This window comes from Pseudomonas sp. S150 (assembly GCF_004526365.1).
Taxonomy (GTDB): domain Bacteria; phylum Pseudomonadota; class Gammaproteobacteria; order Pseudomonadales; family Pseudomonadaceae; genus Aquipseudomonas; species Aquipseudomonas putida_A.
The window spans coordinates 4,693,967-4,806,506 of sequence record NZ_CP038207.1 but is presented as its reverse complement, the minus strand read 5'-3'; the positions used below and the strand labels follow the sequence as shown (position 1 = coordinate 4,806,506).

General features: G+C 59.3%; 104 protein-coding genes and 1 pseudogene (2 of these 105 cut by a window edge). 50 read left to right on the top strand and 55 right to left on the bottom strand.

Translation table 11 applies throughout. From position 1 onward, the window contains the following. Positions 1–1,321, top strand: partial view of a penicillin-binding protein 2 gene (gene mrdA / locus E3Z29_RS22200; protein ID WP_027611428.1) — the 3' portion only. The gene continues 572 nt to the left of window position 1, outside the view; 1,321 of the gene's 1,893 nt are visible here — the last part of the coding sequence; the start codon falls outside the window, past its left edge; its stop codon occupies positions 1,319–1,321. 68 nt (positions 1,322–1,389) lie between these two features. Here mrdA and E3Z29_RS22195 read toward each other — a convergent pair whose 3' ends face one another. From E3Z29_RS22195 to E3Z29_RS22175, 5 genes are all read right to left on the bottom strand, one after another. Beyond that, the gene (locus tag E3Z29_RS22195; RefSeq protein WP_134786967.1) at positions 1,390–2,061 is read right to left on the bottom strand and encodes a hypothetical protein; all 672 of its coding nucleotides are present in this window, start codon (positions 2,059–2,061) and stop codon (positions 1,390–1,392) included. 79 nt (positions 2,062–2,140) lie between these two features. Further along, positions 2,141–2,347, bottom strand: coding sequence for a helix-turn-helix transcriptional regulator (locus E3Z29_RS22190; RefSeq protein ID WP_003226632.1), 207 nt, complete (start codon positions 2,345–2,347; stop codon positions 2,141–2,143). A 9-nt stretch (positions 2,348–2,356) separates the two neighbouring features. Then, a complete protein-coding gene (locus E3Z29_RS22185) occupies positions 2,357–2,962 on the bottom strand; it encodes a DUF2975 domain-containing protein (protein WP_095140016.1) in 606 nt (201 codons plus the stop codon). 220 nt (positions 2,963–3,182) lie between these two features. Then, entirely contained in the window at positions 3,183–3,587 is a 405-nt protein-coding gene (locus tag E3Z29_RS22180; RefSeq protein ID WP_134786966.1) for a lysozyme inhibitor LprI family protein, read from the bottom strand. A gap of 56 nt (positions 3,588–3,643) precedes the next feature. Beyond that, on the bottom strand, positions 3,644–4,564 hold the full coding sequence (locus tag E3Z29_RS22175; RefSeq protein WP_134786965.1) for an ADP-ribosylglycohydrolase family protein: 921 nt from the start codon (positions 4,562–4,564) through the stop codon (positions 3,644–3,646). A 197-nt stretch (positions 4,565–4,761) separates the two neighbouring features. Between E3Z29_RS22175 and E3Z29_RS22170 the strand changes: the two genes are divergently transcribed. Both E3Z29_RS22170 and E3Z29_RS22165 read left to right on the top strand, forming a co-directional pair. Continuing rightward, on the top strand, positions 4,762–5,253 hold the full coding sequence (locus tag E3Z29_RS22170; protein ID WP_134786964.1) for an SRPBCC family protein: 492 nt from the start codon (positions 4,762–4,764) through the stop codon (positions 5,251–5,253). Beyond that, positions 5,243–6,061, top strand: coding sequence for an aminoglycoside phosphotransferase family protein (locus E3Z29_RS22165; protein ID WP_372241227.1), 819 nt, complete (start codon positions 5,243–5,245; stop codon positions 6,059–6,061). The genes E3Z29_RS22170 and E3Z29_RS22165 overlap by 11 nt, the downstream gene beginning before the upstream one ends. A gap of 361 nt (positions 6,062–6,422) precedes the next feature. Here the strand turns inward: E3Z29_RS22165 and acnA are convergent, their stop codons facing one another. Beyond that, complete coding sequence (gene acnA / locus E3Z29_RS22160) at positions 6,423–9,164, bottom strand: aconitate hydratase AcnA (RefSeq protein ID WP_134786962.1); 2,742 nt, start codon at positions 9,162–9,164, stop codon at positions 6,423–6,425. A 222-nt stretch (positions 9,165–9,386) separates the two neighbouring features. Here acnA and rlmM point away from each other — a divergent pair, with 222 nt between their 5' ends. Together rlmM and tusA are read left to right on the top strand one after the other, a co-directional pair. Then, a complete protein-coding gene (rlmM, locus tag E3Z29_RS22155; protein ID WP_134786961.1) occupies positions 9,387–10,460 on the top strand; it encodes a 23S rRNA (cytidine(2498)-2'-O)-methyltransferase RlmM in 1,074 nt (357 codons plus the stop codon). Between the two features lie 178 nt (positions 10,461–10,638). Next, entirely contained in the window at positions 10,639–10,890 is a 252-nt protein-coding gene (tusA, locus tag E3Z29_RS22150; RefSeq protein ID WP_003226616.1) for a sulfurtransferase TusA, read from the top strand. Between the two features lie 136 nt (positions 10,891–11,026). Here the strand turns inward: tusA and E3Z29_RS22145 are convergent, their stop codons facing one another. Then, positions 11,027–12,436 (bottom strand): MATE family efflux transporter, encoded by a 1,410-nt coding sequence (locus E3Z29_RS22145; protein WP_027611437.1) that lies wholly within the window; start codon positions 12,434–12,436, stop codon positions 11,027–11,029. 171 nt (positions 12,437–12,607) lie between these two features. On the opposite strand from E3Z29_RS22145, the gene pdxB reads away from it, so the two are divergent. Next, the gene (gene pdxB, locus E3Z29_RS22140) at positions 12,608–13,750 is read left to right on the top strand and encodes a 4-phosphoerythronate dehydrogenase PdxB (RefSeq protein ID WP_134786960.1); all 1,143 of its coding nucleotides are present in this window, start codon (positions 12,608–12,610) and stop codon (positions 13,748–13,750) included. Between the two features lie 78 nt (positions 13,751–13,828). On the opposite strand, the gene E3Z29_RS22135 is transcribed toward pdxB, so the two are convergent. Next, positions 13,829–14,008: a PA1571 family protein gene (locus E3Z29_RS22135; RefSeq protein ID WP_027611439.1), complete on the bottom strand. Its 180-nt coding sequence runs from the start codon at positions 14,006–14,008 to the stop codon at positions 13,829–13,831. Between the two features lie 256 nt (positions 14,009–14,264). On the opposite strand from E3Z29_RS22135, the gene E3Z29_RS22130 reads away from it, so the two are divergent. Then, positions 14,265–16,043 (top strand): ABC transporter transmembrane domain-containing protein, encoded by a 1,779-nt coding sequence (locus E3Z29_RS22130; RefSeq protein ID WP_098964819.1) that lies wholly within the window; start codon positions 14,265–14,267, stop codon positions 16,041–16,043. Between the two features lie 85 nt (positions 16,044–16,128). Here the strand turns inward: E3Z29_RS22130 and E3Z29_RS22125 are convergent, their stop codons facing one another. Next, positions 16,129–18,057 (bottom strand): transglycosylase SLT domain-containing protein, encoded by a 1,929-nt coding sequence (locus E3Z29_RS22125; RefSeq protein WP_134786959.1) that lies wholly within the window; start codon positions 18,055–18,057, stop codon positions 16,129–16,131. A gap of 214 nt (positions 18,058–18,271) precedes the next feature. On the opposite strand from E3Z29_RS22125, the gene E3Z29_RS22120 reads away from it, so the two are divergent. Next, positions 18,272–20,194, top strand: a complete 1,923-nt coding sequence (locus E3Z29_RS22120; protein WP_098964816.1) for an ATP-binding cassette domain-containing protein — start codon at positions 18,272–18,274, stop codon at positions 20,192–20,194. Between the two features lie 181 nt (positions 20,195–20,375). Here the strand turns inward: E3Z29_RS22120 and E3Z29_RS22115 are convergent, their stop codons facing one another. Next, positions 20,376–20,813 carry a universal stress protein gene (locus E3Z29_RS22115; RefSeq protein ID WP_108590729.1) on the bottom strand — a complete coding sequence of 146 codons (438 nt, stop codon included), beginning with the start codon at positions 20,811–20,813 and terminating at the stop codon, positions 20,376–20,378. Between the two features lie 103 nt (positions 20,814–20,916). Between E3Z29_RS22115 and E3Z29_RS22110 the strand changes: the two genes are divergently transcribed. The 7 genes from E3Z29_RS22110 to E3Z29_RS22075 all read left to right on the top strand — a co-directional run bounded on the left by E3Z29_RS22110 (position 20,917) and on the right by E3Z29_RS22075 (position 29,325). Next, positions 20,917–21,354, top strand: a complete 438-nt coding sequence (locus E3Z29_RS22110; RefSeq protein WP_134786958.1) for a hypothetical protein — start codon at positions 20,917–20,919, stop codon at positions 21,352–21,354. A gap of 527 nt (positions 21,355–21,881) precedes the next feature. After that, complete coding sequence (fadB, locus tag E3Z29_RS22100) at positions 21,882–24,029, top strand: fatty acid oxidation complex subunit alpha FadB (protein WP_024013640.1); 2,148 nt, start codon at positions 21,882–21,884, stop codon at positions 24,027–24,029. A gap of 29 nt (positions 24,030–24,058) precedes the next feature. Continuing rightward, the gene (gene fadA / locus E3Z29_RS22095) at positions 24,059–25,234 is read left to right on the top strand and encodes an acetyl-CoA C-acyltransferase FadA (protein ID WP_047600135.1); all 1,176 of its coding nucleotides are present in this window, start codon (positions 24,059–24,061) and stop codon (positions 25,232–25,234) included. Positions 25,235–25,334: 100 nt separating this feature from the next. After that, positions 25,335–25,571, top strand: a complete 237-nt coding sequence (locus E3Z29_RS22090) for a DUF1653 domain-containing protein (RefSeq protein WP_134786957.1) — start codon at positions 25,335–25,337, stop codon at positions 25,569–25,571. Between the two features lie 114 nt (positions 25,572–25,685). Next, positions 25,686–28,316, top strand: a complete 2,631-nt coding sequence (topA, locus tag E3Z29_RS22085) for a type I DNA topoisomerase (RefSeq protein WP_134786956.1) — start codon at positions 25,686–25,688, stop codon at positions 28,314–28,316. Positions 28,317–28,460: 144 nt separating this feature from the next. Next, complete coding sequence (locus E3Z29_RS22080) at positions 28,461–28,985, top strand: DUF6586 family protein (RefSeq protein WP_097088548.1); 525 nt, start codon at positions 28,461–28,463, stop codon at positions 28,983–28,985. Between the two features lie 106 nt (positions 28,986–29,091). Next, positions 29,092–29,325 (top strand): hypothetical protein, encoded by a 234-nt coding sequence (locus E3Z29_RS22075; protein WP_003226592.1) that lies wholly within the window; start codon positions 29,092–29,094, stop codon positions 29,323–29,325. Positions 29,326–29,419: 94 nt separating this feature from the next. Here E3Z29_RS22075 and sulA read toward each other — a convergent pair whose 3' ends face one another. Both sulA and lexA read right to left on the bottom strand, forming a co-directional pair. Further along, positions 29,420–29,893: an SOS-induced cell division inhibitor SulA gene (sulA, locus tag E3Z29_RS22070; RefSeq protein ID WP_003226591.1), complete on the bottom strand. Its 474-nt coding sequence runs from the start codon at positions 29,891–29,893 to the stop codon at positions 29,420–29,422. A 10-nt stretch (positions 29,894–29,903) separates the two neighbouring features. Next, on the bottom strand, positions 29,904–30,512 hold the full coding sequence (gene lexA / locus E3Z29_RS22065; protein WP_003226590.1) for a transcriptional repressor LexA: 609 nt from the start codon (positions 30,510–30,512) through the stop codon (positions 29,904–29,906). Positions 30,513–30,741: 229 nt separating this feature from the next. Between lexA and E3Z29_RS22060 the strand changes: the two genes are divergently transcribed. From E3Z29_RS22060 to E3Z29_RS22045, 4 genes are all read left to right on the top strand, one after another. Then, complete coding sequence (locus E3Z29_RS22060; RefSeq protein ID WP_007961819.1) at positions 30,742–31,449, top strand: TetR/AcrR family transcriptional regulator; 708 nt, start codon at positions 30,742–30,744, stop codon at positions 31,447–31,449. Positions 31,450–31,607: 158 nt separating this feature from the next. Beyond that, positions 31,608–32,618 carry a beta-N-acetylhexosaminidase gene (gene nagZ, locus E3Z29_RS22055; protein WP_041068989.1) on the top strand — a complete coding sequence of 337 codons (1,011 nt, stop codon included), beginning with the start codon at positions 31,608–31,610 and terminating at the stop codon, positions 32,616–32,618. A gap of 11 nt (positions 32,619–32,629) precedes the next feature. Then, the gene (locus tag E3Z29_RS22050; protein WP_123588508.1) at positions 32,630–33,367 is read left to right on the top strand and encodes an S-methyl-5'-thioinosine phosphorylase; all 738 of its coding nucleotides are present in this window, start codon (positions 32,630–32,632) and stop codon (positions 33,365–33,367) included. A gap of 9 nt (positions 33,368–33,376) precedes the next feature. Further along, on the top strand, positions 33,377–36,670 hold the full coding sequence (locus E3Z29_RS22045; protein WP_134786955.1) for a DEAD/DEAH box helicase: 3,294 nt from the start codon (positions 33,377–33,379) through the stop codon (positions 36,668–36,670). A gap of 125 nt (positions 36,671–36,795) precedes the next feature. On the opposite strand, the gene E3Z29_RS22040 is transcribed toward E3Z29_RS22045, so the two are convergent. The 3 genes and pseudogenes from E3Z29_RS22040 to mfd form a co-directional block, all read right to left on the bottom strand. Next, a complete protein-coding gene (locus E3Z29_RS22040; protein WP_098964805.1) occupies positions 36,796–39,486 on the bottom strand; it encodes a DEAD/DEAH box helicase in 2,691 nt (896 codons plus the stop codon). 11 nt (positions 39,487–39,497) lie between these two features. After that, on the bottom strand, positions 39,498–40,064 hold the full coding sequence (locus E3Z29_RS22035) for a CsiV family protein (protein ID WP_134786954.1): 567 nt from the start codon (positions 40,062–40,064) through the stop codon (positions 39,498–39,500). A gap of 10 nt (positions 40,065–40,074) precedes the next feature. After that, positions 40,075–43,526 (bottom strand): annotated as a pseudogene (mfd, locus tag E3Z29_RS22030) (transcription-repair coupling factor). Positions 43,527–43,880: 354 nt separating this feature from the next. Here mfd and E3Z29_RS22025 point away from each other — a divergent pair. Further along, the gene (locus tag E3Z29_RS22025) at positions 43,881–45,344 is read left to right on the top strand and encodes a glyceraldehyde-3-phosphate dehydrogenase (protein ID WP_003226583.1); all 1,464 of its coding nucleotides are present in this window, start codon (positions 43,881–43,883) and stop codon (positions 45,342–45,344) included. A gap of 181 nt (positions 45,345–45,525) precedes the next feature. Here the strand turns inward: E3Z29_RS22025 and E3Z29_RS22020 are convergent, their stop codons facing one another. Beyond that, entirely contained in the window at positions 45,526–46,827 is a 1,302-nt protein-coding gene (locus E3Z29_RS22020) for an MFS transporter (RefSeq protein WP_134786953.1), read from the bottom strand. A 415-nt stretch (positions 46,828–47,242) separates the two neighbouring features. Here E3Z29_RS22020 and E3Z29_RS22015 point away from each other — a divergent pair, with 415 nt between their 5' ends. Then, positions 47,243–48,187: an FAD:protein FMN transferase gene (locus tag E3Z29_RS22015; protein WP_305955840.1), complete on the top strand. Its 945-nt coding sequence runs from the start codon at positions 47,243–47,245 to the stop codon at positions 48,185–48,187. Positions 48,188–48,384: 197 nt separating this feature from the next. Next, complete coding sequence (sthA, locus tag E3Z29_RS22010; RefSeq protein ID WP_003226580.1) at positions 48,385–49,779, top strand: Si-specific NAD(P)(+) transhydrogenase; 1,395 nt, start codon at positions 48,385–48,387, stop codon at positions 49,777–49,779. Positions 49,780–49,821: 42 nt separating this feature from the next. Here sthA and E3Z29_RS22005 read toward each other — a convergent pair whose 3' ends face one another. Continuing rightward, positions 49,822–50,547 (bottom strand): glycerophosphodiester phosphodiesterase family protein, encoded by a 726-nt coding sequence (locus E3Z29_RS22005; RefSeq protein ID WP_134786951.1) that lies wholly within the window; start codon positions 50,545–50,547, stop codon positions 49,822–49,824. A gap of 14 nt (positions 50,548–50,561) precedes the next feature. Then, a complete protein-coding gene (locus E3Z29_RS22000) occupies positions 50,562–51,143 on the bottom strand; it encodes a PilZ domain-containing protein (RefSeq protein ID WP_007968195.1) in 582 nt (193 codons plus the stop codon). A gap of 94 nt (positions 51,144–51,237) precedes the next feature. Here E3Z29_RS22000 and E3Z29_RS21995 point away from each other — a divergent pair, with 94 nt between their 5' ends. The 3 genes from E3Z29_RS21995 (at position 51,238) to E3Z29_RS21985 (ending at position 54,596) form a co-directional block, all read left to right on the top strand. Continuing rightward, on the top strand, positions 51,238–52,488 hold the full coding sequence (locus E3Z29_RS21995; protein ID WP_095668723.1) for a lipoprotein-releasing ABC transporter permease subunit: 1,251 nt from the start codon (positions 51,238–51,240) through the stop codon (positions 52,486–52,488). Between the two features lie 7 nt (positions 52,489–52,495). Next, positions 52,496–53,182, top strand: coding sequence for a lipoprotein-releasing ABC transporter ATP-binding protein LolD (gene lolD / locus E3Z29_RS21990; protein ID WP_167734160.1), 687 nt, complete (start codon positions 52,496–52,498; stop codon positions 53,180–53,182). Positions 53,183–53,351: 169 nt separating this feature from the next. After that, positions 53,352–54,596: a lipoprotein-releasing ABC transporter permease subunit gene (locus tag E3Z29_RS21985; RefSeq protein ID WP_134786950.1), complete on the top strand. Its 1,245-nt coding sequence runs from the start codon at positions 53,352–53,354 to the stop codon at positions 54,594–54,596. Positions 54,597–54,694: 98 nt separating this feature from the next. On the opposite strand, the gene E3Z29_RS21980 is transcribed toward E3Z29_RS21985, so the two are convergent. Together E3Z29_RS21980 and E3Z29_RS21975 are read right to left on the bottom strand one after the other, a co-directional pair. Further along, positions 54,695–56,044 (bottom strand): heavy metal sensor histidine kinase, encoded by a 1,350-nt coding sequence (locus E3Z29_RS21980; RefSeq protein ID WP_134786949.1) that lies wholly within the window; start codon positions 56,042–56,044, stop codon positions 54,695–54,697. Then, positions 56,044–56,724 carry a heavy metal response regulator transcription factor gene (locus E3Z29_RS21975; protein WP_134786948.1) on the bottom strand — a complete coding sequence of 227 codons (681 nt, stop codon included), beginning with the start codon at positions 56,722–56,724 and terminating at the stop codon, positions 56,044–56,046. The genes E3Z29_RS21980 and E3Z29_RS21975 overlap by 1 nt, the downstream gene beginning before the upstream one ends. 154 nt (positions 56,725–56,878) lie before the next feature. Between E3Z29_RS21975 and E3Z29_RS21970 the strand changes: the two genes are divergently transcribed. Continuing rightward, positions 56,879–57,412 (top strand): plastocyanin/azurin family copper-binding protein, encoded by a 534-nt coding sequence (locus E3Z29_RS21970; protein ID WP_134786947.1) that lies wholly within the window; start codon positions 56,879–56,881, stop codon positions 57,410–57,412. 61 nt (positions 57,413–57,473) lie between these two features. Further along, positions 57,474–58,304: an NADPH-dependent 7-cyano-7-deazaguanine reductase QueF gene (gene queF / locus E3Z29_RS21965; protein WP_098964791.1), complete on the top strand. Its 831-nt coding sequence runs from the start codon at positions 57,474–57,476 to the stop codon at positions 58,302–58,304. A 178-nt stretch (positions 58,305–58,482) separates the two neighbouring features. On the opposite strand, the gene E3Z29_RS21960 is transcribed toward queF, so the two are convergent. Both E3Z29_RS21960 and E3Z29_RS21955 read right to left on the bottom strand, forming a co-directional pair. Further along, positions 58,483–58,746: a DUF4404 family protein gene (locus E3Z29_RS21960; protein WP_041074003.1), complete on the bottom strand. Its 264-nt coding sequence runs from the start codon at positions 58,744–58,746 to the stop codon at positions 58,483–58,485. A gap of 109 nt (positions 58,747–58,855) precedes the next feature. Then, the gene (locus E3Z29_RS21955; RefSeq protein ID WP_134786946.1) at positions 58,856–59,476 is read right to left on the bottom strand and encodes an HAD family phosphatase; all 621 of its coding nucleotides are present in this window, start codon (positions 59,474–59,476) and stop codon (positions 58,856–58,858) included. A gap of 197 nt (positions 59,477–59,673) precedes the next feature. Here E3Z29_RS21955 and E3Z29_RS21950 point away from each other — a divergent pair, with 197 nt between their 5' ends. Further along, a complete protein-coding gene (locus E3Z29_RS21950) occupies positions 59,674–60,363 on the top strand; it encodes a VacJ family lipoprotein (RefSeq protein ID WP_115989289.1) in 690 nt (229 codons plus the stop codon). A gap of 52 nt (positions 60,364–60,415) precedes the next feature. Here E3Z29_RS21950 and E3Z29_RS21945 read toward each other — a convergent pair whose 3' ends face one another. Beyond that, positions 60,416–60,715 carry a PilZ domain-containing protein gene (locus E3Z29_RS21945; protein ID WP_134786945.1) on the bottom strand — a complete coding sequence of 100 codons (300 nt, stop codon included), beginning with the start codon at positions 60,713–60,715 and terminating at the stop codon, positions 60,416–60,418. 274 nt (positions 60,716–60,989) lie between these two features. Here E3Z29_RS21945 and rssB point away from each other — a divergent pair, with 274 nt between their 5' ends. Further along, positions 60,990–62,174: a two-component system response regulator RssB gene (rssB, locus tag E3Z29_RS21940; RefSeq protein ID WP_134786944.1), complete on the top strand. Its 1,185-nt coding sequence runs from the start codon at positions 60,990–60,992 to the stop codon at positions 62,172–62,174. Further along, positions 62,171–62,653, top strand: coding sequence for an anti-sigma factor antagonist RssC (gene rssC / locus E3Z29_RS21935; protein ID WP_003226553.1), 483 nt, complete (start codon positions 62,171–62,173; stop codon positions 62,651–62,653). The genes rssB and rssC overlap by 4 nt, the downstream gene beginning before the upstream one ends. 215 nt (positions 62,654–62,868) lie before the next feature. Here the strand turns inward: rssC and tal are convergent, their stop codons facing one another. Together tal and E3Z29_RS21925 are read right to left on the bottom strand one after the other, a co-directional pair. Beyond that, positions 62,869–63,795, bottom strand: a complete 927-nt coding sequence (tal, locus tag E3Z29_RS21930; RefSeq protein WP_027611470.1) for a transaldolase — start codon at positions 63,793–63,795, stop codon at positions 62,869–62,871. 207 nt (positions 63,796–64,002) lie between these two features. Further along, positions 64,003–64,953, bottom strand: a complete 951-nt coding sequence (locus E3Z29_RS21925; protein ID WP_134786943.1) for a glycosyl hydrolase family 5 — start codon at positions 64,951–64,953, stop codon at positions 64,003–64,005. Positions 64,954–65,244: 291 nt separating this feature from the next. Between E3Z29_RS21925 and E3Z29_RS21920 the strand changes: the two genes are divergently transcribed. The 8 genes from E3Z29_RS21920 (at position 65,245) to E3Z29_RS21885 (ending at position 74,815) form a co-directional block, all read left to right on the top strand. Continuing rightward, complete coding sequence (locus E3Z29_RS21920) at positions 65,245–65,685, top strand: low molecular weight protein-tyrosine-phosphatase (RefSeq protein WP_007968224.1); 441 nt, start codon at positions 65,245–65,247, stop codon at positions 65,683–65,685. Between the two features lie 38 nt (positions 65,686–65,723). After that, positions 65,724–67,952: a polysaccharide biosynthesis tyrosine autokinase gene (locus tag E3Z29_RS21915; protein ID WP_134786942.1), complete on the top strand. Its 2,229-nt coding sequence runs from the start codon at positions 65,724–65,726 to the stop codon at positions 67,950–67,952. A gap of 39 nt (positions 67,953–67,991) precedes the next feature. Further along, entirely contained in the window at positions 67,992–69,074 is a 1,083-nt protein-coding gene (locus tag E3Z29_RS21910; protein ID WP_134786941.1) for a glycosyltransferase, read from the top strand. 15 nt (positions 69,075–69,089) lie between these two features. Beyond that, a complete protein-coding gene (locus E3Z29_RS21905) occupies positions 69,090–70,202 on the top strand; it encodes a polysaccharide pyruvyl transferase family protein (protein ID WP_134786940.1) in 1,113 nt (370 codons plus the stop codon). After that, complete coding sequence (locus tag E3Z29_RS21900; RefSeq protein ID WP_134786939.1) at positions 70,199–71,428, top strand: polysaccharide biosynthesis C-terminal domain-containing protein; 1,230 nt, start codon at positions 70,199–70,201, stop codon at positions 71,426–71,428. The genes E3Z29_RS21905 and E3Z29_RS21900 overlap by 4 nt, the downstream gene beginning before the upstream one ends. Further along, entirely contained in the window at positions 71,419–72,522 is a 1,104-nt protein-coding gene (locus E3Z29_RS21895) for a hypothetical protein (RefSeq protein WP_134786938.1), read from the top strand. The genes E3Z29_RS21900 and E3Z29_RS21895 overlap by 10 nt, the downstream gene beginning before the upstream one ends. Before the next feature lie 11 nt (positions 72,523–72,533). Continuing rightward, on the top strand, positions 72,534–73,577 hold the full coding sequence (locus E3Z29_RS21890; RefSeq protein WP_134786937.1) for an acyltransferase family protein: 1,044 nt from the start codon (positions 72,534–72,536) through the stop codon (positions 73,575–73,577). A 110-nt stretch (positions 73,578–73,687) separates the two neighbouring features. Continuing rightward, positions 73,688–74,815 (top strand): GDSL-type esterase/lipase family protein, encoded by a 1,128-nt coding sequence (locus E3Z29_RS21885; protein WP_134786936.1) that lies wholly within the window; start codon positions 73,688–73,690, stop codon positions 74,813–74,815. Between the two features lie 90 nt (positions 74,816–74,905). Here the strand turns inward: E3Z29_RS21885 and E3Z29_RS21880 are convergent, their stop codons facing one another. Both E3Z29_RS21880 and galU read right to left on the bottom strand, forming a co-directional pair. Continuing rightward, entirely contained in the window at positions 74,906–75,310 is a 405-nt protein-coding gene (locus tag E3Z29_RS21880; RefSeq protein WP_134786935.1) for a mannose-1-phosphate guanylyltransferase, read from the bottom strand. A gap of 38 nt (positions 75,311–75,348) precedes the next feature. Continuing rightward, positions 75,349–76,182 carry a UTP--glucose-1-phosphate uridylyltransferase GalU gene (gene galU, locus E3Z29_RS21875; RefSeq protein ID WP_090284675.1) on the bottom strand — a complete coding sequence of 278 codons (834 nt, stop codon included), beginning with the start codon at positions 76,180–76,182 and terminating at the stop codon, positions 75,349–75,351. A 389-nt stretch (positions 76,183–76,571) separates the two neighbouring features. On the opposite strand from galU, the gene galE reads away from it, so the two are divergent. The 6 genes from galE to E3Z29_RS21845 all read left to right on the top strand — a co-directional run bounded on the left by galE (position 76,572) and on the right by E3Z29_RS21845 (position 82,769). Next, positions 76,572–77,588, top strand: a complete 1,017-nt coding sequence (galE, locus tag E3Z29_RS21870) for a UDP-glucose 4-epimerase GalE (RefSeq protein WP_134786934.1) — start codon at positions 76,572–76,574, stop codon at positions 77,586–77,588. Positions 77,589–77,819: 231 nt separating this feature from the next. Beyond that, a complete protein-coding gene (locus E3Z29_RS21865) occupies positions 77,820–78,056 on the top strand; it encodes a hypothetical protein (RefSeq protein ID WP_064588395.1) in 237 nt (78 codons plus the stop codon). A gap of 144 nt (positions 78,057–78,200) precedes the next feature. Continuing rightward, positions 78,201–79,262, top strand: a complete 1,062-nt coding sequence (locus E3Z29_RS21860; RefSeq protein ID WP_096797780.1) for a polysaccharide biosynthesis/export family protein — start codon at positions 78,201–78,203, stop codon at positions 79,260–79,262. Between the two features lie 8 nt (positions 79,263–79,270). Then, on the top strand, positions 79,271–79,936 hold the full coding sequence (locus tag E3Z29_RS21855) for a YjbF family lipoprotein (protein WP_041074034.1): 666 nt from the start codon (positions 79,271–79,273) through the stop codon (positions 79,934–79,936). Further along, on the top strand, positions 79,933–80,694 hold the full coding sequence (locus E3Z29_RS21850; protein WP_098964766.1) for a capsule biosynthesis GfcC family protein: 762 nt from the start codon (positions 79,933–79,935) through the stop codon (positions 80,692–80,694). Before E3Z29_RS21855 ends, E3Z29_RS21850 begins: the two co-directional genes overlap by 4 nt. Beyond that, positions 80,691–82,769: a YjbH domain-containing protein gene (locus E3Z29_RS21845; RefSeq protein WP_134786933.1), complete on the top strand. Its 2,079-nt coding sequence runs from the start codon at positions 80,691–80,693 to the stop codon at positions 82,767–82,769. The genes E3Z29_RS21850 and E3Z29_RS21845 overlap by 4 nt, the downstream gene beginning before the upstream one ends. 424 nt (positions 82,770–83,193) lie before the next feature. On the opposite strand, the gene E3Z29_RS21835 is transcribed toward E3Z29_RS21845, so the two are convergent. From E3Z29_RS21835 to E3Z29_RS21825, 3 genes are all read right to left on the bottom strand, one after another. Continuing rightward, positions 83,194–84,588, bottom strand: coding sequence for an undecaprenyl-phosphate glucose phosphotransferase (locus tag E3Z29_RS21835; protein WP_134786932.1), 1,395 nt, complete (start codon positions 84,586–84,588; stop codon positions 83,194–83,196). A 390-nt stretch (positions 84,589–84,978) separates the two neighbouring features. Then, positions 84,979–85,623 (bottom strand): helix-turn-helix domain-containing protein, encoded by a 645-nt coding sequence (locus E3Z29_RS21830; RefSeq protein WP_096796999.1) that lies wholly within the window; start codon positions 85,621–85,623, stop codon positions 84,979–84,981. A 278-nt stretch (positions 85,624–85,901) separates the two neighbouring features. Then, entirely contained in the window at positions 85,902–86,642 is a 741-nt protein-coding gene (locus E3Z29_RS21825) for a winged helix-turn-helix domain-containing protein (RefSeq protein WP_134786931.1), read from the bottom strand. Between the two features lie 507 nt (positions 86,643–87,149). Between E3Z29_RS21825 and E3Z29_RS21820 the strand changes: the two genes are divergently transcribed. Next, a complete protein-coding gene (locus E3Z29_RS21820; RefSeq protein WP_027611490.1) occupies positions 87,150–87,983 on the top strand; it encodes an undecaprenyl-diphosphate phosphatase in 834 nt (277 codons plus the stop codon). Between the two features lie 52 nt (positions 87,984–88,035). Here the strand turns inward: E3Z29_RS21820 and dusA are convergent, their stop codons facing one another. Continuing rightward, the gene (dusA, locus tag E3Z29_RS21815) at positions 88,036–89,010 is read right to left on the bottom strand and encodes a tRNA dihydrouridine(20/20a) synthase DusA (protein ID WP_167734158.1); all 975 of its coding nucleotides are present in this window, start codon (positions 89,008–89,010) and stop codon (positions 88,036–88,038) included. A gap of 139 nt (positions 89,011–89,149) precedes the next feature. Here dusA and E3Z29_RS21810 point away from each other — a divergent pair, with 139 nt between their 5' ends. After that, positions 89,150–90,301 carry a site-specific integrase gene (locus E3Z29_RS21810; RefSeq protein WP_134786929.1) on the top strand — a complete coding sequence of 384 codons (1,152 nt, stop codon included), beginning with the start codon at positions 89,150–89,152 and terminating at the stop codon, positions 90,299–90,301. On the opposite strand, the gene E3Z29_RS21805 is transcribed toward E3Z29_RS21810, so the two are convergent. The 11 genes from E3Z29_RS21805 to E3Z29_RS21750 all read right to left on the bottom strand — a co-directional run bounded on the left by E3Z29_RS21805 (position 90,276) and on the right by E3Z29_RS21750 (position 97,870). After that, a complete protein-coding gene (locus E3Z29_RS21805; protein ID WP_134786928.1) occupies positions 90,276–90,551 on the bottom strand; it encodes a pyocin activator PrtN family protein in 276 nt (91 codons plus the stop codon). The genes E3Z29_RS21810 and E3Z29_RS21805 overlap by 26 nt on opposite strands. A 10-nt stretch (positions 90,552–90,561) precedes the next feature. Further along, positions 90,562–90,813 (bottom strand): hypothetical protein, encoded by a 252-nt coding sequence (locus tag E3Z29_RS21800; RefSeq protein ID WP_134786927.1) that lies wholly within the window; start codon positions 90,811–90,813, stop codon positions 90,562–90,564. Next, a complete protein-coding gene (locus tag E3Z29_RS21795; RefSeq protein WP_134786926.1) occupies positions 90,810–92,486 on the bottom strand; it encodes a DNA cytosine methyltransferase in 1,677 nt (558 codons plus the stop codon). Before E3Z29_RS21795 ends, E3Z29_RS21800 begins: the two co-directional genes overlap by 4 nt. A gap of 286 nt (positions 92,487–92,772) precedes the next feature. Then, complete coding sequence (locus E3Z29_RS21785) at positions 92,773–93,036, bottom strand: hypothetical protein (RefSeq protein ID WP_134786924.1); 264 nt, start codon at positions 93,034–93,036, stop codon at positions 92,773–92,775. An 80-nt stretch (positions 93,037–93,116) separates the two neighbouring features. Beyond that, positions 93,117–93,413, bottom strand: a complete 297-nt coding sequence (locus tag E3Z29_RS21780; RefSeq protein WP_134786923.1) for a hypothetical protein — start codon at positions 93,411–93,413, stop codon at positions 93,117–93,119. Positions 93,414–93,460: 47 nt separating this feature from the next. After that, the gene (locus tag E3Z29_RS21775) at positions 93,461–96,184 is read right to left on the bottom strand and encodes a toprim domain-containing protein (RefSeq protein WP_177416200.1); all 2,724 of its coding nucleotides are present in this window, start codon (positions 96,182–96,184) and stop codon (positions 93,461–93,463) included. A gap of 6 nt (positions 96,185–96,190) precedes the next feature. Continuing rightward, a complete protein-coding gene (locus tag E3Z29_RS21770) occupies positions 96,191–96,424 on the bottom strand; it encodes a hypothetical protein (RefSeq protein WP_134786922.1) in 234 nt (77 codons plus the stop codon). Positions 96,425–96,499: 75 nt separating this feature from the next. Then, positions 96,500–96,871, bottom strand: coding sequence for a hypothetical protein (locus tag E3Z29_RS21765; RefSeq protein ID WP_134786921.1), 372 nt, complete (start codon positions 96,869–96,871; stop codon positions 96,500–96,502). Next, complete coding sequence (locus tag E3Z29_RS21760) at positions 96,868–97,158, bottom strand: ogr/Delta-like zinc finger family protein (protein ID WP_134786920.1); 291 nt, start codon at positions 97,156–97,158, stop codon at positions 96,868–96,870. The genes E3Z29_RS21765 and E3Z29_RS21760 overlap by 4 nt, the downstream gene beginning before the upstream one ends. After that, positions 97,155–97,628, bottom strand: a complete 474-nt coding sequence (locus E3Z29_RS21755; protein ID WP_134786919.1) for a YmfL family putative regulatory protein — start codon at positions 97,626–97,628, stop codon at positions 97,155–97,157. Before E3Z29_RS21755 ends, E3Z29_RS21760 begins: the two co-directional genes overlap by 4 nt. A gap of 29 nt (positions 97,629–97,657) precedes the next feature. Continuing rightward, a complete protein-coding gene (locus tag E3Z29_RS21750) occupies positions 97,658–97,870 on the bottom strand; it encodes a DNA-binding protein (protein ID WP_015634841.1) in 213 nt (70 codons plus the stop codon). 84 nt (positions 97,871–97,954) lie between these two features. Between E3Z29_RS21750 and E3Z29_RS21745 the strand changes: the two genes are divergently transcribed. The 4 genes from E3Z29_RS21745 to E3Z29_RS21730 all read left to right on the top strand — a co-directional run bounded on the left by E3Z29_RS21745 (position 97,955) and on the right by E3Z29_RS21730 (position 101,477). After that, a complete protein-coding gene (locus E3Z29_RS21745) occupies positions 97,955–98,302 on the top strand; it encodes a helix-turn-helix domain-containing protein (RefSeq protein WP_134786918.1) in 348 nt (115 codons plus the stop codon). Between the two features lie 87 nt (positions 98,303–98,389). After that, entirely contained in the window at positions 98,390–99,160 is a 771-nt protein-coding gene (locus tag E3Z29_RS21740; RefSeq protein ID WP_134786917.1) for a zinc ribbon domain-containing protein, read from the top strand. 446 nt (positions 99,161–99,606) lie between these two features. Continuing rightward, a complete protein-coding gene (locus E3Z29_RS21735; RefSeq protein WP_134786916.1) occupies positions 99,607–100,566 on the top strand; it encodes a P-loop NTPase fold protein in 960 nt (319 codons plus the stop codon). 221 nt (positions 100,567–100,787) lie between these two features. Then, complete coding sequence (locus E3Z29_RS21730; protein WP_134786915.1) at positions 100,788–101,477, top strand: hypothetical protein; 690 nt, start codon at positions 100,788–100,790, stop codon at positions 101,475–101,477. A 39-nt stretch (positions 101,478–101,516) separates the two neighbouring features. Here E3Z29_RS21730 and E3Z29_RS21725 read toward each other — a convergent pair whose 3' ends face one another. The 13 genes from E3Z29_RS21725 to E3Z29_RS21665 all read right to left on the bottom strand — a co-directional run. Beyond that, entirely contained in the window at positions 101,517–102,776 is a 1,260-nt protein-coding gene (locus E3Z29_RS21725) for a phage late control D family protein (protein WP_134786914.1), read from the bottom strand. Continuing rightward, a complete protein-coding gene (locus E3Z29_RS21720; protein ID WP_134786913.1) occupies positions 102,773–103,213 on the bottom strand; it encodes a phage tail protein in 441 nt (146 codons plus the stop codon). Before E3Z29_RS21720 ends, E3Z29_RS21725 begins: the two co-directional genes overlap by 4 nt. Before the next feature lie 6 nt (positions 103,214–103,219). Continuing rightward, positions 103,220–105,943 (bottom strand): phage tail tape measure protein, encoded by a 2,724-nt coding sequence (locus E3Z29_RS21715; protein ID WP_134786912.1) that lies wholly within the window; start codon positions 105,941–105,943, stop codon positions 103,220–103,222. Beyond that, positions 105,933–106,052 carry a GpE family phage tail protein gene (locus E3Z29_RS21710; RefSeq protein ID WP_041752072.1) on the bottom strand — a complete coding sequence of 40 codons (120 nt, stop codon included), beginning with the start codon at positions 106,050–106,052 and terminating at the stop codon, positions 105,933–105,935. Before E3Z29_RS21710 ends, E3Z29_RS21715 begins: the two co-directional genes overlap by 11 nt. Before the next feature lie 8 nt (positions 106,053–106,060). Next, positions 106,061–106,390 carry a phage tail assembly protein gene (locus E3Z29_RS21705; RefSeq protein WP_134786911.1) on the bottom strand — a complete coding sequence of 110 codons (330 nt, stop codon included), beginning with the start codon at positions 106,388–106,390 and terminating at the stop codon, positions 106,061–106,063. 32 nt (positions 106,391–106,422) lie between these two features. Further along, entirely contained in the window at positions 106,423–106,938 is a 516-nt protein-coding gene (locus E3Z29_RS21700) for a phage major tail tube protein (RefSeq protein ID WP_134786910.1), read from the bottom strand. Between the two features lie 46 nt (positions 106,939–106,984). Continuing rightward, positions 106,985–108,154: a phage tail sheath protein gene (locus tag E3Z29_RS21695; RefSeq protein ID WP_134786909.1), complete on the bottom strand. Its 1,170-nt coding sequence runs from the start codon at positions 108,152–108,154 to the stop codon at positions 106,985–106,987. 117 nt (positions 108,155–108,271) lie between these two features. Then, the gene (locus E3Z29_RS21690; RefSeq protein WP_134786908.1) at positions 108,272–108,700 is read right to left on the bottom strand and encodes a phage tail assembly chaperone; all 429 of its coding nucleotides are present in this window, start codon (positions 108,698–108,700) and stop codon (positions 108,272–108,274) included. A gap of 1 nt (position 108,701) precedes the next feature. After that, positions 108,702–110,243, bottom strand: a complete 1,542-nt coding sequence (locus E3Z29_RS21685; protein WP_134786907.1) for a phage tail protein — start codon at positions 110,241–110,243, stop codon at positions 108,702–108,704. Then, positions 110,236–110,859, bottom strand: a complete 624-nt coding sequence (locus tag E3Z29_RS21680) for a phage tail protein I (protein ID WP_134787610.1) — start codon at positions 110,857–110,859, stop codon at positions 110,236–110,238. Before E3Z29_RS21680 ends, E3Z29_RS21685 begins: the two co-directional genes overlap by 8 nt. After that, the gene (locus E3Z29_RS21675; protein ID WP_134786906.1) at positions 110,859–111,770 is read right to left on the bottom strand and encodes a baseplate J/gp47 family protein; all 912 of its coding nucleotides are present in this window, start codon (positions 111,768–111,770) and stop codon (positions 110,859–110,861) included. Before E3Z29_RS21675 ends, E3Z29_RS21680 begins: the two co-directional genes overlap by 1 nt. Beyond that, entirely contained in the window at positions 111,767–112,111 is a 345-nt protein-coding gene (locus E3Z29_RS21670) for a GPW/gp25 family protein (RefSeq protein WP_134786905.1), read from the bottom strand. The genes E3Z29_RS21675 and E3Z29_RS21670 overlap by 4 nt, the downstream gene beginning before the upstream one ends. Beyond that, positions 112,108–112,540, bottom strand: partial view of a phage baseplate assembly protein V gene (locus E3Z29_RS21665; RefSeq protein ID WP_134786904.1) — the 3' portion only. Its footprint extends 140 nt past the window's final position; 433 of the gene's 573 nt are visible here — the last part of the coding sequence; the start codon falls outside the window, past its right edge — the gene reads right to left on this strand; it ends in the stop codon at positions 112,108–112,110. Before E3Z29_RS21665 ends, E3Z29_RS21670 begins: the two co-directional genes overlap by 4 nt.

Below are 112,540 nucleotides of genomic sequence, written 5' to 3'. Positions count from 1 at the left end.
CGATTCGGTAGAGTACCGCGGCACACAATCCATCGGTAAAACCGGCATTGAACGTTTCTATGAAGCGCAGCTGCATGGCCACGTCGGATATGAAGAGGTTGAGACCAACGCCCAAGGCCGGGTGCTACGGGTGCTCAAGCACACCGATCCGGTCCCTGGCAAAAACATCGTTCTAAGTCTCGACGTCAAACTGCAGGAGGCTGCGGAAGCCGCACTGGGCGACCGTCGTGGCTCGGTGGTGGCTCTCGACCCGTCCACCGGTGAAGTGCTGGCCATGGTCAGCAATCCGAGTTTCGACCCGAACCTGTTCGTCACTGGCATCAGCTCCAAGGAATACTCGGCGCTACGCGATTCCATCGACCGCCCGCTGTTCAACCGTGTGTTGCGCGGCCTCTATGCGCCGGGCTCGACCATCAAGCCGGAAGTGGCAATCGCCGGCCTCGATGCCGGTGTCGTGACGCCGCAGACCCGCGTCTTTGACCCAGGCTACTACCAACTCCCGGATTTCGATCACAAGTACCGCAACTGGAACCACAGTGGCGATGGCTGGGTGGACATGGACGCGGCAATCATGCGCTCCAACGACACCTACTTCTACGATCTGGCACACAAGCTCGGCATCGATCGCCTGCACGACTACATGGCGATGTTCGGCCTTGGCGAAAAGGTCTCGCTGGACATGTTCGAAGAGTCACCCGGTTTGATGCCGTCTCAGGCCTGGAAGCGTGCCACGCGCCGTCAGGCCTGGTTCCCGGGGGAAACGGTGATCCTGGGTATCGGCCAGGGTTACATGCAGGTTACGCCGCTACAACTGGCTCAGGCTACCGCACTGATTGCCAACAAGGGCGTATGGAATCGTCCGCACTTGGCGAAGACGGTCGATGGTGTGGCGCCGGTCGACGAGCATCCGATGCCGAATATCCTGCTTAAAAACCCGCGTGACTGGGATCAGGTCAACCACGGGATGCAGATGGTGATGCACGATGCCCGGGGTATCGCGCGCGCCGCAGCGGCAGGTGCGCAGTATCGCATTGCCGGTAAGAGTGGTACCGCACAAGTGGTAGCGATCAAGCAAGGCGAGCGCTACAACCGGGAGAAAACCCTCGAACGTCATCGCGACAACGCCTTGTTCGTTGGTTTCGCTCCGGCGGAGCACCCGAAGATCGCCATCTCGGTGATGATCGAAAACGGTGAGGCCGGTGGTCGAGTGGCCGGCCCTGTGGTGCGGCAGATCATGGACGCCTGGTTGCTGGACCAGGACGGCCACCTCAAGCCGCAATACGCGGCGCCGGCCAAGCCGCCGGGTGATCCCCACGTCTAACCCGAGTCAGCTTCACAGCACCGCCTCACGCTGGCTGAGCTGTGAAGCTCTCACGTTTGGGCAACTGACTACTTGCAGCTGTAACCCTCGGGCATCGTGACGCTGTAGTTGCGTTGCATGCGATCCTGGAAGTTCAAATTCTGCAGGCCCTGCTCGACCAGAAACGCTTCGACCTTGGCGGCCTGACAGTCCTCGTTATAAGACGACGCCCGCAGCAGATACACCGTGCGCTTACTCCCCTCATCCCGGGCGGTGACAGTGAAGGTACTGAGGGTGGTGTAGCCGATACGCTCTGACGTTCCCACCGGGCCATAGGTCGTATTGGGCTTACTGGTACAGGTCAGTCGGTCATCTTTCTTCTTGGCGTTCTTGCACACGGTCGTAGTGCTGGTTGGAACTTGCCCATAGTCGGTGGCGGTATAGCGATAAGACACTTGCCGGCTGCCGATATCGAGAGTGACGGTCATTTTGATCGGCGCGTGATTCCTGGGCAGGCTGGCGTCGGTATAAACCTCCTGAAAGCCTCTGTCTTTCAGTGCGTTGACCATGTCGCGAAGATAGTAGCGGGCATTCAGTGCGTTCTCATCGGCGCTGTTGGTCGAGGTCACCAGCACGGTTGCCTTTCGATCGAACGGATAGTCCGGATCAGGTATTGCGTTGAGTGCTACGTCTATTTGCGTGGCGCAGCCGCCAAGCAACGCGGTCAGCATTAATAGGACGCAGAACAAATAACGGGACATGACAAAGACGCCTTGCAACTAAGGATTGAATAAAAGTTAAACGGATGAGGGGGCGATAAATAAACCGCCGCCAGCGGGCTTAGTCTTTCTGGTATTCCAGCAGATCGCCAGGCTGGCAATCGAGCGCAGCGCAGAGCTTGTCCAGAGTTGCCATCTTCACGCCTTTGACTTTGCCGTTTTTGAGCAATGACAGATTCGCCTCGGTGATCCCGAGCAGGGCGGCTAACTCTTTTGAACGAATTTTTTGCGTGGCCATGACTACGTCAAGGCGGACAATAATGGTCATTATATTGTTCTATATGTATTGGCTTTGCTCATCGCTGAGTACTTTTGCATCACGCATGATAATTGAAAAAATACAGAGTAATACGCCTTTGATTATCTCGTAGGCAGAAGCGGAAGACATGCCGATCGAGAACTGGAAAATCCGATCCCCCGGCGGCAGATCTATCGACAACGCCAGACCTTGCAAGGTCTCTATTAGCGGGTAGGTTGCCGGAGAAACGATGCAGAGCACGCCTACTCGCCAGAGGACCCTGATGTTGCGGTCGGTCCAGGTTTCGCCGCGCGACAAGCGCAAAAAGAACAAACCGGTCAGCCATAACGCGTAAGCCGACAGGACCACGGGCAGGAAATCCAGAAAGACGATCAGCGCCGTGACCGTTGATGACAGCCAGGTGTCGGGATCAAGCAAGGCACCTTCGACAAACGGGTCAAGCAATTGCGGCGAGCCCTCAGCAAAGGCATAGAGCAGGCCCGCCAGCATTTCATCCTTTTTGAAGAACCAGATCGTTGCGTTGCCGCCGACCTCCGTTACCCCCAGAACCCAGACGAGAATTGCTGCCAGCAGCCCGATCCAATGCATGCGCTGCAGCGCCAATCCGTTGATATGAGTACTCATGAAAATTCCTGGTTGCTACAATTTGGTAGCGAATTCTCGATGATAAATTATCTAATTACAATAATTAATTTTTGATTTTGATGCTTGAGCATCCTCTTCTAATCCGGCGCCGCATGGTCGCTCGCAGGGTGCGGGGAGTCGGTAGGCTGGCCAGCGTGCGACAGGTGCTCCAAGTGTGGAATCAACAAACCTGTTGGCAAGACTGAAACCCTCTGCAACATCAGGCCCCTGGCACCGGGCAACTCATGTCACCTTCCTGACACTTCAAATACTGCTTCAGCGCCCCGACCCTCACCTTTGTCACCTCGGTCAGGCAATTGCTGTAAATCAATGGATAAACACTCCCGCCGTCCACACCGGACGCGGAAAACTTGCATTCGGCATCACGAAAGCCGATCCACGCTCGCTGCGCGCTCACCAGCAGCTTTTTGCTGTCGGCGTTGTCCTTCAAACGATTAGTGATCTGCTGATACACCGCGTTCAGCTCCTTGTCCGCTGCCTTGAATTCCTGCCCGGCGCACTGGTTCATGGTGGCCTGATTGCTGGCGTTGGCGCAGTCGACGGCGGCGTGGGCGAGAGGCGTGAACAGGACGGGTGTCAGGGCCAGGAGCAGGCGTGGGAGCATGGTTAATCTCACGGTGTCGGATGAAAGTGCAGAGCAGTTTAGCGGCTATGGTGCTTCTATTCAGGAACGCGCAGTCGGGAGGCTTCGAGCAGGCGATCCGCTGTGGCTGCAATCTCCTCGCCGTCATGAAGTATTTCCAGCCAGTGAGCAGGAATCGCCCGAACGCCATAATAGGCCCCGGCCAATTGACCGACGATCGCGGCAGTGGTGTCAGCATCATCGCCGAGGTTGGCGGCTTGCAGAATCGCCGCTGTAAAACTGTCGGTGTGATGAAAACACCACAGCGCGGCTTCCAACGACTCAACGCTGTAGCCGCTGCCACGGATATCATTGACTGATTTGGCCAGATAATCTCCTCGAGCAATCGCGGCAACTTTAGGCTCAGTGAAAGCTGAGCGCGGCAGCCTGCACAGTTCGCTTTTGCAGATACCGAACAGCGCGTTGGCGATCAGTTCGGCAAACAATTGACAGCATTCGATGGCTTCAGGGGCCGCGTGGGTTGTCCGCGAACTGTCGCTGGCGAAGTTGCGGATCTGCTGGACGTCAGGGAAGAAAAACAGCACCACCGGCGCCAAACGCATGAGCGAGCCGTTGCCGGCGGTAAACGGGTCGGTTGACCCGGCAAAGGCCTGACCGGTTTGCTGATACTGCGACAGTGCCTGACTGACGGTCATGCCAATATCGAAACAATCCCCCGTCGAGCTCAGATATCCCCACCGCCACCAGTTCAGATAGCGTCCCATCTGGTCCGCCGCATCGAATGTGTTTTTGCTCAGAAGACTCTCCGCCAGGCAAAGCGCCATCGAGGTGTCATCCGTCCATTGCCCGGGCTTCAAGTGAAAGGGTCCACCGCCGACCATGTCCGTCAGCGGCTGGAATGAGCCTCGTGGCTTGAACTCCACCGTGGTGCCGACGGCGTCGCCGCAAGCGAGACCGAGCAGAGCGCCGCGATAACGTTCGGATAGAGATGGCTGCATGCTTCGTCCTTGTTTGTTTCCATTTCGCTGGAAAAGGTAACAGGTTCAGCGAGAGGGTTGCGTCAGTCATTCACTCATTCAACGATCGGAAATGCCGCCGAATGTTTCCTTTGGACTGAACAGGTGCAGCCCTTTGATACAACTTCAGGTTGGACATGTGGTCATACAAGCCTACTGTTCAAAACAGGAGGTGACTTATGAAACCGGTACCCAATAGTTTCGAACGCAAAATCACGCTGAAGGCGCCGCGTTCTTATGTCTGGCGCGCATTGGTCGATGCCGAGGCTTTTGGCCAGTGGTTTGGTGTGGCGCTGGAGGGCAGGCGGTTCATTGCCGGGGAATGGACGCAAGGGCAGGTCACGTATCCTGGTTATGAACACGTGTTGTTGTGGAACGTGCTCGTCGAGCGGGTCGAGCCACAGCAGTTGTTTTCGTTTCGCTGGCACCCGTACGCGGTCAATCCAAAGATCGACTATTCACAGGAGCCGACGACGCTGGTCAAGTTCGAGCTGCAGGATTACGAGGGCGGCACTTTGCTCAAAGTGTCCGAGTCCGGCTTCGCGCACATTCCCGACGTGCGGCAGAAGGAGGCGTATTACATGGACAGCCGTGGCTGGGAAGAACAGCTGAGTCGACTTGAACAGTTTCTCGCCGAAAGCGCCAAGACCCGCGAGCGTGATGGTGACTGACTGCGCAATCTTCGAACCCTGGTTGCAACGCTGGGCGCTGGTACCGGACGGTGAGCCGGTCATCACCCCCGGCAGCCGTCTGTTGCCGGTGCGTTTTGGCGACACGCCGGCCATGCTCAAGGTTGCGCTGGATGTCGACGAGCAATTCGGCAATCGACTGATGACTTGGTGGGACGGTGAGGGCGCAGCGCGGGTGCTGGCCCATCACGAGGAAGGTTTGTTGCTGGAACGGGCTATGGGCCGGCGTTCGTTGATGCACATGGCGCTCAACGGTGAAGACGACGAAGCCACGCAGATCATGTGCACGACACTATCGCGCTTGCATGCGCCGCGCCCGACGCCGCCACCGCCGCTGGTGGAGCTGGCACCGTGGTTCGCCTCGCTGCGCGTGGCCGCGGCCGAACATGGCGGGACCTATGCCCTGAGCCTGCAAACGGCTGAAGCCTTGCTCGCAGATCCGCAGGACGTGGTGGTGCTGCACGGTGACATGCACCACGACAATGTTCTCGATTTCGCTGCACACGGCTGGCTCGCTATTGATCCCAAACGAGTACGCGGCGAGCGCGGTTATGACTACGCCAACCTGATCTGCAACCCGGACTTGCCGACGGCTGGCGATTCACAGCGATTGCGCCGGCAGGTCGAGGTGATCGTCGAGGCGTCCGGGCTTGATCGCCGACGCTTGCTGCAATGGGTGCTGGCATTTGCCGGGTTGTCGGCCGCCTGGTTCCTGGAGGACGATGCGCAGCAACAGGCTGCCGAACAGCTGCAGGTCGCGCAAATCGCCGCTTGCCTGCTGGATGACTGAGAGGGCTAAGGGTTTTCGGAAGGGCTTCTATAGCGAATGTCTTACACGCGGTGGTAGCTTTTGCGACTATTGCCGATTGGATCCACGGCGTAATCTACACCCATCAACTGAGACACAGGGAGTGTTTCAGGATCACGGATGATCGACCATAGCAAGGATCGCTGCCGACAGGGAGTCGATAATGGTCTTGGGAAAAACCCGCTTCGGCGGGTTTTTTTTCGCCTGTACAAAAGCGCTGAAGGCTTGTGTCGAGCACCTGTAGCGAGAGGATTTATCCCCGATGGGTAGCGAAGCGACCCCAAAAAAGGGCCTGCTGCGCAGTCCATCGGGGATGAATCCCCTCACCACAGGAATCAAGCAATCAAGAGGCGATCAGCTGCCGCAACACGTAGTGCAGAATCCCGCCGGACTTGAAGTACTCCACCTCATTCAACGTATCAATGCGGCACAGCACCTCGATTTTCTCCTGGCGCCCGTCTTCACGGGTGATCACCAGCGTCAGGTTCATGCGCGGGGTCAGCTCGACACCGGTCAGGCCCTGAATATCCAGGGTTTCCTTGCCGGTGAGGTTCAGGCTCTTGCGGTTCTGATCGAGCTTGAACTGCAGCGGCAACACGCCCATGCCCACCAGGTTGGAACGGTGGATACGCTCGAAGCTTTCAGCGATCACCGCTTTGACGCCCAGCAGGTTGGTGCCTTTGGCCGCCCAGTCACGGCTGGAGCCGGTACCGTATTCCTGACCGGCGATCACCACCAGCGGCGTGCCCGAGGCCTGATACAGCATGGCGGCATCATAAATCGGCATTTTCTCGCCGCTCGGGATGTAGATTGTGTTGCCACCTTCTTCGCCGCCGAGCATCTCGTTACGAATGCGGATGTTGGCGAATGTGCCGCGCATCATCACTTCGTGGTTGCCACGCCGTGAGCCATAAGAGTTGAAGTCCCGCGGCTCCACGCCTTTTTCGCGCAGATAGCGCCCGGCCGGACTGTCAGCTTTGATGTTACCGGCAGGGGAGATGTGGTCAGTGGTTACCGAATCGCCCAACAGCGCCAGAACCCGCGCGCCCTTGACGTCGGTGATCACCGGCAACGGTCCGGAAATGTCGTCGAAGAACGGTGGATGCTGGATGTAGGTCGAATCGTCCTGCCACACATAGGTGGCGGCCTGCGGCACCTGGATCGCTTGCCAATGCTCGTCGCCGGCAAACACTTCGGCGTATTCCTTGTGGAACATCGCGGTGTTCACCTGATTCACCGCCTCGGCGATTTCCTTGCTGCTCGGCCAGATGTCGCGCAGGTACACCGGATTGCCCTGCTGGTCGTTACCCAGCGGTTCAGTGCTGATGTCGGTGCGCACGCTGCCGGCCAAGGCGTAGGCGACCACCAGCGGTGGCGAGGCCAGCCAGTTGGTTTTCACCAGCGGATGCACCCGGCCTTCGAAGTTGCGGTTGCCGGAGAGCACCGACGCCACGGTGAGGTCGGCTTTCTGAATGGCTTTCTCGATCGGTTCCGGCAGTGGCCCGGAGTTGCCGATGCACGTGGTGCAGCCATAACCGACCAGCGAAAAGCCCAGTTGATCGAGGTATTGCGTCAGCCCCGCCGCCTTGTAGTAGTCGGTGACCACTTTCGAGCCGGGTGCCAGCGAACTCTTCACCCACGGCTTGCGGGTCAGGCCTTTCTCCACGGCTTTTTTCGCCAGCAGACCGGCCGCCATCATCACGCTCGGGTTTGAGGTGTTGGTGCAGGAGGTGATCGCGGCAATCACCACCGCGCCGTTTTTCAGGCGATAGGTGTGGCCTTCGTATTCGTACTCGGTTTCGCCGACCAGATCGGCGTTACCCACGGCCACGCCACCGCCGCCCTCGCTTTCCAGGCGGCCTTCTTCTTTGCTGGTGGGCTTGAATTGCAGGTCCATGAAGTCACTGAAGGCCTGCGCGACGTTCGGCAGCGAGACCCGATCCTGCGGACGCTTTGGCCCGGCCAGGCTGGCTTCGACGCTGCCCATGTCCAGCGCCAGGCTGTCGGTAAACACCGGTTCCTGACCGGGCAGGCGCCACAGGCCCTGAGCCTTGGTGTAGGCCTCGACCAGTTTCACCACTTCGGTCGGGCGACCGGACAGGCGCAGGTATTCGAGGGTAACTTCATCGACCGGGAAGAAGCCGCAGGTCGCGCCGTATTCCGGGGCCATGTTGGCGATGGTCGCGCGGTCGGCCAGTGGCAGGTCGGCGAGACCGTCACCGTAGAATTCGACGAATTTGCCAACCACACCTTTCTTGCGCAGCATCTGCGTGACGGTCAGCACCAGGTCGGTGGCGGTGATGCCTTCCTTGAGTTTGCCGGTGAGTTTGAAACCGATCACTTCCGGAATCAGCATCGACACCGGTTGGCCGAGCATCGCCGCTTCTGCCTCGATCCCGCCAACGCCCCAGCCGAGTACGCCAAGGCCGTTGATCATGGTGGTATGGGAGTCGGTGCCGACCAGGGTGTCGGGGAAGGCGTAGGTGCGGCCGTCCTCATCCTTGGTCCACACCGTGCGCCCGAGGTATTCGAGGTTGACCTGGTGGCAGATCCCGGTGCCTGGTGGCACCACGCTGAAGTTATCGAAGGCGCTCTGGCCCCAGCGCAGGAACGCATAACGCTCGCCGTTGCGCTGCATTTCTATGTCGACGTTCTGTTCGAAGGCGCTCGGGGTGGCGAATTTGTCGACCATCACCGAGTGGTCGATCACCAGATCCACTGGCGACAGCGGGTTGATTCGCTGCGGATCACCGCCGGCCTTGGCCATGGCGGCGCGCATCGCGGCGAGATCCACCACCGCAGGTACACCGGTAAAGTCTTGCATCAATACCCGGGCCGGGCGGTACTGGATTTCCCGGTCGGAGCGGCGCTCCTTGAGCCAGGCAGCGATGGCCTTGAGGTCGGCGCCGGTGACAGTTTTTTCATCTTCCCAGCGCAGCAGGTTTTCCAGCAGGACTTTCAGCGACATCGGTAGCTGGTCGATATTGCCAAGGCTCTTGGCGGCATCGGGCAGGCTGAAATAGTGGTAGGTCTTATCGTCGATTTGTAGAGTTTTAAGGGTCTTCAGACTATCGAGGGACGGCATTACGATCACTCCTTTGAGTCCGCACGGCTACGGACGGAGGGGACGGGCAGAGCTATCAACGTAGCCCTGTTTTCAGTAGCTGGCTAATAACTGGACTCTATGGGCAAGTCCAAGGTTCCGACATCGGCTATCATGCGCCGGTTTTCGTGACAGGCTTTGCTTCACCGCAAGGCTTGAGCAGCGTGCAGGGGCCGAATGTCCGCCCTCTGCCCAGGAGTAAGAATGAACACCCTATTCATGCATTGCCGGCCAGGCTTCGAAGGCGAAGTCTGTTCGGAGATTTCCGACCTCGCCGCCAAACTCGACGTAGCTGGCTACGCCAAGGCCAAACCGGCCACCGCGTACGCCGAGTTTGTCTGCACCGAAGCAGACGGCGCCGAGCGCCTGATGCGCGGCCAACGCTTTGCCGAGCTGATTTTCCCGCGGCAATGGGCGCGTGGCGTTTTCATCAATCTGCCGGAAACCGACCGTATCAGCGTGATCCTTGAGCATATGGCGGACTTCCCGGTCTGCGGCAGCCTGTGGCTGGAAGTGGTCGACACCAACGACGGTAAAGAGCTGTCGAACTTCTGCAAGAAATTCGAAGGCCCGCTGCGCAAGGCACTGACCGGCGCCGGCAAACTGGTGGACGACGCGAACAAACCGCGCCTGCTGCTGACCTTCAAGAGTGGTCGCGAAGTGTTTCTCGGCATGGCCGACGCCGGCAACTCGGCGATGTGGCCGATGGGCATTCCGCGCCTGAAGTTTCCGCGCGAGGCGCCAAGCCGTTCGACCTTGAAGTTGGAGGAGGCCTGGCACCACTTCATCCCGCGTGATCAGTGGGACGAGCGCCTGCACAGCGACATGACCGGCGTCGATCTCGGCGCAGCACCGGGCGGCTGGACCTGGCAATTGGTTAACCGCGGCATGCTGGTGACCGCCATCGACAACGGCCCGATGGCTGAAAGTCTGATGGACACCGGGCTGGTGCAGCACTTGATGGCCGACGGCTTCACCTTCAAGCCCAAGCAGCCGGTGGACTGGATGGTCTGCGACATCGTCGAGAAGCCGGCGCGTAACGCGGCGATGCTTGAAGAGTGGATCGGCGAGGGCCATTGCCGCGAAGCGGTAGTCAATCTCAAGTTGCCGATGAAGCAGCGTTATGCCGAAGTGAAGCGCTTGCTCGAACGCATCGCCGATGGCTTCAAGGCGCGCGGGATCAAGGTCGATATTGGTTGCAAGCAGCTGTATCACGACCGCGAGGAAGTGACCTGCCATTTGCGTCGGCATGACATCAAGAAAGCCAAATCCCGCTAAGTCACCACTAAACCCTGTGGGAATGATCTCTGTGGTGAGGGGATTTATCCCCGATGGGATGTAGCGCATCCCCAGTCTTTGCGGCCGCCCCTCAAGCCATCGGGGATAAATCCCCTCGCTACAGATGACTGAGCACCCGGCAATGCGCGACAATGCCGGCCAGTTTCAGGAGTGAATCATGAGTGAAATGATCGATACCCCGGTCGACGGCACCCTCGACGCCACCGGTCTCAATTGCCCGGAGCCGGTGATGATGCTGCATCAGCACATCCGCGACCTGGTGCCTGGCGGTCTACTGAAGGTGATCGCCACCGATCCCTCGACCCGTCGCGACATTCCCAAGTTCTGCGTGTTTCTCGACCACGAACTGGTGGGGCAACACGAAGAGGCCGGTACTTATCTGTACTGGATCCGCAAGAAACAAGCCTGACCCTCAGGCAAACGCAAAACCCAATGTGGGAGCGGGCTTGTTCGCGAAAACGGTGTGTCAGTCACTGTAAATGTCGACTGAAACACCGTTTTCGCGAGCAAGCCCGCTCCCACATTTTTTATCCTGCGTAAGGGCTTCAGCCGGCGCTGCGACTGATCCGAATACGCTTGCGCGCACTGCGGGTCAGGCGGATCGACAGCATGAGTGCCGCGCAGCTCAAACCGACGATCAAACCCTGCCACAAGCCGCTCGGGCCACGCGGTTCGCCGAGCCAGTCGGTCAGGCCAAGGGCGTAACCTACCGGCAGGCCGATGCCCCAGTAGGCGAACAGGGTCAGGATCATCGTCACCCGGGTGTCCTGATAACCGCGCAGAGCGCCAGCGGCGGTGACCTGGATTGCGTCGGAAAACTGGAACAGCGCCGAGTACACAATCAGCATCGCCGCGATGTGGATCACCGTCGGATCAGCCGTATAGATCGACGCAATCGGCTCGCGCAGCAACAGCATCATGCTCGCCGAAATACAGGCGTAGGCCAGCGCAGTCCCCATGCCGACACCGGCGGCAAAGCGTGCTTCACGCGGCTCTTCACGGCCCAAGGCCTGGCCGACGCGTACGGTCACCGCCATACCTAGCGAATACGGAATCATGAACACCAGTGAGCTGACGTTCAGCGCGATCTGGTGCCCGGCCACCACGGTGGCGCCAAGGCTGCCGATCAGCAGGGCGATCACCGCAAAGATGCTCGACTCGGCAAACACCGCGATGCCAATCGGCAGACCGATCGCCAGCAGACGCTTGATCACCGCCCATTGTGGCCAGTCGAAGCGGCTGAAGATCTCGCTCGAACGATAGGCCGGCGCCCAGCGCTCGTAACCGGCCAGCCCCAGCGCCATGACCCACATCACGATGGCCGTGGCCCAGCCGCAACCCACGCCGCCCATGGCCGGCACGCCGAAGTGACCATAGATGAAGATGTAGTTCAGCGGAATGTTCAGCGCCAGACCGCACAGCCCCAGCACCATCGCCGGGCGGGTACGGCCGATGCCGTCACTGGTGCAGCGCAGCACATGATAGAACGCCACCGCTGGCAGGCCGCTGGCAATGCCGTGCAGGTATTGCATGCACGGGCCGATCAGCTCGGGATCGACCTTCATCAGGTGCAGCACCGGTTCGGCGGCGACCAGCATCGCTGTCGCGATCAGGCCCACCACCAGCGCCAGCCACAGCGCCTGACGCACGATCGGGCCGATTTCACTGTGGGTGCCAGCGCCAAAACGCTGGGCGACTTTCGGCGTGGTGGCCAGCAGGGTGCCGGTCATCAGCAGAAACACCGGGACCCAGATCGAGTTGCCCAGCGCTACCGCCGCCAGATCTTTCGGCCCGACGCGACCGGCCATCACCGCATCGACGAAGCCCATCGCGGTAGTCGCCAGTTGCGCGATGATGATCGGCAAGGCCAGGGCGAGCAGGTTCCTGAACTCCAGGCGAATTCGCGCGGGGCGGGTGAGTGAGGCAGCGAGAGGTTGATCAGTAACAGAATTCACAGGCAAAGCGTCCACAGGTGTTGATGCGCAAGGCGCCGCATTCTACGCCGCTGACGTGACAGTCAGGAAAAATCCTCTGTTGCGGATTTGTAATCATCGATGCCATCCACTGTGGCGCTGGCCCAACGGTGGATCTGCACCTAAACTGCCGATCCCCTTAAGGAGCCCGCCATGCTGATTGTTGCCGACGAAAATATTCCGCTGCTCGATGCCTTTTTTGCCGGTTTCGGCGAGATCCGCCGGGTGCCGGGCCGTTCCATCGATCGTGCAACGGTCGAGCAGGCCGATGTGTTGCTGGTGCGCTCGGTGACCAACGTCAACCGCGCGTTGCTCGAAGGCAGCAAAGTGCGTTTCGTCGGCACATGCACCATCGGTACCGATCATCTGGATCTCGATTATTTCAACGAGGCCGGCATCAGCTGGTCCAGCGCGCCTGGTTGCAATGCGCGGGGCGTGGTCGATTACGTGCTGGGCAGCCTGATGACTTTGGCGGAAATTGAAGGCGTAGGTCTGCCACAACGTACTTACGGCGTCATCGGTGCCGGTGAAGTCGGCGGCCGGTTGATCAAGGTCCTCAAGGGCCTGGGCTGGAATGTCAAAGTTTGCGATCCGCCGCGTCAGGCAGCCGAGGGCGGCGATTACGTCAGCCTTGAGCAGATCATCGAGCAGTGCGACGTGATCAGCCTGCACACGCCGCTGACGCGCACCGGCGAAGGCGCGACCTGGCATCTGTTTGACGAACAGCGTTTGCAACAGCTCAAACCCGGCACCTGGCTGATCAACGCCGCCCGTGGGCCGGTGGTGGATAACGCTGCGTTGCGTAACGTGCTGCTGGAGCGCGAGGACCTGCAAGCGGTGCTCGACGTCTGGGAAGCCGAGCCTGAGGTCGATGTCGCCCTTGCCGAACTCTGCGTGTTGGCCACGCCGCACATTGCCGGCTACAGCCTCGATGGCAAGCAGCGCGGGACGGCGCAGATCTATCAGGCTTATTGCGAGTTTATCGTTCAGCCGCCGAGCATCCAGCTCAGTGACCTGTTGCCGGCACCGTGGCTGTCAGAAGTGACCCTGCACGCCGACAGCGATCCGGCCTGGGCGCTGGCGATGTTGTGCCGCGGGGTGTACGACCCGCGCCGCGATGACGCGGATTTTCGTCGCAGTCTTGTAGGCAATGTCACTGAACAGCGTGCGGCCTTCGATGTGTTGCGCAAGCAGTATCCGGTGCGGCGCGAGATCGAGGGGCTGAAGGTGCGGATCGACGGTGATTCGCCGCAGTTGCAACAGATTGTGGCGGCGCTGGGGGCGGTGGCTGTCTGAAAATCCCTGCGCAGAACAAAACGGCAGGCAGAAAAAACCCGGCCAAACAGGGGCCGGGTCAGGAAGACGGTGGCTATATCACTTTTGTTCGGCAGGCTTGACCAATCGCTTCTCCAGTTCGCGGCACGCGTCCTGGATCATGTCTTCAGTGATCGGTACTTCACGCCCATCCTTGTCGATAATCGAGCAACCCAGAGGTTGGCCGGGCTTGGTGCGGATCACTTGAATCTTGTCATCGCTGCTGTGTTGCAAGGACATGGCCTGTCTCCTCATCAGGTTGTGCACGTAGATTAAAACCGCCACGTGACCAGGCTGTGACAACACCCTTGGGTCTGTCAAAAGCGGCACCTCCAGTCCAACAGAAATGACCGCTCGTCTCAACCGGGACATTAGACCAATAGCAACTATGGCCTAGTCTTTGGGGGCATATTTAACCTGACTCATTGTGATTTACAGAGTTCCGCCCCATAGAAGGTTTAGGCTAGCCCTTTCACCAACACGGATGTGTACCTGAATGATCTCGAAGCTTTCTTCCCGGCACCGTCGAGCGCTGAGTCTGACCAGCCGGTTTCTGGCGCCTTATCGTTGGCAAGTCGGCGCTGCACTGCTGGCGCTGATCGTCACCGCGGCGGTCACTTTGTCGATGGGGCAGGGGATCAAATTGCTGGTCGATCGGGGCTTCATGACGCAGTCGCCGCACCAACTGAACCAGAGCATCGGTATCTTCATGCTGATGGTGCTGGGCCTGGCAGTCGGCACGTTCGCGCGTTTTTACTGGGTATCGTGGATCGGTGAGCGCTGTGTGGCGGACATCCGGCGCGAGGTGTTCAACCATCTGGTGTACCTGCATCCCGGGTTTTATGAAAACAACCGCAGTTCGGAGATCCAGTCCCGACTGACTGCCGACACCACGTTGCTGCAATCGGTGATCGGCTCGTCACTGTCGATGTTTCTGCGCAACCTGTTGATGGTGATCGGCGGGGTGGTCCTGCTGTTTATCACCAACCCGAAACTCACCAGCATCGTGGTGATTGCCTTGCCGTTCGTGGTCGCGCCGATTCTGATTTTCGGTCGGCGCGTGCGTAATCTGTCGCGGCTGAGTCAGGACCGGGTCGCCGACATTGGCAGCTATGTCTCCGAAACCCTGGGCCAGATCAAGACCGTGCAAGCCTACAACCATCAGGTGCAGGACGAGCGGCGTTTCGCCACGACCGTCGAGGACGCGTTCGATACCGCGCGCAAGCGCATCTTTCAGCGCTCCTGGATGATCACCGTGGTGATCGTGCTGGTGCTCGGCGCGGTCGCAGTGATGTTGTGGGTCGGCGGCATGGACGTGATTGCCGGGCGCATTACCGGTGGTGAGCTGGCAGCGTTCGTTTTCTACAGCCTGATCGTCGGCAGTGCGATCGGCACGTTGAGTGAAGTCATCGGCGAGTTGCAGCGTGCGGCGGGTGCCGCTGAGCGCATTGCGGAACTGCTCAGTTCGCAGAACATCATCCAGCCACCGACCCTCGGGCTGGTGACGTTGCCAGAACGGATCAAGGGCGAACTGCAATTGCAGAATGTGCGCTTTTCCTACCCGTCGCGTCCGGACAGCTACGCCGTCAACGGCTTGAGCCTGACCATCAGGGCCGGCGAGACCCTGGCCCTTGTCGGGCCATCCGGTGCCGGCAAGTCCACGGTGTATGACTTGCTGTTGCGCTTCTACGACCCGCTTGAAGGCCGGATCCTGATAGATGGTGTGCCGCTGACCAGCCTCGACCCGCTGGATCTGCGCCGCAATTTCGCCCTGGTCTCGCAATCGCCTGCGCTGTTTTTCGGCAGCGTCGAAGAGAATATTCGTTACGGCAATGCAGATGCGACGCTGGAACAGGTCAAGGAAGCGGCAAGAATTGCCCACGCCCATGACTTCATCGAGAAGATGCCCAATGGCTATCAGACCCACTTGGGAGACGCCGGCCTCGGACTTTCCGGCGGCCAGCGTCAACGCCTGGCGATTGCCCGCGCGTTGCTGGTGGATGCGCCGATTCTGCTGCTGGACGAAGCCACCAGCGCCCTCGATGCGCAGAGCGAGCACTTGATTCAGGAAGCGTTGCCAAGCCTGATGCAAAATCGCACCACATTGGTAATCGCGCATCGCCTGGCCACAGTGAAAAACGCCGACCGGATCGCGGTGATGGATCAGGGTAGCCTGGTGGCCATCGGTACCCATCAGGAACTGATCGTAAGCAATCCGCTGTATGCGCGGTTGGCAGCGCTGCAGTTCAACGACGGGCATGCGGTGGCGGTGTAGAACTGCCGCAGATCTTTGCTGACGGCAAAAAAAATGCCCGCATCGATTGATGCGGGCAATTTTCATTTCAGGTATCCAGCACCTGTCATTGATCGTCGAAATACCGCTCATGCCAGTCCACCAGCGGCTGCGGCGAATTGAGCTTCTGCCCGTAGATCACCGAGTATGACAGCACGTTTTGCACGTACTGGCGGGTTTCGTCGAACGGGATGCTTTCCACCCACACGTCGAAGCTCAGGTGATCGGCACCGCGCAGCCACTGGCGCACGCGGCCGGGGCCGGCATTGTAGGCGGCGGAGGCCAGGACGCGGTTGCCGTTGAACTGGCTGTGCACCTGGCTCAGGTAAGCGGCGCCGAGCTGGATGTTCTTGTCCGGATCGAGCACTTGTTGCGGCGAGGCCAGCGGGATGCTGAACTTGCGTGCGGTTTCCTTGGCAGTGCCGGGCATCAACTGCATCAGACCGCTGGCACCAACGCCGGAGCGGGCGTCGTCCATGAAGGCACTTTCCTGGCGGGTGATGGCGAACACCCAGCTTGAGTGCAGGCCGCGCGTCTTGGCTTCACGCACCAGGGTGTCGCGGTGGGCCATCGGGAAGCGGATATCCAGGTCGTCCCAGTATTGCGCCTGACTGATGGTGCGGATGGCCGGGAAATACCATTTCAGGTCGTAGGCCAGTTTGGCCTGAGCGACCATTTCGTCACGATTGAAATGGCGACTGACGTGATACCACTCGCGGCGACCGTCAACGATCTGCCCACGCGCATGGAATTCCAGCGCGCGCCGCACGCCGGGAGTGTTGCGCACCTTGTTGATGGTGGCCTGACTGAGTACCAGCGGCTTGTTCATCAGCGAGTAAGGCAGTTGCGAGCGGTCGGCGGCGAGGAAACCGTAGAAGTCGCGTTCCTTCGCCAGATTCTTGTACAGAGTCTGCGCTTCCGGGTTCTGCGGTTGCGCCAGTTCCAGGCTGCGGGCCTGCCAGTAACGCCAGCGGTTGGTGGTCGCCAGATCCTGTGGCAAACGACGAGTCAGCTGATAGGCATCGTCCCAGCGTGCCAGGCGCAGCAGCAGACGTAGGCGCCATTCGGACACGGTGTTGTCACGCAGTTCCGGATCGTATTTGGTCATCACGTCCAGCGCGCGGCTGTCGAAGCGCCGGGCCAGGGTCAGGCCGATTTCCCGGGCAATCGCGACTTTCTCGTCACGGGAGAAATGCATGCTGCTGGCGTATCCGTCGAGCAGGGCCATGGCCTTGTCCGGATCCTGGCGGGCGAGGCGGCGCAGGCCGAGGCTGACCACATCGGACATCGGCTCGTCGGCCGGGGTGAAGCGCGACGGCTGATTGAGCAGCTCGGGTTTCTGCGCCACATCTACCAGCAGCCGACCGCGCGGGGCGAGGGTGGTCAGGCCGTTGACCAGACTGTTGGCCAATGGATAGTTGCGCGCCTGGGCGGCGAGTTTGGTGCGTTCCCAGCGTTTCTGTTCGGTCAACTGACCGTCGGCGGCCCAGATGCCGAACAGCCCGTCACAGGCAGCCGGTTGCGATTTACCGGTCAGCCACAGTTTGTCGGCGTTGGCATAGCCCTCGGCCTTGTGGCCGCTGCTGATCTGGAACTGCGCATTGAGGCAGTCCAGTTCGGTGAAGTTGAGTTTCGGATCGTAATACTTGGTGAAGGTCGCCCAATCGCCACGGTCGGCGAGCCAGCGCAACCAACGCAGCTTCATCCAGTTGGCCTGGGGCAGGTCGCCGTGCTCGGCGAGGAACTTCTCGATTTCGGCGTTGCTCGCGGTTTTCAGACGCGCGGTCAGTTCGTCGTAGGCCAGGTACGGTTCCAGCGGGTAATCGGCGAGGGCCTGGCTATAACGGAAGTACGGGCCGGTATCGCCCTTGGCCAAGGCACGCTTGGCTTCATCGTAATACTGGCGTTGGGTGGACAGGTCCACCGCCTGGGCGGATTGAGCGGCAGTGGCGGTGAGTAGCAAACAGGACAAGACACTGAAAAGGCGACTGCGCATGAGACATCCGGGCAGAGAAATCATGACAAGCACCGGCCGCGGCCAGCACTGAATTGTCTGTAGCTTAGCCTTTTGCCAGCAACGGGCGAAAGCTTTGCCGGTCTTGCAGCACAAGTTCGCAACAAATGTTGTGCAGAGTGCTTCGGCAGACAAATTGCCGGCCTGCTGAGAGCCTAACTCAGGTAGAATGCGCGCCCGGTTTTTGGAGAAGCTCATGACCCTGCTCAAATTCAGCGATGTGTCCCTTGCATTCGGCGCGATGCCGTTGTTGGACAAGGTGTCCTGGCAGATCGCCCGTGGTGAGCGGGTGTGCATCATCGGCCGCAACGGCACTGGCAAATCCAGCATGATGAAACTGGTCAAGGGCGACCAGAAGCCCGATGACGGCTCGGTGTGGCGTGCCCCCGGTCTGAAAATCGGTGAATTGCCGCAAGAATTGCCGGTGGCCGACGGGCGGACCGTATTCGACGTGGTTGCCGAAGGCCTCGACGGCGTTGGCGCCTTGCTCGCCGAATACCATCACCTGAGCCAGAACATCGTCACCGACGCCGATCTGGACAAGCTGATGCACGTTCAGCATGACCTCGAAGCCCGTGACGGCTGGCGCTTGCAGACCCTGGTCGACAGCACTCTGAGCCGCCTGCAGCTGCCGGCCGACAAGACCCTCGCCGAGTTGTCCGGCGGCTGGCGTCGTCGCGTGCTGCTGGCGCAGGCGCTGGTGTCCGAACCGGATCTGCTGCTGCTCGACGAACCGACCAACCACCTGGACATCGGTGCGATTGCCTGGCTCGAAGAAGCGCTGAAGGATTTCCAGGGCGCCGTGCTGTTCATCACGCACGACCGTTCTTTCCTGCAGAACCTCGCCACGCGCATCCTCGAACTGGATCGCGGCGGCCTGATCGACTGGAACGGCGACTACGCCAGCTTCCTCGTGCACAAAGAAGCTGCGCTGGCCGCGGAAGAAACTGCCAACGCGCTGTTCGACAAGCGTCTGGCTCAGGAAGAAGTGTGGATCCGTCAGGGCATCAAGGCCCGTCGTACCCGTAACGAAGGTCGCGTTCGCGCCCTGAAAGCCCTGCGTGTCGAGCGCAGCGAGCGTCGCGAGCGTACCGGCAAGGCGAACATCCAGCTGGAAACCGCCGACAAGTCCGGCAAGCAAGTGATGGTGCTGGAAAATGTCAGCTTCCATCACCCGGATGGCCCGTACCTGATCAAGGACTTCTCGATGGTCCTGCAGCGCGGCGACCGTATCGGTCTGCTCGGCGCCAACGGTACCGGCAAGACCACCCTGCTGAAGCTGATGCTCAACGGTCTGCAACCGACCAGTGGCAAGGTGGAAGAGGGCACGCGCATCGATGTGGCCTACTTCGACCAGTTGCGCCATCAGCTGGATCTGGAAAAGACCGTGATCGACAACGTCGCCGAAGGTCGCGATTTCATCGATATCGACGGCCAGAGCCGCCACGTCCTGAGCTACCTCGGTGACTTCCTGTTCAGCCCGCAGCGTGCGCGCACGCCGGTCAAGGCGCTGTCCGGTGGCGAGCGTGCGCGTTTGCTGCTGGCCAAACTGTTCAGCAAACCGGCGAACCTGCTGGTCCTCGACGAACCGACCAACGACCTCGACGTGGAAACCCTCGAGCTGCTCGAAGAAGTGCTGCTGACCTTCAACGGCACTGTGCTGATGGTCAGTCACGACCGGGCGTTCCTCGACAACGTGGTCACCAGCACCCTGGTCTTCGAAGGTGAAGGTAAGGTCCGTGAATACGTCGGTGGCTATCAGGACTGGATCCGTCAGGGCGGTTCGCCGCGCCTGCTGGGCGTGACCGAGAGCAAGTCGGGCAAGGCTGATCTGAATTCGGCTGTGGTCACCGCTGAACCTGTCGTGGCTGCCGCACCTGCCGCTGCCGCGCCGGCAGCCAAGAAGAAGCTGAGCTACAAGCTGCAGCGCGAGCTGGAAGCGTTGCCGGGTGATATCGATGCCAAGGAGCAGCAGATCGCGGCCGTCGAGGCTGAAATGGCCGAGGCCGGTTTCTATCAGCGTCCGCCGGCAGAAACGGCCAAGGTGATTGCTTCGCTGGAGCAATTGCAGGCTGAGCTGGATGCGCTGGTGGAGCGTTGGGCCGAGCTGGATGCCTGATTGATTCGGTCATGAAAAAGCCCGGCGCTCAGTGATGAGCGCCGGGCTTTTCATATACGGGTATCGGTGAAGATTCCAATGTGGGAGCGAGCTTGCTCGCGAAAGCGGTATGTCAGGTAGCATCAATGTTGAATGTGCCGACGCCTTCGCGAGCAAGCTCGCTCCCACAGGTTTTTGTGTTTCAGCGTTTGATCAGGTGCACGGCCAGAACATCGCAAGGCGCACCGTGCAGCACGTCATTGGCCGTGGAGCCGAGCAACAGCGCCAGACCGTGACGGCCATGGCTGCCGACCACGATCAGGTCGCACAGTTGCTCCTTGGCAAAATGGTGAATTTCCTGGCGTGGCTGGCCGTAAGTCAGGTGGCAGTTGGCACCTTCCAGCTCGGAGTACTTGAGCTTCAGGCGCTCAAGGCGCTCCTTGGCTTGATCGAACTGCTGCTGTTGCAGTTGTGACAGATCCATCGGCACGTCGCCGCCGAATGCCATGGCCATCGGCTCGACGATATGCACCAGCGACAGCTTCGCGCCATTGCTCACCGACAGCTCGCGGGCGCGGTGGATCACAGGGTCGCACTCTTCGGTCAGATCTACGGCGACCAGAATGTGGTTGTAGGGCATGAGGTGCTCCTCGTGAGGGATCAATATTGTTAAGTATGGCTGGTTTCAAGCGCATTGGTTCCAAAGTGACACAATGCACTCACCTTAAGTCGGGAGTAGAGATATGACGGTCTGGCTGGTGGTGTCAATCCTGCTGGTGGTTTTGAGTCCAATGGCGTGGTTGCGCCCGTCGCGCGTGCAGAGCGGCCGCATGGCCCTGCGCATGGAGGCGCGACGCATCGGGCTGGCCATGCAGCTGGCGCCTCAGGAGTGGCCACACTGGCTGTCTCAGGAGCCGCCCAGCCCGTGCGCGCAATATCATCGGCCACGGCGTGGCACTCAGCCGGCGTGCTGGACCTACTGGCAGAAATCGCCGGGGGTATGGGTCAATCAGTGGCAGGAAGTCTGCGAGGACCAGTTGCTGCTCGATCATTTCGAAAAGTTGCCGGGCAACGTGTTCAAGGTCGAGGCCGACAAGCAGATGATCGCGCTGTACTGGGGCGAGAAGGGCGAAGCCACGGTTTTGCAGGATATCGACGCGACTCTGAAAGCGCTGGCCTGACTCGCGGACTTTTCCCACTGCAAGGGTGGGGAGCGTCCGGCAGACGAGCAATAAAAAGCCCGACATGATTCATCGGGCTGGGTGGCCAGGCAGGCCGGTAACTGTTTTTTATCGCTGACTCGTTTTTTAGTGGCAGCGAATCTCCCTGTAGTCCAGCCAGCGTAGCCTGTTAAACAAGGCTCGCCGGGAATTAGGGCGACTTTTCTAACTATTGATTCTATGAATGGCTTTGCATGCAGCTGCGTGTTGCGGATCTGTGTGCAACGGAAATGACCACAAAGTCGCATTTCAACCCGTATTTTGGGCGATTGACAATTGTTGGAAATTCCGTGAAGGTGACGTACCCAAATCAAACGGGCGTATGAATTGAGCGTTTGTCTTACAGACTGCTCCTACAGAATCCCGACTATCGCGTTGGCGGGTGTGCCGGGTGGATTGGCGTCAGCATCGACGAAAAAGCGTCCTGCCGAGCCATTTACCTGCGTCCGACGTGTACTGTTCAGCTTCCATATCGTGGAGATCAGTTGATGATTTACGAAGGTAAAGCCATCACGGTTAAAGCTCTTGAAAGTGGCATCGTCGAATTGAAATTCGACCTCAAGGGTGAGTCCGTCAACAAGTTCAACCGTCTTACCCTGAACGAACTGCGTCAGGCCGTGGACACCATCAAGGCAGATGCTTCGATCAAGGGCGTGATCGTCAGCAGTGGCAAGGACGTGTTCATCGTCGGCGCCGACATCACCGAATTTGTCGACAACTTCAAGCTGCCGGATGCCGAGCTGGTTGCTGGCAATCTCGAAGCCAACAAGATCTTCAGCGATTTCGAAGACCTCAACGTTCCGACCGTGGCCGCGATCAACGGCATCGCCCTGGGTGGCGGTCTGGAAATGTGCCTGGCGGCGGACTACCGCGTCATGTCGACCAAGGCCAAGATCGGTCTGCCGGAAGTCAAACTGGGCATCTACCCAGGCTTCGGCGGCACCGTGCGTCTGCCGCGCCTGATTGGCGTCGATAACGCCATCGAGTGGATTGCCGCCGGTAAGGAAAACCGTCCTGAGGACGCGCTGAAAGTCAGCGCCGTCGACGCCGTGGTTGCTCCGGAGAAGCTGCAGGAAGCTGCCCTTGAGCTGATCAAACGCGCCATCTCCGGCGAGTTCGACTACAAGGCCAAGCGTCAGCCAAAACTTGAAAAACTCAAGTTGAACGCCATTGAACAAATGATGGCTTTCGAAACCGCCAAAGGTTTCGTGGCAGGGCAGGCAGGCCCGAATTACCCGGCGCCGGTCGAAGCGATCAAGACCATCCAGAAAGCCGCGAACTTCGGTCGTGACAAGGCGCTGGAAGTCGAAGCCGCCGGTTTCGTCAAACTGGCCAAGACCTCTGCCGCGCAGAGCTTGATCGGTCTGTTCCTGAACGATCAGGAACTGAAGAAAAAGGCCAAGGCTTACGATGAAATCGCCAAGGACGTGAAGCAGGCTGCCGTACTGGGCGCCGGCATCATGGGCGGCGGTATCGCCTATCAGTCGGCCTCCAAAGGCACGCCGATCCTGATGAAGGACATCAACGAACACGGTATCGAGCAGGGTCTGGCCGAAGCCGCCAAACTGCTGGTTGGCCGCGTTGACAAAGGCCGCATGACCGCCGCGAAAATGGCTGAAGTGCTCAACGGTATTCGTCCGACCCTGTCCTACGGTGACTTCGGTCACGTCGATCTGGTTGTTGAAGCCGTGGTCGAGAACCCGAAGGTCAAGCAAGCTGTGCTGGCTGAAGTCGAAGACAAGGTCAAAGAGGACACCATCCTCGCGTCCAACACCTCGACGATTTCCATCAGCTTGCTGGCCAAGGCCCTCAAGCGCCCGGAAAACTTCGTCGGCATGCACTTCTTCAACCCGGTGCACATGATGCCGCTGGTGGAAGTGATCCGTGGCGAGAAGTCCAGCGAGCTGGCGATTGCCACAACCGTTGCCTACGCCAAGAAAATGGGCAAGAACCCGATCGTCGTCAACGACTGCCCGGGCTTCCTGGTCAACCGCGTTCTGTTCCCGTATTTCGGCGGTTTCGCCAAGCTGGTCAGCGCTGGTGTGGACTTCGTCCGCATCGACAAGGTCATGGAAAAATTCGGCTGGCCGATGGGCCCGGCGTACCTGATGGACGTGGTCGGCATCGACACCGGTCACCACGGTCGTGACGTGATGGCTGAAGGCTTCCCGGATCGCATGAAGGATGATCGTCGCTCGGCCATCGACGTGCTGTACGAGGCCAAGCGTCTGGGCCAGAAGAACGGCAAGGGCTTCTACGCATACGAAGCCGACAAGAAAGGCAAGCAGAAGAAGGTTGCCGATCCGTCGGTGCTGGAAGTGCTCAAGCCGATCGTTTACGAGCAGCGCGAAGTCACTGACGAAGACATCATCAACTGGATGATGATCCCGCTGTGCCTGGAAACCGTGCGCTGCCTGGAAGACGGCATCGTTGAAACCGCCGCCGAAGCCGACATGGGTCTGGTCTACGGTATCGGTTTCCCTCCATTCCGTGGCGGTGCGCTGCGCTACATCGATTCGATCGGTGTGGCCGAGTTCGTTGCCCTGGCTGACCAGTACGCTGATTTGGGCGCGCTGTACCACCCGACCGCGAAGCTGCGCGAAATGGCCAAAAACGGCCAGAGCTTCTTCGGTTAAGCGCCCCCAACTAGAGTGAGAGTGAACTTATGAGCTTGAATCCTAGAGACGTCGTGATTGTCGACTTCGGTCGTACTCCGATGGGCCGCTCCAAGGGCGGCATGCACCGCAACACCCGCGCCGAAGACATGTCGGCGCACCTGATCAGCAAACTGCTGGAACGCAACGCCAAGGTCGATCCTGCTGAAGTCGAGGACGTGATCTGGGGCTGTGTGAACCAGACCCTGGAGCAGGGCTGGAACATCGCGCGCATGGCGTCGCTGATGACCCAGATCCCGCACACCTCGGCCGGCCAGACCGTCAGCCGTCTGTGCGGCTCGTCGATGAGCGCCCTGCACACTGCAGCGCAAGCGATCATGACCGGCAACGGTGACGTATTCGTGGTTGGCGGCGTCGAGCATATGGGCCACGTGAGCATGATGCACGGTGTCGATCCGAACCCGCACATGTCGCTGTACGCGGCGAAAGCCTCGGGCATGATGGGTCTGACCGCAGAAATGCTCGGCAAGATGCACGGCATCACTCGTGAGCAGCAGGATGCCTTTGGCGTGCGCTCCCACCAGCTCGCCCATAAAGCGACGGTGGAAGGCAAGTTCAAAGACGAAATCATCCCGATGCAGGGCTACGACGAAAACGGCTTCCTGAAGCTGTTCGACTACGACGAAACCATTCGTCCGGAAACCACCCTGGAAAGTCTGGCGGCCCTCAAACCTGCCTTCAATCCAAAAGGCGGCACCGTGACAGCCGGTACTTCGTCGCAGATCACCGATGGTGCTTCGTGCATGATCGTGATGTCGGCGCAGCGTGCACAGGATCTGGGGATCCAGCCGATGGCCGTGATCCGTTCGATGGCAGTGGCGGGTGTGGATCCGGCGATCATGGGCTATGGTCCAGTGCCGGCGACACAAAAAGCCCTGAAGCGTGCGGGCCTTGGCATCAACGATATCGACTTCTTCGAGCTCAACGAAGCTTTCGCTGCACAGGCCCTGCCAGTGCTGAAAGATCTGAAAGTGCTCGACAAGATGAACGAGAAGGTTAACCTGCACGGCGGCGCGATCGCCCTGGGTCACCCGTTCGGTTGCTCCGGTGCCCGTATTTCCGGCACCTTGCTGAACGTGATGAAGCAGAATGGCGGCACCTTTGGGGTGGCCACTATGTGCATTGGTCTTGGCCAAGGCATCTCCACCGTCTTCGAACGCGTTTAAGCGTCTCGTCGATGGAAGCCGGGGCCAAGTGCCCCGGTTTTTGTTTTTTGCGGATTTATTTTTGTATTTATTTTGAAAAAATTTGAGTGAGGGCCGAAGCATGCCGATACAACCTGGGCTCTACAAACATTACAAAGGTCAGCAGTACCGTGTATTCAATGTTGCGCGGCATTCCGAGACCGAAGAAGAAGTGGTGTTTTACCAAGCCCTGTATGGCGATTACGGCTTTTGGGTACGCCCTTTGAGCATGTTCGTCGAGTCGGTCGAGGTTGACGGCGAGCAGGTGCCACGCTTTGCTTTGGTGCACGCCGAACCGAGCCTTTTTTCCAAGGCATAAGGCGAGTGCGCACAGAACCCTGTGCTTGACCTCACCTTGTAGCCACTATATATAGCGGTGCCGCGTCAGGCGCCAACCGCCTTTCACTTCTAGAATTCAGGAATTTTCTGATCCATGGGCAAATCGCTGGTCATTGTGGAATCCCCGGCTAAGGCCAAGACCATCAACAAGTATCTGGGCAACCAATACGTGGTGAAGTCGAGTATCGGCCATATCCGAGACCTGCCCACCAGCGGTTCGGCTAGCGCCAGCAAAGAGCCAGCCGCCAAGCGCGGCAAGGCTGCCGCGGGCGAGGGGCCGGTGCTCACGCCGAAAGAGAAAGCGCGCAAGCAATTGGTCTCGCGCATGGGTGTCGATCCGGAGCATGGCTGGAAATCCCAGTACGAGATCCTCCCGGGCAAAGAGAAGGTCATCGAAGAGCTGCGCCGGCTCGCCAAGGATGCTGACACCATCTATCTCGCAACCGACTTGGATCGCGAGGGGGAAGCCATTGCCTGGCACCTGCGCGAAGCCATCGGTGGTGACGACAGCCGCTACAAGCGCGTGGTGTTCAACGAAATCACCAAGAAGGCGATTCAGGAAGCTTTCTCCGAGCCGGGCGAGCTGGACATTGATCGTGTAAATGCCCAGCAGGCGCGTCGTTTCCTCGACCGCGTTGTGGGTTACATGGTCTCGCCGCTGCTGTGGGCCAAGATCGCCCGTGGCCTGTCGGCCGGTCGCGTGCAATCGGTTGCCGTGAAGCTGGTGGTCGAGCGTGAGCGCGAGATTCGTGCATTCAACCCGGAAGAGTACTGGGAAGTGCACGCTGATCTTGGCACCGCCAAGGGTTCGACCGTACGTTTCGAAGTGGCGCGCGAGAAGGGTGAAGCCTTCAAACCGCTAAACGAAGCTCAGGCCACAGCCGCGCTGGAGAAGCTCAAGTCCTCCAGCTACAGCATCGTCAAGCGCGAAGACAAGCCGACCAGCAGCAAGCCGTCGGCGCCGTTCATCACGTCCACCCTGCAGCAGGCCGCGAGCAACCGCCTGGGCTTCGGCGTGAAGAAAACCATGATGATGGCCCAGCGTCTGTACGAAGCCGGCTACATCACTTATATGCGTACCGACTCGACCAACCTCTCGGCTGATGCCGTGGCGATGGCGCGTACCTATATCGAGGACGAGTTCGGCAAGAAGTACCTGCCGGAAACGCCGAACGTCTACAGCAGCAAGGAAGGCGCACAAGAGGCTCACGAAGCGATTCGTCCTTCCGATGCCAACACCACGCCAAGCAAGCTTGCAGGCATGGAGCGTGATGCTGAGCGCCTCTACGAGTTGATCTGGCGCCAGTTCCTCGCTTGCCAGATGCTGCCGGCGCAATATCTGTCGACCACCGTCAGCGTTGCCGCTGGCGACTTCGAGCTGCGTGCCAAAGGCCGCATCCTCAAGTTCGACGGTTACACCCGCGTTCTGCCGCAAATCACCAAGCCTGGCGATGACGATGTTCTGCCGGACATGGCGCAGGGCGATGCGATGAAGCTGATCAAGCTCGATCCGTCGCAGCATTTCACCAAGCCGCCGGCCCGTTACTCGGAAGCCAGCCTGGTCAAGGAAATGGAAAAACGCGGCATCGGTCGTCCTTCGACTTACGCAGCGATCATTTCGACCATTCAGGATCGCGGCTACGTGACCCTGCACAACCGTCGTTTCTACTCGGAAAAGATGGGCGATATCGTCACCGAGCGTCTGTCGGAGAGCTTCTCGAACCTCATGGACTACGGCTTCACCGCCGGCATGGAAGAGAACCTCGATGATGTGGCTCAGGGCGAGCGCGACTGGAAAAACGTGCTGGACGAGTTCTACGGCGACTTCAAGAAGAAGCTCGAAGTGGCCGAGAACCCGGAAAGCGGCATGCGTGCCAACCAGCCGGTCATGACTGATATTCCGTGCACCACGTGCGGTCGTCCGATGCAGATCCGTACTGCATCGACCGGCGTGTTCCTCGGTTGCTCGGGTTACAGCCTGCCACCAAAAGAGCGCTGCAAGGCCACCGTCAACCTGGTGCCGGGCGACGAGATCGCTGCGGACGACGAGGGCGAGTCGGAGTCGCTGGTGCTGCGCGGCAAGCATCGCTGCCCGATCTGCAGCACCGCGATGGACGCCTACCTGCTCGACGAGAAGCGCAAACTGCACATCTGCGGTAACAACCCGGATTGTGCCGGCTACGAAATCGAGGAAGGCAACTATCGCATCAAGGGCTATGAGGGTCCGAGCCTGGAGTGCGACAAGTGCGGCAGCGAGATGCAGCTCAAGACTGGCCGTTTCGGCAAGTTCTTCGGTTGCACCAACCCGACCTGCAAGAACACCCGTAAACTGCTCAAGAGCGGTGACGCGGCGCCGCCGAAGATGGATCCGGTGAAGATGCCCGAGCTGAAATGCGAGAAGGTCAACGACACCTACATTCTGCGCGACGGTGCTTCCGGTCTGTTCCTGGCGGCCAGCCAGTTCCCGAAAAACCGCGAGACTCGTGCTCCGCTGGTGATCGAGATTCTGCCGCACAAGGATGAGATCGATCCGAAGTACCACTTCCTCTGCGAAGCACCGCAGAAGGATCCTGATGGTCTGCCGGCAGTAATCCGTTACAGCCGCAAGACCAAGGAGCAATATGTGCAGACCGAGGTCGACGGCAAGCCTACCGGCTGGAAAGCGTTCTACGACGGTGGCAAGTGGACTGTTGAAGACAAGCGTACGAAAGCCAAGGCTGAGTAAGCGTTAGCCTGATCCACAAAAGGCCGCATGATGACCCTCGGGTTTTCATGCGGCCTTTTTGTTTTGTGCTTGCGGTCGGATCCGCTGATCCACGACACTGTCGGGTCTGTGTGACGCAATTATTTCGCTGTGGAGACTGCCGGCATGGCGCACGAACTCTATACCCGCACCAATCAGAAGATCTATTTCGCCGGCCTGTCACTGGAGGCTCTGGCTCGCGCCGAAGAGGGGCGGGCGATGAATTCGTTGGCGCTGATTCAGGCTGGACGTGAGTCGGCGTTGTTTCACCTCTACGGCGCGCTTCTGGGACTGTGTCACGAGATCGCCGGTTTTTATCGTCTGCCTCAGGCCAATGCATCGCGAGCAGAAGCGTTGCTGACTCGCGAAGTCCTGGAATCGATTGCGATCCCGGAACTGGCCGAGATGGTTGAGCTGGCTGGTAACCCTGAAACCTGGCTGGCGAAATTGCTGGCGGCGCACTCAGCGTTGTTCCAGCCGCCACGGGTGCCACACAAGCCCAAGGGCGATGTGACACAGCCATTGATTCAGGCCATTAATCTCGATGAAGAAGAGGCGCCGCAGGAGTTGAGTCGGGAAGAGCTGGAGAGCTGGCGGCAGAATCTCAAGGGCCTGGCAATCCGCTTTCGCGAAGGCTTGAACGAATGCTGAGGACAATTGACACGGTGGCAATCTGAAACATGCTGCTGGTCAAGATCCCGAGCGAAGCCCGAATGATGTCTATATAATCCCTGCCTTTCGTGGAGAACTGACCTATATGCCAACGTCCTTTCTAGAAATTGTCGAGTTACCAGACGGCCGAATCGAACTGCGCAGGGCTGAGGACGAGGGTTCTCTGGTGACGCTGGATTTCTCCGAGGATGCTAAAGCATTCCTGCAAGGCCAGCATGTGGAAATCGCGAAAGCGATGTTGAGCGTCGGCGTACAGATGGCCGGCCGTATGGTCGAAGGCGAATTTGATAAGGAAGAAGGGCCGCGGGTTCTTCACTGAGATCCGCCTGTCGGCGCTTGCCGCTGCAACATCAGATCGGCTTCTCTGTCCCTGGAGAAGCCCTGCGCTTCACACAGCGCGCGTTACAAGTGAATCAACCCAATCGAATGTTCAGGCTCTGAGCGTCGCCCGTGCGGGCTGCGCTGATCAGTTGTTGCCGTGAACTTGTGTTCAGCGGATTGAGCCAGGTTACCACCGTATGGCTACGACCCAGGCGCAGTGCTTCGCAGGCCAGTTGCTGAGCGCTTTGCGCACCACGAGGTTGCAGTAGCAGAATGCGTTCACGGTTCAGGCCGGCCTCTCGCAGCCAGATCTGGGTCAGGCTGGCTGGAGGGGCGATCAGCGTCAGCCAGCGTGCATCCTGATCCTCGCTCAGTTCGCGAAGAATCGGGGCAAGCAGGTTCAGGCAGTTCCCGGCCGCACCGCGCAGTGACAGCTCACTGAATACTTCCGGTTCGGCAATCCATGGGCGCTCGACCACATCTTTCAGGATCGGTGCCATCGGTTGTGCCAGAAACGCTTCGAATAGAGGCAGTTGTGTTTGCTGGGGTGTGTGTGGGAACTGCATAAAGCCTCCTTTAGCGGCGGATTACGCCGACACTCAAGCCTTCGATCACCAGTTCCTGATCTTTCAGGTCGACTTCGATAGGGGCGAACTCAGGGTTTTCGGCAATCAACCAGACTTTGCTGCCTTCGCGCTTGAAGCGTTTGACGGTGACTTCGTCGCCGATTCGCGCAACCACGACCTGACCATTGCGTGCTTCGCGGGTGGTGTGAACCGCCAGCAGGTCACCGTCGAAAATACCGATGTCCTTCATGCTCATGCCGTGTACGCGCAGCAGGTAATCAGCACGAGGGTGGAAGAACGCAGGGTTGATATTGCAGGACTCTTCGATGTGCTGCTGGGCGAGGATCGGTGCGCCGGCAGCCACCCGGCCAATGATCGGCAGGGTAGAGTCGTCAGCCTTGGCTTCGAAGCCGGGGATACGAATACCGCGGGAGGCGCCCGGGGTCATTTCGATTGCACCTTTGCGGGCGAGGGCCTTGAGGTGTTCTTCCGCCGCGTTGGGCGACTTGAAACCGAGCTCCTGAGCGATTTCCGCGCGGGTTGGCGGGTAGCCGTTGTCTTCGAGGCAGCGTTTGATAAAGGCCAGAATCTCGGCTTGGCGTGGCGTCAGCTTTAGCATATTGATCGCTCTGTCTTTTTATACAGTGACTGGGATTATATACAGTGAAGCGGTCTTGGCAATGCCCGTTTTTTTGCAGCCCGCCGGACGGTCGGTTCCCGTGCTTATTAATGCGCCGGTCGAGTGTGGTTAAATAGCTGACCGACCATTCCCCAAACGAACTGGCAGGCTTGACAAGGCTTGGGCTGAAACGTATGTTTCAAACAAGTGTTTGTCAGGCGGAGTAGCCATGGCCCAGTCGGAAACCGTTGAACGCATTCTTGATGCTGCCGAGCAGCTGTTCGCGGAGAAAGGTTTCGCTGAAACCTCATTGCGTTTGATCACCAGCAAGGCCGGGGTAAACCTGGCGGCGGTGAATTATCATTTCGGCTCCAAGAAAGCGCTGATCCAGGCGGTTTTCTCGCGCTTCCTCGGGCCGTTCTGCATCAGCCTCGATAAAGAGCTGGAGCGTCGCCAGGCCAAGCCTGAAAACAAGCCGACCCTTGAAGAGTTGCTGGAAATCCTCGTCGAGCAAGCGCTTGTGGTGCAGCCACGCAGCGGTAACGACCTGTCGATCTTCATGCGTTTGCTCGGTTTGGCGTTCAGCCAGAGCCAGGGTCACCTGCGTCGTTATCTGGAAGACATGTACGGTAAGGTGTTCCGCCGCTACATGCTGTTGGTCAACGAAGCGGCTCCGCGCATCCCGCCAATCGAGCTGTTCTGGCGCGTGCACTTCATGCTTGGCGCTGCGGCCTTTAGCATGTCCGGAATCAAGGCCTTGCGCGCAATTGCCGAGACCGATTTCGGCGTCAACACCTCGATCGAACAGGTGATGCGTCTGATGGTGCCGTTCCTTGCCGCCGGCATGCGTGCCGAAACCGGTGTCACCGACCCGGCGATGGCGACTGCGCAGCTTCGCCCGCGCAGCAAATCGACTCCAGTGGCCGCCAAGGTTTAACCGCACACGGGTGGGCGCGGCTGCTTGTATCCGCTAAGCTAGCCGCCCATGCCGACTCTCGTTCTGAACCCGATCTCTATAGAAATTACTGACCTGCCGAGCCCTGCTCACGGTAGTGATTTCTGGCGGATCGGGTTTTTCGTTTTCAAGGAATCTCTATGACTGCTGGCCTGCAAGGCTCGTTGATGGTGGACGTCGCCGGTACCTGGCTGACGGCCGAGGATCGCCAATTGTTGCGTCAGCCCGAAGTGGGCGGCCTGATCATTTTCGCGCGCAACATCGAGCACCCGCGCCAAGTGCGTGAGTTGAGCGCCGCCATTCGCGCCATTCGCCCGGATCTGCTGCTGGCGGTCGACCAGGAGGGCGGTCGCGTGCAGCGTCTGCGTCAGGGCTTCGTGCGCCTGCCCGCGATGCGTGCCATCGCCGACAACCCGAACGCCGAATACCTCGCCGAACAATGCGGCTGGGTCATGGCCACCGAAGTGTTGGCGGTCGGCCTCGACCTGAGTTTCGCCCCGGTGCTGGATCTGGATTACCAGCGCAGCGCCGTGGTCGGCACTCGTTCGTTCGAAGGGGATCCCGAGCGCGCAGCGTTGCTCGCCGGCGCCTTCATCCGCGGCATGAACAGCGCGGGCATGGCCGCTACCGGCAAGCATTTCCCCGGTCACGGTTGGGCCGAAGCCGACTCCCACGTCGCGATCCCGAATGACGAGCGCAGTCTCGACGAGATCCGCGCCAACGACCTCGTACCGTTCGCCAGACTCAGCAAGCAACTCGCTGCGGTCATGCCGGCGCACGTCATCTATCCGCAAGTCGATTCGCAGCCGGCCGGGTTCTCCCGTCGCTGGTTGCAGGACATCCTGCGCGGCGAGTTGCAGTTTGACGGCGTGATCTTCAGCGACGACCTGTCGATGGCCGGCGCCCACGTGGTCGGCGACGCTGCCAGCCGGATCGAAGCCGCGTTGACTGCCGGTTGCGACATGGGCCTGGTGTGCAATGACCGCGCTGCGGCCGAACTGGCCCTGAGTGCTGCGCAACGGATGAAGGTCAAGCCGTCCGCACGCATTGCGCGAATGCGCGGGCAGGCGTTCGCCAGCACCGACTACCGTCAGGATCCGCGCTGGCTCACCGCCATCGGCGCGCTCAAAGACGCTCAACTGATCGATTAAGGATTTTTGCTATGACGGTTTACGCAATCATCGGTGGCACCGGCCTGACCCAGCTCGAAGGCCTGAGCATTCGTCAGTCGTTGGCGGTGGATACGCCTTACGGTTCGCCGTCGGCTGAAGTGCAGATCGGGGAATATGCCGGCAAGGAAGTTCTGTTCCTCGCCCGTCACGGCCATCCCCATCGTTTCCCGCCGCACAAGGTCAACTACCGTGCCAACCTGTGGGCGCTGAAGCAGGCCGGCGCCGAGGCGATCATCGCGGTCAACGCGGTGGGCGGGATCCATCCGGCCATGGGCACCGGGCATTTCTGTGTGCCACACCAGATCGTCGATTACACCAGCGGTCGCGAACACACGTTTTTCGCCGATGATCTGGAGCACGTCACCCACATCGATTTCAGCTTCCCTTACAGCGAGTCGCTGCGTCAGCAACTGATCGCCGCGCTGGCTGCCGAAGGCTGCGAATACAGCGATCAGGGCGTGTATGCCTGCACCCAAGGCCCGCGTCTGGAAACCGTGGCGGAGATCGTGCGTCTGGAGCGTGACGGTTGCGACATCGTCGGCATGACCGGCATGCCGGAAGCGGCATTGGCCCGTGAGCTGGATCTGGATTACGCCTGCCTGTCGCTGGTGGTGAACCCGGCAGCAGGCAAGACCACGGCGGTGATCACCATGGCCGAAATCGAGCAGGCGCTGCATGACGGGATGGGCAAGGTGAAATCGACGTTGGCGCGGGTGTTGGCCAGCTAAGGACTGTCCATGAGCATTCTCATCGAACAGCTTAAGTCGTTGGCCTGGGCCCGGGCATTCACTAGCAACGCGCTCGCCAAGGCCCGTGCTTATGCTGTCGATGATCGGGTAGAGATCATCGAGATCGATGACAGAAAGATCGAGGCGTTCTGCGTCGGTTCGGAAGATCAGGCGTATGAACAAACCATTTACCTGTCCGAAGATCGGCTGGGTTCCGTCACCTTGCGTTGCCTGTGCACCTGTCCTGTCTCAATCGACTGCAAACACTGCGCTGCGGTGCTCTATCACCTGCAGGGCCGTGATCATGAAGCGTCCGAAAGTGACGCTCAGGCCCAGTTGGGGCGGGCGCTGGAACATTGGCTTTCGACCATTCCCGTGCCGGCCAAGCCCATCGGAGAAGGCGCGCAAACCGCAGGCACGCGCCTGTTTTACAAGCTCAAGCCAACGTCAGTGAGCGGCAAGTGGCTGCTCGATATTTTCAAGGTCTCCCAGCTCAAGAACAGCGAGTTACGCGAAGTAAAACCGATGTATTCGCTGGCGGACATGCTCATGCGTCAGCCCGGTTATCTGTCCGAACTGGATCTGCGCGTTGCCAGGCTGTTGGTCGCCATGCATTCCCATCACGCCTATTACAGCGGCTATCCGCTGGAAGGCAGCAGTGGCGCCGAACTGCTGGAAATGCTCCTGTGCACCTCCCGCCTGTTCCTCGACTTCGAAAACTTGCAGGCACTGACGCCGGGCGCGAAACGCATGGGTCTGTTCTCTTGGGCCGAGCAGGCCGACGGTGGGTTCCGCGCCCAGTGGAGCAGTGCCGAGGCTGCGCAGGAAACCGTGCTGGCGCTGGAGCCGCTTTATTACCTCGATCGTGAGCAGCGACAGGTTGGCCCTCTGTTCAGTGAGTTGGAAGAAAAACTGGCCTGCCATTTGACCCTCGCCCCAGACATCCCGGCGCGTCAGGCGATGCAGTTCAGCCATCGCATGAGCGCGATGACCAAAATCCCGCCGCCGCATAAGCTCACCGAACGAATCATCGATGACGTGCTTCCGCAGCCGCAACTGACCTTGGTCAGCGGCCGGGAGCGTTCGCGCTGGGAATACGTTCTGGAGCACCGCGCCGCTCTGGTGTTTACCTACAATGGTCATCCGGCGGTGGATCGTAATCCGGAAGTGATGATCCTCAATGGCACTGAAACCCAGCGCATTCGACGCCAGCCTGCGATGGAAAAGAAGTTGCGCCAGAGCCTGCAAAAGCTCGGCTTCAAAAAAGCCACGCGCAAGAGCGCTATGGATCGTCCCGGCGAGATGTTCACTTTGCCGGATGATTCCGCCTGGCTCGGATTCATGCATGAAGGGCTTGCCACACTGCGCGCCGCGGACTGGGAAATCGAAATCAGTCCCGGCTTCCATTTCGATGTGCAGCCGGTCGAACACTGGTACGCGGAGGTCGAAGAAGAGGCCGGGCATCAATGGTTTGATCTGCAACTGGGCATCGTCGTCAATGGCGAGCGCTACAGCTTGTTGCCGATCCTTCTGCATCTGTTGCGCACCCAGCCACGTTTGCTCGACCCGGTGAATCTGGCGCAACGCAGCGACGACGAAAAACTCCTGATCGAACTCAAGCCCAGCGGTTTTGGCGACCCGGCAGGCGCCAAGGTGGCGTTGCCGCTGAGTCGGGTCAAACCGCTGATGGCGACGCTGGGCGAGCTGTACCTGGGCGGACATCAGGGCGATGCGCTGCGCTTGACTGCTCCAGACGCCGCGCGCCTGAGTATGCTCGATGGCATGCCACTGGAATGGCAGGGCGGCGAACGCCTGCGCACTTTTGCCAAGCGGCTGCACAATTCCAGTCACACCCATATTGCTGCGCCGGCCGGCCTTAATGCGCAACTGCGCCCATATCAGCTCGAAGGCCTTGGCTGGATGCAGACTCTGCGGGAGCTGGAGGTCGGCGGCATTCTTGGCGATGACATGGGCTTGGGCAAAACCCTGCAGACCCTGGCGCATCTGCTCACGGAAAAGCACGCCGGTCGCCTCGATTGCCCGGCACTGGCGGTGATGCCGACCAGCCTGATTCCCAACTGGCTCGACGAGGCCCAGCGCTTCACGCCTCAGTTGAAGGTCCTGGCGCTGCATGGGGCCGGGCGGCAAAAAGACTTCGCCAATCTCGCCGAATACGACTTGGTGCTGACCACTTACGCCTTGCTGCCCAGGGATCTTGAAACGTTGCGGCCGCAGTCGTGGAGCGTGCTGATTCTCGACGAAGCGCAGAACATCAAGAACCCGCTGAGCAAAGCGGCGCAGGCCGCACGTGACTTGCAGGCCCGTCAGCGCTTGTGTCTGAGCGGCACGCCACTGGAAAACCATCTCGGCGAGCTCTGGTCGCAGTTTCATTTCCTCATGCCTGGCTGGCTGGGCGACAGCAAATCCTTCAACCGCGATTACCGCACACCGATCGAGAAACATGGCAATGTCCAGCGCATGCAGCACCTGACGGCGCGCATCAAGCCGTTTCTGCTGCGTCGCAAGAAAGATCAGGTCGCCACTGAGCTGCCGCCGAAAACCGAAATCATCCATTGGGTTGAACTCAGCGACGGCCAGCGCGACGTCTATGAAACGGTGCGCGTGGCGATGGACAAAAAAGTGCGCGACGAAATTGCCCGCAGTGGTGTGGCGCGCAGTCAAATCATCATTCTTGATGCCTTGCTCAAGCTGCGTCAGGTCTGCTGCGATCTGCGCTTGATCAACATGCCTCTCACGGCGAAGGCATTGCGCTCGGGCAGCGGCAAGCTGATCAGCCTGATGGAGATGCTCGAAGAGTTGCTCGGCGAAGGTCGGCGCATCCTGCTGTTCTCCCAGTTCACCTCGATGCTGGCGCTGATCGAGCAGGAGTTGCAGCAGCGCGCTATCGGTTATTCGTTGCTGACTGGCGACACCACCGACCGGCGCACGCCAGTCAAGAATTTCCAGGGCGGCAAGGTGCCGTTGTTCCTCATCAGCCTCAAGGCTGGCGGTACCGGTCTGAACCTGACGGCTGCGGACACGGTGATCCACTTCGACCCATGGTGGAACCCGGCAGTGGAGAATCAGGCAACTGATCGCGCTTATCGTATCGGGCAGAACAATCCGGTGTTTGTTTACAAGCTGATCGCTCGCGGCACGGTAGAGGAAAAGATACAAGCGTTGCAGCAGGAGAAAGCAGCGCTGGCCGGGGCGGTGCTTGAAGGTGGTACGACGGGTGGATTCAAACTGGAACAGAGTGATATCGAAGCGCTGTTTGCGCCGTTGCCCGCTTCCAGGCAGTAAGCTTCAGTTTGAACCTTCAACCGAGGTGATCCGTTCGCGAGCAGGCTCGCTCCCACAAGGGGAAATGCGATCCAACTGTGGGAGCGGGCTTGCTCGCGAAAGCTATCTAGCAAACACTGCACATCTCAACGCTTGTCGAACTTATCCGGCAACGGCGCAAATAGCGCTTCAATATCATCGCTCTGCAGTTTCCAGTCCCCGGCCTTGCGCCCATCCAGTACGCCTGCTGCCAAGTCAGACTTTTCCTTCTGCAGGTGCTGAATCTTCTCTTCCACCGTGCCGCGGGCAATCATCTTGTAGACGAACACCGGCTTCTCCTGGCCGATTCGATAGGCGCGGTCGGTTGCCTGGTTCTCGGTTGCCGGGTTCCACCACGGATCGTAATGGATCACCGTGTCCGCTTCGGTCAGGTTCAGGCCGACGCCGCCGGCCTTCAGGCTGATCAGAAAAATCTGACGCTTGCCGCTCTGGAATTCCTTCACCGGCGTGCGCCGATCGCGGGTCTGGCCGGTCAGCAAGGCGTAGGCCACGTTGCGTTTCTTCAGTTCGTCTTCGATCAGTGACAGCATCGAGGTGAACTGCGAGAACAGCAGAATCCGCCGACCTTCTTCGAACAACTCTTCGAGCATTTCCATCAGGCTGTCGAGCTTGCCCGAGCTGCTGCCGCGGGCGGGCAGGGTGGCGTCGTTGACCAGGCGCAGGTCGCAGCAGACCTGACGCAGCTTGAGCAGGGCTTCAAGAATGATGATCTGGCTGCGCGCCACGCCTTTGCGAGTGATCTCGTCGCGGACTTTCTTGTCCATCGCCAGGCGCATGGTTTCGTAAACGTCGCGCTGCGCCTCATTGAGATCGACCCAGTGGATGATCTCGGTTTTGGGCGGCAGTTCGGTGGCCACCTGTTCCTTGGTGCGGCGCAGCAGAAACGGTTTTATCCGCCCATTGAGGTGCTGCAGCCTGACTTCGCTGGCGCGCTTTTCGATCGGCACGCGGTAGTCGGCATTGAAGCTTTTGACATCGCCCAACCAGCCCGGCAGCAGAAAGTGGAACAACGACCACAACTCGCCGAGGTGGTTTTCCAGCGGTGTGCCACTCAGGCACAGGCGCTGGCGCGCGTTGAGTTCGCGAGCGGCCTGCGCGGCCTTGCTGTTAGGGTTCTTGATGTACTGCGCTTCGTCGAGCACCAGAACGTGCAGCGGCTGTTGTGCCAGCCGTTCGACGTCCTTGGGCAGCAGTGCATAGGTGGTCAGGATCAGGTCGAAGTCGGCCAGATGCTCGAAATGCTTTTTGCGGCCGGCACCGTACAGCGCGACCACTTTCAGTTGCGGCGTGAAGTGCGCGGCTTCGTCGAGCCAGTTCGGGATCAGGCTGGTGGGCATCACCACCATGCACGGTCGATCCAGACGCCCGGCGTTTTTCTCACTGAGAATATGCGCCAGGGTCTGTAAGGTTTTACCCAGACCCATGTCGTCCGCCAGAATCCCGCCGACCTCAAGCTGACGCAGGGACTGCATCCAGCTCAAGCCTTCGAGTTGATAGGGACGCAGCGTCGCGTTCAAGCCCTTCGGCGCTTGTGCACTGTAGTCGCGGATGTCGCGCAGGCGTTGGGCGAAACTTCGAATCTGTTCGCCACCCTCCCACAGCAGGGGAATGCCTTCCAGCGAGTTGAGCCGCGTGGCGTCGGCCTTGCTCAGGCGCAGGGTGGTTTCGCCCGGTTCCTGCAAGTAGAACTCGCCCAGCGTTGCCAGTACCGGTTTTAGTCGGCCAAGGGGCAGCGCCACTTGCAGCGGCCCGTGCTCACTGTTGCGTTGCGGCACATTGACCAGAATCAGCTCGTCATCGCGGCGCCGCGCCAGGCGTTCCGGGTTAAGGATTTCCGTGTGCGAGCGCATCAGGTTGAGCAGGATCGGCAGCAGGCTCAGGCGCTCACCATTGACGATGATCCCCAATTCCAGATCGAACCAGTCGCGTTCCGGCGCCTGTTCGACGGTGGCGTACCAGTCGTCGACGGCGGTCAGGTCGAAACCGAACTCCTCGTCGATCTGCAATTCCCAGCCTTGGGTGCGCAGCTTCGGCAGTTCGTTGAGGGTAAACGTCAGCCAGGCGCTGTCGTTGACCATCTCGTACAGCTCACCGGCGCTTTCCGGCAGCGCTTTGCTCTGGCGCGTGGCGATACGGAAGCCGAGGATTCTTAACTGTTCGCGGTAGGACTGTTCCACTTCCGGATGGCGTTTTATCCGCAGGGTCTGGGTTTCCTGACGAATCAGAATGTCGCTGTTTTTCTGCCCGCTGACGTATTCATCCAGATAGCTGAACGACAGCGCCGCCCGATGCTGAATATAGCGCTGCATCTTGCCGTTGCGCGGCTCGAACGCGCTGAACTCGACACTCGCCAGCCACAGGCGCGGCAGCGGTTGCACGTTGTCCACCAGCACTTGCGGCGGCGCTTTGGGGCTGCGGTTCTCCAATACGGCCTGGAGTTTTTCCAGCAGTTCGGCGTCTTTGGCGGCGGCAGGGTATTCGAGGGTTTCCTGCACTTGCAGGAGTACTGCGGCGCAGTGTTTGCAGTTATTGCGCACCGGGCAGGTGCAGGTGGCGTCAACCAGCAACAGGGTGTCTTTGGCTGACTCGCGCAAGTGAATGGTCTGACGGTAGACGTTACCGCCAGAGCCTTCGCAACTGGCGGTAATGGTCGCATCGCCCACCTGCGCGATGCGTACCCGGTTTTCCAGGGCGTAGCGGCGGCCACGCTCCAGGCTCTGTTCCTTGAATCGGCTGACCCAGGAGGGTGCCAACGGTTTACTCAGGGGCGGGGACATAAGGACTTCGATCAGTCCGGAATCGCTTCAGGGGCTTGCCGAGGGGCGGGCGCCGTCAGGGATGTGATCTTGATCAGCAGCGCCAGGTGGCCGTTGTCGAGATAGTTGAGCTGGCCGTTTTTGGTGTGGCTGTCCTGTTTCAGGTGTTCGCTGGCAGTGACCATGCCGTTGGCGTCGATCTGGTTGACCCAGAAGTCGGCGTTCACGTCGGTGAAGCGTCCGAGTTTCATTTCCAGCGTGCCCTCGATCGGGAACTGGCCGAACTGTTCCTTGCCGTCGCTGACTGCCACCTTGGTCGGCGCTTCGCCGAGGGTCTGCTGCCAGGCCTTGTGCATCAGCACACTGTAATCACCGCTGGCGCTGAGTTTGCTGGCAACGTCGCCGAGCGCAGGTGTGCGCAGGCTGTCATCACCCAGGCGTTGAGCGCCGACGGCCCAGTCTTCCGGGGCGGCACGGCTGACGATCGCTGGCACGGCGTTCTGGCGGACCAGAATCATTTCGACCTGATACAGGTCATCGGCGAAAACCGAAGGGGCTACCAAGGCAAGTAGCAAAGTCAGTGAGCGAAACAGGCGCATGCGGCGTCCTTCAAACAGTTTTCGGGAGGAGGCGCTCGAACAGCGCCTCTACAGTATTAAAGCGCTCTTCCGGGCGTTCCATCGGCACCTGGAACTTGAACATCGTGGCGCCTTCGAATTTGTAGCGTTTTGGCTGAGTCTGGATCAGTTTGATCAAGGTCATCGGGTCGACCGGCGTCTGCGCGGCGAACTCGATGCGTCCACCCTGCGGGCCACCGTCGACTTTCTTGATGCCCAGTTGTTCGGCCTGCAACTTCAGCGCGGTGATGCGCACCAGATTCTTGGTCGGCTCCGGCAGCAGGCCGAAACGATCGATCATCTCCACTTGCAGATCCTTCAGGCCTTCCTCGTCGGTGGCCGAAGCGATGCGCTTGTACAGAATCAGGCGGGCGTGAACGTCCGGCAGATAGTCTTCCGGAATCAGCGCCGGCACACGCAGGTTGACCTCCGGGCCACCGCCGAGCGGTTGATCGAGATTCGGTTGCTCGCCCTTGCGGATCGACTTCACCGCGCGCTCGAGCATCTCCATGTACAACGTAAAACCCACGGCCTGAATTTGCCCGCTCTGGCCATCGCCCAGCAGTTCGCCGGCGCCACGGATTTCCAGGTCGTTGGTCGCCAGCACGAAACCGGCGCCCAGATCCTGGGTGTTGGCAATCGCTTCCAGACGCTTTTCCGCGTCCGAAGTGATTTGCTGGCGTGGCGGCGTCAGCAGGTACGCGTAAGCCTGGTGGTGACTGCGGCCGACACGTCCGCGCAACTGGTGCAATTGCGCCAGACCGAACTTGTCGGCGCGCTCGATGATGATGGTGTTGGCGCTCGGCACGTCGATGCCGGTCTCGATGATGGTCGAGGCAATCAGCACGTTGAAGCGCTTGTGATAGAAGTCGCTCATCACCTGTTCGAGTTCGCGTTCGCGCATCTGTCCGTGACCGATGCCGATCCGTGCTTCCGGCACCAGTTCGGCGAGATCGGCAGCGCACTTCTCGATGGTCTTCACGTCGTTGTGCAGGTAGTAAACCTGCCCACCGCGCAGCAGTTCACGCAGCAGGGCCTCTTTGACCGTGCTCTTGTTCTGCTCCATGACGAAGGTGCGCACCGACAGGCGTCGCGCCGGCGGGGTGGCGATGATCGACAGATCGCGCATGCCCGACACCGCCATGTTCAGCGTGCGCGGAATCGGCGTGGCGGTCAGCGTGAGAATGTCGACTTCGCTGCGCAGGGCCTTGAGCTGTTCTTTCTGCCGGACACCGAAACGGTGTTCTTCGTCGATGATCACCAGACCCAGGTTTTTGATCTTCACGTCGTCGGACAGCAGCTTGTGCGTGCCGATGACAATGTCGATCTTGCCATCCGCCAGATCGGCGATCGCCGCGTTGACTTCCTTGGCCGATTTGAAGCGGCTCATCACTTCCACGGTCACTGGCCAGTCGGCGAAACGGTCGCGGAAACTGTTGTAGTGCTGCTGGGCGAGCAGGGTGGTCGGCACCAGAATCGCTACCTGGCGTCCGCCGTGCACGGCGATGAACGCAGCGCGCATCGCCACTTCGGTCTTGCCGAAACCGACGTCGCCGCAGACCAGACGATCCATCGGCTTTGGCGCGAGCATGTCTTCGCGCACGGCTTCGATGGTCGCTTGCTGGTCCGGCGTTTCTTCGAACGGGAAACCGGCGCTGAAGGTCGCGTAATCGGCTTTCGGGTCGGCAAACGCGTAGCCTTCGCGGGCGGCACGACGGGCATAGATGTCGAGCAGCTCAGCGGCGACATCGCGCACCTGTTCGGCGGCTTTGCGCTTGGCTTTCTGCCAGGTCTCGGAGCCGAGGCGGTGCAGCGGCGCCAGTGAGTCATCGCTGCCGGTGTAACGGGCGATCAGGTGCAGGTTGGCCACTGGCACGTAGAGCTTGGCGTTCTCCGCATATTCCAGGGTAAGAAATTCGGCCGCCTGGTTGTCGATCTCCAGAATCGTCAGGCCCAGATAACGTCCAACACCGTGATCGATGTGCACCACCGGCGCGCCTTCGCGCAGTTCGGTGAGGTTCTTGATTACCGCGTCGTTGTTGGCGTCGGCGCGTTTTTCCCGGCGACGACGCTGCATGACTCGCTGACCGAACAGCGGGCTCTCGGCCACCAGCGCCAGCGCCGGGTCATCGAGCATCAAGCCTTCGTCGAGCGGCGCGATGGTGATCGCCAGGCGATCCTTGCTCGAAACGAAGTCCGGCCAGCTGTCGACGGTTTTCGGCCGCAGCTTCAGCCGTTCCAGCAGCTCCAGCAGGACTTCACGCCGGCCCGCGGATTCGGCGGTGAACAGCACGCGTCCGGGGAATTCGTCGAGGAATGTCGAGAGCGCCGCCAGTGGTTGTGTGGCCTTGGCTTCGATCGCCAGGTTTGGCAGTGCCTGCGCCGGGAAGCGCTCGCGACCGGCACCGGATTCGACGTCCTGCTGACTGGCGACGACCCGTGGCCAGCTCTTGAGGCGGGCGAAGCAGTCTTCCACCGGCAGGAACAATTCCGCAGGCGGCAATAGAGGGCGCGATGGATCGACGCGGCGCTCTTCGTAGCGATTGCGCACGTCGTTCCAGAAGTTTTCTGCCGCTTGTTCGATACCCGGCAGCGAGAACACTTGAGTGTCCTGCGGCAGGTAATCGAACAGTGTCGAGGTTTCGTCGAAGAACAGCGGCAGGTAGTACTCGATACCGGCGGGTGTGATGCCGCTGCTCAAGTCCTGGAAAATCGGGCAGCGCCGGAAGTCGACGTCGAAACGCTCGCGGAAACGCGCCTTGAAGCGGGTGACCGCATCTTTCTGCAGCGGAAATTCTCGCGCCGGCAGCAGCTTGACCGAATCGACCTTGTCGATGGAGCGCTGGTTTTCCGGATCGAAGGTGCGCAGGGGTTTCGATTTCGTCGTCGAACAGGTCGATGCGATAGGGCAGTTTGCTGCCCATCGGGAACAGGTCGATCAGCGCGCCGCGTACGGTGAACTCGCCGTGCTCGTAAACCGTATCGACGTAGCGATAGCCGCTGGCCTCAAGGCGTGAGCGCATCTGTTCGACATCGAGCTTCTGCCCGACATCCAGCACCAGACTGCTGCCGAGCAGAAACTTGGTCGGCGCCAGGCGGTGCAGGGCGGTGGTGATCGGCACCACCAGCACGCCGTGCGCCAGTTCCGGCAGTCTATAAAGGCTGGCGATACGCTGGGAGATGATGTCCTGGTGCGGCGAGAACAGATCGTACGGCAGGGTTTCCCAGTCGGGGAAATGCAGTACGGGCAAATCCGGGGCGAAGAAACTCAGCTCCTGTTCCAGCCGTTCGGCACTCTGGCTGTCGGCGGTCAGTAGCAGGGGTGAAGCGCTTGGCAGCGCTGGCAGCCTCGGCAATCGCGAGGCTGAGGGCAGCACCGGGCAGGTTGCCCCAATGCTGTTTACCTGCCGCGGCAGGGAGAAGCGGTAGACGCAGAACGGGCACGGAAGGTTGAGCTCCAGGCTTTGCGACAAAGTCGGTAATTGTAGCGGCGTCAGGTGCCGGCTGTCAGTTGCAGACTGCGTCTATCTTCGCGGTTTGCGCAAAATGTAGTGGTAACCATAAAAACGAGCACTTTTTTAGTGGTTATGTAGTGCCGAAATCGACTGGTGTTACGGAGGGTTACAGACATCGTCTAACAGTCGTCGAAAAATTGACTGCGCTGGAAGCCCCGGTTTTACTGGGCTGGCGCGGGGCGTGATTTTTTTGAACGGGATTTTGTTACCGATTGCGCGACAAGCGCGCATTGCTACAAGAGGTTCTCGGCGGCATAATGTAGCCCCTTTTTTCTGCCCCTACATGTGGAAGGTTCCCGTGACTCAGAAGCCCGACCAGTGTCTTGGTGAATGGATCGACCGTGAAGCACTCGCAGAAGCGATGATTCCGCTTATCGGTCAGCTCTACCGCAATAACAACGTGGTGAGCTCGATCTATGGCCGCAGCCTGATCAACCAGTCTGTCATCGCGATTCTCAAAGCTCACCGCTTTGCTCGCCACCGTTCCTCCGACGATAGCGAACTCTCCGTCCACGAAACATTCCCTCTGCTGAAAGCCATGAGCGAGCTCAAGCTCGGCGCGGCTTCGGTAGACCTGGGCAAGTTGGCGTTCAAATTCCGTAGTGAAGGCAATGGCCGCAGCGCCGAGCAGTTCGTGCGTGAAGAACTGGCTGACGTGGTTGGTCAGCAAAACGCTTCGGCCCGCAAAGGCACTGACGTTGTGCTGTACGGCTTCGGTCGTATCGGCCGTCTGCTGGCGCGCATCCTGATCGAGAAAACCGGTGGTGGCGACGGTCTGCGTCTGCGTGCCATCGTCGTGCGCAAAGGCGCCGAAAACGACCTGACCAAGCGCGCCAGCCTGCTGCGTCGCGATTCGGTACACGGTCCGTTCAACGGCACCATCGTCATCGACGAAGAAAACAACACCATCACCGCCAACGGTAACCTGATCCAGGTGATCTACGCGAAGAACCCGACCGAGGTGGATTACACCCAGTACGGCATCAAAGACGCGCTGCTGGTGGACAACACCGGTGTATGGCGTGACGCCGATGGCCTGGGTCAGCACCTGCAATGCCCGGGTGTCGCTCGCGTTGTTCTGACCGCGCCTGGCAAAGGCAAGCTGAAGAACATCGTTCACGGTATCAACCACAACGAAATCACCGCTGACGACAAGATCGTGTCCGCCGCTTCCTGCACCACCAACGCCATCGTGCCGGTGCTGAAGGCTGTGAATGACAAGTTCGGCATCATCAACGGTCACGTCGAAACCGTTCACTCGTACACCAACGACCAGAACCTGATCGACAACTTCCACAAGGGCGATCGCCGTGGCCGTTCCGCCGCGCTGAACATGGTGATCACCGAAACCGGTGCTGCCACCGCTGCTGCCAAGGCTCTGCCTGAGCTGGCCGGCAAGCTGACCGGTAACGCGATCCGCGTTCCGACGCCAAACGTGTCGATGGCCATTCTCAACCTGAACCTTGAGAAAGCCGCCAGCCGTGAAGAGATGAACGAGTACCTGCGCTACATGGCGCTGCACTCCGATCTGCACAAGCAAATCGACTTCGTCAACTCGCAGGAAGTGGTGTCCACTGACTTCGTGGGTTCGCGTCACGCCGGTGTGGTCGACGCTGAAGCGACCATCGTTCAGGACAACCGCGTTGTTCTGTACGTCTGGTACGACAACGAGTTCGGCTACAGCTGCCAGGTGGTTCGCGTGATGGAAGACATGGCCGGTGTAAACCCGCCAGCGTTCCCGCGCTAAGCCTTCGCTGCAAATGAAAACGCCCCGACTTAGGTCGGGGCGTTTTTTTATGCCTGCTGAATCTTTATTGCCTGTACCGGCCTCTTCGGGAGCAAGCCCCCTCCCACAGGTTTGGCGGTGTTCACACAATCATGTTGGCACCACCGGTCCTTGTGGGAGGGGGCTTGCTCCCGAAGGCGTTTTATCGGGCGCCACCTGCCACGGCCGCTTGCGCAGTCCGCAGTTCATGTTTGTTGCCACGGAACAGCACCAGCGTCGCAATCAACCCCAGTACCGCCGCACCGCTGAGCCAGATCCCCGGCGCAGCCTTGTTGTCCAGCACATGGATCAGATAAGTACAGGCTGCTGGCGTGAAGCCACCAAAGGTCGCCGTCGCCAGGCTATAGGCCAGCGAGAATCCGGTGGTGCGCACTTCCACCGGCATGATTTCGGTCAGAGCCACGACCATCGCGCCGTTGTACGAACCGTACAGGAACGACAGCCACAGTTCGACGATCAGCAGATGACTGAAACTCGGGTTCGCCACCAGCCACGACAGCGCTGGGTAGGCGGTCAGGATCGCCAGAATGGTCGCCGCCAGCAGTAGGGGTTTGCGCCCGATCTTGTCGGACACCGCGCCCATCACCGGCAGCCAGAAGAAGTTCGACAGACCGATGCACACGGTCACCAGCAGCGCGTCGAAATCCGACAGATGCAGTTCAGCCTTGCCGAAGGTCGGGGTGTAGGCGGTGATGAGGTAGAACGAAACCGTGGTCATCACCACCAGCGCCATGCCGGCGATGACGATGCCAAAGTTCTGACCGATTGAGCGGACGATTTCCCGCAGGGTAGGGCGATGTTTGCGCGCCTGGAATTCCGGGGTTTCCTCCAGCGAACGACGAATGACGAAGATCACCGGAACAATCATGCAGCCGATCAGGAACGGCACGCGCCAGCCCCAGTCACCCATCTGTTCCGGGCTCAGCCAGTGGTTGAGGCCAACCCCGAGCAGGCCGGCAAACACCACCGCCGCCTGCTGGCTGGCGGACTGCCAACTGACGAAAAAGCCTTTGCGGCCCGGCGTGGCGATTTCCGCCAGATACACCGAAACACCGCCCAGCTCGACGCCGGCCGAGAAGCCTTGCAGCAAACGACCGAATAGCACGATCAGTGGGGCGGCGACGCCGAGGGTGGCGTAGCCGGGGACACAGGCAATCAGCACTGTACCGGCGGCCATCAGCGCCAACGTAATGATCAGACCCTGGCGACGGCCATGGCGGTCGATATAGGCACCGAGGAAAATCGCTCCCAGCGGACGCATCAGGAAGCCGGCACCGAACGTCGCCAGGGAGAGCATCAGGGAAGCGAAGGCGCTGTCGGCCGGGAAGAAGGTTTTGGCAATGGCCGTGGCGTAGAAGCCATAGACCATAAAGTCGAACATCTCGAGAAAATTGCCGCTGACAACGCGAAAAATCGCTTTGCCTTTGCCCGTGGTGGAGGACATTGGTTCGTACTCTCTGTTGGCTGTCTTATTGGAAATCCCTGAACTAGACACGTCCTCGCCGTCACGCGGCAAACTCAGGCAGTACCCGTGAACAGTTTTGTAACCATATGTGTATAAAGAACGTTAGGCAACAATTGGTTAGGGCACTGCTTAAACGATATAGCCATTACGAAGGCCAGCATGAGGCTTTCAAGCGAATGAAAAACCTGTAGGAGCTGCGGAACGCTGCGATCTTTGATGTTGCTTGAAAAGATCAAAAGCAAAAGATCGCAGCCTCGTTTCACTCGGCAGCTCCTACAGGTTCTGGCGCATAATCTTCAGCTTTGTGTGGGGAGTAGGGGATTTGTCTAAAAGGAGGCTGATCAGCCTTTTGCTGCTGGTGGGCGCCTTGTCCGGCTGCGGCAACGGCGATTCCATGGAAAGCTTCGGCGGTCCGACCATGGGCAGCACCTATTCAATCAAGTACGTGCGCCACGCCGGTCTTCCCGAGGTCGCGCAGGTCCAGCTTGAAGTGGAAAAAATCCTCACCGACGTCGATCAGCAGATGTCGACCTATCGCAGTGACTCAGACATCGAGCGCTTCAATGCTTTGCCGGCGAACAGCTGTCAGACCATGCCGGCTGCCGTGCTCGAATTGGTCCGTGTCGGCGAACAGCTGTCAGAGCAAAGCGAAGGTTCCTACGACCTGACCGTCGAGCCGCTGATGAACCTGTGGGGGTTCGGCCCGCAAGGGCGTGAAGAGAAAGTCCCCGACTCCGCCGCGCTGGCCGAAACCCTGCAGCGAGTCGGCTACCGCCATTTGCATATCGACGGCGACCGCTTGTGCAAGGACGCCGCTGTCGAAGTCGACTTCAACAGCATCGCCGCCGGTTACGCGGTCGACACCATCGCCGCCAGGCTCGAGTCGATGGGCATCCATGACTATCTCGCCGAAGCCACCGGTGAGCTAAAGGCCAAGGGCAAGAAGCTTGATGGCTCATCCTGGCGTATTGCGCTGGAAGAGCCCCGAGACGATCAACAGGTGGCCGAACGGATCATTCAGGTCGACGACTACGGGGTTTCCACCTCCGGTGATTACCGCAACTATTTCCTGCAGGATGGCCGGCGCTATTCCCACACCTTCGATGCGCGGAGCGGGGCGCCGGTCCTACATAACCTGGCGTCAGTCACGGTAATTCATCCTTCAGCGTTGATGGCCGATGGACTATCGACGCTGTTGCTGATTCTCGGGCCTGAACGGGCTTGGGACTATGCCGAAAAACATGACATTGGTGCATTCTTCGTGATTCGTGCCGATACAGGTTTTGTTATCCGCACCAGTGCGGCTTTCGAACGCCTCAGTGGCGCAAAAATTGACTGAAAACAGTACGAAAGCTGGCGTTGTAGTGCAGGCAAAAGTAGCCTACGACGCGACCAAGGGTTAATGTGCGCGGCGTTGACGCTTCTATAGACTGTGTCCGGGTTCTTTACTGACCCCCAATTGTTCCTTCGCGCCACGATTCGGCGTGATTTAGCCGCCGGTGCTGCTGGCACCGCGGCCTGTTCTGAGGAGTACGCATGGCTGTCTACAACTACGACGTGGTGGTGTTGGGTTCCGGCCCGGCGGGAGAAGGCGCGGCAATGAACGCCGCCAAAGCAGGGCGCAAGGTGGCGATGGTCGATAGCCGTCGCCAGGTCGGCGGCAACTGCACCCACCTGGGAACCATCCCGTCCAAGGCCCTGCGTCACTCGGTGCGGCAGATCATGCAGTTCAACACCAACCCGATGTTCCGGGCGATCGGCGAACCGCGCTGGTTCTCCTTCCCGGACGTGTTGAAAAGCGCCGAGAAAGTCATTTCCAAACAAGTCGCTTCGCGCACTGGCTACTACGCCCGTAACCGCGTCGACGTGTTCTTCGGCACCGGCAGCTTCGCCGACGAGCAAACCATCGAAGTGGTCTGCGCCAACGGCGTGGTCGAGAAGCTGGTGGCCAAGCACATCATCATCGCCACCGGTTCGCGCCCTTATCGCCCGGCGGACATCGATTTCAATCACCCGCGTATCTACGATAGCGACACCATCCTCAGCCTCGGCCACACCCCGCGCAAACTCATCGTTTACGGCGCCGGTGTGATCGGTTGCGAATACGCCTCGATCTTCAGCGGTCTGGGGGTACTGGTTGAACTGGTGGACAACCGCGGTCAGTTGCTGAGCTTCCTCGACTCGGAAATCTCCCAGGCGTTGAGCTATCACTTCAGCAACAACAACATAACCGTGCGCCACAACGAAGATTACGATCGCGTTGAGGGCGTCGATAATGGGGTTATCCTGCACCTCAAGTCCGGCAAGAAGATCAAGGCCGACGCCTTGCTCTGGTGCAACGGCCGTACCGGCAACACCGACCAGCTCGGTCTCGAAAACATCGGGGTCAAGGTCAACAGCCGTGGCCAGATCGAAGTCGACGAGGCCTACCGCACTTGCGTGCCGAACATCTACGGCGCCGGCGACGTGATCGGCTGGCCGAGCCTGGCCAGTGCCGCCCACGACCAGGGTCGTTCGGCTGCCGGCAGCATCGTCGATAACGGTAGCTGGCGCTTTGTGAACGATGTGCCGACCGGCATCTACACCATTCCGGAGATCAGCTCGATCGGCAAGAACGAGCAGGAGCTGACCCAGGCCAAGGTGCCGTATGAAGTCGGCAAGGCGTTCTTCAAGAGCATGGCGCGTGCGCAGATCGCCGGCGAGCCGCAAGGCATGCTGAAGATCCTGTTCCACCGTGAAACCCTGGAAGTGCTGGGCGTCCACTGCTTCGGTTATCAGGCGTCGGAGATCGTGCACATCGGTCAGGCGATCATGAGCCAGCCGGGCGAGTTGAATACGCTGAAGTACTTCGTCAACACCACGTTCAACTACCCGACAATGGCCGAAGCCTATCGGGTAGCGGCGTACGACGGCCTCAACCGGCTTTTTTGACGGGCTCCGGCCGGTGGCCTGAGCCGGCCGGGGAGACCGATTTCAGCAATTCTCGAGGGTGGCAGTGGCCAAACCGGGAAAGTCTGTAATCAGGCTGTCAACGCCGAAGAAGTCGGCGAGTCTGCGCATCAGCGCAGGCTCGTTGACGGTCCACACCGAGACATGCAGCCCCTGACGCTGCGCCTTCTGCAGGCGTTCCGGCGTACACAGCGTCCAGTTCAGAGCCAGAATCTCACAGCCATAGCTGGCCGCGACCTTTAGCGGGTCGAGCCAGGCGTATTCGGCCACCAGTCCACGCGACACGTCCGGTACCAGGTCCAGCGCCGCTTTCAGCACTTCCCGCGAGCTCGAAGTGATGGTGACCTTGTCCAGCAGGCCATGACGCTGGGCCATTTCGCGAATCGCCAGTACGGTAGTCGCGGCGCGGGTGCGCGATGCACTTTTGACTTCCAGCTGCCAGTGCTCGAAATCACATTTTTCGAACAGCTCTTCCAGTGTCGGAATCGGGCACGGCTTGATCCAGCCCGGGCCGCCCTTGCGCGCGTCGTAGGTCACCAGTTCGGCGGCGGTGTGCTCGACCACCTTGCCGCGCCGGTCGGTGGTGCGCTTGAGGGTCGGGTCGTGGATCACCATCAGCTCGCCGTCCTTGGACAGGTGCAGATCCAGTTCGCAACGGCGCACGCCGTGCTTGAGACATTCCTGAAAACTGGTCAGGGTATTTTCCGGTGCTTCGCCCTTGGCGCCGCGGTGGCCGTAGATGAGGGTCACGGTGCTTCCTTAATTTAAATGCCTGATTCGTTCTGTTCACGGGCCAGGCGTCGTTCCTGGGCCTGTTTCTGCAAGATATAGCGGGCGAGCAACTGGCGCTGGGCGTCGGTCAAGTGTTCGAACTCGGTGCCGACGTCGTAGCCGTCGCCCTTGCGGTCGCAATGGGTGACGCGGGCGCGCAGCAGCAGGCCCAGTGCCTGCGGCATCAGCACCAGTTTCACCGAAAGGTGCGCGCCAGTGGCAATCGGGGTCGGGTGCTGAAAGTCGATCCCGCCTTCGGAGATGATCACCGGTTGCGGCTCGCCGATATGGCCGAGCACGGTCAGGGCGACCACCTGGCTGAGCAGGTCGATGCGTTTGTTCTGGGATTTGAGAAACGCGGCGATCGCCCGGTCGCGCTCGCTGATCTGGCGTAACAGGTGCTGCGACTCGAATTCGCTCAGGTGCAGTTCGCTGAGCAGGTTGAACAGCGGGGAAGCATCCTGCAACACTTCCTGGCCTGCGGCTTCGGGAGCGGACAGGGGCCGAATTTCCAGTGCGATCATGTCCTCGATACGGTAGTATTCGCGGCGATCTTCTTCATCTAATGTCGACATGGCGAACCCATGGTAGCGGCGGTGGTCTGAGTGTAAAGCTGGTTATCGACCCCCGCCACAAGGACGTTCCTTTTCCCTCCGAACAAGCCCCGACATGTTCAGACCTCTCTTCGTATTTATCGGCACGCGTTATACCCGTGCAAAGCGTCGCAATCATTTTGTGTCATTCATTTCCCTGACTTCGATGATCGGGCTCGCCCTCGGCGTGATCGTGATGATCGTGGTGCTTTCGGTGATGAACGGCTTCGATCATGAGATGCGCACCCGCGTGTTGGGCATGGTGCCCCACGCGACTCTTGAAACCGGCGAACCGATCAACGATTGGCAGAGCCTGGCCGCCAAGGTCAAACGCAACCCTGAGGTGACGGCGGTTGCGCCGTTTACTCAGATGCAGGGCTTGCTGACCAACAACGGCCAGGTGTCCAAGGTGTTGCTCAACGCCATCGACCCCGCGCTCGAGCGCAATGTGTCGATCATCGACAACTTCATGAAGCAGGGCAAACTCGACGATTTGACGCCGGGCAGCTTCGGCATCGTCATCGGCGACAAGGCCGCGACCAAGCTCGGCGTGGGCCTCGGTGACAAGGTCACCTTCGTCGCGCCGGAGGTCAGCGTGACCCCGGCCGGGATGTTCCCGCGCATGAAGCGTTTCACCGTGGTCGGCATTTTTCATGTCGGCGCCGGTGAGCTGGACGGCTATCTGGGCGTCACCAACCTGCAGGATCTGGCGAAGATGCACCGCTGGAAGCCTGATCAGGTGCAGGGCATCCGGTTGAAGTTCGATGATCTGTTCCAGGCGCCGCGCGTGGCCTGGACCATCGCCCAGCAGTTGGGCGAAGACCATTACTACGCCCGCGACTGGACCCGCACCCACGGCAACCTGTATCAGGCGATCCGCATGGAAAAAGCCATGATCGGTCTGCTGTTGCTGCTGATCGTTGCGGTGGCTGCGTTCAATATCATTTCCACGCTGGTGATGGTGGTAAATGACAAGAAGAGCGACATCGCCATTCTGCGTACCCTCGGCGCTACGCCGGGGACGATCATGCGCACGTTCATGGTGCAGGGCACCGTGATCGGCGTGGTCGGTACGGCGATTGGTGCCGTGGTCGGGATCTTCGCTGCGCTCAACGTCAGTGCGGCGATTTCCGCCCTCGAAGGGCTGATCGGCCACAAGTTCCTCAACGCCGATGTGTATTTCATTGATTACCTGCCGTCGCAGGTGCAGAGCCAGGACGTGGTCATGGTCTGCGCTGCTGCGTTGGTCCTGAGTTTCCTCGCCACCCTGTATCCCGCCTGGCGTGCTGCGCGCACCCAGCCGGCGGAGGCGCTACGTTATGAGTGAGTCGGGCATGAGTGATAAAGCAATTTTGAGCTGCCGCAACCTGGGCAAATCCTACGAGGAAGGCCCGGAGTCGGTGCAAGTGTTGGCCGGTCTGCAACTGGAGTTGCACCCGGGCGAGCGTGTGGCGATCGTCGGCAAGTCCGGTTCCGGCAAAAGTACCTTGCTCAACCTGCTGGGCGGTCTCGACACGCCGACTGAAGGCAGCGTCTGGCTCGACGGCGAAGAACTGTCGGCGCTGAGCGAGAAGAAGCGTGGCCTGCTGCGTAACCGTGCCTTGGGGTTCGTGTACCAGTTCCACCACTTGCTGCCGGAATTCACCGCGCTGGAAAACGTCTGCATGCCGCTGCTGATCGGCAAGACCGCGATCCCGCAAGCACGTCAGCGCGCTACCGCGTTGCTGGAGCGGGTGGGGCTGGGCCATCGTCTGGAGCACAAACCGGCCGAGCTGTCCGGTGGCGAGCGCCAGCGTGTGGCCATCGCCCGGGCGCTGGTGAACAATCCAGGCCTGGTGATGCTCGACGAGCCAACCGGCAACCTTGATTCGCACACCGCCGAAGGCATCCAGGACTTGATGCTGGAACTCAGCACTTCAATGCGCACGGCGTTCCTGGTGGTGACTCACGACATGAACCTGGCCCGCCAGATGGACCGCGTCCTTCAATTGCAGGAAGGCTGCCTGACTCCAATCGCTTGAGAGCTACTGCGCTCGGAAATACTGCGTTAAAAACAGGCTCGGAATGCTCATTTACAGCCAGTAGACTCCGCTTCCTCGCCTGTTTTTGCCTTGTCTTTCCTTCGCTCGCTACGCTCTCAAGCGATTGGCCGCTTTTTTAAGCTTGATTTTTTATACGGTGCCCCAGCGAATGTTCAGACCGTTATCGATCTTTATCGGCACGCGCTATACCCGCGCCAAGCGCCGCAATCGCTTTGTTTCGTTCATCTCGATGACTTCGATGATCGGGCTCGCCCTCGGCGTGCTGGCGATGATCGTGGTGCTGTCGGTGATGAACGGCTTCCAGCGCGAAATGAGCTCGCGCATCCTTGGCATGGTGCCGCACGCGACCATCGTTGGCGTCAAGCCGATCGATGACTGGCAGCCGGTCGCCGCCGCCGCGCTGAAAAATCCGGAAGTGACCGCCGCCGTGCCGTTCACCGAGATGGAAGGCATGCTGTCTTACAAGGGTTTGATGCAGCCGATCCAGATCAGCGGCGTCGACCCGGCCCAGGAAGGCAAGGTGTCGATTGTGGCCCAGCACATTGTGCAGGGACGTCTCGATGACCTGAAGCCGGGCGAGTTCGGTGTAGTGATCGGTGAAATCACCGCGCGGCGCTTCCGCCTCAACGTCGGCGACAAGATCACTCTGATCGTGCCGGAAGTCAGCACCGCACCGGGGGGCATTACCCCGCGCATGCAGCGCCTGAACGTGGTCGGTGTGTTCAAGGTCGGCGCCGAACTGGACGGTTCGATGGGCCTGATCCACGTGGCCGATGCCGCGACCATGCAGCACTGGCAGCCGAATCAGGTGCAGAGTGTGCGCCTTGCGGTGAAGGATCTGTACGCCGCGCCGAAAGTCTCCTCGGACATCGCCGCAGGCCTGGGCGATGAGTTCAAGGCTGACGACTGGACTCACACCCAGGGCAGCCTGTTCAGCGCGATGAAAATGGAAAAAACCATGATCGGCCTGCTGTTGCTGATGATCGTCGCGGTGGCGGCGTTCAATATCATCGCCACGCTGATCATGGTGGTGAACGACAAAGGCGCAGACATCGCGATCCTGCGCACCATCGGCGCCACGCCACGGCAGATCATGGCGATCTTCATGGTGCAGGGCACGGTGATCGGCATTGTCGGCACATTGATTGGTGGCGTGCTCGGCGTGATCGCGGCGCTGAACGTCAGCGAAATGGTTGGCTGGGTCGAGCGCGTTACCGGGCAGCACATCTTCAGTTCCGACGTGTACTTCGTCAGCAACCTGCCTTCGGAATTGCAGGGCGGGGATGTGCTGTTGATCTGCTCGGCGGGCTTTATTCTGAGCTTCCTGGCGACGGTGTACCCGGCGTTGCGGGCGGCGAAGATCGAGCCGGCGCATGCGCTGAGATATTCGTAAGCTCTATTACCGCTATCGCGAGCAGGCTCACTCCTACAGGGGAATGCATTTCAACTGTAGGAGTGAGCCTGCTCGCGAAGGGGCCGGACCTGCTGGCCTCAATTCCCCTTGGGCAACTCAATCACAAACCGCGTCCACCCCGCAGCCGATTCGCAATGAATCTGCCCACCATGGGCGCGGACGATCGATTGGGTAATCGCCAGCCCCAGCCCCGCATGTTCACTGCTGCCTTCCTGCCGCGCCGGATCTGCTCGATAAAACCGGTCAAACAGCCGTGGCAACAACTCTGCCGAAATGCCTTCGCCACTGTTCTCCACCGACACCTGCGCTATGTGCGGTTGATCGACGATGGACAGGCGCACGCTGCCTGACGCCGGGGTGAAGCGCAGCGCGTTATCCAGCAGATTCGACAAGGCCCGGCGCAACATATTGCGATCACCTTCCATGCGCGCATGACCTTCGCGGCTCAGCGTCACCCCGGCGTCCTCGGCCAGTGGCGCAAAAAACTCCAGCAGCACATCGCTCTCATCCGCCAATTCCAGTGCCTCACGCTTGGGCATCAGCAAACCGTGATCAGCCTTGGCCAGATAAAGCATGTCGTTGACCAGTTGCGCCATCCATTGCAGTTCTTCGAGATTGCTGTGCAGGGCTTCGCGGTAATCCTCGATCGGTCGCGGGCGGGTGAGGGTGACCTGGGTGTGGGTCAGCAGGTTCGACAGCGGTGTGCGCAGTTCATGGGCGATGTCGGCAGAGAACGCCGACAGCCGTTGAAACGAGTCATCGAGGCGTCCGAGCATGGCGTTGAAGCTGTGGGCCATTTCCGCAAGTTCTGGCGGCATTTGCGCTTCCGGCAGTCGGGCGTTGAGCGAATGTGCAGAAATCCCACGGGCGACTGCGCTCATACGGCGCAACGGACGCAAACCGCTGCGCGCGGCCCACGCGCCGAGCAGCGCAGTGGCCAGGGCCGACAAGCCGACGGTCAGCCAGATCAGATGCTGCATGCGTTGCAGGAAGTGCTGGTGGTGGGTGATGTCCAGCAGCAGCGTCAGTTGTGGCGAGTCGGGTTGATCCGGGTGGAGCGGGGCGTTGAGCACGCGGTAGTCGGCGCCGTCATGGCTGATGGTCGACAGGCCCGGCTGTTGCGGCAAGTCCTGCGGTAAATTGATCGAGCTGTCGTACCAGCGCTGGCCGTCACTGCCGGTAATACGCAGCGCCAGATCGGCCTGACGGCTCAGCTCATCCGCCAGCCGCGCCTCACGCTGAACGGGTTGCACATCCTGCAAGGCCCGGCGCAAACCGATCAGCTTGCCGTCGAGCAATTGCTGGTCGAGCTCAATGAAGTGCGCCTCGCTGGCGCGGCTGAACAGCACCCCGGCGAACAGCGAGACCACGGCGGTGCAGGCGGCAAAGAGCAGCGCCAGACGAGAAGTCAGCGACAGGCGACGCATCAGGCCGGACGCTCTTCAAGCACGTAACCCATGCCGCGCACGGTGTGGATCAGTTTGTTGGGGAAGTCATCGTCGATCTTCAGGCGCAGGCGCCGGATCGCCACTTCGATCACGTTGGTGTCGCTGTCGAAGTTCATGTCCCAGACTTGCGAGGCAATCAGCGATTTCGGCAGCACTTCACCCTGACGGCGCAGAAGCATTTCCAGCAGGGCGAATTCCTTGGCGGTCAGGTCGATGCGCTGACCACTGCGTTCGACCCGACGGCGAATCAGGTCCAGACGCAGGTCGGCCAGTTGCAGACTGGTTTCCTGGGGCAGGGCGCTGCCCCGGCGCAGCAGGCTGCGCACCCGGGCCAGCAGTTCGGAGAAGGCGAAGGGTTTGACCAGATAATCGTCGGCGCCGAGTTCGAGGCCGTGCACCCGGTCTTCCACGGCGTCCTTGGCGGTGAGAAACAGTACCGGCGTGTCGAGGCCGGCGTTGCGCACCGCCTGCAGAATCTGCCAGCCACTGCGCCCGGGCAGCATCACGTCGAGAATCAACAGCGCATAATCCCCGTTCAACGCCAGTTGCTGACCGCTGACGCCGTCGGCCACCAGTTCTGTGTTGAAGCCGGCCTCGGTCAGGCCCTGGCGCAGGTAGTGGCCGGTTTTCGGTTGGTCTTCGACGATCAGCAGTTTCATGGGCGACTCGGGTTGTAGGAACAAAAGCGTTATACCGTGGGAGCAGGCGACACGCGCCAACCTGACAAAGTTGTAATCTGCCTGTCAGGTAGCTGCCAGCGCAGGCGGGCTAGAGTTTCCCACAGGCTGAACCTTATCTTGTTGGAGTATGACTATGTTTTTGCGCAACCCTCTGGCCGTCGCCGCCTGTGTGCTGGCGCTGAGTTCACCTGTCTGGGCCGCACCCGCGCACAGCTATGATTTCGGCCAACCGGCACCAGCAGCCAAGGCTACTCGCAGCATTGAAGTTGTACTGAACGACATGTCGTTCGATCCCAAGGCGATTCAGGTCAAGGCCGGTGAGACGGTTCGCTTTGTGCTGGTGAATAAAGGCCAGTTGCTGCACGAATTCAACCTCGGTGACGCCGCGATGCATGCCCAACACCAGCAGGAAATGTTGCAGATGCAGCAAAGCGGCATGCTCACGCCTACCGGCATGAAAGAAATGTCCCACGACATGGCGGGCATGGATCACGGCAGCATGGGCCACGGCATGAAGCACGACGACCCCAACAGCGTGCTGGTCGAGCCGGGCAAGACCGCCGAGCTGACGTGGACCTTCAGCAAGGCCACCAGCCTGGAATTTGCCTGCAATATTCCCGGTCACTACCAGGCGGGCATGGTCGGCAAACTGACTGTCAGTCAGTAAGCACTCAAAGGCGGGCGCAAAGGCTGATAGAATCCGCTGATTCTTCAGTCAGGTTTCCGCCATGCATCCCGCAGCCGAACATTCGCCGCTGGGCAAATCCAGCGAATACATCGCCACGTACACGCCGTCCCTGCTGTTCCCGATTCCGCGCACCGCGAAATGGGCCGAGCTGGGCCTGACCGCCGAAACCCTGCCGTATAAAGGCGTGGATTTCTGGAATTGCTTCGAACTGTCGTGGTTGTTGCCATCGGGCAAGCCGGTGGTGGCGATCGGTGAATTCAGCATTCCGGCGGATTCGCCGAACATTATCGAATCGAAGTCGTTCAAGTTGTACCTGAACTCGCTGAATCAGACACCGTTTGCCGATATCGCCAGCCTGGAGGCGACGCTGGTCAAGGACCTGTCGGCCGCTGCCGGCAAACCGGTCGGCGTACGGGTACGCAGCCTGAAGGACGTCGAAGCCGAAGGCGTCGTGGCGTTGCCGGGCGTGTGCATCGACGATCTGGACATCAGCGTCAGCAACTATGAGCATCCGCGTCCGGAACTGCTGCGTTGCGATGATTCGAAGATTGTCGAAGAGAGCGTGCATAGCCATCTGCTCAAATCCAACTGCCCGGTGACCAGTCAGCCGGACTGGGGCAGCGTGGTGGTGGAATATCGTGGCGCGGCGCTGGATCACGCGAGTCTGCTGGAATACATCGTCAGTTTCCGCCAGCACTCGGACTTCCACGAGCAGTGTGTGGAGCGGATTTTCCTCGACCTGCAGCGTTTGCTGAAGCCGGAGAAACTGACGGTGTTTGCGCGCTATGTGCGTCGGGGTGGGCTGGATATCAACCCGTATCGCAGCACTGAAGCGGTACAACTGCCGAACCACCGCCTGGTCCGTCAATAAACATCTGAATTGTGGGAGCGGGCTTGCTCGCGAAAGCGGTCTGTCAGTTGATGATGCATTGGCTGACAGACCGCTTTCGCGAGCAAGCCCGCTCCCACATTGGAATGTGTTTCAAATTGTGGAAATGAAAAAGCCCTGCCAGCGCTGGCAGGGCTTTTTGCATTTCAGGGGAGGGAAATCAGATCCCCATGCTACCCAACGCATTGACGATATTGCGCAGGGTGCCGGCAATGGCCGGGTGTTCGAGTTCAAAGCGGTCCACCGCCAGGTTCACGCCATCGGCGATGCTGGCATCCTGAGTGGCGCTCTCCAGTTTGATTTCAGTTTCGATCTGCGCCATCAGCGCATGCAGATCTTCACGTTCGGCTTCGGACAGCGGAGGATTCTGCTCCAGTTGCTCGCGCAGGGTGTCGAGTTGTTTTTGCAGTTCTTGGGCGGGCATGGTGGGGTTCCTTTTATCAAGAGGCACTGGCATTGACCGCAGCCGCGCGCCAAAGGTCTATGGCTGACCTTTAGATTAATCCACTCTGCGGCAACCTGCATGATCCCGGTCAGGGCTTTTCGCCCTTGAGGCGGCGCAGGTTGATGTCGGCCAGGCAGGTGTCGAGTTCGCCCAGATGATCGATCACCGAATGCACGCCCAGCCCGAACAACTGCAGGGTTGCCTTACCGCGTCGTTGGTCGCGTTCGTTCTGGCTCAGCGCTTGCCACTCGCTCGGCGACAGGCCGCACAGTGAGCCGCAGGACGCCAGGCCGATGGTCCACAGCCCGGCGTTGAGGCCCGCTTGCAGCAACCGGGGCTCGCCGCTCACCAGCACGCAGCCATCCAGGCAGCTGACGTTCAAACCCATCAGCGCCTGCCAGCAGGCGTTCGGTGCGGGCCATGGATTGATTGTTGCTGAATATTGCGTCGGTTTGATCCACGCCGGCAGAGAGGCCGCCAAGGGGTGCGCGAGGGCAGGGGGCAGCTCGTCGATCCACGCACAGGGAATCTGCTGGCGCTGCAGGCTGAGCAGGCTGTCGAGAGCGCCGGGTGTGGCGTCGGCGTGCTCGGGCAGTACGCTGGCGTGTTGATGGGCACGGGCGCCGAAATCCACCAGACAGCCACTGAGTCCGAACAGCACGGCGGTCAGGCCGGGCGCGGCGACAGGCAAGACTTCAGCATGGGTCATGGCAACGTCCCTGAAATAGGCATGAGGCTAGGCGACGCCGGTGACAGTTGGATGACAGGTGTGTGAAGGCGCTCCCTGGAAACGTCCGGCATTACTCTTCACGGGTGGACTGCCCAAAACGGCTTTTGCGCTTATACTAGCGCTCTTAACGCCTGGGCCCGGGTGCCCGCGCCAGTAAAAATCCAAGGAGTTTTTCTATGCGCTGGAGCAATCCTCTCGCTCAGCTATGTGTATGTGCCAGCGTCCTGCTGGTTCCGTTCGCCGCCAACGCTGCAACGGAAGAAGACCCTTGGGAAAGCGTCAACCGCCCGATCTTCCAGTTCAACGACTTCGTCGACACCTACGCGCTCAAGCCGCTGGCGCAGGGTTATGAGTTCGTGACGCCGCAGTTCCTCGAAGACGGCATCCACAACATGTTCCGCAACGTCGGTGACGTCACCAACCTGGCGAACAACATTCTGCAGGCCAAGCCGGCAGCAGCCGGTGTCGATACCGCGCGTATCATCTTCAACACCACCTTCGGCCTGCTGGGCTTCTTCGATGTCGGTACCAAAATGGGCCTGAATCGCAGTGACGAAGACTTCGGTCAGACCCTCGGTTACTGGGGCGTCAGCAGCGGCCCTTACGTGATGCTGCCGTTGCTCGGCCCGAGCACCCTGCGTGATGCACCGTCCAAGTACGTCGACAGCTACACCGGTCCGTACCGCTACATCAACGACGTGCCTGTCCGTAACTCGGTGTTCGGCCTGAACATCGTCGACACCCGCGCCAGCCTGCTGTCGAGCGAGAAGCTGATCAGCGGCGACAAATACACCTTCATCCGCAACGCCTACCTGCAGAACCGCGAGTTCAAGGTCAAGGATGGTCAGGTCGAAGACGATTTCTGATTTCGACCGATGACAGGAAGGCGGCCCGCGAGGCCGCCTTTTTTGTGTGCGCTTATTTCATCTGCAGAATGGTCAGGCCGAGCTTCTGTCCATCGCCGTCCTGAGCCTTGACCCAGACCACTTCGGTCTCCGCTTCCAGCCCGCTCAGCGCCGCATGATCGGAATCGATGCGCACGCTCAAACGGTCACCGACCGCGAACTGGCGCGGTGCTTCGACCTGCATGCCGCTGCTGGAGAGGTCGATGCACACGCCGGCGATCTCATCACCTTCATGAATCAACACCACATCGGCATCGACCCGCATGCGTATGAAATCGCGCTTTTCGCTGTAGTCCCGACCGGTTTGACTCATGGCTTCGACCTTCCATTGGGTTACGGTTTGAGCTGTTCTTATAACTCTCGGTGATTTGACAAGTAAAGTCGTCAAGCGACCATCGGCGCATGCTTGAAACGCCCCGCGGATGGGAGTACCGTCTGCGCCTTAGAAGGGCACCTCTGGTGCAATCGCGTTCCGGCTCAATGCTCGAAAGCGGTGCAGCAGAGAGGCTAGAAAGCGAATCCAGTAGTCTGAGCCGGGCCGATGCCCCGCCTGCTACGCCAACCTAATTCTGGCGCCGTTTGCCCACATGCCAAAAACCAGTGCCACGCTGCTGATAATCGATGATGACGAAGTAGTGCGCGCGAGCCTCGCGGCCTATTTGGAAGACAGTGGTTTCAGCGTCCTGCAGGCCAGCAACGGCCAACAGGGTCTTCAGGTATTCGAGCAAGACAAGCCCGACTTGGTCATCTGCGATCTGCGCATGCCGCAGATGGGTGGTCTCGAACTTATCCGTCAGGTCACCGAGCGCTCACCGCAAACGCCGATGATCGTCGTTTCGGGTGCCGGCGTGATGAACGACGCGGTCGAGGCGCTGCGCCTGGGTGCGGCGGACTACCTGATCAAGCCTCTCGAAGACCTGGCCGTGCTCGAGCATTCGGTGCGTCGCGCGCTGGATCGTGCGCGCCTGCTGCTGGAGAACCAGCGCTACCGCGAGAAGCTGGAGAAGGCCAACCGCGAGCTCGAAGCCAGCCTGAACCTGCTCCAGGAAGACCAGAACGCCGGTCGTCAGGTGCAGATGAACATGCTGCCGGAAAGCCCGTGGCGCATCGACGAGTTCCAGTTTGCCCACCAGATCATCCCGTCGCTGTACCTGTCGGGTGATTTTGTCGACTACTTCCGTGTCGACGAGCGTCGGGTGGCGTTCTACCTGGCCGACGTATCGGGCCATGGCGCCTCGTCAGCGTTCGTCACGGTGCTGCTGAAGTTCATGACCACGCGCCTGCTGTTCGAGTCCAAGCGCAACGGCACGTTGCCGGAATTCAAGCCTTCGGAAGTCCTTGGTCATATCAACCGGGGGCTGATCAGTTGTAAGCTGGGCAAACACGTCACAATGGTCGGTGGAGTCATCGACGAGGAGACCGGTTTGTTGACCTATAGCATCGGCGGCCATCTGCCGTTGCCTGTGTTGTACACGCCTGACAGTGTTCGTTACCTCGAAGGCCGCGGTTTGCCGGTGGGCCTGTTCAATGAGGCCGCCTACGAAGATCACGTGCTTGAGCTGCCTCCGACGTTCAGCCTGACGCTGATGTCCGACGGCATTCTGGATCTGTTGCCAGAACCGACGCTCAAGGAAAAAGAAGCCGCTTTGCCCCAACGGGTGAAGTCGGCGGGCGGCAGCCTGGATGGTCTGCGGCAAGTGTTTGGATTGGCCACGCTAGGGGAGATGCCGGATGATATCGCCCTGTTGGTGTTGAGCAGGAACCTTCAATGAGTACCGGTAGAATCCAGTTCGCCGAGCAGGACGGCACCTTCGTCCTGAAGTTCGTCGGTGAAGTTCGCCTGACCCTGTGTTCGGCGTTGGATGCGACTATTGAGAAAATCTTCACCGCGTTGAATTTCAACGCGATCGTGATCGATTTGACCGAAACCCGCAGCATCGACAGCACCACCCTCGGCCTGCTGGCCAAACTGTCGATCCTGTCGCGGCAAAAGGTCGGCCTGCTGCCGACCGTCGTCACCACCCACGAAGACATCACCCGGCTGCTGCAGTCGATGGGCTTCGAGCAGGTGTTCAACATCGTCAACCACCCGGTGCCGTGCCCCGAGTGCTTGGATGACCTGCCGGATCAGGACCAGTCCGAAGAAGTGGTGCGGATCAAGGTGCTCGAAGCGCACAAGATCCTCATGGGCCTGAACGACTCCAACCGTGAAGCCTTCCATGACCTGGTGAATGCCCTCGAACGGCATTGATGGCCTGAAATGTGGGTAGGGCCTGCTGGCCCCTATCGCGAGCAGGCTCACTCCTACAGGGTTTTTCATTCGACGCATAATCTTGAGTAATCCACAGATCCACTGTAGGAGTGAGCCTGCTCGCGATAGCTCTCGCCAAAACACTAATAATCCAGCAGGCACAAAAAAGGGCGAACCCAACCGGGTTCGCCCTTTTTGCATTTCAGCGACTCAGATCACAGCTTGGCCTGCAGCAGCGCCTCAAGCTTCTCCTGGTCACGGGCAAACTGACGGATGCCCTCAGCCAGTTTCTCGGTGGCCATCGCGTCTTCGTTGGACAACCAGCGGAATTGCGCTTCGTTGAGGCTCAGGCGCGCTTCGCCGGCGTGGCCCGGGGCGAGTTTGCGCTCCAGTTTGCCAGTGTCTGCCGCGAGCTTGTCGATCAGGTCCGGGCTGATGGTCAGGCGATCGCAGCCGGCCAGTTGCTCGATCTGGCTCAGGTTGCGGAAGCTGGCACCCATGACCACGGTCTTGTAGTCATTGGCCTTGTAGTAATTGTAGATGCGGGTGACCGACTGCACGCCCGGATCATCGGCGCCGGTGTAGTCGTTGCCGTTAGCCTTCTTGTACCAGTCGTAGATGCGGCCCACGAACGGCGAGATCAGGAACACCCCGGCGTCAGCGCAAGCGGCAGCCTGAGCGAAGGAGAACAGCAGGGTCAGGTTGGTCTGGATGCCTTCCTTCTCGAGGATCTCGGCAGCGCGGATGCCTTCCCAGGTCGAAGCGATCTTGATCAGCACGCGGTCGCGGCCGATGCCGGCCTTGTCGTACAGCTCGATCAGGCGATGCGCACGCTTGAGCACGGCGTCCTGGTCGAACGACAGGCGCGCATCCACTTCGGTAGAAATGCGGCCCGGAATCACTTTGAGGATTTCCTGGCCGACGGCGACGCCGAAACGGTCGCTGGCCAGGCCCACGTCGCCCTTGCAGTCGCTGACGCAGGCGTTCAGCAGCTCGGCGTAGGCGGGGATGGCGGCTGCCTTGAGCAGCAGGGAAGGGTTGGTGGTGGCGTCGACCGGCTTGACCCGAGCGATCGCTTCGAAGTCGCCGGTGTCGGCAACTACGGTGGTCATCTGTTTGAGTTGTTCCAGCTTGGAAGTCATGGGTGTGCTCTGTCCTGTGGGTTTGACGACATTACCCGAGCGTTGACAGCCACTCAAGGGCATCAAGGCGCAACGGGTTCCCCGGGGGCAACAACCTGAGAACGGCTGTTTGAACGGTGGGGCGCGGTATCGATGAATACGATGCCAAAATCGGCCGCAGGTTCAAAGCAACTGACGGCCAGCGCCCCTTGAGCACATTGATGGAGGTTATTGCTGGCTCAGCTGGGTTTTGACCGCAGTTTCTGCCGGTTTCGGCTGGCCATCGGACGTCAACAGACCGAAATTCTTCTCGCGGTCATTGCTGCCGGTGTCGCTGTTTTTCCACTCGTAAATCGAGGTCAGGGCAATGTTGCGGGTTTTGATATCGGCCACGAATGCACTGATTTTACTGGCTTGGCCTTCAGTTCCGCCGTTGGAGGGAAGCGCCGAGATGCCCCATTCGCTGATCACCCCCGGCAGATGGAAGTTCTGCTGGATAAACGCCTGGGCGTTGCTGATCTGCGTGCCGCTCATGCCGTAGGGATGGTAGGAGACCGCGTTGAGGCATTTGGGGTATTCGCTGACGATTCGGTTGAGTGCCACGGTGGACGCCGAGCCGGCAGTCGGCGGCCGGGCGAAGCCAAAACCGATCACCGGGACAGTCTGGGGTTTGTCTTGCAGGGTCTTGCACGCTGCGCTCATGAACGGCACGAACGTCGTGTCGAAATTGCCGGTCGGCCAGTAAGTGCCGAGGTCCGGCTCATTCCATAGCTCGATCGCCACCAGTTGTGAGCCATAGGTCGCTGCCAGGCTGGTCAGCGCGTTGGCATACGCGACCCCCGCGTTCGCCAGATCATTGGCCGGTAACGGCTTGGTCGCGCGCAGGGTCATCAGCACCGGAAGACCAGCAGCGCGGGCCACGGCGAAGGCATCGCTGATCTGCTTCTGGTAGGCCGCGCTGGGCAGGCTGTCAGTCCATACGCCAAAACGCACGAAACTGAAGCCGGTGGCTTTGACGCGCTCGGCGTCGGCAGCGGAAAAGGTCTGGACTTTGACCTGAACCCCGATGGTTTTATTGGCGGGCAATGCCGGGAACAGTTCATTGGCCTGGCTCTGGCCGGTTGCCGCCAGCAGTAACAGGGTCAGGGCGCTCAGGGGTTTGAGATGGGCTGATTTCATGTCGGTTCTCCGGGTGAGAAGTGACAACGGCGAAAAGGTATCTCGAGATAACTGTTTCGAAACTGACAATGGCACTAAGTGCGCCAATGTTATTTTTTGTCAGGAAAACCAGACCTGAAAATCACAGTTATTTTTAGTCCGTTAATTGTGTTTTGGCGGCTTTTGACCCTGTGGTACTTAATACGCTGGTACTAACAGGGCGAATCTATTTCTGAGTGCAGGATGATCTAGTGGGTTCATTAAGATCCGCTCTAGATGTTGGCAGAATGATATTACACAGGAATGTAAACCTTGTTCAAAAAGATCCTCGTCGTGTGCGTTGGCAATATTTGCCGAAGTCCGACAGCAGAACTTCTGCTGCGTAACGCGCTGACCCCCTCAACCATTTCGGTGACGTCCGCAGGTCTCTCTGCGCGGGTCGGCGAAGGCATGGAAGCCTCGGCGCGCCAGGTGCTGGAAGACCACGGGCACAGCGCCGAGGGTTTCCGGGCCCGGCAATTGACCGCCGATATCGTCAATGAATCAGACCTGATTCTGGTCATGGAAAAACAACATGTGAATCAGGTGCTGAAGATTGCCTCGCACGCCCGAGGCAAAGTATTTCTTCTCGGCAAGTGGCAGAGCGAACGAGAAATACAGGATCCGTATCGTCAAGGTAAGGCCGCTTTTATTCATGCCCATGCATTGATTGAAGATGCTGTTAGCTCGTGGGCGCAGCGCCTCGGACATTGATGAATATTCTTCAGATCAGTGAATGGTAAGAAAGACTTATGCAGTTACCGTCAGTAATCGCCAACCGTGATAACGATCAAGACAGTATTGATCTTCTCGGCATATTCGGCAGTTTGATCGACCAGAAATGGTTGATCGGTGCATTCACCGGTGCATTCATGGCCGCTGGCGTTGCCTACGCGGTATTGGCGACGCCGGTGTACCTGGCGAACGCACTGGTTCAGGTCGAACCGAAAAAGAACGATATGCTCGGTTTTTCCGACCTCAGCAGCATGCTCGGCGGGCAATCGCCGTCGGTGACCGAAATCGGCATCATCAAATCCCGTGCGGTGATCGGCAAAACCGTCGACGACCTGCGCCTGGATATCGACGTCACCCCCAACACCTTCCCGGTGGTCGGCGGTTTTCTCGCCCGGCGTTATCGCGGCGAAACCGAGTTCAGCGTGGCGCCGCCGCGTTTTGGCTTCAACAGCTACGCCTGGGGCGGCGAGCGTCTGGAGTTCACTCGGCTCAATCTGCCCAAAGAGTTGTTGGGCAAGAAGCTCACCCTGGTGGCTGGCGAACAACAGCACTTTCAGTTGCTCGATGACAACGACAACCTGTTGGTCGAGGGCGTCGCCGGCGAAGCCTTCGCCCAGGACGGCGTCGAGGGTTTGATCGACCGCCTGCAAGCCAACCCGGGTACTCGCTTTGAAGTGGTGCGCAATCCACGGATCGTGACCATTCAGGGTTACCAGGATGCGCTGGATATCTCCGAGCAAGGTAAAGAGTCGGGGATTATCCGTTTGGCGCTGGCCAGCGCCGATGCGGCCGAGGCGGTGAAGATCCTCAACAAGATCGCCGCGCTCTACGTCGATCAGAACGTGCGCCGCACCTCGGCGGAAGCGGCGCAGAGCCTGGCGTTCCTGCAAAGCCAGTTGCCGCAGGTCAAGCGTGATCTGGCCAAGGCCAGCGATGCGCTCAACGCGTATCAGACCCACGGCAAGACCGTGAATATTTCCCTGGAAACGCAATCGGTGCTTGGTCAGTCCGTGGCGCTGGAAACGCGGATTTCCGAGCTGAAAATGCAGCAGGCGGAAATGGATCGCAAGTTCACCAAACAGCATCCGGCGTATCGCGCCTTGATGTCGCAGATCGGTGAGTTGACCCAGCAGCAGAAGTCGCTGGAAGGCAAGGTCGGTGATCTGCCGGCCACGCAGCAGGAGCTGCTCAACCTGACCCGGGATGTGGAAGTGGCTTCGCAGATCTACACGCAGTTGCTGAACAAGTCCCAGGAACTGGACATCGTCCGCGCCGGGGCGGTGGGCAACGTGCGTTTGATCGACCCGGCGGATGTTGACCTGAGCAGCCCGGTCAAACCGAAAAAAGCCCTGATCGTGCTGATCGCAACGTTCCTCGGCGCCTTTCTCGGCGTAGCCCTGGTGCTGTTGCGCAAATCGTTGAGCAAGGGTCTGGAAGGGCCGGAAGCCATCGAACAGCTCGGGCTGCCGGTGTACGCGTCGATTCCCTACAGCGCCTTGCAGCGTGACGAGGACACGAAAAAAGGCCGAGCCAAAATCACCGCCGAGACGCCGGCCTATCTGCTGGCCCTGCGCAACCCGACCGACCTGTCCATCGAGTCGATCCGCAGCCTGCGCACCTGCCTGCATTTCGCCGCGCTGGATTCGACCAACAACCGCATCATGATCTCCGGCCCCAGCCCGCAGGTCGGCAAGACCTTCGTCTCCTCCAACCTCGCCGCGGTCATGGCGCAAAGCGGTCAGCGCGTGCTGCTGATCGACGCTGATATGCGCAAGGGCCACCTGCACAAGACGCTGAATGTGCCGATCGCCAATGGCCTGTCGGACCTGCTGGTCAAGCGCTGCAGCATCGAGCAGGCGATCAACACGGTGGAAATCGACAACCTGCACTTCATCAGCCGTGGTCAGGTTCCACCGAATCCTTCCGAGTTGTTGATGCACGCCAACTTCCGCGATTTGCTCGCCGAGCTGAGTCAGCGCTACGACGTGGTGATCATCGATACGCCGCCACTGCTCGCGGTTACCGACGCGGCGATTGTCGGGCGTGAAGCCGGGATCAGCCTGATCGTCACGCGGTTTGCGGTAAACCCGGCCAAGGAAATTGAAGCGACCATTCGCCGCTTCGCGCAGAACGGCATCGAGCTCAAGGGCGCGGTGTTCAACGGCGTCGAGAAGCGCGCTGCCAGCTACTACGGCAATGGCAGCTATGGCTATTACAACTACGAATACGCGTCGGACAAATCCTGAAATCAGGGGCGTTCCAACAGGCATGAAAGTGGGTGGGTTGTGAAGAAAATACTGCACGTGGCTGAAACGATAAAAGGTGGGGTCGCCACCGTTATCCGCACCATCTCGGCGTCGCCCGAAGGCCAGGATTCGAATTACGAGCTGGTCTATCTGGTGCCGCTCGACCAGAAACAAGAGCTGCACGGCATTGATGCACAGCAGATTCGCACGTTCAAACGCAGCGGGCGTGATGTGCGTTCGCTGCTGCGTTTTGCCTGGCAACTGACCCGGGTGATGCTCAAGGAAAAACCCGATGTGGTGCATTTGCACAGCACCTTTTCCGGGGTGATCGGCCGCGTGGTCTGTGTGCTTCTGCGACCGTGGCGCAAGCCGAAAATCGTCTACTGCCCGCACGCCTTTTCGTTCCTGATGGAAAGCTCGCCGACCAAGCAGAAGATCTACGCATGGATCGAGCGGGTCCTGCAGCGGGTCACCGACGTGATCATCTGCGTCAGCCGCTACGAGATGGACAAGGCTGCGCGGTTCGGCATTCAGCGCTCGCGCATGAAGCTGATCTACAACGGCATCCACCAGCGCGACGAGGCGCCGAAGGCCGAGAGCCCCGCGCCGATTCATCTGCTGTTCGTCGGTCGTCTCGATTACCAGAAAGGTTTCGACGTGCTGCTCAAGGCCTTCGCCAAGGTGCAGCGAAGTGATCTGAAACTGACGGTGGTCGGCAGTGCGGTCAACGAGGACACGGTCGAGTGCCCCGAGATGGACGCGGTCGAGTACCTGCCGTGGGTCACGCCGGCCGAAGTGCAGGCGCTGTATCAACAGGCCGACGCGCTGATCGTTCCGAGCCGCTGGGAAGGTTTTGCCATGGTGCCGCTGGAAGGCATGGCCATGGGCTTGCCGGTGATCGCCAGCAACTGCACGTCACTGCCCGAACTGGTCACCCATGAAGTGTCCGGCTACGTCTTTCCCACCGGTGATCATCAGGCGCTGGCCGACGTGCTGGCGCGAATCCAGAAGCCGCGGTTGCTCGACCTCGGCAGCGAAGGCCGGAACATCGTGCGCGAGCGCTTCAGTGCCGCGCTGATGATCCGCCAGACCTACGACGTGTATTGCGCTCCCACTTATTAAGTAGAACTCAAGCTTATGAACGTAACGATTTTGCATGGCTACAGTGCCTCCAACTCCGGTGACGGCCTGCTCGTCGATCTGGCCATCGCGTTGGTGCAGCGCAACTTTGGCGAAGACACCGCGATCAATGTCGTGGCGTCCGATCCGCAGTCTTTCGCCTACCTGCCGCACCCGCGTTTCGACGCGCCGGTGATGGCGGCCAAGGGCCTGGGGCGGGTCAAGCAGGCGGTGTTCCTCAATCAGTCGTATGCCGGGCTGGCGGATCTGCTGCGCAAGACTGATCTGATCGTCGGCGTCGGTGGCGGCTACATGCGCTCCAAAAGCGCCTTCGAACACATCAAGCTCAAACTCGGCCACGCCAAGCAACTGGAAACGGCGATCCTCAGCAAGGTGCCGTCGGTGTACCTGCCGCAAAGCATCGGCCCGTTCCATGGCGAGAGCCGCAAGATCGTCGATCACTACGCCAGCGCTGACGCGGTGTTCGTGCGCGATAACCGCTCCTCGGCAATGTTCGATGCCTGCGAAAACGTCTATCGTGCGCCGGATCTGGCAGTGCAGTCACTGGCCAGCAAGATCCTTCAGCAACCGAAGTTCACCCGCTGCGCCGCATCGCCGGCCACCGTGTGCGTGGTGCTGCGCAAGCCGCCGGAGTGGAGCAAGGAAAAGAAGGTCGCCTACGTCGCCAACCTGAAGCTGCTGCTGCAGCGCCTGAAGAACAAAAGCAAAGTGGTCTGCGCGGTGCAGAGCGCCGTTCGCGGCAACGATGACGGTGCGTTCTATCGCGAACTGGGCATCACCGAGGACCTGCTGTCGTTGAAGGCGACGATTGCCAAATATCAGCCGGACCTGGTGATCTCGGTGCGTCTGCACGGCGCCATCGAGTCGCTGCTGTCCGGTGTCCCGGCGTACCACATCAGCTATGAGCGCAAAGGCTTTGGCGCCTATCAGGACATGGGCGTGGAAGACTGGGTGATCAATGGCGGCGACATCAATGTCGACCAGATCATCGACACCGTGTATGCGCCGAATGCCCTGTCGAACTTCGGCAAGCGCCTGACCGATACCTGCCGCGAAATCGAAGCCAAGACGGTGATGATGGACGAGATCATCAAAGGCGTCGTTCGATGATATTTCGCTTGCTGCTGCGCGGCGGAGCCTTGGGCGCGAAGTTTCTGCTGGTGTTGGCCATCACCCATTACCTGGGCTACGAAGCGCTGGGGTTTTATGGCGTGGTGGTCGCCGCGTCGCTGATCGCTTCGAAGTTCTACAGCGTCGGTTTCAGTTCCGAGATCAATCGGTTGATCAGCGTTGGTGGCAGCTCGCGGCGAGTGGTCGACAAAGTCCTGTTGCTGTACCTGGCGGTGGGGCTGCTGCTGTCGCTAGTCACGGTGGGGATTTACTCGCTGTTTCAGCAGGTCGAGGCGAGCACCGCGCTGATCCTCTGCGTGACGCTGGTGCTGCTCACCGAACACCTGTCGTTCGAGATCAACTCGTTCGTGTTTTCTGCGCAGAAAGCCACCGCGGGCGCGCTGCTGTTCTTCATCAAGACCGGTCTCTGGGCGCTGCTGGCGGTGGGCGGGATGATGCTCGACTGGGTCTCCGGCATCGCCAGTGTGCTGTGGCTGTGGGTGGCCGCCAATGTGTTGGTGATCGCCGCCGGTTACCTGATCGTGGTGAACGTGCACAAGGGCCGGGTCAGCGAAGCACTGACTACCGCGACCGTGTGGAAGGCCGGGTTGCCGTTCTACTTCGGTACGGGGTTGATCGCGCTGAGTCAGTACGCCGAGCGCTTTCTGATTGCCGATCTCGAACCCTACGCCAGCCTCGGTAAATACGTGTATGCGTGGTCGGCGGCGAACACTTTGCAGGCGCTGTCTTACGCGGTAGTGGCGGTGGTCGGCATTCCGGTGCTGGCCAAGCGGTTTCAGGCGGATCAGCAGTCATTTACGGTCAAGCAATTGTTCGTCAACAAATGGGTGATGCGCTCGTTAGTGGTGTCGGCGGCGGTGGCGGTGCTGATCTATCTGTTCTTCAACGTGGTGCTCGATTACGTCGCCACCAGTGTGCCGCGTCCGGATAACGCGATCCTCGGCGTGCTGATCTTTTCCTTTGCCCTGCGGGCCATCGGCGACATCGTCTGGGGCGGTCTGATCGCCTCGAAAAACAGTCGAGTGTCATTCGCCAGCGCGGCAATCTGCCTGCTGGTGTCGGTGCCGGTCAGCTACCTGCTGATCAAGCACTATTCGATTTATGGCGCGGCGTGGGGCAATGTCTTCGCGATCATCGTGCAGCTTGGCGTGATTGCCGTGTTGACCCGGGCGACCCGCGTAAAAGGGGCGCTGGCATGGGGTTGAAGTTGCCGTGCATCGAGTTTCGCGGCCGCAAACTCGATTCTTCGCTGTCGTTCCTGATTCTGTTCACCGGGCTGTTTCTGTCGGTGGCGATGCCGCTGCTGATCCCGCGCGATCCGGGGCCGGATGCGATGACGTTGTGGTCGTCCTATGCGCGGGCCGACAACTGCAATTTCTGGAATCCGTTCTCGCCGGATCGCTCCTCCTACGAGTGTTCGGCGTTCCTGCTGCGGCCCACCGGGATCAATCTCACCAACGCCTGGGCCTACGGGATGTTCTGCAATTTCTTCCTCACGGCGATTCCGGTAGTGGTGTTCCGGCGCATGCCGCTGGCGATCTTCGGCACCCTGTGCCTGTGGGGAATTGTGCGTTCGTTCTTTCTGGAAAACCTGACCAAGGAAATCATCGTTTCGGTGGCGGTGCTGAGCATCTTGTTCAGCTCGCTGACGCGCAAATACCGCGGCGGATTTTTTCTGTCGGCGGTGATCTACGGCGTGCTGATCCGGCCTTACTGGATTCTGTTTTCGTTGTCGTGGGTCGGCGTCTGCGTGATGAAGAAGTATGTGTCGCGCTTCACCTTCTTCCTGATGCTGTTCCTGTTTTACCTGGCGGTGGCCATGGCGATTCAGCTGGCGTTGGGGTTTCCGGTGTCGTCGATTCGCGCCAGCAACAACGAGTTGCGCACGGCCGGGGAGGAGGGTTCGAAATCGTTGATCGTCTCGTGGCTCAGCGGCAGTGACTTCGTCTCGCAGGCGCTGGACTCGATGATCATCTTCTTCCGGCTGTCGTTCCCGGTAGAGCTGATTCTGTTGTCCGGGCCGGGCCAGGTGATCTTTGTGGCGCTGATGATCATGACCGCGCTGCTGCTGTTCAAAGTCATCACCTCCACCGACTACAAAGGCGCACCGATCGAAACCAAACCCAAGGAACTGATCGCGATTCCGCTGGCGTTTTTGCTGGTGCAAGGTTTGTTCGAGCCGGACTTCGGCTCCTTCGCCCGGCACTTTTCCATGGTGGTGCCGGTGCTGTTTGTTGGCCTCGGCTTGATGTTGCGCGCGAACAAGCCGGTGCGGGTTGAATCACGAGTTCTGAATTGAGGCAGGTGTTTATGTCGAGCAAGAAAAAATCGCTGGAGATCGAAACCCTGCGGGGTCTGGCGTGCCTGCTGCTGGTGCTCTATCACGTCATTGGCCCGTTGGGCGGAGGCCTGAAGATCGATATCGGCTCGCCGTTCCGGGTGATTGCCGACTCGATGGTGTACGTGCGCATGCCGCTGTTCACCTTCATTTCCGGCTACATCTATTCGATCTACAAAATTCGCGGCAATGACTTTTCCGCGTTCTTCAGCGGCAAGGTACGACGGCTGATCGTGCCGCTGTTTTGCGTCGGTGTGCCGTTTTCGGTGTTGCAGGCGGTGGGTCCCGGGGTGAACAAGGATGTCGGCGTGATCGATGCCTTGTTGTCGTTCTGGGTACCGGTCAATCACTTCTGGTTCCTGCAGGCGGTGTTCATCATTTTCATGTTCGTCGGGCTGCTGGAATGGCGCGGGATGCTGCGCTCGATGACGCGCTTGTATCTGCTGTTCGCCTTCGCTGCGGCGGTGTTTCTGTTGCCGCCGTTCAAGCTCGATGCGTTCGGCATCAATGGCGCGATTTACCTGCTGCCGTTCTTTGTGGCGGGGATGATCGGCCAGGAAAATGTCGAGGCGTTGAAGCAGCGGTTCAAGGTGGTCGGGCCGCTGGTGTTTGTGTTGATTTCGTTGACGCTGCTGTACGTGGCGGCGATTGACCGTGAGTTGATCGTCGACCGCCGCAGCCTGATCGGTCTGACCGTGGGGTGTGTGTCCTGCATTGCTTTGCTGTCGAGTGACATGCGCTCGAAGTGGCTGACCTGGCTGGGCGGCTACTCTTACGCGATCTTTCTGTTCCATGTGCTGTTCGCGGCGACTTCGCGGTTTGTCATGGGGCGGCTGGGGGTGAAAGACGAAAGCATTCTGGTGCTCAGCGGACTGCTGTTTGGTCTGTTGGGGCCGGTGGTGCTGTCGATGATTTTCAGCCGCTTCAATGTCACTTCGGTGCTGTTTCTCGGGGAGCGTGCGGCGAAGAAGAAGCCAGCGGTTGGCGTTACTCCGGTGGTGCCGGCCAATAGCTGAAAAGCTTCGCGAGCAAGCCCGCTCCCACAGGGATTGTGTGAGTTGCCGAGATCCAATGTGGGAGCGGGCTTGCTCGCGAAGGGGCCATTCCAGACTGAAGGAAATAATGCATGTTGGCAGTAAATGACGCTCAGCCCGTCGCGGCGTCGGTGGTGGAAGTAGGCGATGCCCGCGAGCGCTTTGCGCAGTGGCGCGAAGGCAAGGCCGGGAAGGTCTTGTCGGTCTCGGTGATCGGCGACAGCTACAGCGCCGGGCAGGATTTCTACCTGAACAAACTGGTGCAGCGCGTGGCCGGCGAAGTGGGTTTTGCCGGCCCCGGTTACGTCGGTTTCAACCACGGCGCCGCGCTGGGGGGCACGCATTTCAAATACACCCGCAGCAGCGAAAAATACTTCGGTGGTGGCTGGCAAGTGTCCGGCCTCGGCCAAGCCAGCCCCGACAGCCGCACGGTGACCGGCAAGCCCGGTGCCTGGCTGCAAATCGATGCCAGCCCGACACCGGCCATCGACACCCAAGTCAGCCAGGCGAAATTGCTCTATCTGGGCAACGGCGAAGCCAGTGAGCTGCGCTACCGCTGGACGCCCTCGGAAGACTGGCAACCGTTGACGCTCAAGGGTGCGGGCGTACAGGAAGTACCGCTTGCAGCTCTCTCTTCAGCGCCAGACTGGTCATTCAAACTGGAAGTGGTGAAGGGCGCACCGACCTTGTTTGGCTTGTGGATGAGCAACGAACAGAACGGCGTGCGGGTTTCGAAACTGGCAGCTTCGGGCGCGGCCTCCGTGGATTTCTATCACCAGAACCCGCAATGGCAGGTGCAGTGGAAAGCCGCCGTGTCGAAGATCCCCGCCGACGTTTACCTGATCATGCTCGGCGGCAACGATCAGGGCTTCGGGGTCAAACCCGAACAATACCTGCACAACGTTCAGGGCCTGGTGGCGATGATCCGCGAGATCCAACCGGCGGCGAGCATCAACCTGATCATGCGTCAGGACACCACGCGTTCCAGCGCCTATCCGATGTCGGCGTATGCACAGGTCTTGCAGCCGTGGGCGCACGAGCAGCAGCTGGGGTTTGCCAATCTGCAATGCGCGTTCGGCCCTGACGTCAAACGCTATGCGGCGGCGATGATCGGCCCGGACAAGATTCATCCGCAGCCGGCCACGGGCGGGAAAGTGATTGCCGATTACTTCTATCGCTGGATCGTCAGTGGCATCAACGCGGACAGTTGCGACTTGTAGGAGCTGCGGCACGCTGCGATCTTTTGATCTTGCTCTTGAAAACAAAATCAAAAGATCGCAGCGTGCCGCAGCTCCTACAGGAAAGTGTTTTTATTTGAAGTTATCTATCTGGCTAAGGAGCTCAGCCGTTTTCTGCGGCATCAGTTGCGTGGCACACCGCGTCTCGACATTGATGATGATCGCCGGCTCGTTGCAGCACAGGCGTACGCGGAAGCGCCAGTCGCTGAAGATCACCTTCAGGCCATCACGATCGTCCATTTCCAGCGCCTGCTCGGCATACAGTTGTTTCAGATGGGCGAGCAGGGGATAGGGATCCGCCAGCGTGCGGCGAATGTCGCCGGACGAGGGAAACATGCCGATGCGTTCCACCAGCAAAATACTGCCCAGCCATGACTCGTTGGCGCTGGGCAACGGCTGATGGTGTGACAGCCAGCTGACCACCCCGAGGTTGCCCACCTCCCGTTCAATCTCTGCTGCATGCTGTGCCATGTTCATGGGTTGCCTCCTGAAAAGAGAAGTGGGCGGGGACCGTCTCAGCGGCCCTTGAGGTAGACGTTCTCGTAGCAGAAGTTGGTTGCCTGCAGGTAACCCTCGGCGTCGCCGCAGTCAAAGCGCAGGCCCTTGAACTTGTAAGCCAGCACGCAACCGTTCTGCGCCTGTTTCATCAGGGCGTCGGTGATCTGGATCTCGCCGCCCTTGCCCGGTTGGGTGTCGGCGATCAGGTCGAAGATGTCCGGCGTCAGTATGTAGCGGCCGATGATCGCCAGGTTCGACGGCGCGTCCTGCGGCGCCGGTTTTTCCACCATGTTATTGACCCGGTAGATGCCCTCGGAAATCAGCTCGCCGGCGATCACCCCGTATTTGTGGGTCTGGTCGGCCGGGACTTCCTGGATGGCGACGATCGAGCAGCGGAATTTCTTGTACAGCTGGATCATCTGCGACAGCACGCCGTCACCTTCCAGGTTCAGGCACAGGTCATCGGCCAGCACCACGGCAAAGGGTTCATCGCCGATCAACGGGCGGCCGCTGAGAATCGCGTGACCGAGGCCCTTCATTTCCACCTGACGGGTATAGGAAAAGGTGCAGGTGTCGATCAGCTCGCGGGTGCCAGCGAGGAATTTCTCTTTCTCGGTGCCGCGGATCTGGTGTTCGAGTTCGTAGCTGATATCGAAATGGTCTTCCAGCGCACGCTTGCCCCGACCGGTGACGATGGCCATGTGTTGCAGGCCGGCGTCCCGTGCTTCTTCAACGGCGTATTCGATCAACGGCTTGTTGACGATCGGCAGCATCTCTTTCGGCATGGCTTTGGTCGCTGGCAAGAAACGCGTGCCATAACCGGCAGCGGGGAACAAACATTTACGAATCATAAAAGTATCCTGGACAGTCATGGAACACAGGCAACGGATGCGCGCACTTATCAAGGCGCACAAATTTCAATGATTATTGAACGAGTACTTTAATACCTGAGTCAGGTTGTTAATGGCAATTAGCGCAGAGGGTAAAACATGACAATGTTATGAGATGTCGGTAATAACGTTATTAGTTATTTTTAGTCGGTATCTGTTGATAGTGATGAGTGTACTTGGGGTGCTAATAAGTACCGGGCAATACAGTTTGACCTGCAAAAATATTTATTGCCAGTGGTTGAACTAATTTTGTTTAAGGCTGTTGTCGTCCTTATTTGTGTGGTGCGCCACAGATTCAATGAAAGGGACTTGACAGGCTACTTGTCACTTATCCAATGACGGACCGCGCTATGAAGATTCTGGTAACGGGTGGCGCCGGCTATATCGGCTCGCACACCACACTTGCGCTGCTTGAAGCAGGTTATGAAGTTGTTGTACTGGATAATCTTTGCAACAGCAGCGATGCGGCATTGCACGCGATAGAAGGTATCTGCGGCAAAAGCGCGTTGATGATTCGCGGCGATGTCTGCGACCGGGCGTTGCTCGACCGGATTTTCCGCGAGCATGCGATCGACGCCGTGCTGCATTTTGCCGGGCTCAAAGCCGTCGGCGAGAGCGTGCGCAAGCCGCTGGATTACTACGAGAACAACGTCGGCGGCAGCATCACCTTGTGTCAGTCGATGGCCGCAGCGGGGGTGTTCCGGCTGGTGTTCAGTTCGTCGGCCACGGTGTACGGCGAGCCTGAGCAGATGCCGATCCGCGAGGATTTCCCCACCGGCATTCCGACCAATCCTTACGGTCAATCCAAGCTGATCGTCGAGAACGTGCTGCGCGACCTGAGTCAGGCCGAGCCGCGCTGGAGCATCGCCTTGCTGCGTTACTTCAACCCGATCGGCGCGCATCACAGCGGGCATATGGGCGAAGACCCCAGCGGCATCCCCAACAACCTGCTGCCTTACATCAGCCAGGTCGCGGTCGGCAGCCTGCAGGAACTGTCGATTTTCGGCGACGATTACCCGACGATCGATGGCACCGGGGTTCGCGATTACATCCACGTCGTCGACCTCGCCGATGGCCATCTCAAAGCCTTGCAATCGATTGCCGACCGCCCGGGCATTCACACCTGGAACCTCGGCACCGGTGACGGCTACAGCGTGATGCAAGTACTGCACGCCTTCGAACAAGCCAGTGGACGTCCGGTGCCGTACCGGGTGATGCCACGGCGCAGCGGGGACATTGCCGAGAGCTGGGCCGACGCGTCCAAGGCTGCCAAAGAGCTCGGCTGGAAAGCCAAGCGCAGTTTGCAGGACATGGTCACCGATACCTGGCGCTGGCAATCGAATCATCCGCGCGGTTATCTCGAATGATGTCGTTCTAATACTGAATGTTAGTTTCGGTCAGCTGTTAGATATCGTCGGGAAAATACGCTGGAAATGCCTTTTGCAAGTCCGTAGATATAAACCTGCCGTTCGACTTTTATCAGTTGGGTAAGACTGTGAAAGAACGACGGATCTTGTTCGCGCTTTTCGCGGACTTGAACGCTACCACCGCTAACAAAGACCGGTTTTTAACAGGTCGAATGTTAGAAAGGAGTTGATATGAAAAAAGTGATGGCGATTGCCCTGTTGACGATGTTCAGCAACTGGGCGTCCGCTGCTGAAGCGCCGCTAACTGCGGTGACCAATGTATCTGGCAGCGTTGCGGCTTCTACAGCGCCTGCTGCCAGTACTGCAATGGTTGCCAGTGCAGTCGCAGCGTCCAACAGCGGCGGAAGTGCCAACGGCGGTACCACTGGCACCACCGGTACTACCGGCACCACCGGCACGCACAACTAACAGGAACATTTGTTAGTGCAGTACAGGGTCGCCCGACGCAAGTCGGGTGACTTTATTTTTAGATTCGCCCTTGAATAGCGTAGTGCCATTATGACTCGTAGTTTTTCTCTTTTGCTGTTGGCAAGTATCGCTTTGCAAGGTTGCATGTTTTCCCCCGGCCAATACCTGAGCACTGGCGACATCACGCGCCAGGGCGCCAGCGAAAGCAGTCGGGTCGAGCTGATTCCGATCACGCCCAAGCTGATCTCGATGACCCGTGCCACGCAGAAGCGTGAGACGGTACCGTCGGAACTGTTGGCAACGCCTGCGGAATACCGCATCGGCAGCAACGATGTGCTGTACATCACGGTCTGGGATCACCCGGAGCTGACCGCGCCATCGGGGGCACAACAGCAGATCGACGCCAACGGTCGACTGGTGCGCTCCGATGGCACGCTGTACTACCCGTTCATCAAGGAAGTGCAGGCGGCCGGCAAGACTATTCAACAGCTGCGCTCGGACATCGAAACCCGGCTGTCGGCGTTCATCGCCGAGCCGCAAGTGGATGTCGCGGTGCTGCGTTTCGCCAGTCAGAAAGTGGTGGTTTCCGGTGCCGTGGCCAAGGCCGGGCCACAACCGATTTCCACCAACCCGCTGAGCGTGGTCGAAGCCCTCGGTACGGCCGGCATCGACACCAACAATGCTGATTTGTCTGGCTTGTTGCTGACGCGCAATGGCCGGGTGTATCCGCTCAATCTCGACTCGCTCAACCAGCAGGATTCCGAGTTGCAGCACGTCTTCCTCAAGGGCGGCGATCAGCTGTACCTGCCGTACAACGACAACAAGCGCATCTACGTCATGGGCGAAGTCAATCAGCCCCGTGCGCTGAGTTTCAAGACTGCGACGATGAACCTCTCCGACGTGCTCGGTTCAGTCGGCGGCTTGAGCCAGACCACCTCCAACGGTAACGCGGTGTACGTGATTCGCGGGGTGGAAAACCTCGATGTCGAGCCGGCGAAGATCTATCAACTGGAAGCCCAGTCGCCGACCGCCATGGCACTCGCTTCGCACTTTGAAGTGCGCCCCCAGGATGTGGTTTACGTCGGCCCGGCCAACGTCACGCGCTGGAACCGCTTCATCAGTCAACTGGTGCCGTCGGCATCGATTGTCGGGACCGGGGCTTCCGCTGCGAAGAACTGGAGCGAATTCAGTAACAACAGCAAATAAGGCCGACCGTGAAAACCTTGAAAGTTGGCGTCTGCCTGATGGCGGCCTTGATGTTGTGTGGCTGTAACCCGCTGATGACCGCCTCGGTGCGCAACCTCAAGTCGGCGGTGATCGGGCCGGACGAGCTGGACGTGAGCGCGGCCCAGGTGGCCGAGGTCAAGTATCCGCAAGTCAAACTGACCACGCCGTCCGGCTCCGGGGTGCTGGCGCTGGTGCGCGAGCGTGAAGACCTGCAGTTCTGGGTCGCCTCCGGCAAACAGGTGTTGCTGCTGCGTGATGGCCTCGCCGTGCGCACCATCGGCCTCGGCGTCGAGGGCGACCTGGACGGCACGCGGCTGGCCGATAACGCGCCGTTCAAACGCGGCCTGCATCAAGTCGCCGATGGTTTCACCAGTCAGCGCTGGATCGACCTGTACAAGGGCCAGGAAGTCGGCTTGATCGTCAACAGCCGGTTCTCCCGTCGATCCACGCAAACTCTGCAAATTCTCGACAAGGAATACACCGTGCTGCGTGTCGACGAACGTATCGACGTCCCGGCGATCGGCCTGCGCGCGACCAACCATTACTGGGTCGATCCGCTGGACGGATTCATCCTGCAGAGCGAGCAGCAACTGACCGCGCAAATGCGCGTGCGCATCGTGCAACTGACCCCTGATCGCAGGCATCTGCCATGAAGCGCTTGCGGAGGTTATCGGCGGGTTTGCTGTTGCTCAGCGGCATCAGTCAGGCAGCGGTCACCGTCAGCGGCGATGTCGCCAACCCAGGGCCGGTGGAGTTGCCGCCGGGCGGGCGCTTGCTCGACGTGATCAGCGTGGCCGTACCGAATGCCGAAGGTTACTGGCTGGCCGGCGTGTTGCTGCGCCAGTCGTTGCTGGAACAGCAGGCGCGGCTCAAGGCCGGGGTGTTGTTTGATCTGGATGTGTTGCAGCGCATGGCTTCGTTGTTTGACCGCCCGAGCCGCGCGGCGCTGGCGCTGCGCCTGGCTCAGCAGGTGCGGCAAATGCCGGTCACCGGGCGTCAGGTGGCGGACCTCGATCCGGTCGCGGTGGAAGTCGGTTTCGCGCGCAACATTCGACTCGATGATGGCGATCAGCTGATCTACCCGAAACGGGTCGACGAGGTGCAAGTGCTGGGCGCGGTTGCCGAGACCTGCCACCTGCCTTATCAGCCGCTGCTGGAGGCGCGTGAGTACCTGGAAAGCTGTACGCCGCTGGACGATGCCGAGGCCGATTACCTGTGGCTGATCCAGCCCAATGGTGCGGTGCGGCGCGTGGGTATCGCGCACTGGAATCGCGAGAGCGGGCAGTTCCCCGTGGCCGGCAGCAAGATTCTGGTGCCGGTGAAAAACGATGATCTGGATCCGCCTGTTCCTGAACTGAATCAGCAGTTGGCCGAATTGATTGCCACGCAGCTGGCTGAGGTGGTTCGTTGAAGTTACGTTTTGCAGCTGTGTTGTTATTGCCGTGCGGTCTGGTGCATGCCGAGCCGCGTATTACCCAAAATGATTTCGGCGGCACCGGTCTGTTGCAGACCCCGACCGCGCGCATGGCCCCGGCCGGAGAGCTGAGCGTCAACGCCAACCGCACCGAGCCTTACAGCCGCTACAGCGTGTCGTTGCAGCCACTGGACTGGCTCGAAGGTTCGTTCCGCTACACCGCGATCACCAACCGGCCGTACGGGCCGGAGTCGATGAGCGGCAGCCAGAGCTATAAGGACAAGGCGGTCGATGCCAAAGTCCGGCTGTGGCAGGAAACTCATTGGGCCCCCGATGTCGCTCTGGGCTTCCGAGACATTGGCGGTACCGGCTTGTTCGCCAGCGAATATTTCGTCGCCAACAAGCGCTTTGATAATTTCGATTTCAGCGCCGGCATTGCCTGGGGTTATCTCGGTAATCGCGGCGACCTCGACAACCCGCTGGGCTACCTCGACGATCGCTTCAAGACCCGTCCGGCCCTGGAAGGCACCGGTGACGTCAACGCCGGTTCGTACTTTCGCGGCAAGCCTTCGTTCTTTGGTGGTGTGAGCTATCAGACACCGTGGGACCGACTCAGCCTGAAACTCGAATACGAAGGCAACGACTACAAGCACGAGCCGAAGGACAACGTGATCAAGCAAGACTCGCCGATCAACTTCGGCGCGGTGTTCAAGGTGGCCGATTCGGTGGACGTCAGCGCGGCGTGGGAGCGGGGCAACACGGCGATGTTCGGCATCACCTTCCACACCAATTTCGTCAGCCGCAAGGCGCCGGCCAAGACCTACGACCCGACGCCGGAACCGCTACCGGCGAAGATGCCGATTACGCCGATGGAACAGGTCAACTGGGCCGACGTGTCGCAACGCCTGCAGCAGAATGCCGGGTACAAGGTCGAGCGCATCAGTCAGCGTGATTCCGAGCTGATCGTCTACGGCGAGCAGCAGCGCTACTTCCATTCGTCGAAGGCTGTCGGCCGCGCGAGCCGGATTCTCGACAACAGTGTGAACGACGACATCAACTGGTTCACCGTGGTCAACAAGCGTTACGACCTGCCGCTGGAAGAGACCAGTGTGCCGCGTCAGACCTTCCGCGAAGTGATCAACAACGAGGAATCGCTGGAGTCGTTGCACCGCACCACCGAGATCAACCCGGCAATGCCGCACAACGAGAAAACCCTCTACAGCGAAGCGCCGCAGCACTTCAATTATGGCGTTGGACTGGGCTTCAAGCAGAACGTTGGCGGCCCGGATGGTTTGCTCTATCAATTCAGTGCCGACGCGGACGCCGAGTACCGCTTCAACCGCAACACCTGGTGGAACGGTCTGCTCAGTGCCAACCTGGTGAACAACTTCGACAAGTTCACCTACGATGCGCCGAGCGGCCTGCCGCGGGTGCGTACCGATTTGCGTCAGTACCTGACCACCTCGGAAGTGACCATGCCGTTGTTCCAGGTCAGCCATGCCGAGCAGTTGGACAAGGACCTGTATGGCATGGTCTACGGCGGCTATCTGGAGTCGATGTTTGCCGGTGTCGGCGGTGAGGTGCTGTTCCGGCCGACCGGTGAGCGCTGGTCGGTGGGAGCGGATCTGAACTACGTGCGTCAGCGCGAGTTCGACCAGGGTTTTGGCCTGCGCGACTACTCGGTCTGGACGGGGCACATCACCGGTTACACCGATTTGCCGTATGACACGTTGGCAGCAGTCAGCGTCGGTCGTTATCTGGCCGGCGACTGGGGCGGTACGCTGGACATCTCCCGCGAGTTTTTCAATGGTGTGCGTTTCGGTGCCTGGGCGACGATTACTACTGCTGGCAGCGCCGAGTACGGGGAGGGTAGCTTCGACAAGGGCATCTACCTGTCGATCCCGTTCGACGAAATGATGAGCATGTCGACCATGCGCCGTGCCAACCTGGTCTGGGCCCCCCTGACCCGTGACGGCGGCGCCAGGCTTAATCGCAGCTTCCAGTTGCACTCGATGACCGATAGCCGCGAGGGCGACATGTTCTACCGCAACTTCTCGAAGATTACCGAGTAAACCCGAGAACCCCCTTGAGACCTGTGGGAGCGGGCTTGCCCGCGAAGGCGTTGGCACATTCAACATCTGTGCTGCCTGACCCACCGCTATCGCTTGCAGGCAAGCTCCCACAGTGATTTTGTGGTATGCCCGATTTGAGTGAACGCCGCCGGACCCTGTGGGAGCGGGCTTGCCCGCGAAGGCGTCGGCACATTCAACATCTGTGCTGCCTGACCCACCGCTTTCGCGTGCAAGCCACGCTCCCACAGTGGAACGGGGTGAAGCGCATATCCCGATCCATACCGAGATCCCGTGTGGGAGCGGGCTTGCCCGCGAAGACGTCGGCACTGCCACCCTCGCAACCGCCTGACCCACCATCAAATCCCGCCCACAAAAAAGGGGACTTTCGTCCCCTTGCGGTATCGCCTGGCTTGTCACCCGTCCATCAATAAATATCTTTCGACAACAACGTAAACGGCGTCTTTACCAGGATTTTCAGATCCAGCCACAACGACCAGTTGTTGATGTAATGCAGGTCCATCTCGACGCGGCGCTGCATTTTGTCGATGGTGTCGGTCTCGCCACGGCAGCCGCTGATCTGTGCCAGCCCGGTAATACCCGGTTTGATTCGATGACGAGCCATGTACGCGAGGATTTTCCCCGAGTAGTAGTGGTTGTGCGCCACCGCGTGCGGGCGCGGGCCGACCAAGGCCATTTGCCCCTGCAGCACGTTGAACAACTGCGGCAGCTCATCCAGCGAGGTGCGGCGTATGAAGCGCCCGACCGCAGTAATACGCGAGTCATTACGGCTGGCCTGAACCACTTCACGATCATCGTGCACGCGCATCGAGCGGAATTTCCAGACCTGAATCACCTTGCCGTTCCAGCCGTGGCGATCCTGTTTGAAGAACACCGGCCCCGGCGAGTTGATCTTCACCGCCAGCGCGATGAACAGCAGCACCGGGCTCAGCAGGATAATCGCCAGCAGCGCCACGCCTTTTTCCACCAGACTCTTGCTCAGCGCAGCGGTAGGGCGGCTGGTCAGCGGACTTTCGTTGAGGCAGATCGCCGGCAGACCATCCACGACCTTCACCGAGTGGTTGAGCAGGGTCAGACTGTTCAAGTCCGGCACCCAGACCACATCGACGTTGGCGCCGAGCAAATCGACGTACATCGCTTCGATTTTCGCAGCCTCAGCCAGCGGCAGGGTGATGTACAACCGGCGGATGTCATGGTCTTTGATCAGCTTGAGCAAATCTTCCTGATCACCGACCACACGCGGCGCATCCGAATCCAGGTTCGGCTTCGCGCCATTGCTGACCAAACCTACCAGCGGCAGGTTTTCCACCTGACTGATCTTCTTCGCCAGACCCAGAGCCAGCTCGCCAGTGCCGACGATCAGGGTCTTCTGCGCGCTGGTGCGGGAACGCTGGTAGTACTTGGAAAAGGCATGCAGCGGCGCGTACATCAACGCCTGACCGAGGAAGCCGTAGACCGCCCAGCTCAGCGTCACCTCGCGGGAGAACACTTCGTCGGCCTTGCACACGAACGCGATGCCGGCCAGCGCCACCATGGTCATCGACCAGCCCATGAACAAGCGTCCAAGCCCGGTCAGGTAATTGTCCTGCTTGCGGTACACGCCGCTGAACGTATATGCCGGCACCGAGGCCAATACCGCCAGTGTTGCGCACATGCGGTAATAGAACTCGACGGTGCCTGTGTGCCGTTCAGCCAGTATGAATAACAACGCAACAATGAAAGCCTGCGCCAATGCCCATTGGCCCCAGAAGGTAAGTCCCTTGAGGCCGTTATTTCGATTGATCCGTAGAGAAAGTTCCATGAGATATCCCCAGAAATACGTCCATTCAGGTTTCGACAGTTGAAGTCCGAGTTGCTAGATAGGCTTGTTGTTGTTATTGGACGAGTGTCCTGAGGTAACAACGTCGATAGGCCGAACTGTCGTCAATCAATAGACTAAGTTATTGCCGGAGAGGGTGTCTGACGAGTTCTAACAAGATGGCACAGTGCCAACTTTTTAATAATCAAATACAAGGGTGTTAGAAAAGGTCGCAGAGCGGGGGGTGAATAAATTATGTTGTGTTTGTTACTGTAGGAGGGGTGGAGGCAGGGAGCTATTATTACCAGGGGAGGTGAAGCCAAACAGAGTGCTCTTGTTGTTTTTGTAATCGCACTGTTTTCTGTTTGTTTTGTTCGCGGATATCGGCGGTATTTACGCAACGATTTCCTGGATGAGGCAATAACCGCGGTTTCTTACGGCACGGAACAATCGCTCACCATTACTCGCGTTTTTGAACTTGTCCTGCAGGCGACTCAGGCACATCTCCAGGCCCCGATACTGCTCCGGCTCGCGGCCGATGCTGAGGATCAGGTCATCTCGACTGACTACACGTTCTTCGTGATGGAGCATTTTGCGCACCAGCGCGGTTTCCAGTCCGGTAAGGCTGATCTCGACGCCTTCCTTGACCAGTGCGCCTTGATCGTTGTCCAGATGCCAGGTTTCGTTGCAGGTGGCGGCGTCTTCGATGGCGGCAGTGCGGGTGTCGCTCTCTGCACTTTGAAACGGCTTCGCCGATTGTGCGGACAACCATTCCGATTCGAGGGTGGCCAATATGCGCTGGGTGTCGTGTTCAATCGTGCGGGCAACGTTTTTCCGGGTGCCCCTTGGGTAAGTGAACTCCATCAGCATGGGAGCGGAAGAGGGCGAAGTAGCACCTTCAATAAACATTTGTGCCTGAGACGTGCCAAACGAATTGAAGCGCTCGCTGGACAGAATGCTCTCAAGTTCACGCTGCGACGTTGTACTGTTGGTCACGACGACAAAATATTTTCTTGGGAGGGTTGTACTAGTTTCCATGTCTCTCTCCTAAAATGTGCACCAAAATGGGCGAAAAGGTAAATCGGCAGGCGAGCAATAACTTCCTTGGAAGTAACCGACAGGCAGGGTCTGGGCCCAAAATGGCCTCGATAAATTCCACTCGTTCTGCTGCTATGTTGTTAAGTTTATTGTTATGGTTCGGTGTAGCCGTGCTCATTCAATGGCTTGATTATTAGTAGATTTGAAGTACAACTTGAGCTGTATGGTTGCATATGACGATCCTTCGTGATTATGCAAAGAGGATGGCTGCCCGAGAGTCAGGCAGTCGATATCAGACCCCGCATCAGGCGATAGCCGTAGCCGCGGATGCTCTGAATCGCATTGGTACCATACATGTCCTTGATTTTTCCACGCAAGCGGCTGATGGATTTTTCCAGCGCTCTCGGGTCGTAGAAATTGGTATTGAGCCCCATGATGCTGGCGATTTCATCATGGCTGAGAATGTGATTGCTGGTCTGCGCAAAGGCTTCCAGGATCTTCATCTCGGCAAACGAGATGTCGAGTTTCTGGCTGGCGCCGCCGAGCAGGCAGATGCGCGTCGGGTCGAGCGTCAGATTGATATCTCGCTGCCATTCTTCACTGTTGAAGAATTCACCGAGCAACTCGTCGCCCTCGTCGGAAAGGGTATTGAGTTTGATACAGAAGTCGGCACCGGCCAGGAAGTACTTGATCTTGTTGAAAGCGCCGCGACCGGTTATGACCGCGCAAATGATCGGTTTCAAGTTGTCGGAACGCAGGTTCTCGATCAGCGCAAGATTGTCTTCCAGCGCTTGCGGAGTGTCGATAACGATGAAGATGGCTCGATACGAACCAGAAAGTTCATTGTTATAGGAACTAGTGTACGAACTGGCCTCAAGTGCCATATCAGTGCGTACGTGCTTTGCGATCAGCGCACTAAAATGTTCGGCCACGCCACGGGTACGGCCCAGTGTGAGAACACCGGGTACGTCGTTTGTCGGGCGCGGACTTCTAGTCGCCAAGTTCCCTGAGAGCATCATGCTTTGACTCGAATTAGGTGCTGACATCGGGATGTTAAAGCACCGGTTCTCATCTGTGACTGACAATTGGTAACATTCACGCGATTTTTAGACGTGGCTCCCGAGTTTTCTAACAATAATTAAGCATTTCAAGCTTTTAGTTGATTTTCTCGGGGCTGTGAACTAGTCGTTACATGGTGGCAATGTGGAATTGTGCCACTATTTTGAATCTATGGCGATGGCTTTATTCATGTCCAATTGCCACTGTCGACGATCCTGAGACAATGTGAGCTGGGTCACACTTTATTGGCCAATCGAACTTTTTTCTACTATAGCCCTAAATATTTTTTGAGCAGTTCGTAGGCGGACGTTTATTAACATGGCTTGAGTGTGTCTTTTGATAAGACATATTCTCCGTCGCCTGATCAGGCAATGGGTGTCGCGTTATACCGATTGTTTAACTTCAGATACTCAATTCCTGAATACAGTTGACCGGTCGCTCATCAAGAGCGCTCTGACGGAGGATTAATGGATTTCTGGACCTTTATCCAGGTGTTGATATTGGGCGCGGTAGAAGGCCTGACCGAGTTCTTGCCGATCTCCAGTACCGGCCACCAGATCATCGTCGCCGACCTGCTGGACTTCGGCGGTGAACGCGCGATGGCGTTCAACATCATTATTCAGCTGGGCGCGATCCTGGCCGTGGTCTGGGAGTTTCGCCCGAAGATCTTCGACATCGTCAAAGGCCTGCCCACCCAACGCAATGCGCAGCGTTTCACCCTCAACCTGCTGATCGCTTTCCTGCCGGCGGTGGTCCTCGGCGTACTGTTCGCTGACAAAATCCATCAATACCTGTTTAACCCGATCACCGTAGCCATGGCCTTGGTGGTGGGCGGCATCGTCATGTTGTGGGCCGAACAGCGCAACCACGTGGTGAGCGTCGATCACGTCGACGACATGCGCTGGTCAGACGCGTTGAAAATCGGTTTCGTGCAATGCCTGGCAATGATTCCCGGCACGTCGCGCTCCGGCTCGACCATCATCGGCGGTTTATTGTTCGGCTTGTCCCGGAAAGCCGCCACAGAGTTCTCGTTCTTCCTCGCCATGCCGACCATGGTCGGCGCCGCGGTGTACTCCGGCTACAAATACCGCGACCTGTTCCAGGCCAGCGACCTGCCGGTGTTCGCCCTCGGTTTCGTCATCGCTTTCATCTTCGCCATGATCGCCGTGCGCGGCCTGCTCAAATTCATCGCCAACCACAGCTACGCCGCGTTCGCCTGGTATCGGATCGCGTTTGGCTTGTTGATTCTGGCGACGTGGGTGTTTGGCTGGGTGAACTGGACGGAAGCGGCGGCGGGGTGATGCGCACGCCAGGCGGATCTACCCGCCTGGCGCATTTTACGGAAGGAGGGTATCAACGCCCTTGCAGCAACTCGCCGGCCTGATCCAGCAACGCCAGCGGATCCTTGGCCTTATGAATATCCACCGACAACAACTGGCGGAATTTACGCGCACCCGGGAACCCGGTGCCCAACCCCAGCACGTGCCGGGTGATGTGATGCATCGCGCCGCCCGCCTGCAAATGCTCGGCAATATATGGCCGCAACTGCGCCAGCGCCTCGGCCCGGCTGATCACCGGCGCGCTGCTGCCGAACAACTGCTGATCGACCTCAGCCAGCAAATACGGATTGTGATAAGCCTCACGGCCCAACATCACACCGTCAAAGGTCTGCAAATGCTCATGGCAGGCCTCCATCGTCTTGATCCCGCCGTTCAGCACAATCTCCAGCTCCGGAAAATCCGCCTTCAACTGCGCCGCCACGTCATACCGCAACGGCGGAATGTCGCGATTCTCCTTCGGCGACAACCCCTCCAGAATCGCAATCCGCGCGTGCACGGTAAAACTGGTACACCCGGCATTCCGCACCGTGCCGACGAAATCACACAACTCGGCGTAACTGTCCCGCCCATTGATCCCGATCCGATGCTTCACCGTCACCGGAATCGACACCGCATCGCGCATCGCCTTCACACAATCCGCCACCAACTGCGGATGCCCCATCAGGCACGCACCGATCATATTGTTCTGCACCCGATCACTCGGGCAGCCCACATTCAGATTCACCTCGTCGTAACCATGCTCCTGCGCCATGCGCGCGCAAGCGGCCAGATCCAGCGGAACACTACCGCCCAATTGCAGCGCCAGCGGGTGCTCGGCTTCGTTGTGACGGAGGAAACGTTCGTGATCGCCGTTAAGGAGGGCGCCGGTGGTGACCATTTCGGTGTAAAGCAGGGCGTTCTTCGACAGGAGACGTAGGAAGAAACGGCAGTGGCGGTCGGTCCAGTCCATCATGGGTGCAACACTAAAGCGCCGAGACAGCGTAGGCATTGGTTTTACTGGGCTAAGGCTATGATTCTGTACCATTTTACTCAACGTGTTTTCGGCGTGTTTTAGGGCGTTTTCAAGCGTTTTTCAGGTCTCGGTGGTACGATGTACCACTTCAAAACTGACGCGTACCACTTTCAATATGGCAGCTATCAGGGCAAGAAAACTGGCGGATGGGTCTGTGAGCTACACCGCTCAGATCCGCATCAAGCGTGACGGAGTGCAAGTCTACCAAGAGAGCCAGACCTTCGCCCGGAAACAGGCTGCGCAGGCGTGGGCACGTAAGCGTGAATCGGAACTCGATGAACCAGGTGCGATCGAGCGGGCAAGCCGCAAGGGCGCCACTGCCAAAGAGATGATTGATCAGTACCTGCGCGAAGTCGAAAAAGCGCGGCCGCTGGGCAAAACCAAAAAGGCCACGCTCAGTGCCATCGGCGCCAGCTACTTCGGCAAGCTCAACGATACCGACATCAATACGCAGTGCCTGGTGGACTTCGCCCTGTGGCGGATGAGTGGTGAAGGGGGAGGCGTCCTGCCGCAAACCGCCGGTAACGATTTGGCCCACCTCGGCGCTGTACTTTCCATCGCCAAAGACGCATGGGGCTATCAGGTCGATCCGCTGGCCATGTCCGGCGCTCGGCGGGTGCTGCGCAAACTCGGCTACAACCTCAAGAGTCGGGAACGAGACCGCCGGCCGACACTGGATGAACTGGGCCAACTGATGGCGCACTATGAGGACATGCAGGCCCGGCGCCGAAGCGTCACCAATATGCTGAAGGTCGTAGGCTTCGCCCTGTTCTCCACCCGCCGCCTCGACGAGATCACCCGCATTCGTTGGGCTGATGTAGATGAGCCTGGCCAGCGAGTGTTGGTGCGGGACATGAAGAACCCCGGCCAGAAGATCGGCAATGACGTGTGGTGTTACTTGCCAGATGAGGCGTGGCAAATACTTCAAACAATGCCGAAAGTTGGCAACGAAATATTCCCATACAGTCCCGAGTCTATTTCCACTTCCTGGGCGAAATCCTGCAAGTTTCTGAATATCGCTGATTTGCACTTTCACGATCTTCGACACGAAGGTGTAAGTCGTTTATTTGAAATGGATTGGGATATCCCGCGCGTGGCGAGTGTATCGGGGCACAGAGACTGGAACTCACTCCGACGCTACACACACCTACGCGGCATGGGTGATCGTTATGTGGGATGGGAGTGGCACGAAAAGATATTGAGGGCGCCCGTCCAACTGGGCGCCGCATCAATGAAGTGGCTCAACAGGCGGGTTTTAAGCCGTTGAGCTGATTGTTTTCTTTCACAGCGGCGGCGCGCTGGAGATCGAGATAAGCAGCCAGGTCGCCGATGTGAATGCCCTTCGCGGACTTCTGGCTCGGCTCCAGTCGGGTGATTGGAATCTTGATCTGCCCACTCAGTACCTTGCGCTGAAACATGTCCGGCGTCAGATGAGTGAAGTAGTCCCGGCACACTCGATCAAGCGGGATGATCGCCTGGCCGTCGTACTGGGCCATCAGAATAAAAGCTGTGTTCATGATGCTCCCCTCACATCCGAAACGATTGATGAATGAACCTCGGCCGCGCCACTTCCTCCACCAGATTTTCAGTCCCAGTTTGGACGTCACAGACAAAGCGGTGCCGCTCCCGGTTGGTCGCTGTCAGCGCTTTGGTCAGGCCGGGGATAGCGTCGAGGCATTGCTCGTAGGCGGTATCTCCTTTCCAGCTCTGAGTCGGTAACACCTGGCAATCCGTCCGAGTTGCGTCCGTGCACAGATACAGCAGCAGGAAAACAGTCATAGCGCGGCCTCCTGCTGTGCCACGCTCAGGCCCACCGCTATTGGGCGAACCCAGATCGGCATGCTGTTGAGCATGAAGGTTTCGCCGGAGGCAGCCAGCAACAGCGTGGTACCCATCACATTGGCAATTGCTTCGGCAGCGTATGGCGGCACTGCGTTGCCAATCCGCTCACGCCATGCCTGATCACTCAGACCGTCCAGCTCGAATTGTTCTTCCGGCTCAACCAGGCTTTGTATAGCGGCCAGCTCCAGCGTGGTGAAGGGGCGGTGCCAGGTGCCGTCGAGACTTTCAATCACGCAGGTCAATCGGTCATTTGCCTTTGGCATGCGCGGATCCGCCACCGACCACCGTCCGTTGTCCTGCTTGGCGCTGGCCGATACGGCTCCGCATTGCTCGTTCCAGCCGACAACACCGTAGTGACCGCCAGTCAGGTAGGCATCACCCTTCGTGCGCTTCATACCTGGTCGAGGGTCCTGAACCGCGAATGCGCCTTGCCCGGTGGTGCTGCCGGCGATGACTGTTCCTGTCGATTGATCCCACGACGAAACCAGGTACTTGCCGAAGCCGTCGCCAGGCCGGCGAGGATCAGCAACACTGAATGTTCCCTGCCCGGGCGACTTGACGCCGATAACCGCACCACTGGTTTCATCCCACCGGCGCACGCCGTACTGCTGGTATTGAAGGGATCCTTCCCGGGCGCGTGGATCGGCTACCGAGAACGCACCGTTCGTTGGGCTGCTGCGCCCGGCAACTGTGCCGGCGGTGTCTTGCCATTCATGCACACCGAGGTAGCCCGCACGGTATTCCGGAACGATCACCAGATCACGCAAGTAGCCGTCCTCGATCGCTAAATTATTCAGACTGCGCCAATCTTTGCCGGCGGTGACCAGGGCGAGTCGAACCCATGTTTTCCATTGCAGCGCCGGTACCCGATGCATTGGGCCGGCCGCTTCGATATCGCCGGCGAGCGGCATGCGACCGAGGATCGAGCCGACAGACTTGAGTGTCTTTTTTTCTGGTTCGTACAGAAACGGCGGCACCTTTTCGATGTGACGGGCTACCAGCAGAAAGCGCTTGCGGCTCTGAGCCAGGCCGCCGATGACGCCGCAGTCGTGAGTGGTCTCGGCGACGGCGTAACCGAAGTGCGACAGCACCTTGTTGATCTGGTCCAGCAGATGCCGGCCGCGAGTAGCCAGTCGTGGCACATTCTCGAACACCAACAACGGGACCGGGTCATCCTTCCAGGCTTCCCCAAACAACCAGATGCAACGCAACGTCAGCTCGTTCAGGGCCTGATACTTCGGCGTAAGGCTCATCTTCTCCGACAGCAAGCCTGAGGCGCCTTTGCACGGGCTGGAAATGAACACCGCGTCGGGCCGCTCGTAGTTGGCCGCACGTCGAACTTCCTCAACGGTCGCTTCACGCCAACCGGGTGGCGGCTCTTTCCCGTGGAAGCGCACGTACTGATCGCGAGTGAACAGGTCCAACAGCGTGCCTTTGACCCCGCTCAAACGCTCGAAGTCGGCCAGCCCGGCCGCATCAATGTCGATGCCGCCGATGCACTGCCATTCCGCTTGGACGTTACCCACAACGGGCTTGGATTTATTGAAGCCTTTGGCGCCGCCACCGAGGCCGCAGCAGAAGTGAAAGTGTTTGAGTGTTCGCTTGAGCATGGTGCTTCTTCCTTTGCAGGCGATGGGGGAGTTGCAGCTCCCCGTTGTGCGCCCGGTGATTCAAATCAGCGCGCGTAGCGCCGTGGCTTGTTCTTTTTCGCTTCCGCCTGCGAGGCCATCAGCTCGGCCCACTCGGCAGATTTGCGTTTCTGTCGGATCCGACTACAGGCCTGGTGCTTTCGGGTGGATCGGGCTTTGCCGCAGATGTCGCAACAACTCGGGAGGTCAAGCCGATGGCTCGCCATGGGCGGGCGAGTGCGTACGGCAGAGTTGGGTGAGGCTTGCATCAGGCGTCCCCCAGCAATGCGCGAGTCAGGGCGTTGCGCTCGCCCTGATGAGTCAGCTTGTTCAACGGCTGCACACTGGTTCGGCCATTGCGCAGCTTCACGACCGCCGTTGCGCTGTCTATCTCCGCAATCTTCCCTTCGCGAACGCTCAGACTGACGCTGTGCCCAGTGCTGCGTGCAGCGACGAAAGTCACGTCGTCGCCGACTTTGAAGGCGTTCGTGGTAGCCTTCGTGCCGCCACTACTTGGGTTCTGTGCTTGCATGGTGCTTCTCCTTTGGGGTGGTCGGTGTCGAGGGATTGCAGTCCCTCGGCACCACTTCTTTTGGGGCGTGAACTCATTGATCAGCCGGCGCGGCGAACCAGGTGAATCGCCAAGCCTTTAAGCTGCTCGTTGCCAGCAGCCTCCTTCTGCCACTGCAAAATCTCTTCGATCTGTTTGCTCGAGCAGTCATCGACAAGTAGCGTCCGCTCGCCACGCTCCAACCTGACTTCCATGATTCCGAGCAGGCCGTGGTGCGAATACGCATCCGCATGAATGATTCCGGCCGGTCTGCCTTCGGCCAGTTGCTGCGCCTCGATGGACCTGAGCTTTGTCGTCTTACCCGTGCCGGCGTCGCCGGTGATGACGTGTACTTGCATGGTGCTTCTCCGTTGGAAAGTGCCCAGCGTTGCAGCGCTGGTTGCAGTTAGGCGCTCTGAAAAATCCAGCAGCGCACAGTGGTGGGTTTGTTGAACATCGCGTTGCCGGCGGCCTGTGAGGCGCGAACTGCGCTGTACACCGCCTTGTTGGTTTCAACCCATTTGCGGCTGCGGCTGTTCACCAGCAGCCCTCGCAACGTCTTGAGGTCGGCGAGGTTTTGCCGATGCTCGCTGGCCTTCTCGGCGAACTCGTTGAGGTTGATCGCGATAAGTTTCGGGTCGGTGCTGTGGTTGACCTGCGGGCCTTCGCCCAGGCTTTCGAGGTATTCGAAGACTTCCCAGAACTCCGCAACCAGTGGGTGATCAGCGCTGATCGCGGCTTGCCGCTCCAGTGCCATGGTCATCAGCGCCTGCTGCGTCGTGGCGACGTGGTTGTCATCGAGCGGGCAAACCAAGCGCAAGCAATCGACCAGGGCCATCAACTGGCTGTGGTTCTTGATGATCCGCTCCACGCGGATGTCCTTGAGCTTGCGCAGATGCTGTTCATGAACCACCACGCGTTCGGCAAACTTCGCCATCACCTGGGCTTCAGCACGCACGGCCAGCAGCAGGAAGTGGCTCAGTTGCTCGACCGGGATCAGGTTCAGGTTGTCAGCCGCTGCACGGCTCTCGGTGGTGACTTCCGGACGTGCAAAGTGCGATTTGATAATCCGCGTCAGGATCGCTTCCGACGCGCTGACATCGGCGTTCTGGCTTATCGCAATAGCACCCCGGAACGGCGGTTCGTAGGTCTCGTTGCCGCTGGTTTTCATGCCCTTGGTACCGAGCGTGCCGCCGCCGTAGAAGTCCTTCAGCTCGTCCCAGTCAAAGCCCTTGGCGTGCGCCTTGTCCGGCTCGTTGCGGTCGCCCTCGATCAGCACGACGGGCATGTTGGAGACCTGGCCCATGGCGCGCTGACGGCCGGCGCGGGTCGATTTCGATGGGTCAAAACCTTCATGCTCGCGGCCGAGCAACTTCCACAAGAAAGTCAGCAGCGTGGTCTTGCCGGCGCCGGCCTCACCGGTGACTTCAAGGAACGGAAAGGATTTGTACTGCGCGCGGATCTGCTCGGCGAACAGCGAGCCAAACCAGAAGGCCAGGGCGACGATGCCCTTGGCACCAAAACACAGCCACAGCATCGGCAGCCAGTCTGTCCGGTATTCCTTGGCGTCGCGCTGGATGTGCATGGCGATCGACTTTTGCAGTGTCTTCAGCCGCAACTTGCCGAACTCGAAAAAGTCCTCCTTGTTCACCACGCTGACAATGCCGCCACGGACGGCCAGATCGCCAAACACGTAGCAACTGTGGAGTTTGCTGTAGCCGATGAAGTCGATGGTTTCGACGGTCTTCAGGCCGAACAACTGATCCTTCATGATCTTGTCGAGCTGCTGCCCGCTGCCGGTGAACACGGCGCCGGCGGCCATGCTCAGCAGGCGTTTCTTGAACTCGCTGGCGGCGGCGACCTGGCCACCGGTGAAAGTGTTCTTCACGCTGCCGCTGTCGTGGGGAAAATCGACGCGGAAGTAGTACCAGGATTCGTCGGTGACTTCGTTGCGCTGGAAGTACAGCGCTTGCGGGTAGCAGTTGGCGATTTCGACTACGCCGCCGCATTGGCGCAGGGCCTTGTCGCGGCGCTGCTTGTCGTTCAGCAGTTGGTCTTCGTGGCGCTCGGATGACTCCAGCGCCTGCATGGCCTTGTTGAATTTCTCCAGATCCATCTTGAACCAGTAGAGCCGGCTCTCGAACCCGAAGTGAAACTCGTGTCGCTCGCGCCATTCGTACATCAGGACGCCTTTCTCTGACGCGCTTTCGGCGATCAGTAGAGCGCCGTGGTAGCGGGCGGTATCGAGGTCTTTCTCCCGCTGCTCGGCCCGCTCCGACTCTCCATCGATGAACGCCCAGCGTTGATGCAGGTCGTTCCAATCGACCTTGCGGCCATCGGCGGGTTGGGGGATCTGCGCGGCCTCACACTGATAGCCCAGGCCACGGGACTGACGTACCCAGCGCTTCGTGTACTTGTGCGCACCTGGCTCGTTGTCCAGGGCCCACACCAGCCTCGGCAGCTTCCCGCCACGCAGTCGCGCAAGTTCTTTCAGGGACTCTTCAGGGAAAGCGCCTGACGACATGGCCGACACCGCCGCAACCCCGTGATGCACCAAGGCGATGGCATCGAAAATGCCCTCGACGATCCAGAGCTCGTCGACGGCCAGCAGATCAACGCACGGCGGGCACCACCAAACGCCTTTGTAGCTGTCACCCTTTTTGAACCGAGCTTTCTGCTTGCCGAACCGGTGCGGCCGATCAATCAGGCGCTCCCAGTAACCGCCCTTGTCCAGCGCGAAACGCACAGTGGCACTACCGGCATCCAGCTCCGGAGAGTAGAACGTGTCCTGCGTGTACCAGCCTTGAATAAGCTCAAGCTTGAATCCTCGGGCGAACTCAAGATAGGCCCGAGCAGTCGCGGTCGGATGCTGTTCGGTGGAAGGGGCGCGACCGCTCCAGTCATCAAACAGATCGTCGTAGATTTCCTTGACGTGCCAGGTCTGGCCGCACTTGCTTTCCCGACCGCAGATGATCAGCCACGGGTTGTTGTGATTGGTGTACAGCTCCTTCTTGTTGCAGGCGGGGCACTTGCCGCCCCGCATGTAATCGGTAAGCGGCCGGTGCTTCAGCTCGTAGTCGCTCTCAAGGCGGCGCAGTACTTCGGCGCGTAGTTTGTCTTCCATCTTCATCGGGGCTTACTTCACTTCGCCGAGGCTTTGTTTGAGGGCGCCAATCAGGCGTTTTTGCGCGGCCATCACCGGGAAGGCCGTCAGCAGCGATCCGTGCCGCAAACCCTCGGGGATCATGCGAAAACGATCGTCATACCAGTACTCGTTGAACTGCACGGAGTACTGCGCGCGCAGTGCCTGGAGCAGGGCTTCGGCCTGCGCTCGGGGCAGTTTTGCGGTGACGGCGATGTCGATTTCCATGATCCACCTCGGATTTCAGGCAAAGCTCACCCAAACCCACGGGAAGCGGGGCAGGGCGGGGTGTTTAAAAGGGAGTTACTGAGGGTGGTGCTTGTGCGCGGAATCGCGCTGGGCCAGCAGGGTCTGCGGCAGCAGCCTTGCCGGTACCGGGTAGCGCAGATCAGCCCGGATATCGATCAAGTGCACGACCGTGCAGCCGGGGCTGTTTCCCCAGTCCACGCCGATCCATTTGCGCTGCTTGATCACCTGCAATTCTGTCCAGGCGTTGTGCACCAGTCGCTCCGCCATGAATACAGGTACTTCCAGCGACGTGGCCAAGTGGCGAACGCAGTTTTCGTAGAGCAGGTCCGAGTCCACCAAGTACTGCGCTTCGTGCCGTTGCAGATAAGCGAACGCGGCGCGTTGCATGCTGCTGCGGTAGTCGTGGGTCAACTGTTCGTGATTCATTGCGCACACTCCATTTCCATTTGGTCGAGCAGGTCGGGTTGATCGTTGGCGGTCTTCATCGCGGCACGACGCAGAGCGACGTCGGCAATGGGCAAACGCACCGATGGGTTTGCCATGCCACTGGGGCTCATTTCGTGAGTCATCTCGAACTCGGCACGCACCGACCAGCCGCAGGCCTCGTTGGTGCATTGCAGGTAGGCCACCCGCAGGAAAATGTGTGTGCCTTCGCTGGTGCGGATACGCATGCGGCCGAGACAGTGCGGGCAAACCAGTTTGTAAGTACTCACCCGGCGAACCCCCGACCATGCAATTGAATGGTTGCCAGCACTTCGGCGTAGCGGGCAGACATGTACTTCATAAGGGCGGCGATGATGGTTTCCGCCTCTCCCGGTTCAATGACCCCGTCGTCTAGAGCCTTGGCAATGATCTGGTCAACCATGCCGCGTTTGGCGGCAGCTCTCACCGAACGGTTGTACAACTCAACGTTGTCCAAGGAGGCAGGGACTGCCACTGGCACAAACATGCCGCCGTACTTGCCGGCGATGTAGTCCGCCAGATACGAGGTCCCAGCAATTTGTTCGAGGCGGTAGACGTGGTCGTCACTCAGTGGACGGCAGCCGGCGCTCTCGTAGGCTTGGTTGTCGAACTTCTTGATCGACATACCGAGTTGTGCGGCGGCGTAGAGGCGACCGCCTGGATAGGCGCCTATGACTGCGCTGATCACGTCTTTCCGGTTGGCTAGAACTGAACGTTTCATCTTCTGGTTTCCTCCCTGAGCCAACCGGCCTAGTTTGTGACGACGCCGTCTTTGATTCCGAGTAGTACCGCGGCGCGGTGAGATTCGCCCCGAAGGCATTTCTTCTGTCCGTTCAACACGGCATACACCGTGGACGGGGTGAGGTTGTGCTGATCGGCCCAGTCCTTGGCCGACAGACCCTGATGCGCGAGCCTCTCGCGGGCTTCCTTGCACGCTTGCTCCGTGGGGTATCCGTTCGGCATAGTCTCGTTTCGTGTGATTTCGTGTGATGACAGGCGAAGTATTTCCCATGCATGTGGGAATGTCAATTCGCTGTGGAGACATTTGTGGGAATTGGTGATCGCCTAAAAGAAGAGCGCGAGCGGCTGGGCTTCAACCAGACCGAGTTCGCGGCGAAGGCTGGTGCCTCGAAAAACAGCCAGTACAACTACGAGAAGGGCGAACGTAGCCCGGATGCGACCTACCTTGCGGCTGTGGCCGATCAGGGTGTCGATGTGTTGTATGTGGTGACCGGTGAGCGCAAGCCCACGACTGCTGAAAGCATCAATGCCGACGCGGCCAAATTTCTTGAGCTCTATCAGCACGTCACTGACTTGGATCGTGAAGTGTTGTTGCGCATGGTTTCGGCCTTTGCGAAAGCCGCAAGCATTGATGGGAGAAAGGAAAACGACTGATCTGGTCAAGCGCTGACAAGGTAAGTGGAAGCAACACGCCGGCCACGATGGCCGGCTTTTTCATGGATATAGAAAGGAGCGGTACGAATGGCCTTGAAGCCCTGTAAGTCTTGCAAGCACAAAGTTGATGTCACCGCGAAAGTTTGTCCGAGCTGTGGTGTCGCTGATCCGGGTATCACATTCCTCGGAAAGGTCGCCGGGTTTGTCTTTCTGATAGTCATCATCGGTGTGACAGTTTCGATGTGTTCAGGCGGCACCAAAGACAAGCCCGTCGAGAAGGTCACGCAGAGTGTTGCGCCGAAATCGTATTCGATCACGAAGGACGATTTTCAAGAGGGGCGCCCTCGTAAAGTCGAGGTTCTGCTGCCAAAGCGCTTGAGTGATGCGGAGCTGGCTGACGTGGCTAAGGCAGTTCGCGTAGACACAAAAATTAAGGCCAAAGCGACTTTCATCGGCTTCAGAGTCGAAGGGCAGACCGACAAGGCTTACTGGGCCAACGCCAGTTTTGACCCGGACTACAAGAGTTCTCTGATTGGCTTAAGCGCAAAAGACTACCAGGCGTTGAAGGCGCTGGACCTTGCTGGTTATCCGGACAAAGTCGGCAGTTGGCTGCGTGACGGAGCCCTCGGCCATGTGATGGTGCTGTACAAGCGCAACGGCAAATACGCCATCGATTCGATTTTTCCAAGCGGCGGAAAAAACACAAACAGCTATCAGGCAAAAAAGCTTCCTGACGGTGGGTTGCGCCTGGATGAACCCGGAAACAGTTTCGGCGAGTACTACGTTGTTGACGCCAGGGGGAACCTGCAAGGGTGGGGAGAAAACGGCGTGTACATGACGCTGCCGCCGGCACTGTAAGGGCCGGCGCAACTGCTGCTTACACTTCCAACGTGGTGTGTAGCTCGGAGAGTAACCATCTCGGTGGCGACATCCATTCAGACCAGGCCTAAATGATTTAGTGGGGCTGGTGGCACAGGAAGACGTGCTGAGAATGGGTGACTCCCGGGCGGTTCAGGTGCTGCGAAAAGCACCCCGCCCATCACAAGGAAATGGAGTACGCACGATGGAAAACCTTACCCCTTTGGAGCACCTTTTTTTGCACCTTCTGGCAAAGCTGAATGACCAGCAGCGTCAGGATGTACTGAGGATCATGGAGGCGTTTGCGCAGTCATCAGAGTAAGGGAGTTTGGAGGTGGCTCCGGCAATCATTCCGGAGCTGTTTTTTATATTTGTTCTCTTTTTTATTGGTTTTTTAGTGAAAACGTCGATTGTTACTGCTTGATTTATAATTTTGGTGGCAGAAAATGAATGATTTTGAAGAAGTAAGTTCTTATTGGTCTGAAGTTTTAGGTGAGTATTTCAACTCAAAGAGAAGTGGTGCTCTGGCTATTACCGGAGAGTGGGGGAGCGGGAAAACCCATTTGTTCAAAAATACAATAAGAAAAATAATTGAAGGTGGAGGGAGGAAGTGTTTGTATGTTTCTCTGTATTCTTATGGGATTTCGGGCAAGGGGTTGGACGATTTTCTAATAGAGGAATTGTCTGGTATAAAAGACGTTGATGATAAATCGAAGAATGGAGCTGGTGCGCTGCTGACTGGTTTGTTTACAAGTATTACTTCTGATCCCAAAAGCGCTGGTGTAATCGGCGCAGCGGTGATGGCAGTTGGAGGCGCAGTTAAGAAAAGAATAATTGATGCTCTTGAAGATTATGTGTTGTGTTTTGATGATCTAGATAGATTGTCCGAGTCAAACTTTCTAAAGGCATGGTCGGAGATCAATTACTTCTCTGAGTTTAAGTCTCGTAAAGTTATTATACTTTTGGATGAGACGAAGATTTTCCACGGGTCAGTGCATGCGGCTATTTACGAAAAGAATATATGGAGGGATGTTCCAATCAGGATGTCCTGTTCGGATGCTCTGAAGCTTTCGTTAGAAATGGTCTGTGCTGATTTAGCTGAAGAGTTGTCCGCCGTTGTAGATACGCATTTGATGCCGATCGTTAGTTTTTTTGATATTAAGAATGTAAGGACTATTTCCACATCTTTAGAGTTTCTTAAGCGAATTCATCTGTATAAAGTGTCAATTGGATCTGAGAAAATTGTTAATTCGCACCGCCTGAAAATGCTATATCAGGTTGTGTTTCTTGCTTCTCTTACGTCCAAATTGCGTGGTAAAAAGACAGCCGAGCAAAAGGCGACTCTGCGCAGTATTTGCAATGGTTATTATGATCGGCAGCTCTATATATCGATCGATGCAGGATAGAAAATCAGTTGTTTTGACTGATGAAGACGTTTTCATTCAATCCTTACCCTCGCTGGTTTGTAATGGTTCTTCAGAATTTAGTTTTGTGCTTGACTATGTTTTATTTGATAAATTAGAGGTTGATGATCTCAAAAAAATCGCTCGTGGTTTCTGAAGGTTATACTGACTACTCAAATCGTCCCATATGTAAGTTGTACGAGCGATTGCTTGATCGAACAGAAATGAGTGAGGCTGAATACATCGCATACTTCAATGAGGTTATTGATGCGGTTCGAAATCCAATGCCGGGTGTTTGTAATGTTAAAAACCTTGCAAATATTATTTCTGAGTTTTCATATGATTCAAGTATGGGTGGGACTCCAGTACCGTTAGATCAGCTGTTGGATATTTTTCAAGAGTCGGTTGTCAAGTGGCGAGAACTATTAGGAGCAGATGGCTACGACTTTGAAGTGGCAGGAGACGAGTTTTTTTATGTGCGACAGGGGAAGTCGTATTCTCCTGAGCTTGATGAGCTAATGACGAAATTTGATACTGCGATTAGGGATTACGAGTCGGAAAGAAATTATATTCAACGCTTGAGTGGTTGGAGCGATGATAAGGAGCTCAAAATGTTCCGAGAGTTGGCTGATAGCTTTGAAATGCCTTTATTTAAGTATGTTGATATTGATGAGTTGAAAGCTTTTTTGAGTTCGGCGAGTGGGGCGACTTTGCTGAAGTTTAACTCGATAATTCGAAAAAGGTTTTCAATGGGTGGCGCTGTGTTGGTTATCCTTGAGGAACGCGATGTTCTTTTGAAGTTGAAACTAATGTTTGAGGATGGTACGGGTTTTGGATTCAGGCGGGTTCAGTTTTCGGAGGGGTGTCAGGCTGTGGACGCCGCAATAAGGCATATCGATCGTTTCGAGAAATAAAATATTGGGTGAGGAAGTCAGCCGCTTCCTCACCCATGCTCAATTTCCCTTTAATCGCGCCCATTCGCGAACAACGGCCCGCTTGGCAGTCTTCTCCGTAGCGTACAACCAACGCAATCGTCGCGGCTTGCTCTGATCCCCAGCCGTCACGGTCTTCTCCTTTCCTGTCTTGTCGCGGTAGTACGCGATGATCCCTGTGAAATCCCCCTTGTTCTCTTCCGCCAGATCCTCAACGGTATCTTCCGGCAGCTTGCTTTCCAACTCCAGGCTGACGGTGTAACCGTTGTCCGCACTGAGCGTGTGCTGCACGTTGCCGCCATACCAAATGATTTCGTCGATCTCCGGCTTCACCCCTTCAAGCGTGTAGGTCAGCTCTGGGATCAGATCCGGCCGGCCTATGGCCAGGGTATAGCTGAGTGTCGCGCTACCACGTTGCAGCCGGTTGAACTCGGCCCGTGCAGCACGCAGGGCTGACTGCCGGTCGCTGTAGGTATGGCGCAGATCCTTCAGGTTCTCGCCACCGCCGGCAATTGCTTCCTGTTTCTTGGCACTGTTCACGTCGTAGAAGTACGCCCGCACGCCGTCGTAGCTATCGCGGTCAGCTTGCAGGTACCGGTGCTGGTCGCCATCGGCGCGGGTGAGGGTGATGTGGGGCAGTTCGGCGCCGCTCGCAGTCTTGCCGCCGCCGGCGGGCAGGCACAGCAGGCAGCCAGCCTTGACCGTCACCACGGCATCGAATTCTTCACCGACGCGGCTGATCAGGTTGGCGTCGGACTCATTGGCCTGGTCGAGCTGCAGGATGGGCAACCCGTCGAGGGCGCCGGCAATGGTGGCGGTCAGGCCGTTGCCCAGGGCGATATCACCCAGCACCTCGCCGAGCGTGGTGTTGCTCCAACTACGTTCGCGTTTGGTCTTCAGGCCCTTGCGCAGATCGGCGGAACGCGCGCGAATGCTCAGCACGTCCGGCGCGCCGGAGTGTTCGGTTTCATCGACGGTGTAGGTGCCTTTGTCCACCAGGCCTGTGTCACTCCAGCCCAGCCACAACCGAACCACCGCGCCCTTAGGCGGGATGGCCAACAGCCCATCGTGGTCGCTGAGGGTTATGCTGAGTTGATCGGCCTCGATGCCTCGGTTGTCGGTCAGGTCCAGGCTCATCAGGCGCGGGCTGATCAGTTGGGCGATATCGTTGCCATCCACGGTGATGCGAAACGCCGGCACCGGGTAGGCTGCCTCGCGTTTGTAGCGCTCGATGGTCTTGTCCAGAAAACCGGTGACGCGGGATAGGGCGGAATCGATCACAGCAGCGCCCTCATGATGCTGACGCCGGCGCTGGTACCGGCGCCGATTAGGTCAATTCGGTCGTCATCGATGCGCTTGAGGCTGAGGGTGAATTCGATCCGGCGCGGGGTGCCGTCGCGGAAGAAGATTGTCTTGGTTTCGCTCAGGCTTTCGATGATCCACAGGCCGTATATCCGGCCGCTACCCTCGACCATGGGCCACGCCTTGCCGGTGTTGGCCATCAAGCGCAGGGCATCGAGGCTGAGGGCGCTGCCGGCGAGTTCCGGCAGGATGATGCCGGGCAGGGTGATGGAGTCATCACCACGGCCGACGAACTGGCGAGCGGGCGCGGCGCCGACGCGGTTGGTGCTCGCATGGCGCCATTCAGTCTGGCGTTGCAGCTCCTGATAGGCGGCGGTGGAAAGGCTGAAAACGAACATGCCCAAGGCGAGCATCATGGCGGGTTACTCCAGGTCGGACAGTTTGCTGCGCTGGCGGGCGTTCTTTTCGCTGGAAACGCGGGCCAGCTCGGCGCGCACGGCGCGGGCGATGGCGCGTTCATCCATCCCGGGCGTGGTGTGGATGTTGATTTCGTAGGTGTCGTGGCTGTCGTAGGCTGCGGCCGGCGCCGGACTGATGGGGGCGCGATTGTCGATCGACACTGAGGAGGATGCAGCGGCACCGGTCGGCAACTGCGGTAACCCGATGGCGCCCAGCGGCCCGGCCACGGCGCCGAGCGCACGTTGCCCGGCAGATATGACCTGCTTACCCATGTCGGTGACGGCACCCAGTGGGCCGTCCTGGCCACCCTCCAGACCTTGGGTCAGACCGGCCATAGTGAAGCCGCCGAGCGCCGTGAACACGCGTGACGGGCTATGGATGCCGAGCTTTTCCTTGAACATGTTGATGGCCGAATCAGCAATCGAGCTGACGGCGTTGGTGATCTGGCCCAAGCCTGCGAGCAGTCCGTTGACCAGGCCGTTGACCAGCATGTTGCCGAACTCTGTGAAGCGGCTCGGCAGATCCACGCCGAGGTAACTCATCACGCCGGCGAAGGCCTGGTAGATCAAACCAATGGGGCTGAAGTTGGCCAGCGTGGTGAGGATGCCGCCGATGCCTCCGCTGAATCCGGCTTTGATCTCTGTCCAGGCATTGGCGAAGTAGAGCTTCACCGCGTCCCAGTTGGTGTAGATCAGGTAGGCCGCGCCGGCGAGGATGGCGACCACTGCGCCGATGGCCAGAGCCACCGGGTTGGTAGCGAGCCCCCACATGGCGATGCTGACGGTACGCAGGGCGGTCACCAATGCGCCGCTGAGCGTGCTGGCGAGCAGTCGAACGCCCTGACCCAGCAACGGGAACGCATTGCGTGCCAGGCCGGTGATGGTGGGGAACAGCTTCTGCATGATTCGCAGCGTGCCACCACCCTGCATGCCGAACATCGCCATGCCGTAGCGAACCACGGCAAACGGGCCGAGCAGGCTGGCCATGCCTATAGCCAGACCACCGAACACGAACGACAGGCCTGCGACCAGAGCCACGACTTTGACCAGCCCGCCGGCAAGTTTAGGATTCTCCCGCGCCCAGGCGCCAACCTTGTTCGCGACTTCGCCCAAGGTGTTGATCAGCTCTTTCAGGTCGGGCGCGACAGCGGCGCCGAACTCGGCCATGGCATTGGTGAAGCTGCCCTCGGCGGCTTCCATGACGTTGGTCAGGGTGCTGAGTTGTTCATTGACGCGGGTGCGCAGGTCGGCCTGGTTCTGGAGCTTCTGCTGCACCTCTTTGTAACCCACCAGCCCCTTGTTTATCATGGTGTTGAGGGTGGTCATGGTCTCCGAGTCATCACCGAACAAGTCTTTGATGGTCTCGGTACGGTCTTCGTCGTTGAGCGTCTTGAGTTTTTCGACCTGGGCGAACAGGTTCTCCAGACCGGCGAAGTTACCTTTCTTGTCGGTGAACTTGAACTGAATCTTTTGGCCTTTCAGTTGGCGGATCTTGTTGACGTCGTCAACCTTGTCCTTGTTCAAACCCGCCTGGAAGATTTTACGGAACGCGTTACCGGCGGCGCCGCCTTCCATGCCGGCCTGGTCCATCATGATCAGCAGCGGTGCCAGTTCGTTTGCTGCCTCGATCCCTGACTTCTTGATGGTGTCCATCACCGGGGCGATCTTGCTGAAGCCCTGGAGCATGTTGGTCGAGTCAACGCCCGAGTAGAAACCCCGCTGGATGGTATCCATCAGCGCCATCATGTCTTTCTCGGTGGTGCGCGTGGCGTCCTGCATCTTGGCCGCGAACTCGGCGGCTTCGGCTACCGGCATTTTCAATTGCACGCCCAGGTACGCGGCCGCTTCGCCGGTACCGCCGAGGATGCTTTGCGCGCTGAGACCTTGGCGCCGAAGCATGGTCATCATTTCTTGAAAATCAGCAGTGGTGCCAGGCAAGCGGTCGCCGAGTTTTGTGGCGAGGTCGGTGATCTTCTGGAAGTCCTCGGCCACCTTGCCGGTGTTGTCCATCATCGACACTTTCAATTGCGTCGCAGAGTCTTCGTTCGGGGCGAACGCTTCAACGGTCTGTTTCAGCGGGCGACTGATCGCATAACCCGCGCCCAAACCGGCGGCGCCGTTGACGGCCATGTCGCTGGCCAGACTTTGGGTTTTCTCTAACCTGCTGCGCTCTATTGCCATTCGCTTCTGTTGCGCATTCAGGGCTACCAACCGTTTGCCTTGTTCGCTGATCGTGGCATTGGTGGCGCCGATCTGCTCGCGCAGCTGGCGTTCGTGGGTGCCGAGGTCTTTGGTGCTGATCCCTGCGCTGTACAGCTTCGAACGCAGGGTCTGCAACTGTTCGGACTGCTGCTGGTGCTGTTCCTTGAGCCGCTGTGCCTCGCGCACGGCCGTGCGGAAGTCCTTGGCCATGGCCTTGGTCGGAACACCGGTGGCAGCAAACTGTTGGCTGAGTGCCCGGACTTTGTCGCGGGCTGAGGTGAGGGCGGTTTCGGTCTGCTCAGCGGCGGCGCGCTGGGTGCGCCAGGCGCTGACGTCTTTCTGTTGGGCGTTGAGTTCTTTGAGGCGGTTGCGGGCGTCTTTGAGTGCGCGGGCAGCACCGATGCTGCCCTTGTCGATTGCCTTCAGGGGGCCGCTTGCGCGGTCGATGGCGTTGAGCAGCACCTGAAGTTTTAGATCATTCGCCATCGGTGGAACTCCGCACCCTGGCGCGCTCGCGCCAGTCCATCAGTTCTTGCAGGCCCAACTGGTCCATGTCAGCCGGCGCCCAGTGAAAGACCACGGCCAGATCGGCCATGGCGTCTTCTACGCAACGAGGGAGGCGTCCATCCTCACCGACTTCTGCAACAAAAAATGGGCGACCTTGTTGCCGCAAGCGAGCAGGTCGGCCGGGTCCATGCCGGCGGCTTCCGGTGCGGTGATGCTTGGCGAGGTGATGCGTGGCAGTACCTTGAGCAGGGCGCCGACATCGAGGTTCAGCAGATCCACCAGGTGGACGCCGCGCAGCTCGCCGGACTGAGGTTTGCGCAGGGTGAGGCTGTCGATCTGATTCTTGCCGCGCAGGATCGGCGTATCGAGGAGGACGGTGTTGTCGTCGACTGCTGGCAGGGTTTCGACGGTGTTTTCGGTTTTCATGGAATGCTCCGGTGGTCAGGGTTGAAGGTGGATCAGAGGCCGATGGCAGAGCGCTGTTTCTCCAGCATGTCCACGCCGTTGACCTTTTCGATGAAGTTGAGCAAGTCGATCTCGATGATGTCCTCGTTATCGACGACCAGCTTGTAGTAGCTGCAAGTGGTGGTGATGCTGTGTTCGGTGTCTTCACCGGGGGCCGCGTCGCCCATTTCGATGGTTTCGTGACGGCCACGGACGATGATTTCCACGGCACTGACTTCACCCGTGTCGTCCTGCTGGAAAGAGCCAGCGAAGCGCAGTTGCACGCCGGACGCGTTGACGCTGCCGAACTGTTTGAGCGCGATCAGATCCAGGCCGCCGGTCTTCCATTCGAACTGGATGCCGTCATCGGAGAATCCGAGGTCCGCCTTGACGGGGCCGTTCATGCCGCCCCCCCGGTAGCTTTCCATCTTGCGTCCGAGCGGTGGCGGGGTGACGCTCTTGGCAACGCCCTGGTAGGTGTTGCCGTCGTTGAACAGGTTCATGTTTTTGAGTTTGCGAGGCATGGCCATGGCGTTGGTCTCCGGGGTACGGACTCCCCCTCAGGGGAGCGCCGAATCAGGCGTTCACTTTGCTGGCGAACTGGATCAGGTAGCGGTCGGTGATACGCTGGCGAAGGGTCAGGTCTTCCAGCGGCGGCACGGGCGTGTAGTCATAATCGAGGTAGAGCTTGCCGGCCTTGAGCATGTCCTTGTCGTTGATCTCTTCCGGGTACCAGCAGTCGCCGCCGATGAGGTAACCGCTGCCGACCATCTCGCGGAATTTGGCCTTGATGCTCTCGATCATGTCGCGCACCAGGGAAGGGTGCATGGGTTTGTCCACGGCCCACATCTGCGCCTCGGCCATGGTGTCGGCGAGTATCTGCGCAGTCCGGGTGTAGTTCTCGAAAGCGAACAGCGGATCGTCGCTGCACGTGCGGCTGCCCCAGAAGCGGAAGCCGCCCTCGTTGATCAGAGTGGTGACCTCGTTTCCGTTGAGGTAGTTGGCATCGGTAGCCGGGTTTTGTAGATCCCAGAACACGTCGGCGCTTATCCCGGTGACGCCATTCACCGCGACGTTGGAGAGGGTTTTGTGCCAACCCACTTCCTGATCGATCTTGGCTCGCAGGCCGAGGGCTCGGGCGATGGCCGAGGCCTTGACGGTGGCGTTGGTGACGGTGTCCCAGTTCTGGAAGTCCGGCCAGATCACCATGGCTTCCCGGGCGCCGAAGTTTTCGCGGTAGGCGACGGCTTCTTCCTTGGTTTTGCAGTCCCAGGCACTGACGTAGCAGAAGGCGCGCAACTGCTGTCCGATGCTCACAAGCGCGGTGGCCACCGGTTGGCTGTCCAGTCCTGGCACGCCGAGGATGCGCGGCACCATACCGACCTTGGCCTTGGCGGCAAGCAACGCTTTCATGCCGGTGTACTTGCCGTCGGCGGTGGTGGTGCCGATCAGGGCGCTGTTGGTTTCTGCCTCGGTAGCACCTTCCTTGACGCGCACGACGATGGTGTAAGGCCGGGTCTGGTCGGCGATACCTTGCAGGCTCGCCGCTAGGGTGCCTTTCACACCGGCCTTGCCGATGGCGGTCTGCACATTGGTGAGCAGCACCGGGGTATCAAAAGGAAAAACGGTGGCGTCGGCATCGTCGGCCGTGCAGACCATGCCGATAACAGCGGTGGGGATGGTGCGAATGGGGCGGGTGCCGTCGTTTAGTTCGAGCACCCGCACGCCGTGTAGATAATCGGCCATGGTTTTGCCTGCGCAGTAAATGGGATGACAGTGCACAGGCTGCCGCGCGCGCGCCGGATGGGCGAGCGCGTGGCGTTGTAGTGGGCGGTGTTACAGGAGGCGAAAATCTATAAGGCGTTACGCGATCACTTCGCTTAACCAGCTCGGTGCTGGGGGGCGATGCTCTGCGAAGGGAAACTCTCCCGCTTCCGGCCAGTTGCGAAGGGCGCGGCGGTAAGCCTGAAGCTCGGCGTATTGCTCACCTGTAAGCGATGTCGGCCCGCCTTCCTCAAGTTCATCGCGATGACGTGAAACCAACGGATCAGCAGACGTCAACTTCCAATCGCGCCAAGCACGTTCGGCGGCGGCCAGCACCTCAGGACTAGGCGGTGGCCGATTGACCAAGACAGGGCAGCCAGACTCGTCAGCCGCGATGACCATTCCGGCAGACTGCCCAACCATCAGCTCGAGATAATGCTCAGCAGAAATCTCGACGCCTCCCTCGGGAATTGAGTCATTAATAGTGGTGTCGTAGAACCCAAGGTCGGCAGCGTTAAAAAACTTCATTTCAATACCCCCACGCGCGCCAAGTTACGACTTGCGCCGACGAAACGGTCGGCCCCGTGTTCGCGTTTATAGCAATAGTGCTAAGACTGCCGGCGATCTTTCGAGCCCCCGCAATTGCGAACTCGCCAGCCCCCGCTAACAACGAATAGGACGAGGTGGCGATGACCCCGAGAACCGCGTTAGGAAAAGCAACTGGAAGCGAAATGGCCTGCTCGGCGTTGTCGTTGACGGTTAGCGTCCCCCACTGCTCGATAAGACCCGATGGGAACTTTTGGTATCCGTTAGCACCGAGCGACGAAGCGCCGGAGCCACCAACCGCTGAGTAGATACCATTGCCAAAGACAATGAACTCCATCATCACCCCAGCAGCGAGGACGATGGTAGGCCCTGACGGGGTGTTGTTTGCGCCGGCGATGGTTCCGCCACCGGCTACCACCACCGCGACCGCGCCGGTTGTTGATGCGGCGATAGCGAACTTTGAGCCAACCGGCAGCGTTGATGTAGCCGGTAGAGTTACCGTTGCAGCGCCGTTTATCGTGATGTACTTACCCACATCGCTCAGGGGCAGCACGGTGGAGCCTGAATAAACCGAGACACCCGCGAGGCTACCCAGCGAGCGCTGCACAAATTCGGTCGTGGCAAGTTTCGATGAGTTATCAAATTGCGGCTGTGTGTTGGCAGTCGGGTTTACCAATGCCGGAGCGTTGATTGGCGCAAAGCCTTGCGTCACGTTCTGAAACGTCAGCGCCGTAGTGCCCAGAACGATTGTCCCGTCCGTGATCAACTGCCAACGAGTATCAGCCAGGGTTGCGCCTTGCTCGACCGACACCAGCAGCGCCGAGGTCACTTCTGCATTGCTGTCAGCGTCCGCCGCCCTGGCCCACGCACCAGTCGTCGGCACAACGTATATGCCATTGTCTTTAGCCAAGGTCTGGTTTTTCACCAACACCCTATCGCTGGCCGCCAACGCGACACCGTCGATGGTCTGCAACCCCGTTAACGCAATGTTGGCCGTGGTGGCGACTCGCACCGACTGCTTGCAGTCGAGCTTGTACAGCTCTTCGAAAATCTTCGTGTCGACGTATTCGCGAGTAGCGAGCACAACCGACGGATCAATCTTCAACTGAATGTTTGACGTGCCACTGGTGATGACGTGCATCCGCACGACCTGGTTGCGGCCAGAACCTTGTGCGAGCAATGGTTTATAACTTGGCGCCACGTTGGCCACGGCCGAGAACACGCCGTCCTTGTCCTCGAGCGCCAGTTCGCGAATCCACCACCCGCCAACATCAGGGGGCAGCACCAGCTCGGCGATGAGGACATTGTCGTCGGTAGGGGATACGCGCAGTTGGTTGAGCTGCGCGCGGTACCGCTGATTGATCAACTTGGTTTGTGCGGGGCTGGGCACGGGATCGGTACCGTTGGCATCACCGATCAGCATGTAACGCGGTTCCCAGGGAATGCCGAGGGCGTCGCAGTTGGTTTTCTTGGCGGCGCCCAGCGTCGTCAGCATGCCGCCGAAAATAGAGTTCTGATCAACCATGGGGATACACATCCAGTTCGTCGAGGGTGTAAAGGCTCACGCCGTAGTAGCCCCGGACTGATACGTCGATATCCGGATTGTTCCAGGGGTACACGTCGATTTCGTCTCCGTCGTAAACGGCGAAGCCAACGAAGGCGTCGAGTCGGGTTTCAAGGACGATGTCGAGGCCGGTCAGGTGCCGGGTGAGGGGCTTGGCGTCGTCGATCAGCCACACCAGTTCCTGGTACATCGCTTCGGTGATGCCGGAGTCGAGGACACCGATGCGCAAGGCGAACGTACCGGGCGTGCCGGGTGGCGTGGTCTGCCACCATTCCGCAACCTCGATCAGATAGCCCAATGGTTCGACCACGCGTCGTAGCGCGCCGATGGTGCCCTTGTGCGAGTGCACGTAGTAGGCGGCTCGACAGGCTGCGCGCTTTGCGGTTTCCGTCCACTTGCTGTCCCAGCGATCCACAGAGAATGCCCACGCCAGGTACGGCAGCAGGGGCAGGGGACACTTGTCCGGGTTGTAGAGTGTGCGAAGGGGAATGGGTACGCGCTGGATCTGTGCCAAGGCTTCGGCGGCGTGACGTTCCAGTGGTGTCGAGTTGCCTGGCAACAGCGGTTGGTAGGCCATCACTCAACCCCCAACGCCAATTCAATTTTCGTGCAGTACGGCGCCTGGTATTTGGTGGCGACGATGTCTTCCCAATCCTCCAGCACGACCTTGCGTACGCCCTCGACGTGAAGCGCGGCGTGCACGATCGATTCGGAAACCTCCAGTGCCAGGCGCCGCCGTTGGTGCACGAACTTGAGTAACTGTGCTTCGGCAGCGGCGAGTACAAGTTCGGTTTCCGGGCCACTGGTCAGCGGGTAAATTTTTGCTTTGACCTGGTAGTTGATGATCTCCGCGCCCTGGACCGTCAGGCGATCCGCGACCGGTCGGCGGTCGTCGTCGCTGAGGTAAGCCTCGACCTTATCCAGTAGGGCTTGTGAAGCGGTGCCATCGCCCAGCACGGATTGCACCGTGACCACCGCTTCGGCCGGCGCCGGACTCTCTGCGGTGGCATCGGCGACCTGACCGTCAGCGGAACGAGCGTGGAATATGTAAGCGTTGCGAGGGCCGGCGGTGCTGAGGCCTTCCCATGCCATCTGCGCACGCTCGCGCAGGCTGTCGTCGCTTTCCATCAGCTTGGGTAAGGGCGGCACAGCTGTAGGGTTTGCGGCTTGAATGACCAGTCGCTTCACATTGAAGTTGGCAGCGAGCTGTTCGAGGTCGGTGCCTTTGGCCAGGGCGAGCATGTTGGCAACGGAGGCTTCGTTGACCCGCTGCCGCCAGATGGTTTCGCGGTAGGCGTTCTCCTCGAGCAGCTTGGTCAACGGCTCGGACTCCATGTTGAGGCGCGCGGTAATCTCAGGCTGTTCCTCAACCGGCCAGAGGCTGATGGCGTGGGCCTTGCGTTCGGCGAGGATCTGCTCGTAATCGATCTGTTCGACGATCTGCGGCGCCGGCAGTTGGCCGAGGTCGATGGCAACAAAACTATTCATACGCTGCCTCCCAGTTGCAGAGGCACGCTCAGGCTCAGCGGCTGATTGTTATCGACAATGGTGCCTTCGAACTCCAGCGACGCTTGGCCCTGAAGGTTCGCGCCGATGAACTGGATTCGGCTGAGGCTGATGCGGGTTTCCCAGCGCATCAGCGCCATGATGGTGGCAGCGTAGACCTGCAAACGGGTGAAGTCGTTGAACGGCTGATCGACCAGCTCAGGCAGCAGGCTGCCGTATTCACGGCGCATGACGCGGGTGCCGATGCGAGTAGTTAGGATGTCGGTGATGGACTGGGCGATGTGTTCGACCTGGCCGAGGGCCGCGCCGGTTTCTCGGTTCATTCCGGTTTCCCCGTCTTCGCGCCCCCGGCCACGACACCGCCGTGTGGGTGGTTGACCAGGCTGATGTTGGCCGCGACCACGTCCACGGAAACGGAGACCTTGCCGGTGACGTTCTGGTTGCCGGTCTGGGTGTAGTCGCCTTCGTGGGTGATCGGGCCGACGATGTGGATGCCGCCCGTGCTGGTCAGGTTGGTGGTGCCGCCTTCGGCCAGCGTTACGTTGAGGTGGTGCGCGACGCTGTCGTACTCGATGACGGTGCCGTCGCGGTAGGTGCAGCGGTGCAGGCCCTCGCGGTCGCCGTTGGCGGGGATCTGGTCGCTGAACAGCCCGGTCAGTACGATGCCGTTGCCGAGCTGGCCGGAGGGGCTGAACAGGATGACCTGTTCGTTGACGGTGGGCGGGTTCCACTCACGGTCGGCACCTGCCCGA

Excerpts from the sequence above, each read along its gene's own strand:
- E3Z29_RS22050 (WP_123588508.1), top strand. The coding sequence starts at position 32,630 with ATGACGGTTTACGCAATCATCGGTGGCACCGGCCTGACCCAGCTCGAA.
- nagZ (WP_041068989.1), top strand. The coding sequence starts at position 31,608 with ATGACTGCTGGCCTGCAAGGCTCGTTGATGGTGGACGTCGCCGGTACC.
- E3Z29_RS22020 (WP_134786953.1), bottom strand. The coding sequence starts at position 46,827 with ATGTCCTCCACCACGGGCAAAGGCAAAGCGATTTTTCGCGTTGTCAGC.
- topA (WP_134786956.1), top strand. The coding sequence starts at position 25,686 with ATGGGCAAATCGCTGGTCATTGTGGAATCCCCGGCTAAGGCCAAGACC.
- E3Z29_RS21715 (WP_134786912.1), bottom strand. The coding sequence starts at position 105,943 with ATGGCGAATGATCTAAAACTTCAGGTGCTGCTCAACGCCATCGACCGC.
- E3Z29_RS22170 (WP_134786964.1), top strand. The coding sequence starts at position 4,762 with ATGAAACCGGTACCCAATAGTTTCGAACGCAAAATCACGCTGAAGGCG.
- E3Z29_RS22075 (WP_003226592.1), top strand. The coding sequence starts at position 29,092 with ATGCCAACGTCCTTTCTAGAAATTGTCGAGTTACCAGACGGCCGAATC.
- E3Z29_RS21755 (WP_134786919.1), bottom strand. The coding sequence starts at position 97,628 with ATGAAACGTTCAGTTCTAGCCAACCGGAAAGACGTGATCAGCGCAGTC.
- E3Z29_RS21810 (WP_134786929.1), top strand. The coding sequence starts at position 89,150 with ATGGCAGCTATCAGGGCAAGAAAACTGGCGGATGGGTCTGTGAGCTAC.
- E3Z29_RS21670 (WP_134786905.1), bottom strand. The coding sequence starts at position 112,111 with ATGAACCGAGAAACCGGCGCGGCCCTCGGCCAGGTCGAACACATCGCC.
- rssB (WP_134786944.1), top strand. The coding sequence starts at position 60,990 with ATGCCAAAAACCAGTGCCACGCTGCTGATAATCGATGATGACGAAGTA.
- E3Z29_RS22130 (WP_098964819.1), top strand. The coding sequence starts at position 14,265 with ATGATCTCGAAGCTTTCTTCCCGGCACCGTCGAGCGCTGAGTCTGACC.
- acnA (WP_134786962.1), bottom strand. The coding sequence starts at position 9,164 with ATGCCGTCCCTCGATAGTCTGAAGACCCTTAAAACTCTACAAATCGAC.
- E3Z29_RS22175 (WP_134786965.1), bottom strand. The coding sequence starts at position 4,564 with ATGCAGCCATCTCTATCCGAACGTTATCGCGGCGCTCTGCTCGGTCTC.
- E3Z29_RS22195 (WP_134786967.1), bottom strand. The coding sequence starts at position 2,061 with ATGTCCCGTTATTTGTTCTGCGTCCTATTAATGCTGACCGCGTTGCTT.
- E3Z29_RS21680 (WP_134787610.1), bottom strand. The coding sequence starts at position 110,859 with ATGGCCTACCAACCGCTGTTGCCAGGCAACTCGACACCACTGGAACGT.
- E3Z29_RS21950 (WP_115989289.1), top strand. The coding sequence starts at position 59,674 with ATGCGCTGGAGCAATCCTCTCGCTCAGCTATGTGTATGTGCCAGCGTC.
- E3Z29_RS21770 (WP_134786922.1), bottom strand. The coding sequence starts at position 96,424 with ATGGAAATCGACATCGCCGTCACCGCAAAACTGCCCCGAGCGCAGGCC.
- E3Z29_RS21695 (WP_134786909.1), bottom strand. The coding sequence starts at position 108,154 with ATGGCCGATTATCTACACGGCGTGCGGGTGCTCGAACTAAACGACGGC.
- E3Z29_RS22120 (WP_098964816.1), top strand. The coding sequence starts at position 18,272 with ATGACCCTGCTCAAATTCAGCGATGTGTCCCTTGCATTCGGCGCGATG.
- E3Z29_RS21880 (WP_134786935.1), bottom strand. The coding sequence starts at position 75,310 with ATGAACATGGCACAGCATGCAGCAGAGATTGAACGGGAGGTGGGCAAC.
- E3Z29_RS21885 (WP_134786936.1), top strand. The coding sequence starts at position 73,688 with ATGTTGGCAGTAAATGACGCTCAGCCCGTCGCGGCGTCGGTGGTGGAA.
- E3Z29_RS22080 (WP_097088548.1), top strand. The coding sequence starts at position 28,461 with ATGGCGCACGAACTCTATACCCGCACCAATCAGAAGATCTATTTCGCC.
- galU (WP_090284675.1), bottom strand. The coding sequence starts at position 76,182 with ATGATTCGTAAATGTTTGTTCCCCGCTGCCGGTTATGGCACGCGTTTC.
- E3Z29_RS21985 (WP_134786950.1), top strand. The coding sequence starts at position 53,352 with ATGTTCAGACCGTTATCGATCTTTATCGGCACGCGCTATACCCGCGCC.
- dusA (WP_167734158.1), bottom strand. The coding sequence starts at position 89,010 with ATGCCTACGCTGTCTCGGCGCTTTAGTGTTGCACCCATGATGGACTGG.
- E3Z29_RS21780 (WP_134786923.1), bottom strand. The coding sequence starts at position 93,413 with ATGCAAGTACACGTCATCACCGGCGACGCCGGCACGGGTAAGACGACA.
- E3Z29_RS21805 (WP_134786928.1), bottom strand. The coding sequence starts at position 90,551 with ATGAACACAGCTTTTATTCTGATGGCCCAGTACGACGGCCAGGCGATC.
- E3Z29_RS21800 (WP_134786927.1), bottom strand. The coding sequence starts at position 90,813 with ATGACTGTTTTCCTGCTGCTGTATCTGTGCACGGACGCAACTCGGACG.
- E3Z29_RS22185 (WP_095140016.1), bottom strand. The coding sequence starts at position 2,962 with ATGAGTACTCATATCAACGGATTGGCGCTGCAGCGCATGCATTGGATC.
- lexA (WP_003226590.1), bottom strand. The coding sequence starts at position 30,512 with ATGCTAAAGCTGACGCCACGCCAAGCCGAGATTCTGGCCTTTATCAAA.
- galE (WP_134786934.1), top strand. The coding sequence starts at position 76,572 with ATGAAGATTCTGGTAACGGGTGGCGCCGGCTATATCGGCTCGCACACC.
- rlmM (WP_134786961.1), top strand. The coding sequence starts at position 9,387 with ATGAACACCCTATTCATGCATTGCCGGCCAGGCTTCGAAGGCGAAGTC.
- E3Z29_RS22115 (WP_108590729.1), bottom strand. The coding sequence starts at position 20,813 with ATGCCCTACAACCACATTCTGGTCGCCGTAGATCTGACCGAAGAGTGC.
- E3Z29_RS21710 (WP_041752072.1), bottom strand. The coding sequence starts at position 106,052 with ATGGCCGATCTGGCCGTGGTCTTTCACTGGGCGCCGGCTGACATGGAC.
- E3Z29_RS22190 (WP_003226632.1), bottom strand. The coding sequence starts at position 2,347 with ATGACCATTATTGTCCGCCTTGACGTAGTCATGGCCACGCAAAAAATT.
- E3Z29_RS22045 (WP_134786955.1), top strand. The coding sequence starts at position 33,377 with ATGAGCATTCTCATCGAACAGCTTAAGTCGTTGGCCTGGGCCCGGGCA.
- E3Z29_RS21685 (WP_134786907.1), bottom strand. The coding sequence starts at position 110,243 with ATGGTTGATCAGAACTCTATTTTCGGCGGCATGCTGACGACGCTGGGC.
- E3Z29_RS21735 (WP_134786916.1), top strand. The coding sequence starts at position 99,607 with ATGAATGATTTTGAAGAAGTAAGTTCTTATTGGTCTGAAGTTTTAGGT.
- E3Z29_RS21830 (WP_096796999.1), bottom strand. The coding sequence starts at position 85,623 with ATGGAAACTAGTACAACCCTCCCAAGAAAATATTTTGTCGTCGTGACC.
- E3Z29_RS22035 (WP_134786954.1), bottom strand. The coding sequence starts at position 40,064 with ATGCGCCTGTTTCGCTCACTGACTTTGCTACTTGCCTTGGTAGCCCCT.
- lolD (WP_167734160.1), top strand. The coding sequence starts at position 52,496 with ATGAGTGATAAAGCAATTTTGAGCTGCCGCAACCTGGGCAAATCCTAC.
- E3Z29_RS22090 (WP_134786957.1), top strand. The coding sequence starts at position 25,335 with ATGCCGATACAACCTGGGCTCTACAAACATTACAAAGGTCAGCAGTAC.
- tusA (WP_003226616.1), top strand. The coding sequence starts at position 10,639 with ATGAGTGAAATGATCGATACCCCGGTCGACGGCACCCTCGACGCCACC.
- E3Z29_RS21705 (WP_134786911.1), bottom strand. The coding sequence starts at position 106,390 with ATGAAAACCGAAAACACCGTCGAAACCCTGCCAGCAGTCGACGACAAC.
- E3Z29_RS22110 (WP_134786958.1), top strand. The coding sequence starts at position 20,917 with ATGACGGTCTGGCTGGTGGTGTCAATCCTGCTGGTGGTTTTGAGTCCA.
- E3Z29_RS21700 (WP_134786910.1), bottom strand. The coding sequence starts at position 106,938 with ATGGCCATGCCTCGCAAACTCAAAAACATGAACCTGTTCAACGACGGC.
- E3Z29_RS21945 (WP_134786945.1), bottom strand. The coding sequence starts at position 60,715 with ATGAGTCAAACCGGTCGGGACTACAGCGAAAAGCGCGATTTCATACGC.
- E3Z29_RS21890 (WP_134786937.1), top strand. The coding sequence starts at position 72,534 with ATGTCGAGCAAGAAAAAATCGCTGGAGATCGAAACCCTGCGGGGTCTG.
- E3Z29_RS22060 (WP_007961819.1), top strand. The coding sequence starts at position 30,742 with ATGGCCCAGTCGGAAACCGTTGAACGCATTCTTGATGCTGCCGAGCAG.
- E3Z29_RS21775 (WP_177416200.1), bottom strand. The coding sequence starts at position 96,184 with ATGAAGATGGAAGACAAACTACGCGCCGAAGTACTGCGCCGCCTTGAG.
- E3Z29_RS22125 (WP_134786959.1), bottom strand. The coding sequence starts at position 18,057 with ATGCGCAGTCGCCTTTTCAGTGTCTTGTCCTGTTTGCTACTCACCGCC.
- E3Z29_RS21955 (WP_134786946.1), bottom strand. The coding sequence starts at position 59,476 with ATGACCCATGCTGAAGTCTTGCCTGTCGCCGCGCCCGGCCTGACCGCC.
- E3Z29_RS21960 (WP_041074003.1), bottom strand. The coding sequence starts at position 58,746 with ATGCCCGCCCAAGAACTGCAAAAACAACTCGACACCCTGCGCGAGCAA.
- sthA (WP_003226580.1), top strand. The coding sequence starts at position 48,385 with ATGGCTGTCTACAACTACGACGTGGTGGTGTTGGGTTCCGGCCCGGCG.
- E3Z29_RS21720 (WP_134786913.1), bottom strand. The coding sequence starts at position 103,213 with ATGATGCTCGCCTTGGGCATGTTCGTTTTCAGCCTTTCCACCGCCGCC.
- E3Z29_RS21675 (WP_134786906.1), bottom strand. The coding sequence starts at position 111,770 with ATGAATAGTTTTGTTGCCATCGACCTCGGCCAACTGCCGGCGCCGCAG.
- E3Z29_RS21690 (WP_134786908.1), bottom strand. The coding sequence starts at position 108,700 with ATGAAGTTTTTTAACGCTGCCGACCTTGGGTTCTACGACACCACTATT.
- E3Z29_RS21995 (WP_095668723.1), top strand. The coding sequence starts at position 51,238 with ATGTTCAGACCTCTCTTCGTATTTATCGGCACGCGTTATACCCGTGCA.
- E3Z29_RS21900 (WP_134786939.1), top strand. The coding sequence starts at position 70,199 with ATGATATTTCGCTTGCTGCTGCGCGGCGGAGCCTTGGGCGCGAAGTTT.
- E3Z29_RS22040 (WP_098964805.1), bottom strand. The coding sequence starts at position 39,486 with ATGTCCCCGCCCCTGAGTAAACCGTTGGCACCCTCCTGGGTCAGCCGA.
- E3Z29_RS21820 (WP_027611490.1), top strand. The coding sequence starts at position 87,150 with ATGGATTTCTGGACCTTTATCCAGGTGTTGATATTGGGCGCGGTAGAA.
- tal (WP_027611470.1), bottom strand. The coding sequence starts at position 63,795 with ATGACTTCCAAGCTGGAACAACTCAAACAGATGACCACCGTAGTTGCC.
- E3Z29_RS21975 (WP_134786948.1), bottom strand. The coding sequence starts at position 56,724 with ATGAAACTGCTGATCGTCGAAGACCAACCGAAAACCGGCCACTACCTG.
- E3Z29_RS21895 (WP_134786938.1), top strand. The coding sequence starts at position 71,419 with ATGGGGTTGAAGTTGCCGTGCATCGAGTTTCGCGGCCGCAAACTCGAT.
- E3Z29_RS22000 (WP_007968195.1), bottom strand. The coding sequence starts at position 51,143 with ATGTCGACATTAGATGAAGAAGATCGCCGCGAATACTACCGTATCGAG.
- E3Z29_RS21980 (WP_134786949.1), bottom strand. The coding sequence starts at position 56,044 with ATGCGTCGCCTGTCGCTGACTTCTCGTCTGGCGCTGCTCTTTGCCGCC.
- fadA (WP_047600135.1), top strand. The coding sequence starts at position 24,059 with ATGAGCTTGAATCCTAGAGACGTCGTGATTGTCGACTTCGGTCGTACT.
- E3Z29_RS21765 (WP_134786921.1), bottom strand. The coding sequence starts at position 96,871 with ATGAATCACGAACAGTTGACCCACGACTACCGCAGCAGCATGCAACGC.
- fadB (WP_024013640.1), top strand. The coding sequence starts at position 21,882 with ATGATTTACGAAGGTAAAGCCATCACGGTTAAAGCTCTTGAAAGTGGC.
- E3Z29_RS22015 (WP_305955840.1), top strand. The coding sequence starts at position 47,243 with ATGGAAAGCTTCGGCGGTCCGACCATGGGCAGCACCTATTCAATCAAG.
- sulA (WP_003226591.1), bottom strand. The coding sequence starts at position 29,893 with ATGCAGTTCCCACACACACCCCAGCAAACACAACTGCCTCTATTCGAA.
- queF (WP_098964791.1), top strand. The coding sequence starts at position 57,474 with ATGCATCCCGCAGCCGAACATTCGCCGCTGGGCAAATCCAGCGAATAC.
- E3Z29_RS22025 (WP_003226583.1), top strand. The coding sequence starts at position 43,881 with ATGTGGAAGGTTCCCGTGACTCAGAAGCCCGACCAGTGTCTTGGTGAA.
- E3Z29_RS21865 (WP_064588395.1), top strand. The coding sequence starts at position 77,820 with ATGAAAAAAGTGATGGCGATTGCCCTGTTGACGATGTTCAGCAACTGG.
- rssC (WP_003226553.1), top strand. The coding sequence starts at position 62,171 with ATGAGTACCGGTAGAATCCAGTTCGCCGAGCAGGACGGCACCTTCGTC.
- E3Z29_RS21825 (WP_134786931.1), bottom strand. The coding sequence starts at position 86,642 with ATGATGCTCTCAGGGAACTTGGCGACTAGAAGTCCGCGCCCGACAAAC.
- E3Z29_RS22180 (WP_134786966.1), bottom strand. The coding sequence starts at position 3,587 with ATGCTCCCACGCCTGCTCCTGGCCCTGACACCCGTCCTGTTCACGCCT.
- E3Z29_RS21785 (WP_134786924.1), bottom strand. The coding sequence starts at position 93,036 with ATGCAAGCACAGAACCCAAGTAGTGGCGGCACGAAGGCTACCACGAAC.
- E3Z29_RS21835 (WP_134786932.1), bottom strand. The coding sequence starts at position 84,588 with ATGGAACTTTCTCTACGGATCAATCGAAATAACGGCCTCAAGGGACTT.
- E3Z29_RS21970 (WP_134786947.1), top strand. The coding sequence starts at position 56,879 with ATGTTTTTGCGCAACCCTCTGGCCGTCGCCGCCTGTGTGCTGGCGCTG.
- E3Z29_RS21750 (WP_015634841.1), bottom strand. The coding sequence starts at position 97,870 with ATGCCGAACGGATACCCCACGGAGCAAGCGTGCAAGGAAGCCCGCGAG.
- E3Z29_RS21730 (WP_134786915.1), top strand. The coding sequence starts at position 100,788 with ATGAGTGAGGCTGAATACATCGCATACTTCAATGAGGTTATTGATGCG.
- E3Z29_RS22165 (WP_372241227.1), top strand. The coding sequence starts at position 5,243 with ATGGTGACTGACTGCGCAATCTTCGAACCCTGGTTGCAACGCTGGGCG.
- E3Z29_RS21740 (WP_134786917.1), top strand. The coding sequence starts at position 98,390 with ATGGCCTTGAAGCCCTGTAAGTCTTGCAAGCACAAAGTTGATGTCACC.
- E3Z29_RS21905 (WP_134786940.1), top strand. The coding sequence starts at position 69,090 with ATGAACGTAACGATTTTGCATGGCTACAGTGCCTCCAACTCCGGTGAC.
- E3Z29_RS21850 (WP_098964766.1), top strand. The coding sequence starts at position 79,933 with ATGAAGCGCTTGCGGAGGTTATCGGCGGGTTTGCTGTTGCTCAGCGGC.
- pdxB (WP_134786960.1), top strand. The coding sequence starts at position 12,608 with ATGCTGATTGTTGCCGACGAAAATATTCCGCTGCTCGATGCCTTTTTT.
- E3Z29_RS21860 (WP_096797780.1), top strand. The coding sequence starts at position 78,201 with ATGTTTTCCCCCGGCCAATACCTGAGCACTGGCGACATCACGCGCCAG.
- E3Z29_RS21915 (WP_134786942.1), top strand. The coding sequence starts at position 65,724 with ATGCAGTTACCGTCAGTAATCGCCAACCGTGATAACGATCAAGACAGT.
- E3Z29_RS22135 (WP_027611439.1), bottom strand. The coding sequence starts at position 14,008 with ATGTCCTTGCAACACAGCAGCGATGACAAGATTCAAGTGATCCGCACC.
- E3Z29_RS21795 (WP_134786926.1), bottom strand. The coding sequence starts at position 92,486 with ATGCTCAAGCGAACACTCAAACACTTTCACTTCTGCTGCGGCCTCGGT.
- E3Z29_RS21925 (WP_134786943.1), bottom strand. The coding sequence starts at position 64,953 with ATGAAATCAGCCCATCTCAAACCCCTGAGCGCCCTGACCCTGTTACTG.